This is a genomic window from Oerskovia flava, from assembly GCF_026163685.1.
Taxonomy (GTDB): Bacteria; Actinomycetota; Actinomycetes; order Actinomycetales; family Cellulomonadaceae; genus Oerskovia_A; species Oerskovia_A flava.
This window is the reverse complement of the sequence record NZ_JAOXSR010000002.1, coordinates 172,384-285,478: the sequence shown is the minus strand read 5'-3', so window position 1 is coordinate 285,478 and position 113,095 is coordinate 172,384. Positions and strand designations below refer to the sequence as shown.

The 113,095-nt window shown below is 73.4% G+C and carries 109 protein-coding genes, 1 pseudogene and 1 riboswitch (2 of these 111 running past the window's edge); of the genes and pseudogenes, 60 read left to right on the top strand and 50 right to left on the bottom strand.

The features are described 5' to 3' along the window. From coaBC to OHL10_RS05890, 14 genes are all read left to right on the top strand, one after another. Window positions 1–122, top strand: partial view of a bifunctional phosphopantothenoylcysteine decarboxylase/phosphopantothenate--cysteine ligase CoaBC gene (gene coaBC / locus OHL10_RS05955; RefSeq protein WP_265521258.1) — the final stretch only. It extends 1,108 nt beyond the left edge of the window; 122 of the gene's 1,230 nt are visible here — the last part of the coding sequence; its start codon lies off the left edge, out of view; the stop codon is at window positions 120–122. A gap of 61 nt (window positions 123–183) precedes the next feature. Continuing rightward, window positions 184–1,386, top strand: a complete 1,203-nt coding sequence (metK, locus tag OHL10_RS05950) for a methionine adenosyltransferase (RefSeq protein WP_265521257.1) — start codon at window positions 184–186, stop codon at window positions 1,384–1,386. Between the two features lie 78 nt (window positions 1,387–1,464). Further along, window positions 1,465–3,729: a primosomal protein N' gene (locus OHL10_RS05945; RefSeq protein ID WP_265521256.1), complete on the top strand. Its 2,265-nt coding sequence runs from the start codon at window positions 1,465–1,467 to the stop codon at window positions 3,727–3,729. Beyond that, entirely contained in the window at window positions 3,729–4,358 is a 630-nt protein-coding gene (locus tag OHL10_RS05940) for an HAD family hydrolase (RefSeq protein ID WP_265521255.1), read from the top strand. The genes OHL10_RS05945 and OHL10_RS05940 overlap by 1 nt, the downstream gene beginning before the upstream one ends. A 62-nt stretch (window positions 4,359–4,420) precedes the next feature. Next, window positions 4,421–5,362, top strand: coding sequence for a methionyl-tRNA formyltransferase (gene fmt / locus OHL10_RS05935; protein ID WP_265521254.1), 942 nt, complete (start codon window positions 4,421–4,423; stop codon window positions 5,360–5,362). Beyond that, the gene (locus OHL10_RS05930) at window positions 5,359–6,927 is read left to right on the top strand and encodes an RsmB/NOP family class I SAM-dependent RNA methyltransferase (protein ID WP_265521253.1); all 1,569 of its coding nucleotides are present in this window, start codon (window positions 5,359–5,361) and stop codon (window positions 6,925–6,927) included. The genes fmt and OHL10_RS05930 overlap by 4 nt, the downstream gene beginning before the upstream one ends. Window positions 6,928–6,969: 42 nt before the next feature. Further along, the gene (rpe, locus tag OHL10_RS05925; RefSeq protein ID WP_265521252.1) at window positions 6,970–7,638 is read left to right on the top strand and encodes a ribulose-phosphate 3-epimerase; all 669 of its coding nucleotides are present in this window, start codon (window positions 6,970–6,972) and stop codon (window positions 7,636–7,638) included. Between the two features lie 200 nt (window positions 7,639–7,838). After that, a riboswitch (FMN riboswitch) is annotated at window positions 7,839–7,963 on the top strand. A 164-nt stretch (window positions 7,964–8,127) separates the two neighbouring features. Beyond that, entirely contained in the window at window positions 8,128–9,189 is a 1,062-nt protein-coding gene (gene ribD / locus OHL10_RS05920; RefSeq protein WP_265521453.1) for a bifunctional diaminohydroxyphosphoribosylaminopyrimidine deaminase/5-amino-6-(5-phosphoribosylamino)uracil reductase RibD, read from the top strand. Continuing rightward, a complete protein-coding gene (locus tag OHL10_RS05915; protein WP_265521251.1) occupies window positions 9,189–9,818 on the top strand; it encodes a riboflavin synthase in 630 nt (209 codons plus the stop codon). The genes ribD and OHL10_RS05915 overlap by 1 nt, the downstream gene beginning before the upstream one ends. Further along, window positions 9,815–11,155: a 3,4-dihydroxy-2-butanone-4-phosphate synthase gene (gene ribB, locus OHL10_RS05910; RefSeq protein WP_265521250.1), complete on the top strand. Its 1,341-nt coding sequence runs from the start codon at window positions 9,815–9,817 to the stop codon at window positions 11,153–11,155. The genes OHL10_RS05915 and ribB overlap by 4 nt, the downstream gene beginning before the upstream one ends. Continuing rightward, window positions 11,155–11,622: a 6,7-dimethyl-8-ribityllumazine synthase gene (ribH, locus tag OHL10_RS05905; protein ID WP_265521249.1), complete on the top strand. Its 468-nt coding sequence runs from the start codon at window positions 11,155–11,157 to the stop codon at window positions 11,620–11,622. Before ribB ends, ribH begins: the two co-directional genes overlap by 1 nt. A 75-nt stretch (window positions 11,623–11,697) precedes the next feature. Further along, window positions 11,698–11,961, top strand: coding sequence for a phosphoribosyl-ATP diphosphatase (locus OHL10_RS05900; protein WP_265521248.1), 264 nt, complete (start codon window positions 11,698–11,700; stop codon window positions 11,959–11,961). 107 nt (window positions 11,962–12,068) lie between these two features. Then, entirely contained in the window at window positions 12,069–12,914 is an 846-nt protein-coding gene (gene hisG / locus OHL10_RS05895; protein WP_265521247.1) for an ATP phosphoribosyltransferase, read from the top strand. 78 nt (window positions 12,915–12,992) lie between these two features. Beyond that, window positions 12,993–13,466: a PH domain-containing protein gene (locus OHL10_RS05890; RefSeq protein ID WP_265521246.1), complete on the top strand. Its 474-nt coding sequence runs from the start codon at window positions 12,993–12,995 to the stop codon at window positions 13,464–13,466. Between the two features lie 54 nt (window positions 13,467–13,520). Here OHL10_RS05890 and OHL10_RS05885 read toward each other — a convergent pair whose 3' ends face one another. After that, window positions 13,521–15,416, bottom strand: coding sequence for a DEAD/DEAH box helicase (locus tag OHL10_RS05885; protein WP_265521245.1), 1,896 nt, complete (start codon window positions 15,414–15,416; stop codon window positions 13,521–13,523). Between the two features lie 406 nt (window positions 15,417–15,822). Between OHL10_RS05885 and clsA the strand changes: the two genes are divergently transcribed. The 10 genes from clsA (at window position 15,823) to OHL10_RS05835 (ending at window position 25,817) form a co-directional block, all read left to right on the top strand. Then, window positions 15,823–16,404, top strand: coding sequence for a cardiolipin synthase ClsA (gene clsA / locus OHL10_RS05880; RefSeq protein WP_265521244.1), 582 nt, complete (start codon window positions 15,823–15,825; stop codon window positions 16,402–16,404). Then, a complete protein-coding gene (locus OHL10_RS05875) occupies window positions 16,401–17,402 on the top strand; it encodes a DUF881 domain-containing protein (protein ID WP_265521243.1) in 1,002 nt (333 codons plus the stop codon). The genes clsA and OHL10_RS05875 overlap by 4 nt, the downstream gene beginning before the upstream one ends. Continuing rightward, window positions 17,399–17,731, top strand: coding sequence for a small basic family protein (locus OHL10_RS05870; protein ID WP_265521242.1), 333 nt, complete (start codon window positions 17,399–17,401; stop codon window positions 17,729–17,731). The genes OHL10_RS05875 and OHL10_RS05870 overlap by 4 nt, the downstream gene beginning before the upstream one ends. A gap of 52 nt (window positions 17,732–17,783) precedes the next feature. Further along, window positions 17,784–19,166, top strand: coding sequence for a DUF881 domain-containing protein (locus OHL10_RS05865; RefSeq protein WP_265521241.1), 1,383 nt, complete (start codon window positions 17,784–17,786; stop codon window positions 19,164–19,166). A gap of 171 nt (window positions 19,167–19,337) precedes the next feature. Beyond that, entirely contained in the window at window positions 19,338–19,814 is a 477-nt protein-coding gene (locus OHL10_RS05860) for an FHA domain-containing protein (protein WP_265521240.1), read from the top strand. Then, window positions 19,811–20,587, top strand: coding sequence for a transcriptional regulator FtsR (gene ftsR / locus OHL10_RS05855; RefSeq protein ID WP_322645523.1), 777 nt, complete (start codon window positions 19,811–19,813; stop codon window positions 20,585–20,587). The genes OHL10_RS05860 and ftsR overlap by 4 nt, the downstream gene beginning before the upstream one ends. A gap of 61 nt (window positions 20,588–20,648) precedes the next feature. After that, a complete protein-coding gene (locus tag OHL10_RS05850; protein WP_265521451.1) occupies window positions 20,649–21,128 on the top strand; it encodes a bifunctional nuclease family protein in 480 nt (159 codons plus the stop codon). A 222-nt stretch (window positions 21,129–21,350) separates the two neighbouring features. Then, window positions 21,351–21,923: a MerR family transcriptional regulator gene (locus tag OHL10_RS05845; protein WP_265521450.1), complete on the top strand. Its 573-nt coding sequence runs from the start codon at window positions 21,351–21,353 to the stop codon at window positions 21,921–21,923. A gap of 135 nt (window positions 21,924–22,058) precedes the next feature. Continuing rightward, the gene (locus tag OHL10_RS05840) at window positions 22,059–25,457 is read left to right on the top strand and encodes a pyruvate carboxylase (protein WP_265521239.1); all 3,399 of its coding nucleotides are present in this window, start codon (window positions 22,059–22,061) and stop codon (window positions 25,455–25,457) included. An 84-nt stretch (window positions 25,458–25,541) separates the two neighbouring features. Continuing rightward, complete coding sequence (locus OHL10_RS05835) at window positions 25,542–25,817, top strand: hypothetical protein (RefSeq protein WP_265521238.1); 276 nt, start codon at window positions 25,542–25,544, stop codon at window positions 25,815–25,817. On the opposite strand, the gene OHL10_RS05830 is transcribed toward OHL10_RS05835, so the two are convergent. From OHL10_RS05830 to OHL10_RS05815, 4 genes are all read right to left on the bottom strand, one after another. Further along, entirely contained in the window at window positions 25,777–27,030 is a 1,254-nt protein-coding gene (locus OHL10_RS05830; protein WP_265521237.1) for a phospholipase D-like domain-containing protein, read from the bottom strand. The genes OHL10_RS05835 and OHL10_RS05830 overlap by 41 nt on opposite strands. Window positions 27,031–27,130: 100 nt before the next feature. Continuing rightward, window positions 27,131–27,400: a DUF7218 family protein gene (locus tag OHL10_RS05825; protein ID WP_265521236.1), complete on the bottom strand. Its 270-nt coding sequence runs from the start codon at window positions 27,398–27,400 to the stop codon at window positions 27,131–27,133. A gap of 120 nt (window positions 27,401–27,520) precedes the next feature. After that, complete coding sequence (locus tag OHL10_RS05820) at window positions 27,521–28,573, bottom strand: tyrosine-type recombinase/integrase (RefSeq protein ID WP_265521235.1); 1,053 nt, start codon at window positions 28,571–28,573, stop codon at window positions 27,521–27,523. Between the two features lie 225 nt (window positions 28,574–28,798). Further along, window positions 28,799–29,122, bottom strand: coding sequence for a hypothetical protein (locus OHL10_RS05815; RefSeq protein WP_265521234.1), 324 nt, complete (start codon window positions 29,120–29,122; stop codon window positions 28,799–28,801). Window positions 29,123–29,337: 215 nt separating this feature from the next. On the opposite strand from OHL10_RS05815, the gene OHL10_RS05810 reads away from it, so the two are divergent. Next, complete coding sequence (locus tag OHL10_RS05810) at window positions 29,338–29,808, top strand: DUF4829 domain-containing protein (RefSeq protein ID WP_265521233.1); 471 nt, start codon at window positions 29,338–29,340, stop codon at window positions 29,806–29,808. Window positions 29,809–30,044: 236 nt separating this feature from the next. On the opposite strand, the gene OHL10_RS05805 is transcribed toward OHL10_RS05810, so the two are convergent. The 5 genes from OHL10_RS05805 to OHL10_RS05785 form a co-directional block, all read right to left on the bottom strand. Continuing rightward, complete coding sequence (locus OHL10_RS05805; protein ID WP_265521232.1) at window positions 30,045–32,477, bottom strand: ATP-binding cassette domain-containing protein; 2,433 nt, start codon at window positions 32,475–32,477, stop codon at window positions 30,045–30,047. Between the two features lie 94 nt (window positions 32,478–32,571). Then, window positions 32,572–33,045, bottom strand: coding sequence for a nitroreductase family deazaflavin-dependent oxidoreductase (locus OHL10_RS05800; RefSeq protein WP_265521231.1), 474 nt, complete (start codon window positions 33,043–33,045; stop codon window positions 32,572–32,574). A 6-nt stretch (window positions 33,046–33,051) separates the two neighbouring features. Further along, window positions 33,052–33,459: a VOC family protein gene (locus OHL10_RS05795; RefSeq protein WP_265521230.1), complete on the bottom strand. Its 408-nt coding sequence runs from the start codon at window positions 33,457–33,459 to the stop codon at window positions 33,052–33,054. 10 nt (window positions 33,460–33,469) lie between these two features. Next, window positions 33,470–33,913: a helix-turn-helix transcriptional regulator gene (locus OHL10_RS05790; RefSeq protein ID WP_265521229.1), complete on the bottom strand. Its 444-nt coding sequence runs from the start codon at window positions 33,911–33,913 to the stop codon at window positions 33,470–33,472. Between the two features lie 74 nt (window positions 33,914–33,987). Further along, entirely contained in the window at window positions 33,988–35,223 is a 1,236-nt protein-coding gene (locus OHL10_RS05785; protein WP_265521228.1) for a Fic family protein, read from the bottom strand. A 132-nt stretch (window positions 35,224–35,355) separates the two neighbouring features. Here OHL10_RS05785 and OHL10_RS05780 point away from each other — a divergent pair, with 132 nt between their 5' ends. Next, window positions 35,356–36,423: an FUSC family protein gene (locus tag OHL10_RS05780; RefSeq protein WP_265521227.1), complete on the top strand. Its 1,068-nt coding sequence runs from the start codon at window positions 35,356–35,358 to the stop codon at window positions 36,421–36,423. A gap of 4 nt (window positions 36,424–36,427) precedes the next feature. Here OHL10_RS05780 and OHL10_RS05775 read toward each other — a convergent pair whose 3' ends face one another. The 3 genes from OHL10_RS05775 to OHL10_RS05765 form a co-directional block, all read right to left on the bottom strand. Further along, a complete protein-coding gene (locus OHL10_RS05775) occupies window positions 36,428–37,126 on the bottom strand; it encodes a hypothetical protein (RefSeq protein WP_265521226.1) in 699 nt (232 codons plus the stop codon). Window positions 37,127–37,301: 175 nt separating this feature from the next. Beyond that, window positions 37,302–37,934, bottom strand: coding sequence for an FMN reductase (locus OHL10_RS05770; protein WP_265521225.1), 633 nt, complete (start codon window positions 37,932–37,934; stop codon window positions 37,302–37,304). A gap of 5 nt (window positions 37,935–37,939) precedes the next feature. Next, window positions 37,940–39,073 carry an LLM class flavin-dependent oxidoreductase gene (locus OHL10_RS05765; RefSeq protein WP_265521224.1) on the bottom strand — a complete coding sequence of 378 codons (1,134 nt, stop codon included), beginning with the start codon at window positions 39,071–39,073 and terminating at the stop codon, window positions 37,940–37,942. Between the two features lie 356 nt (window positions 39,074–39,429). Here OHL10_RS05765 and OHL10_RS05760 point away from each other — a divergent pair, with 356 nt between their 5' ends. Then, complete coding sequence (locus tag OHL10_RS05760) at window positions 39,430–39,774, top strand: RNA polymerase-binding protein RbpA (protein ID WP_265521223.1); 345 nt, start codon at window positions 39,430–39,432, stop codon at window positions 39,772–39,774. Window positions 39,775–39,829: 55 nt separating this feature from the next. Here the strand turns inward: OHL10_RS05760 and OHL10_RS05755 are convergent, their stop codons facing one another. The 10 genes from OHL10_RS05755 to OHL10_RS05710 all read right to left on the bottom strand — a co-directional run bounded on the left by OHL10_RS05755 (window position 39,830) and on the right by OHL10_RS05710 (window position 51,735). Next, on the bottom strand, window positions 39,830–40,627 hold the full coding sequence (locus OHL10_RS05755) for a polyprenol monophosphomannose synthase (RefSeq protein ID WP_265521222.1): 798 nt from the start codon (window positions 40,625–40,627) through the stop codon (window positions 39,830–39,832). Beyond that, window positions 40,624–42,201 (bottom strand): apolipoprotein N-acyltransferase, encoded by a 1,578-nt coding sequence (gene lnt, locus OHL10_RS05750; protein ID WP_265521221.1) that lies wholly within the window; start codon window positions 42,199–42,201, stop codon window positions 40,624–40,626. The genes OHL10_RS05755 and lnt overlap by 4 nt, the downstream gene beginning before the upstream one ends. 312 nt (window positions 42,202–42,513) lie before the next feature. Further along, a complete protein-coding gene (locus OHL10_RS05745; RefSeq protein ID WP_265521220.1) occupies window positions 42,514–44,148 on the bottom strand; it encodes an amidohydrolase in 1,635 nt (544 codons plus the stop codon). A gap of 37 nt (window positions 44,149–44,185) precedes the next feature. Next, window positions 44,186–47,083, bottom strand: a complete 2,898-nt coding sequence (locus OHL10_RS05740; RefSeq protein WP_265521219.1) for a DEAD/DEAH box helicase — start codon at window positions 47,081–47,083, stop codon at window positions 44,186–44,188. A gap of 9 nt (window positions 47,084–47,092) precedes the next feature. After that, on the bottom strand, window positions 47,093–48,103 hold the full coding sequence (locus tag OHL10_RS05735) for a diacylglycerol/lipid kinase family protein (protein WP_265521218.1): 1,011 nt from the start codon (window positions 48,101–48,103) through the stop codon (window positions 47,093–47,095). 40 nt (window positions 48,104–48,143) lie between these two features. Continuing rightward, window positions 48,144–48,887, bottom strand: coding sequence for a twin-arginine translocase subunit TatC (tatC, locus tag OHL10_RS05730; RefSeq protein WP_265521449.1), 744 nt, complete (start codon window positions 48,885–48,887; stop codon window positions 48,144–48,146). 36 nt (window positions 48,888–48,923) lie between these two features. Beyond that, on the bottom strand, window positions 48,924–49,244 hold the full coding sequence (tatA, locus tag OHL10_RS05725) for a Sec-independent protein translocase subunit TatA (protein WP_265521217.1): 321 nt from the start codon (window positions 49,242–49,244) through the stop codon (window positions 48,924–48,926). Between the two features lie 109 nt (window positions 49,245–49,353). Continuing rightward, complete coding sequence (locus OHL10_RS05720; RefSeq protein WP_265521216.1) at window positions 49,354–49,680, bottom strand: hypothetical protein; 327 nt, start codon at window positions 49,678–49,680, stop codon at window positions 49,354–49,356. A gap of 5 nt (window positions 49,681–49,685) precedes the next feature. After that, window positions 49,686–50,669 (bottom strand): helix-turn-helix transcriptional regulator, encoded by a 984-nt coding sequence (locus tag OHL10_RS05715; RefSeq protein WP_265521215.1) that lies wholly within the window; start codon window positions 50,667–50,669, stop codon window positions 49,686–49,688. Next, window positions 50,662–51,735 carry a helix-turn-helix transcriptional regulator gene (locus OHL10_RS05710; protein ID WP_265521214.1) on the bottom strand — a complete coding sequence of 358 codons (1,074 nt, stop codon included), beginning with the start codon at window positions 51,733–51,735 and terminating at the stop codon, window positions 50,662–50,664. Before OHL10_RS05710 ends, OHL10_RS05715 begins: the two co-directional genes overlap by 8 nt. Window positions 51,736–51,769: 34 nt before the next feature. Here OHL10_RS05710 and OHL10_RS05705 point away from each other — a divergent pair, with 34 nt between their 5' ends. The 8 genes from OHL10_RS05705 to OHL10_RS05670 all read left to right on the top strand — a co-directional run bounded on the left by OHL10_RS05705 (window position 51,770) and on the right by OHL10_RS05670 (window position 58,469). Further along, window positions 51,770–52,951 carry a DUF3866 family protein gene (locus OHL10_RS05705; RefSeq protein ID WP_265521213.1) on the top strand — a complete coding sequence of 394 codons (1,182 nt, stop codon included), beginning with the start codon at window positions 51,770–51,772 and terminating at the stop codon, window positions 52,949–52,951. Next, window positions 52,948–53,697 (top strand): DUF4129 domain-containing protein, encoded by a 750-nt coding sequence (locus tag OHL10_RS05700; RefSeq protein ID WP_265521212.1) that lies wholly within the window; start codon window positions 52,948–52,950, stop codon window positions 53,695–53,697. Before OHL10_RS05705 ends, OHL10_RS05700 begins: the two co-directional genes overlap by 4 nt. Further along, window positions 53,694–54,212, top strand: a complete 519-nt coding sequence (locus OHL10_RS05695; RefSeq protein WP_265521211.1) for a hypothetical protein — start codon at window positions 53,694–53,696, stop codon at window positions 54,210–54,212. Before OHL10_RS05700 ends, OHL10_RS05695 begins: the two co-directional genes overlap by 4 nt. Window positions 54,213–54,286: 74 nt before the next feature. Beyond that, window positions 54,287–55,264, top strand: a complete 978-nt coding sequence (locus tag OHL10_RS05690) for an AAA family ATPase (RefSeq protein ID WP_265521448.1) — start codon at window positions 54,287–54,289, stop codon at window positions 55,262–55,264. Beyond that, window positions 55,261–56,616 carry a DUF58 domain-containing protein gene (locus tag OHL10_RS05685; RefSeq protein ID WP_265521210.1) on the top strand — a complete coding sequence of 452 codons (1,356 nt, stop codon included), beginning with the start codon at window positions 55,261–55,263 and terminating at the stop codon, window positions 56,614–56,616. The genes OHL10_RS05690 and OHL10_RS05685 overlap by 4 nt, the downstream gene beginning before the upstream one ends. Then, the gene (locus tag OHL10_RS05680; protein ID WP_265521209.1) at window positions 56,613–57,170 is read left to right on the top strand and encodes a hypothetical protein; all 558 of its coding nucleotides are present in this window, start codon (window positions 56,613–56,615) and stop codon (window positions 57,168–57,170) included. Before OHL10_RS05685 ends, OHL10_RS05680 begins: the two co-directional genes overlap by 4 nt. An 87-nt stretch (window positions 57,171–57,257) precedes the next feature. Then, complete coding sequence (locus OHL10_RS05675; protein WP_265521208.1) at window positions 57,258–57,836, top strand: Dps family protein; 579 nt, start codon at window positions 57,258–57,260, stop codon at window positions 57,834–57,836. Between the two features lie 192 nt (window positions 57,837–58,028). Beyond that, complete coding sequence (locus OHL10_RS05670; RefSeq protein ID WP_265521207.1) at window positions 58,029–58,469, top strand: VOC family protein; 441 nt, start codon at window positions 58,029–58,031, stop codon at window positions 58,467–58,469. Here OHL10_RS05670 and OHL10_RS05665 read toward each other — a convergent pair. After that, a complete protein-coding gene (locus OHL10_RS05665; RefSeq protein ID WP_265521206.1) occupies window positions 58,466–59,080 on the bottom strand; it encodes a site-specific integrase in 615 nt (204 codons plus the stop codon). The two genes, OHL10_RS05670 and OHL10_RS05665, sit on opposite strands and share 4 nt — an antisense overlap. Window positions 59,081–59,161: 81 nt before the next feature. Here OHL10_RS05665 and OHL10_RS05660 point away from each other — a divergent pair, with 81 nt between their 5' ends. Continuing rightward, window positions 59,162–59,809, top strand: a complete 648-nt coding sequence (locus OHL10_RS05660) for a YigZ family protein (RefSeq protein ID WP_265521205.1) — start codon at window positions 59,162–59,164, stop codon at window positions 59,807–59,809. 9 nt (window positions 59,810–59,818) lie between these two features. Here OHL10_RS05660 and OHL10_RS05655 read toward each other — a convergent pair whose 3' ends face one another. The 8 genes from OHL10_RS05655 to OHL10_RS05620 all read right to left on the bottom strand — a co-directional run bounded on the left by OHL10_RS05655 (window position 59,819) and on the right by OHL10_RS05620 (window position 73,259). After that, on the bottom strand, window positions 59,819–61,246 hold the full coding sequence (locus OHL10_RS05655) for a UTP--glucose-1-phosphate uridylyltransferase (RefSeq protein ID WP_265521204.1): 1,428 nt from the start codon (window positions 61,244–61,246) through the stop codon (window positions 59,819–59,821). A 68-nt stretch (window positions 61,247–61,314) separates the two neighbouring features. Beyond that, the gene (locus OHL10_RS05650) at window positions 61,315–61,935 is read right to left on the bottom strand and encodes an L-threonylcarbamoyladenylate synthase (protein ID WP_265521203.1); all 621 of its coding nucleotides are present in this window, start codon (window positions 61,933–61,935) and stop codon (window positions 61,315–61,317) included. Between the two features lie 9 nt (window positions 61,936–61,944). After that, on the bottom strand, window positions 61,945–62,415 hold the full coding sequence (locus OHL10_RS05645; RefSeq protein ID WP_265521202.1) for an HNH endonuclease: 471 nt from the start codon (window positions 62,413–62,415) through the stop codon (window positions 61,945–61,947). Between the two features lie 320 nt (window positions 62,416–62,735). Further along, window positions 62,736–65,219, bottom strand: coding sequence for an ATP-dependent helicase HrpB (gene hrpB / locus OHL10_RS05640; protein ID WP_265521201.1), 2,484 nt, complete (start codon window positions 65,217–65,219; stop codon window positions 62,736–62,738). Window positions 65,220–65,394: 175 nt separating this feature from the next. Further along, window positions 65,395–67,197 (bottom strand): YcaO-like family protein, encoded by a 1,803-nt coding sequence (locus tag OHL10_RS05635; RefSeq protein WP_265521200.1) that lies wholly within the window; start codon window positions 67,195–67,197, stop codon window positions 65,395–65,397. Further along, window positions 67,194–69,434 (bottom strand): YcaO-like family protein, encoded by a 2,241-nt coding sequence (locus OHL10_RS05630; RefSeq protein ID WP_265521199.1) that lies wholly within the window; start codon window positions 69,432–69,434, stop codon window positions 67,194–67,196. The genes OHL10_RS05635 and OHL10_RS05630 overlap by 4 nt, the downstream gene beginning before the upstream one ends. Window positions 69,435–69,684: 250 nt before the next feature. Continuing rightward, entirely contained in the window at window positions 69,685–71,490 is a 1,806-nt protein-coding gene (locus tag OHL10_RS05625) for an ABC transporter ATP-binding protein (protein ID WP_265521198.1), read from the bottom strand. After that, window positions 71,487–73,259: an ABC transporter ATP-binding protein/permease gene (locus tag OHL10_RS05620; protein ID WP_265521197.1), complete on the bottom strand. Its 1,773-nt coding sequence runs from the start codon at window positions 73,257–73,259 to the stop codon at window positions 71,487–71,489. The genes OHL10_RS05625 and OHL10_RS05620 overlap by 4 nt, the downstream gene beginning before the upstream one ends. Before the next feature lie 70 nt (window positions 73,260–73,329). Here OHL10_RS05620 and OHL10_RS05615 point away from each other — a divergent pair, with 70 nt between their 5' ends. The 3 genes from OHL10_RS05615 to OHL10_RS05605 are packed head-to-tail and all read left to right on the top strand — an operon-like array spanning window position 73,330 to window position 76,286. After that, window positions 73,330–74,403, top strand: coding sequence for a FecCD family ABC transporter permease (locus OHL10_RS05615; RefSeq protein WP_265521196.1), 1,074 nt, complete (start codon window positions 73,330–73,332; stop codon window positions 74,401–74,403). Window positions 74,404–74,452: 49 nt separating this feature from the next. Continuing rightward, window positions 74,453–75,511, top strand: a complete 1,059-nt coding sequence (locus OHL10_RS05610) for an ABC transporter substrate-binding protein (RefSeq protein ID WP_265521195.1) — start codon at window positions 74,453–74,455, stop codon at window positions 75,509–75,511. 1 nt (window position 75,512) lies between these two features. Beyond that, window positions 75,513–76,286: an ABC transporter ATP-binding protein gene (locus OHL10_RS05605; RefSeq protein WP_265521194.1), complete on the top strand. Its 774-nt coding sequence runs from the start codon at window positions 75,513–75,515 to the stop codon at window positions 76,284–76,286. Here OHL10_RS05605 and OHL10_RS05600 read toward each other — a convergent pair. Beyond that, a complete protein-coding gene (locus OHL10_RS05600; RefSeq protein ID WP_265521193.1) occupies window positions 76,283–78,691 on the bottom strand; it encodes a beta-galactosidase in 2,409 nt (802 codons plus the stop codon). The genes OHL10_RS05605 and OHL10_RS05600 overlap by 4 nt on opposite strands. A gap of 178 nt (window positions 78,692–78,869) precedes the next feature. On the opposite strand from OHL10_RS05600, the gene OHL10_RS05595 reads away from it, so the two are divergent. From OHL10_RS05595 to OHL10_RS05550, 10 genes are all read left to right on the top strand, one after another. Next, complete coding sequence (locus OHL10_RS05595; protein ID WP_265521192.1) at window positions 78,870–82,046, top strand: choice-of-anchor M domain-containing protein; 3,177 nt, start codon at window positions 78,870–78,872, stop codon at window positions 82,044–82,046. A 145-nt stretch (window positions 82,047–82,191) separates the two neighbouring features. Then, on the top strand, window positions 82,192–82,482 hold the full coding sequence (locus OHL10_RS05590) for a DUF1905 domain-containing protein (protein ID WP_265521191.1): 291 nt from the start codon (window positions 82,192–82,194) through the stop codon (window positions 82,480–82,482). A gap of 63 nt (window positions 82,483–82,545) precedes the next feature. Further along, window positions 82,546–84,222, top strand: coding sequence for a cation:proton antiporter (locus tag OHL10_RS05585; protein ID WP_265521190.1), 1,677 nt, complete (start codon window positions 82,546–82,548; stop codon window positions 84,220–84,222). A gap of 45 nt (window positions 84,223–84,267) precedes the next feature. Continuing rightward, complete coding sequence (locus OHL10_RS05580; protein ID WP_265521189.1) at window positions 84,268–84,702, top strand: ScoMcrA-related endonuclease; 435 nt, start codon at window positions 84,268–84,270, stop codon at window positions 84,700–84,702. 55 nt (window positions 84,703–84,757) lie between these two features. Further along, a complete protein-coding gene (locus tag OHL10_RS05575; RefSeq protein WP_265521188.1) occupies window positions 84,758–86,818 on the top strand; it encodes a M12 family metallopeptidase in 2,061 nt (686 codons plus the stop codon). A gap of 2 nt (window positions 86,819–86,820) precedes the next feature. Beyond that, window positions 86,821–87,777 carry an MvdC/MvdD family ATP grasp protein gene (locus tag OHL10_RS05570; RefSeq protein ID WP_265521187.1) on the top strand — a complete coding sequence of 319 codons (957 nt, stop codon included), beginning with the start codon at window positions 86,821–86,823 and terminating at the stop codon, window positions 87,775–87,777. Continuing rightward, on the top strand, window positions 87,774–88,112 hold the full coding sequence (locus OHL10_RS05565; protein WP_265521186.1) for a hypothetical protein: 339 nt from the start codon (window positions 87,774–87,776) through the stop codon (window positions 88,110–88,112). The genes OHL10_RS05570 and OHL10_RS05565 overlap by 4 nt, the downstream gene beginning before the upstream one ends. A 102-nt stretch (window positions 88,113–88,214) precedes the next feature. Beyond that, complete coding sequence (locus OHL10_RS05560) at window positions 88,215–88,793, top strand: DUF2238 domain-containing protein (RefSeq protein ID WP_265521185.1); 579 nt, start codon at window positions 88,215–88,217, stop codon at window positions 88,791–88,793. Beyond that, window positions 88,790–89,539 carry a glycosyltransferase family 2 protein gene (locus OHL10_RS05555; RefSeq protein WP_265521184.1) on the top strand — a complete coding sequence of 250 codons (750 nt, stop codon included), beginning with the start codon at window positions 88,790–88,792 and terminating at the stop codon, window positions 89,537–89,539. Before OHL10_RS05560 ends, OHL10_RS05555 begins: the two co-directional genes overlap by 4 nt. 72 nt (window positions 89,540–89,611) lie before the next feature. Then, window positions 89,612–90,805: an NAD(P)/FAD-dependent oxidoreductase gene (locus OHL10_RS05550; RefSeq protein WP_265521183.1), complete on the top strand. Its 1,194-nt coding sequence runs from the start codon at window positions 89,612–89,614 to the stop codon at window positions 90,803–90,805. A gap of 35 nt (window positions 90,806–90,840) precedes the next feature. On the opposite strand, the gene OHL10_RS05545 is transcribed toward OHL10_RS05550, so the two are convergent. The 5 genes and pseudogenes from OHL10_RS05545 to OHL10_RS18715 all read right to left on the bottom strand — a co-directional run. Beyond that, window positions 90,841–91,440 (bottom strand): YdeI/OmpD-associated family protein, encoded by a 600-nt coding sequence (locus tag OHL10_RS05545; protein WP_265521182.1) that lies wholly within the window; start codon window positions 91,438–91,440, stop codon window positions 90,841–90,843. Between the two features lie 69 nt (window positions 91,441–91,509). Beyond that, window positions 91,510–92,700, bottom strand: a complete 1,191-nt coding sequence (locus OHL10_RS05540; RefSeq protein ID WP_265521181.1) for a sensor histidine kinase — start codon at window positions 92,698–92,700, stop codon at window positions 91,510–91,512. After that, a complete protein-coding gene (locus OHL10_RS05535; protein WP_265521180.1) occupies window positions 92,697–93,371 on the bottom strand; it encodes a response regulator transcription factor in 675 nt (224 codons plus the stop codon). The genes OHL10_RS05540 and OHL10_RS05535 overlap by 4 nt, the downstream gene beginning before the upstream one ends. Window positions 93,372–93,447: 76 nt before the next feature. Further along, the gene (locus tag OHL10_RS05530) at window positions 93,448–93,723 is read right to left on the bottom strand and encodes a transposase (RefSeq protein WP_265521179.1); all 276 of its coding nucleotides are present in this window, start codon (window positions 93,721–93,723) and stop codon (window positions 93,448–93,450) included. Between the two features lie 23 nt (window positions 93,724–93,746). Next, window positions 93,747–94,325, bottom strand: a pseudogene (locus tag OHL10_RS18715) (IS5 family transposase); the annotation flags it as partial. Between the two features lie 15 nt (window positions 94,326–94,340). On the opposite strand from OHL10_RS18715, the gene OHL10_RS05525 reads away from it, so the two are divergent. The 3 genes from OHL10_RS05525 to OHL10_RS05515 all read left to right on the top strand — a co-directional run bounded on the left by OHL10_RS05525 (window position 94,341) and on the right by OHL10_RS05515 (window position 96,556). Beyond that, complete coding sequence (locus tag OHL10_RS05525) at window positions 94,341–95,399, top strand: RNA-guided endonuclease InsQ/TnpB family protein (RefSeq protein WP_265521178.1); 1,059 nt, start codon at window positions 94,341–94,343, stop codon at window positions 95,397–95,399. Next, on the top strand, window positions 95,347–95,751 hold the full coding sequence (locus tag OHL10_RS05520; RefSeq protein WP_265521177.1) for an RNA-guided endonuclease InsQ/TnpB family protein: 405 nt from the start codon (window positions 95,347–95,349) through the stop codon (window positions 95,749–95,751). Before OHL10_RS05525 ends, OHL10_RS05520 begins: the two co-directional genes overlap by 53 nt. A gap of 130 nt (window positions 95,752–95,881) precedes the next feature. Further along, window positions 95,882–96,556 carry a M15 family metallopeptidase gene (locus tag OHL10_RS05515; RefSeq protein WP_265521176.1) on the top strand — a complete coding sequence of 225 codons (675 nt, stop codon included), beginning with the start codon at window positions 95,882–95,884 and terminating at the stop codon, window positions 96,554–96,556. A 19-nt stretch (window positions 96,557–96,575) separates the two neighbouring features. Here the strand turns inward: OHL10_RS05515 and OHL10_RS05510 are convergent, their stop codons facing one another. Next, window positions 96,576–97,106, bottom strand: a complete 531-nt coding sequence (locus tag OHL10_RS05510) for a TetR/AcrR family transcriptional regulator (protein ID WP_265521175.1) — start codon at window positions 97,104–97,106, stop codon at window positions 96,576–96,578. A 106-nt stretch (window positions 97,107–97,212) separates the two neighbouring features. Here OHL10_RS05510 and OHL10_RS05505 point away from each other — a divergent pair, with 106 nt between their 5' ends. Beyond that, on the top strand, window positions 97,213–97,611 hold the full coding sequence (locus OHL10_RS05505) for a VOC family protein (protein WP_265521174.1): 399 nt from the start codon (window positions 97,213–97,215) through the stop codon (window positions 97,609–97,611). A gap of 31 nt (window positions 97,612–97,642) precedes the next feature. Here the strand turns inward: OHL10_RS05505 and OHL10_RS05500 are convergent, their stop codons facing one another. Next, complete coding sequence (locus tag OHL10_RS05500; protein WP_265521173.1) at window positions 97,643–98,056, bottom strand: VOC family protein; 414 nt, start codon at window positions 98,054–98,056, stop codon at window positions 97,643–97,645. A gap of 118 nt (window positions 98,057–98,174) precedes the next feature. On the opposite strand from OHL10_RS05500, the gene OHL10_RS18620 reads away from it, so the two are divergent. After that, a complete protein-coding gene (locus tag OHL10_RS18620; RefSeq protein WP_322645522.1) occupies window positions 98,175–99,932 on the top strand; it encodes a haloacid dehalogenase type II in 1,758 nt (585 codons plus the stop codon). 17 nt (window positions 99,933–99,949) lie between these two features. On the opposite strand, the gene OHL10_RS05485 is transcribed toward OHL10_RS18620, so the two are convergent. Beyond that, entirely contained in the window at window positions 99,950–101,131 is a 1,182-nt protein-coding gene (locus OHL10_RS05485; protein ID WP_265521172.1) for an AI-2E family transporter, read from the bottom strand. A 238-nt stretch (window positions 101,132–101,369) separates the two neighbouring features. Next, complete coding sequence (locus OHL10_RS05480; protein ID WP_265521171.1) at window positions 101,370–101,543, bottom strand: hypothetical protein; 174 nt, start codon at window positions 101,541–101,543, stop codon at window positions 101,370–101,372. Between the two features lie 215 nt (window positions 101,544–101,758). Between OHL10_RS05480 and OHL10_RS05475 the strand changes: the two genes are divergently transcribed. Continuing rightward, window positions 101,759–104,323 carry a tetratricopeptide repeat protein gene (locus tag OHL10_RS05475; protein ID WP_265521170.1) on the top strand — a complete coding sequence of 855 codons (2,565 nt, stop codon included), beginning with the start codon at window positions 101,759–101,761 and terminating at the stop codon, window positions 104,321–104,323. Window positions 104,324–104,473: 150 nt separating this feature from the next. Here the strand turns inward: OHL10_RS05475 and OHL10_RS05470 are convergent, their stop codons facing one another. The 4 genes from OHL10_RS05470 to OHL10_RS05455 all read right to left on the bottom strand — a co-directional run bounded on the left by OHL10_RS05470 (window position 104,474) and on the right by OHL10_RS05455 (window position 107,411). Then, a complete protein-coding gene (locus OHL10_RS05470) occupies window positions 104,474–104,860 on the bottom strand; it encodes a DUF2510 domain-containing protein (RefSeq protein WP_265521169.1) in 387 nt (128 codons plus the stop codon). A 168-nt stretch (window positions 104,861–105,028) separates the two neighbouring features. Then, complete coding sequence (locus tag OHL10_RS05465; RefSeq protein ID WP_265521168.1) at window positions 105,029–105,694, bottom strand: hypothetical protein; 666 nt, start codon at window positions 105,692–105,694, stop codon at window positions 105,029–105,031. 31 nt (window positions 105,695–105,725) lie between these two features. Further along, window positions 105,726–106,292 (bottom strand): dihydrofolate reductase family protein, encoded by a 567-nt coding sequence (locus OHL10_RS05460; protein ID WP_265521167.1) that lies wholly within the window; start codon window positions 106,290–106,292, stop codon window positions 105,726–105,728. Between the two features lie 117 nt (window positions 106,293–106,409). After that, on the bottom strand, window positions 106,410–107,411 hold the full coding sequence (locus OHL10_RS05455) for a helix-turn-helix transcriptional regulator (RefSeq protein WP_265521166.1): 1,002 nt from the start codon (window positions 107,409–107,411) through the stop codon (window positions 106,410–106,412). Between the two features lie 63 nt (window positions 107,412–107,474). Between OHL10_RS05455 and OHL10_RS05450 the strand changes: the two genes are divergently transcribed. Further along, on the top strand, window positions 107,475–108,632 hold the full coding sequence (locus OHL10_RS05450; protein ID WP_265521165.1) for an epoxide hydrolase family protein: 1,158 nt from the start codon (window positions 107,475–107,477) through the stop codon (window positions 108,630–108,632). Here OHL10_RS05450 and glsA read toward each other — a convergent pair whose 3' ends face one another. The 4 genes from glsA to OHL10_RS05430 all read right to left on the bottom strand — a co-directional run bounded on the left by glsA (window position 108,633) and on the right by OHL10_RS05430 (window position 111,816). Then, on the bottom strand, window positions 108,633–109,652 hold the full coding sequence (gene glsA, locus OHL10_RS05445; protein WP_265521164.1) for a glutaminase A: 1,020 nt from the start codon (window positions 109,650–109,652) through the stop codon (window positions 108,633–108,635). It lies immediately after the preceding gene. Window positions 109,653–109,722: 70 nt separating this feature from the next. After that, a complete protein-coding gene (locus tag OHL10_RS05440; RefSeq protein WP_265521163.1) occupies window positions 109,723–110,508 on the bottom strand; it encodes an SCO1664 family protein in 786 nt (261 codons plus the stop codon). After that, complete coding sequence (locus OHL10_RS05435) at window positions 110,505–111,047, bottom strand: DUF3090 domain-containing protein (protein ID WP_265521162.1); 543 nt, start codon at window positions 111,045–111,047, stop codon at window positions 110,505–110,507. The genes OHL10_RS05440 and OHL10_RS05435 overlap by 4 nt, the downstream gene beginning before the upstream one ends. 31 nt (window positions 111,048–111,078) lie before the next feature. Then, window positions 111,079–111,816 carry an MSMEG_4193 family putative phosphomutase gene (locus OHL10_RS05430; protein ID WP_265521161.1) on the bottom strand — a complete coding sequence of 246 codons (738 nt, stop codon included), beginning with the start codon at window positions 111,814–111,816 and terminating at the stop codon, window positions 111,079–111,081. Between the two features lie 231 nt (window positions 111,817–112,047). Between OHL10_RS05430 and OHL10_RS18710 the strand changes: the two genes are divergently transcribed. From OHL10_RS18710 to OHL10_RS05415, 4 genes are all read left to right on the top strand, one after another. Then, window positions 112,048–112,329: a transposase gene (locus OHL10_RS18710; protein ID WP_425498967.1), complete on the top strand. Its 282-nt coding sequence runs from the start codon at window positions 112,048–112,050 to the stop codon at window positions 112,327–112,329. Further along, window positions 112,299–112,658 (top strand): transposase, encoded by a 360-nt coding sequence (locus OHL10_RS05425; RefSeq protein ID WP_265521160.1) that lies wholly within the window; start codon window positions 112,299–112,301, stop codon window positions 112,656–112,658. The genes OHL10_RS18710 and OHL10_RS05425 overlap by 31 nt, the downstream gene beginning before the upstream one ends. Window positions 112,659–112,820: 162 nt before the next feature. Then, complete coding sequence (locus OHL10_RS18705; protein ID WP_425498966.1) at window positions 112,821–112,949, top strand: hypothetical protein; 129 nt, start codon at window positions 112,821–112,823, stop codon at window positions 112,947–112,949. A gap of 20 nt (window positions 112,950–112,969) precedes the next feature. Beyond that, a protein-coding gene (locus OHL10_RS05415) for a hypothetical protein (protein WP_265521159.1) crosses the window boundary here: on the top strand, window positions 112,970–113,095 show its 5' portion. The gene runs 189 nt beyond the window's last position; only the first 126 of its 315 coding nucleotides appear in the window; the start codon lies at window positions 112,970–112,972; its stop codon lies off the right edge, out of view.

Sequence of the window (113,095 nt, the reverse complement as noted above, 5' to 3'; positions counted from 1 at the left end):
CGCCGGTCAACGACGTGACGATCGTCGACGCGGACGGCGAGACGCTCGTCACGGCCGCGGGCACCAAGCGCGAGGTCGCGGACGCGGTGTGGGACGCGGTCGGCGCCCTCCTGGCCTCGTAGCCCACCGTTGTCTCGCGGACCGGATTCCAGCGATCACCTGGCGAGACAGTAGGCTGGGAGCATGACGGATCTGCGCCTGTTCACCTCGGAGTCGGTGACCGAGGGTCACCCTGACAAGGTCTGCGACCAGATCTCCGACACCATCCTCGACGCGATCCTGGCGCAGGACCCGTCCTCGCGCGTCGCGGTCGAGACGATGGTCACCACGGGCCTCGTGCACGTCGCCGGCGAGGTGACGACGGACGCGTACGTCGAGATCCCGCAGATCGTGCGCGACGTCGTCCGCAGGATCGGCTACACGTCCTCCGCGATCGGGTTTGACGGCGACTCGTGCGGCGTCTCGGTCTCGATCGGGCAGCAGTCGCCCGACATCGCCCAGGGCGTCGACAAGTCGTGGGAGCAGCGGGACGACCTCGCCGGCCCCGGGGTCGTGCGGGATCCGCTCGACGCGCAGGGTGCGGGCGACCAGGGGCTGATGTTCGGGTATGCGAGCGACGACACGCCGACGCTCCTCCCGCTGCCGATCTGGCTGGCGCACCGGCTCGCCGAGCGTCTTGCGCAGGTGCGCAAGGACGGGTCGGTCGCCGGCCTGCGCCCGGACGGCAAGACGCAGGTCACCATCGGCTACGACGGTGACCGGCCCCTGCGCCTGGACACCGTGGTGCTGTCGACGCAGCACGACCCGGACGTCGCGCAGGAGAAGCTGCACCGCCTGATCGCGGAGGAGGTCGTGGCACCTGTTGTCGAAGGGCTCGACCTGGACACGCGCGACGTGCGGCTGCTGGTGAACCCGACCGGGACGTTCGTGATCGGAGGCCCGCAGGGAGACGCCGGTCTGACCGGACGCAAGATCATCGTCGACACCTACGGCGGGATGGCTCGTCACGGCGGCGGCGCGTTCTCGGGCAAGGACCCCTCGAAGGTGGACCGGTCGGCGGCGTACGCCACGCGCTGGGTCGCGAAGAACGTCGTGGCCGCCGGCCTCGCGCGCCGGTGCGAGGTGCAGGTCGCGTACGCGATCGGCAAGGCGCACCCCGTGGGCCTGTACGTGGAGACCTTCGGCACGCACACGGTGCCCGTCGAGCGGATCACCGCCGCCATCAAGGAGGTCTTCGACCTGCGCCCGGCGGCGATCATCCGCGACCTGGACCTGCTGCGACCGATCTACGCGGCCACCGCCGCCTACGGGCACTTCGGGCGCGAGCTGCCCGACTTCACGTGGGAGCGCACCGACCGCGTCGCGGACCTGCAGTCCGCCGTCTGAGGCGTGCGACCGGGCCCGCACCCGTGGGTGGCGTGTGCTGTGCTGGCGCCGTGACGAGAAGGACGCGGTGACGGCGGCGTGAGCACGGACGACCCCCACGCCCCCGCGGAGCAGCCCGCGCTGCCCGGGCTCGACGACCTGCCCCGCGCGCAGCCCCCGCAGCGGGGCGCCACCGGCCGCAGGACGCGCCGACCCGGTGCCGTGCAGATCACCACGCACCTGCCCGTGGCCCGCGTCGCGCTCGACCTGTCGCCGCACCACCTCGACCGCACGTTCGACTACCTCGTCCCCGAGAACGCCGCGGCGGACGCGCTCCCCGGCGTCCGGGTCAAGGTGCGCTTCGGCGCCCAGGACGTCGACGGGTACGTCCTGTCGCGCGAGGCCGACAGCGACCACGACGGGCGGCTCGTGCCGCTGCGCCGGGTGGTCTCCGCCGAGCAGGTCCTCACCCCCGAGGTGATCGCCCTGTGCCGCGCCGTCGCCGACCGGTACGCCGGTACGCTCTCGGACGTCCTGCGCCTGGCCGTCCCGCCGCGCCACGCCCGGGCCGAGACGGTCGCGCCGCTACCCGCGGCCCCTGAGGCAGACCCTGAGGCAGACAGCGGTGTCGGCGGCGAGGCGGGTCCCGCAGCAGGTGCCGAGGCCCCGGACGTGCGGACCCCCCCGCCCGCCGTGCCGCCTGTGCCCGCTGTGCCGAGCGTGCCCCCGCTGCCCGACGTCGCCGCCGGCGCGTGGCGCGACTACCGCGGTGGCGGGGCGTTCCTCGCCCGGCTGACCGCCGGCGACGGGCCCCGCGCCGTGTGGACCGCGCTGCCGGGCGCGGGCGCACCCGGGGTGCAGCACTGGGCGCTCGCGCTCGCCGCCGCCGTGCACGCCACCCTGACCGGAGGGCGGGGCGCGCTCGTCGTCCTGCCCGACGCGCGCGACGTCGACCAGGTCGCCCACGCGCTCGAGCTCGCCGGGCTCCCGCCGTGGAGCACCCGCCACGGCGGGTCGTTCGTGCGCCTGAGCGCCGACGACGGGCCCGCCGCCCGGTACCGCGCCTTCCTCGCCGCCCTGCGCGGCGACGTGCGCGTGGTGATCGGCACGCGCGCCGCCGCGTTCGCGCCCGTGCACGACCTCGGCCTGGTCGCCTGCTGGAACGACGGCGAGGACACCCTCGCCGAGCCCCGCTCCCCGTACCCGCACGCCCGCGACGTGCTCGCCCTGCGCAGCGAGCAGCAGGGCGCCGCCTACCTCCTGGGGTCCGTGAGCCGCACCGTCCAGGCACAGGCGCTCCTCGTCTCCGGCTGGGCGCGCGAGGTCGTCGCCCCCCGTGAGGTCGTCCGTGCCCGCGCCCCGCGCGTGCGCGCCCTGACGTCGGTCGAGCTCGCGTCCGAGGGGGTGGGCGCCACCGCACGGCTGCCCAGCGCGGCCTGGCGCGCCGCCCGCGCCGCGCTCGAGCACGGACCCGTCCTCGTCCAGGTGCCCCGCGCCGGGTACCTGCCCGTCGTCGCCTGCGCCCGCTGCCGCACCCCCGCCCAGTGCACGGCCTGCCACGGGCCGCTGTCCCTGCCCGGACCCGGCGCCCCGCCCCAGTGCACCTGGTGCGGGGCGCTCGCGGGCGGCTGGACGTGCCCCGAGTGCCGCTCGAGCGCGCTGCGCTCGGTCCGGGTGGGCTCCGAGCGCACGGCCGAGGAGCTCGGGCGCGCCTTCCCCGGGGTGCCGGTGCGCGTCTCGGGGGCGAACGCACCCGGCGGGGTGCTCCCGGGGGTGGGCTCCCGTCCGGCCGTGATCGTCGCCACCCCGGGTGCCGAGCCCGTCGCCGAGGGCGGCTACGTCGTCGCCCTCCTCCTGGACGCCGCGGCCAGCACCTCCCACGTCGGGCTCGCCGCCGCCCAGGACGCCCTGCACCGGTGGCTCGTCGCCGCCAGCCTCGTGCGTCCCGCGAGCGACGGCGGCCAGGTGCTGCTCGTCGGCGACGCCGCTCCGGCGCCCACCGGCGCGCTCGTGCGCTGGGACCCCGCCGGCCTCGCCGACCGTGACCTCACCGAGCGCCAGGAGCTCGACCTGCCGCCCGCCGTGCGCGTCGCCGCCGTCACGGGCGACCGGTCCGCCGTCGGCGCCGTCCTTGCCCGCGTCGAGCTCGCCACCCCCGCCACGACGCTCGGACCCGTCGAGGTCCCCGAAGCGCCCCGCAGCCGCAGCGAATCCCTCCAACCCCCCGTGCGCGCCCTCGTGCGCGTCCCCGTCCGCGACGGACAACGCCTGGCACGCGAGCTCTCCGCCTCGCTCGCCGTGCGCTCCGCCCGCCGCGAGGGCGGCACCGTCCGCGTCCAGCTCGACCCCCAGGAGATGCTCTGATGACCGCCCCGATCGACACGGTCCTGTACGACCTCGGCAACGTCCTCGTCGGCTGGGACCCCTACGGCCCCTACACCGGTCGGATGCCCCGCGCCGACGTCGACCGGTTCTTCACCGACGTCGACTTCGCCACCTTCAACCACGCGCAGGACGCCGGGCGCACCTGGGCCGAGGCCCGCGCCCACCTCGCCACCACCCACCCCCAGCACCTGGGTGCCCTCGACGTGTACGTCGAGCACTTCGCCGCCTCCCTCACCGGCCCCGTCCCCGGCTCCGCCGCCCTGGTGCGCGAGCTCGCCGCCCTCGGCATCCGCCTGTACGGGCTGACCAACTGGTCCGCCGAGCTCTTCCACGCCGCCGAGCCCGCCGCCCCCGCCATCGGCCTCCTGCGCGACGTCCTCGTCTCCGGGCGCGTCGGCCTCGCCAAGCCCGACCCCCGCATCTTCACCGCCGCCGTCGAACGCTTCGACCTCGACCCCACCCGCACCCTCTTCGTCGACGACAGCCCCGCCAACGTCACCGCCGCCCGCCAGGTCGGCCTGCACGCCGTGCACTTCACCACCACACCGGCCTTCCGCACCGACCTGCGCGCAGCCGGCGTCCCCGTCACCGACCCACCGGCAGCCTGACCACACCAGGCCCGCCACCTCACCCCACCGGAGCGGACCCCCGCCCGCCGTAGACTCGCCGCATGCGCCTGCTCTTCGCCGGGACCCCAGACGTGGCGGTCCCGACCCTCGACGCCCTCCTGTCCTCCCGCCACGAGGTCGTCGCCGTCCTCACCCGACCCGACGCCCCGGCCGGCCGAGGTCGCCGCCTCACCCCCAGTCCCGTCCGCGCCCGCGCCGAGGAGGCCGGCATCCCCGTCCTCACCGACCGCCCCCGCACCGAGGGCTTCACCCAGGCGCTCGCGGACCTCGAGATCGACTGCGCACCCGTCGTCGCCTACGGCGAGATCCTGCCCGCCGACGTCCTGGCCGTCCCGCGGCACGGCTGGGTCAACCTGCACTTCTCCGTGCTCCCGGCCTGGCGCGGCGCCGCACCCGTGCAGCGCGCGATCATCGCCGGCGACGAGGTCACGGGCGCGACGACGTTCCTCATCGAGGAGGGCCTCGACTCCGGCCCCGTCCTCGGCACCACCACCGAGACCATCCGGCCCCGCGACACCGCGGGCGACCTCCTGGCCCGCCTCGCCGACTCGGGCGCCGGGCTCCTGCTCGCCACCCTCGACGCCATCGCCGACGGGGTCGCCGCCCCCGTCCCGCAGCCGCCCGACGGCGTGAGCATCGCCCCCAAGCTCCGCCCCGCCGACGCGCAGGTCCGTTGGGACCACCCCGCGCAGGCCGTCGACCGGCTCGTGCGCGGCTGCACCCCCGCACCAGGAGCCTGGACGACGCTGCCCGACGGCGCACGCCTCGGCCTCGGCCCCGTCACGCCCCGGCCCGACGTCACGGACCTGCCACCCGGCCACCTGCGCACCGGCAAGCGCGAGGTGCTCGTCGGCACCGCCACCCACGCCGTGCAGCTCGGCGACGTCGCACCCGTCGGCAAGAAGCACATGCCCGCCACCGACTGGGCCCGCGGTGCCCGCCCCGCAGAGGGCACCGTCCTCGGCGAGCAGGTGGCGGCATGAGCCCGCACGACTCCTCCCGCGGCCCCGCCCGCGACCAGCGCCGCGACGACCGCGGCCGGGAGCGCGGCGCCGCCCGCTCCCGCGGCGCCGGCCAGCGCAGCACCAGCGCCCCGTCCGCACGCCGCAAGGGCACCGACCCCGCCCGCAGCGCGGCGTACGACGTCCTGCGTCAGGTCGAGACCTCCGACGCCTACGCGAACCTCGTCCTGCCGCCCCTGCTGCGCGAGCGCGGCATCCGCGCCCGCGACGCCGCCTTCGCCACCGAGCTCGCCTACGGCACACTGCGGATGCGCGGGAGGTACGACGCGATCATCGCCCAGTGCGTCGACCGACCCCTGACGAAGATCGACCCCCCGGTCCTCGACCTGCTGCGCCTCGGCGTCCACCAGCTCCTCGGCATGCGCGTGCCCCAGCACGCGGCCGTCTCCGAGACCGTCGGCCTTGCCCGCGAACGCACCGGCGCCGGCAGCGCCCAGTTCGTCAACGCCGTCCTGCGCACCGTGTCCCGCACACCGGGGGAGCGCTGGACCGAACGGCTCGCCGAGCAGGCACCCGACGACGTCACCCGCCTCAGCGTCCTCGGGTCCCACCCCGTGTGGATCACCCGCGCCCTGCGCGAGGCGCTCGTCGGGCACGGTCGCCCCGTCGACGAGATCACCGCGCTCCTCGACGCCGACAACACCGCACCCCGCGTCACGCTCGTCGCCCGGCCCGGGCTCACCACCCCCCAGGAGCTGCGAGAAGGTGCCCAGGAGGGACTCGCACCCAGCCCCGCTCGCTGGGCGCCCACCGCGCTCGTCCTGCCCGGCAGCGACCCCTCGACGATCCCCGCCGTCCGCGACGGCCGCGCCGGCGTCCAGGACGAGGGCAGCCAGCTCGTCACCCTCGCCCTCGCCCACGTGGATCTCGACGACGGCGACGGCGACAGCCACGCCGACGGACCGGGCGGCACCGGCACCGAACGCTGGCTCGACCTCTGCGCCGGACCCGGCGGCAAGGCCGCCCTCCTCGCCGCCCTTGCCTCCGACCGCGGCGCCCACCTCGTCGCCAACGAGCTCGCCCCCCACCGCGCCCGGCTCGTCGAACGCGCCCTCACCGCCGTCCCCGACGGCACCACCGAGGTCCGCGTGGGCGACGGCCGCCAGATCGGCACCGACGAACCCGACACCTACGACCGCGTCCTCGTCGACGCCCCCTGCACCGGCCTCGGCGCCCTGCGCCGCCGCCCCGAGTCCCGCTGGCGACGCACACCGGCCGACCTCGCCGTCCTCACCGGCCTCCAGCGCGAGCTCCTCACGTCGGCGCTCGCGGCCGTACGGCCCGGGGGAGTGGTGGGCTACGTCACGTGCTCCCCGCACCTCGCCGAGACCCGTCTGGTGGTCGACGACGTCCTGCGCCGCCGGGACGACGTGGAGGTGCTCGACGCCCCGGCCGCGGTGCGGGCCGTCGTCCGTCCCGAGGCGCGCGAGACGATCGAGCTCGGGGACCGGCGCGACGTGCAGCTGTGGCCGCACGTGCACGGGACCGACGCGATGCACCTGACGCTCCTGCGCCGACGTCGCTGAGTGCGCTGACGGGTCCGGCACGTCAGACCCTAGGCTTGCGGTATGGCCGCACTCATCGCCCCGAGCATCCTGTCCGCCGACTTCGCGAACCTCGAGCGGGACCTCGCGGCGATCGGTACCGCGGACTACGCGCACGTCGACGTGATGGACAACCACTTCGTGCCGAACCTCACGCTGGGGCTGCCGGTCTTCGAGCGGCTGGCGCAGGTCTCGCCGATCCCGATCGACGCGCACCTGATGATCGCCGACCCGGACCGGTGGGCGCCGGGGTACGCGGAGGCGGGTGCCGCGTCGGTGACGTTCCACGCCGAGGCGGCGAACGCGCCCGTGCGGCTGGCCCGCGAGCTGCGCCGGCTCGGCGCGCGGGCGGGGCTCGCCCTGCGGCCGGCGACCCCGGTCGAGCCGTTCCTCGACCTGCTGCCGGAGTTCGACATGCTGCTCGTCATGACGGTCGAGCCGGGGTTCGGGGGGCAGTCCTTCATCGACGGGACCCTGCCGAAGATCGCCCGGGCCCGCGAGGCCGTCAGCGCGGCGGGCCTGGACGTGTGGATCCAGGTCGACGGGGGAGTGTCCCGCTCGACGATCGAGCGCGCGGCCGACGCGGGGGCCGACGTCTTCGTCGCGGGCTCCGCCGTCTACGGCGCCGAGAGCATCCCGGACGAGATCCAGACGCTCCGCGACCTCGCGGACGCGGCGTCGCACGCCCACTGAGGCGTCACCCGAGGCGTCACGATCTGGTCGACTTCCGTCGATCCGAGTTCCTCCTGAATAAATAGTGTGCCAAGCGCGCATGATGACACCGGTCAGCACACCGCCTGTCTCGCCATAGAGCCTGGACAGGGAGGGGGTGGGCTCATCGAGGGGAATGCGGCTGTGGCATCCTGTGTTCAGCAGTCAAGAGCAGTACGCATACACGTGCTCCGGGGTCGGTGTAATTCCGAGCCGGCGGTGACAGTCCGCGACCCGCACCCAGTGCGGTTGACCTGGTGGAACTCCAGGACCGACGGTGAAAGTCCGGATGGGAGGAAGTACGTGGCGGCTCGTGGAGCATCTCCGCGCGCCGTGGTGCCGTAGCGTCCGGGTCCGCCCGCGCTGCCCACCCCTCACCCCGGAGCCCTGTGCCCGAGAGGACGAGGAGGACGGGTGGCCCAGCAGGTCCACGAGGATCGCGGCGGAGCGCGGCTCACGGTCGACGAGGCCATGCGGCGAGCGCTGGAGCTCGCCGCGCTCGGCCCGGTGCACGGCCCGAACCCGCGCGTCGGTTGTGTCCTCCTCGCCGCCCCCGGGAACGACCGGTCGGACGCCCGCGCGGTCCTCGCCGAGGGCTGGCACCGCGGTGCCGGTACGCCGCACGCGGAGGCGGACGCCCTCGCCCGGGCACGGGCCGCCGGCGCCGACGTCCGGGGCGCGACGGCCGTCGTCACGCTCGAACCCTGCCACCACACCGGCCGGACCGGCCCGTGCTCGCTCGCCCTGGCCGAGGCCGGCATCGCCGAGGTGGTGCACGCCGTCTCCGACCCGAACCCGGTCGCCGCCGGGGGAGCGTCCTACCTCCGCGAGCGCGGGGTCCGCGTCACCGCCGGCGTGCGGGCGGCGGAGGGGCGCCGGCTGCTGGGGCCGTGGCTCGTGGCCGCCGAGCGCGGCACCCCGTACGTCACCCTGAAGCTCGCGACCACCCTGGACGGGCGTGTCGCCGCACCGGACGGGTCGAGCCGGTGGATCACCGGCGCGGCCGCGAGGGAGCACGCGCACGAGGTGCGCGCGTCGGTCGACGCACTCGCCGTCGGGACGGGCACCGTCCTCGCGGACGACCCGAGCCTCACGGCACGTCGTCCCGGTGACGGCGGCCTCGCGAGGCACCAGCCTCTGCGCGTCGTCGTGGGGAACCGGGAGGTGCCCGACGGCGCGCGGCTCCACGGTCCCGGCGGTGACCTCGTGCGTCTGCGCACCCACGACGTCCACGAGGTGCTGCGCGAGCTCGCCGCCCTCGAGGTGCGGCACCTGCTGGTCGAGGGGGGCCCGCGTCTCGCCACCGCCTTCCTGGCCGCGAGCGCCGTGGACGAGGTGCACGCGTATCTCGCGCCGGTGCTGCTCGGGGCGGGTCTGGGTGCGGTCGGTGATCTGGGTGTGCAGTCGTTGAGCAGCGCGTTGCGCCTGCGGACCGTCGAGGTGCGCCGGTTGGGGGAGGACGTGCTCGTGGTCGCCAGGGCACCGCGTGGTGCGGATGTGTCGTCAGTTCGAGGAACCGAGCAGGAGAAGTGATGTTCACGGGAATCGTGGAAGAGATCGGGTCCGTCCGAGGGATCGAGTTCCCCCGGGGGGACGGGCCGGAGGCCGACGCGGTGGTGACGGTGGAGGGTGCTCTGGTCGCGTCCGACGCGGGCCTGGGTGACTCGATCAGCGTCAACGGGGTGTGCTTGACGGTGACGAGCCTGCCGGGGGACGGGGTGTTCACGGCCGACGTCATGCCGGAGTCGTTGCGTCGGACGGCGTTGGGTGACCTGGTCCCGGGTTCGCGCGTGAACCTGGAGCGGGCGGTGCGGGCGGACACGCGGCTGGGTGGGCACATCGTGCAGGGGCACGTGGACGGCGTCGGGTCGCTGATCTCCCGGACGCCGGGTGCGCGCTGGGACGACCTGGTGTTCGCGGTGCCTGCCGGGTTGACGCGGTACGTGGCGGAGAAGGGCTCGATCGCGGTGAGCGGTGTGTCGTTGACGGTGACGCAGGTGGGTGCGGAGAGCTTCGGCGTCTCGCTGATCCCGACGACGCTCGAGGCGACGGTGCTCGGGGGGTTGGTGCCGGGGGACCGGGTCAACATCGAGGTGGACGTGGTGGCGAAGTACGTGGAGCGGTTGCTGGGGTCCGCGAGCGCCGAGGGGGTGCGGTCATGAGCGGTGTCACGGGCGAGCTGTCGGGCGAGTCGCCCGGGGTGTCGGTGGGGACGGTCGAGCAGGCGCTGGACGCGATCCGGGCGGGGCGTCCGGTGCTGGTGGCGGACTCTCCTGACCGGGAGAACGAGGCTGACGTGGTGTTCTCGGCGCGGGGTGTGACGCCGCAGTGGGTGGCGTGGACGATCCGGCACTCGTCGGGGTACCTGTGCGCGCCGATGCCGTCGGCGCGTGCGGATGCGTTGGAGCTGCCGTTGATGGTGCCGCACAGCCAGGATCCGCGCCGGACGGCGTACACGGTGACGGTGGACGCGGCGACGGGGGTGTCGACGGGCATCTCGGCGTCGGACCGGGCGCGGACGTTGCGGGTGCTGGCGGATCCGGCGTCGGGTCCGGTGGACCTGATCCGGCCGGGCCACGTGCTGCCGTTGCGGGCGGTGGCGGGTGGGGTGCTGCACCGTGCGGGGCACACCGAGGCGGCGGTCGACCTGGTGCGGTTGGCGGGCGAGGGCGAGGTCGGGGGCATCGCGGAGCTCGTGAACGACGACGGGTCGATGATGCGGCTCGCGGACGCGGCAGAGCTGGCCGAGCGGGAGGGCCTCGTGCTCATCACGATCGCGGACCTGGTGGAGTGGCGACGGGTGCACGACCCCGTGGTGGCCGAGCCGGACGCGGAGCCGGAGGCGGCGCGGGTGCACCCGACGAACGTCGCGGACCTGCCGACGGCGCACGGGCACTTCCGGGTGCACGGGTTCCGGGACGTCCGGACGGGCGCGGAGCACGTCGCGCTGGTGCCGGTGGACGTGCCCGAGGGTGCGGCGGGTGCTGCGCCGCTCGTGCGGGTGCACTCGGAGTGCTTGACGGGGGACGCGTTCGGGTCGCTGCGGTGCGACTGCGGTCCGCAGCTGCAGGCGTCCATGGAGCGGGTCGCGGCGACGGGCGGGGCGATCGTGTACCTGCGGGGGCACGAGGGCCGCGGGATCGGCCTGCTGGCGAAGATCGGTGCGTACGCGTTGCAGGACTCGGGCCTGGACACGGTGCAGGCGAACCTGGAGCTGGGGTGGCCCGCCGACCGGCGCGAGTACGGTGCGGCGGCGGCGATCCTCGCCGACCTGGGCCTGACCCGCATCACGTTGCTGACGAACAACCCCGCGAAGGTGACGGGTCTGACCGCGAGCGGGATCGACGTCGTCGGCTCGCACCGGCTGGAGGTGGGTCACGGGGTGCACAACCACTCCTACCTGCTGACGAAGAAGGTCTCGATGGGGCACCTCCTCGAGACGATCACCGGGTCGGGCACGAGCCCGGCCACCACCACGACGAACGAGGAGAACTCCTGATGAGCGGCGCAGGCGCACCGACGATCTCCGTGGACGGCACGGGCCTTCGGGTCACGGTCGTCGCGGCGAGCTGGCACACCGAGGTCATGGACGGGCTGGTGGCGGGCGCACGACGCGCTCTCGCGGCCGCGAACGTCACGCACGTCACGGAGGTGCGGGTACCGGGTTCGTTCGAGCTGCCCGTCGCGGCGTCGCGGGCTGCCGAGCGCGGCGCGGACGCGGTCGTGGCGCTGGGGGTCGTCATCCGCGGTGGGACGCCCCACTTCGAGTACGTGTGCTCCGCGGCGACGACGGGCCTGACGGACGTGTCGGTGCGCACGGGTATCCCGGTCGGCTTCGGCGTGCTCACGTGCGACGACGAGCAGCAGGCGCTGGACCGTGCGGGCCTGCCCGGGTCGCGCGAGGACAAGGGGGCAGAGGCCGTGGAGGCGGCCGTCGCCACCGCGGTCGCGCTGCGGCACCTGTAGCGGGACGAGCGCCCACCGGTGCCCGGTGGGCGGACCTGGCGCCCCCGGGTCCGCTCGCCGACTACCCTTGTCCCCGTGAAGACGTTCGAAGCCCTGTTCGCCGAGCTCACCGAGAAGGCCACCATGCGACCCGCCGGTTCCGGCACCGTCGCGCAGCTGGACGCCGGTGTCCATGCGATCGGCAAGAAGATCGTCGAGGAGGCGGCCGAGGTCTGGATGGCCGCCGAGTACGAGGGCGACGACAAGACCGCCGAGGAGATCTCCCAGCTCCTCTACCACCTGCAGGTCCTGATGGTCGCGAAGGGCCTGAGCCTGCAGGACGTGTACGCGCATCTGTGAGCACCTCGTGCGTCGCCCGCGTCCCCCGCTGACACCGGGGGTGCGCACGCCCGAGGTGCCCGGCCGTCGTCGTGCCCAGTGCTTCCCACCTACCTGATCGAGGAACCGTGCTCCGTATCGCCGTCCCCAACAAGGGTTCCCTGTCCGAGCCCGCCGTCGACATGCTGCGCGAGGCCGGCTACCGCCAGCGCCGCGACACCCGTGAGCTCGTGCTCGCGGACCCCGAGAACGACGTCGAGTTCTTCTTCCTGCGCCCGCGGGACATCGCGGTCTACGTCGGTTCCGGCACGGTCGACGCCGGCATCACGGGTCGCGACCTCCTGCTGGACTCCGGTGCGCACGCCGTCGAGCACATGCAGCTCGGGTTCGGCGGATCGACCTTCCGCTACGCGGCGCCCACCGGCGCGGTCACCTCGCTCCAGCAGGTCGCCGGCCTGCGGGTCGCGACGTCGTACGAGGTGCTCGTGGAGAACCACCTGCGCTCGCACGGCGTCGAGGCGTCCGTTGTGCACCTGGACGGTGCCGTCGAGTCCGCGGTCCAGCTCGGGGTCGCGGACGTCGTCGCGGACGTCGTGTCCACCGGCACGACCCTGCGTGGCGCGGGCCTCGAGGTGTTCGGCGACCCCATCCTCGTGTCCGAGGCGGTCCTCATCCGCCCGCGGTCGGCCGAGCCCGCTGCCGGGCTCGAGGTCCTGAGCCGGCGGCTGCAGGGGGTGCTCACCGCGCGCAAGTACGTCCTCATGGACTACGACGTGCCGGTCTCGCTCGTCGAGCAGGCCGTGGCCATCACGCCCGGCCTGGAGTCCCCGACGGTCTCGCCGCTGCACGACCGCGACTGGGCCGCGGTGCGGGCCATGGTGCGCCGCGACCAGACGAACCAGGTGATGGACGCGTTGTACGACGTCGGCGCACGCGCGATCCTGGTGACGTCGATCCACGCCTGCCGCCTGTAGCGACCAGACGTCGACTCGCCGGGACCTCACTGCCAGGGTCACTCACGGACAGGGCACTCACGAAGAGGGAGGCCAGCCATGGACGGGGACCAGCGGGACCATCAGGACACCGCCGGGCAGGACCCGTACCGCACGTTCCGGCCCCGCTTCGGGCTCGTGGTCTCCTGGGCGACGACCACAGTGATCCTCGGCGGCTGCGTCGTCCTCGCGGTCGTGACGACCGGGCCGCTCGCGAGCGTGGGCAACCGGATCTCGCTCGTCCTCTTCGGGCTCCTGTGCGCCCTGCTGCTCTGGCGCCTCGGCGGTGTGCACGCCGACCCCTCGCCGACAGGGCTCGTCGTCCGCAACGTCGTCTACACCCGTCGGCTCGACTGGGCCGAGATCCTCTCCGTCGACTACGGCAGCGGCGACCCCTGGGTGCGCCTCGACCTCACCGACGGCAAGACGCTCGCCGTGATGGGGATCCAGCGCGCCGACGGCGAGCGCGGGGACCAGGAAGCACGCCGCCTCGCCGCACTCGTGCAGGCGCACGGCGAGGCCATGGACCGCTGAACGACACGATGCCCCCGACCGTGAACGGTCGGGGGCATCGTGTCGTGCTACTCGTCAGGCAGTGCGGTGCCGCGGCTTGCGCTCGGCACCGTCGCGCGGTGCCCACTCACGACGCTCGGTGCGACGCTCGTCGTGGCGGCCCGCCGGGCCGTGCGCGCCGCGCGGGCGGTCACCCGTGGGGCGAGCGGTCCGTGCGCGCGAGACGGGTGCGCCCTCGTCCAGCTTGATGCGCAGCGGCTTGCCGGCCACCCGCGCGCGGGAGATGCGGTCCATCGCGTCCGCGTCGAGCGGCGCGAGGATGTCGACCAGCGAGAAGCTCGGGAAGATGTCGATCTTGCCGACGTCCGACCCGTTGAGCCCTGCCTCGTTCGTCAGCGCACCGACGATCCCGCCGGGCTGAGCGCCGTGCGTGTGCCCGACCGACAGACGGTAACGGGTGCCGGCCGCGTCGCGGCGGACCCCACGAGAACGCTCGGGACGGTCGCCCTCACGCCGAGGACCGCGCACGTCGGCCGTCCTGCGAGCGGCGCGAGCCTGCTCACGCTCGGCCTCGAAGCGCTCCTGCTCCTCGCGGGCACGCGGGCCGTCGTCGCCCACCGCGAGCGCCGCGAGGGCGGCCGCGAGCTCGATCGGGTCGATGCCGTGCTCGGTGACGTACTCGCGGACCAGCCCCTGGTACATCGACAGGCGGCCGGCCTCCTGGCGGGCGGCGACCTGCGTGAGCAGCGAACGGACCTTGTGCGCCGACACGTCGGCGGGGGAGGGGATCTCCACCTCTTCGAGCGTGGCGCGGATCGTGCGCTCGATGGAGCGCAGGCGGCCGCGCTCCTGCGGGGTGACGAAGCTCATGGCCTCGCCCGTGCGTCCGGCGCGGCCGGTGCGGCCGATGCGGTGGACGTACGCCTCGGGCTCGCCGGGCAGGTCGAAGTTCACGACGAGGCCGATGCGGTCGACGTCGAGGCCGCGGGCGGCGACGTCGGTGGCGACGAGGACGTCGAGGGCGCCAGAGCGCAGGCGCTCGACGATCTTCTCGCGGTCCTTCTGGGCGACGTCGCCGGAGATCGTCGCGGCGGACACGCCGCGCTCGACGAGCGCCGACCCGACCTCTTCGGCCGCGCCGCGGGTGCGCGTGAAGACGATCGCGGCGTCCGCGTCGGAGGTGGCCAGGATGCGCGCGAGCGCACCGGTCTTGTGCCGGAACGGCACGACGGCGTACGTCTGGCGGACGCTGGTGACGGTGGAGGACTGCCGGGTGACGGCGATCTCGACGGGGTCGTTGAGGTGCTGGGCGGCGACCCGGCGGATCTGCGGGGGCATCGTCGCGGAGAACAGCGCGACCTGACGCTTGGTGGGTGCCTGGCCGAAGATCTTCTCGACGTCCTCGGCGAAGCCCATGCGGAGCATCTCGTCGGCCTCGTCGAGGACGAGGTAGCGGATGTCGTCGAGGACGAGGCTGCCGCGCTCGAGGTGGTCCATGACGCGGCCGGGGGTGCCGACGACGACCTGGGCCCCGGCGCGCAGGGCGCGCTGCTGCGGCTGGTACGGGGAGCCGCCGTAGACGGCGACGACCTGCAGGCCGTCCACGTGCGCGGCGAACGTCTCGATGGCCTCGGCGACCTGCATCGCGAGCTCGCGGGTCGGGGTGAGGACGAGGGCCTGCACGCGGCGGAGCGACGGGTCGAGGGCCGCGAGCATCGGGAGGCCGAACGCGGCGGTCTTGCCGGTGCCGGTCTGCGCGACGCCGGTGATGTCGCGTCCCGAGACGAGGGCGGGGATCGCCTTCTCCTGGATCGCGGAGGGGATGGTGAAGCCGAGGTCGGTCACCGCGCGCAGGATCGTCGCGGGCAGCCCGAGGTCGGCGAAGGTGACGGACGCGGGGGCTGCGGCGTCGGCGGGGAGGGTGGAGTCGGTGTCGAGGGCGCGCGAAGGCGTGCTGATGTCAGCAGTCATGAGTCTGTGGGGACCGTTCGTCGAGGTGGTGGGAGTTCCATGCGGGCGCCTCTGATGGCACACACGAGGCCGACTCCCGAACACACACTGGTGACCCGCGCACGATGGGCGGGGCACTCTCACACGAACACGCGGGAAAGGCGACGAACTCCAGAACCACTGATACTACCGGACGTCGTCGTGCGAGCGTCAGGTGCGGACCGGTGACCTCGCTCACGGGTCGGCCGCACCGTCCGCCTCGTAGCCGGACACTCCGCGGCGTTTCATCCCGTTGGGCATGTTTTGCGGTGCGTCGCGCGTGGACGGTCCGCAAATGTCGGGGTTCCGGCGTGCCACGATCGTAGGATGGGCGCACGAGCAGCGGCCCGACGGGTCGCTGCGGGGAAGCGAGCGACGGACGGTGGGCGTGGCACCTGGGCAGGAGATCAGCTCCCGAGTCCTCACCGTCCCCAATGCCATCAGCTTCCTGCGGCTGCTGCTGGTACCCGTCTTCGCCGTCCTCATCGTCCAGGGTCACGACGTGTGGGCGCTGGTCGTCCTCGCCGTCTCCGGCGCCTCCGACTGGCTCGACGGTGTCCTCGCCCGCCGCATGAACCAGGTCACCAAGCTCGGTCAGGTGCTCGACCCCGCGGCCGACCGACTGTTCATCCTCGTGACGATGCTCGGGCTCGCGTGGCGCGACATCGTCCCGATCTGGCTCGTCGTGCTCATCGTCGGGCGCGACCTCGTGCTGCTCGCCCTGCTGCCCGCTCTGACCCGGCACGGGTACGGCCCGCTCGAGGTCAGCTTCGTCGGCAAGGCCGCGACCTTCGCGCTGCTCTACGCGTTCCCGCTGCTCCTGCTCGCCGAGGCGCCAGGCACGCTCGGGCTCGTCGCGTCGGTCGTGGGCTGGGCGTTCACCTGGTGGGGCGTCGGGCTGTACTGGCTCGCAGGCGTGCAGTACGTCCGCCAGACCCGCACCCTCCTGCGGGGGGAGCGGTCACGGTGAGCTCTTCCACCGACCCCCGACCCGCGCGCCCGCCGGTCGACGCGTCGATGACGCTGCTGACAGAGGTCATGCAGCGTCCTCTCGACCCGGGCTATGCCGAGGTGGCGTCCCGGCGCGCAGCCGGGACCGAGCCTGCCCGGGGTGCCGGGACACGCGGCCTGCTCGTTGCGCTCGCCGTCCTCCTCGGGCTGGTCACCGCGAGCGCCGCCGTGGACCTGCGGGCCCCGCAGCCGGCGGTGATCGAGGCGCGGGGCGTGCTGGAGCAGGAGATCACCGACCGTCGCGGCGAGGTCGAGGCGTTGGTCGCGCAGGAGGCGTCGCTCGACGCCGAGATCGACCAGCTCCAGACGAGCGCGCTGTCCGAGCGCAGCCCCGAGCTTCTCGAGACCCTGCGGCGGGACGCGTTCGTGACCGGTTCCGTCGCCGTCGAGGGGCCCGGCGTCGTGATCACCCTGCGGGACGCCTCCGGTGGGCTGGTCGACCCGGACGCCGCGGACCCCAACACCAAGGTCCAGGACGTGGACCTGCAGCGCGTCGTCAACGCGCTGTGGGCCGCGGGCGCCGAGGCCGTGGCGGTCAACGACCAGCGTCTGACGCCGTTGAGCGCGATCCGCAGCGCCGGCAGCGCGATCCTCGTCGACCTGCAACCCCTCATCGGCCCGTACCGGGTCGTGGCCATCGGCAGCTCGGACGGCATGCAGACCCAGTTCGCACGCTCGGGCACGTCCGACTACCTGCGGGTGCTGTCCTCGCAGTACGGCATCCAGTCGAGCGTCATCGGCCAGAGCTCCTTGGAGATGCCCGGAGGGTCGACCGCACGGCTGTTCTACGCGCGCCCCGTAGACTCGCTCACCGACGGCGGGACCGGGCCCGGGCCGGACGACGAGCCTGACGACGCCGCTGCACCCGGGGTGCTTCCCGGCGACGGTGACGTGTCGTGGGAAGACCTGCTCGGCGGAAGCCCGAGCTCACGATCAGGGCAGGAGAGCGTTGAATGATTGCAGTCGTCGGGCTGGTGATCGGCGTGGTCGCGGGTCTTGTGCTCCAGCCGACCGTCCCTGTCTACCTGCAGCCCTACCTGCCGATCGCGGTCGTCGCGGCGCTCGACGCGCTCTTCGGCGGACTGCGCGCGATGCTCGACGGGTTGTTCGACGACAAGGTGTTCCTCGTGTCGTTCCTGTCGAACGTCGTGGTCGCCGCCCTGATCGTCTTCCTCGGCGACCAGCTCGGTGTGGGCACCCAGCTCTCGACCGGTGTCGTCGTCGTGCTCGGCATCCGGATCTTCTCCAACGCGGCGGCGATCCGCAGGCACCTGTTCAAGGCGTGAGGGCATCGATGACGAGCCGCCGAGCAGCAGACCCTGGCCCGAGGACGCGACGATGACCCGCACCCCCGACGAGGACCGCGCGCCCGAGGACCGCAGCGCGTCCGACGCCGTGCCCACCGACGGGACCACCGGGACCGCTCCCGAGCCGACAACCGACGGCGCCTCGGATCCTGCTGCGCAGGACACCGCAGCGGACTCCGAGATCGACGGCGACGAGCACGTCACCGACGTGACGGGGGGCGCGGCAGTCGACACGGACGGCGCCGTCGCTGCCGACGAATCGACCGACTCTCTCGACGTCCCTGCTGCCGATGCCGACGCCGATGCCGACGCCGATGCCGACGTCCCTGCTGCCGACGCCGCTCATGCCCCGGTCCTGACGACGCCTGCCCCGGTGATCTCGGCTCCGGTGAGCGAGCACACCCAGACCTCGGTGTCCACGACAGGCTCCGGGGCAGACGACAAGACCGGGGCAGGGTCCGCCGCCGACGTCCGCTCGTCGGACGACTCGTCGGACGAGCTGTCGGGACGGGCTGCGCCGGAAGAAGGAGCGCAGGCCGAGGTGGATGCTCGGGGCGCCGAGGACGCGGGAGCCGAGCAGAGCGGCACCCGCGTGCCGGCGGCGACCGCCACGCCGCCGGCCGACGCGTCGTCGGAGCCCGCGCCCCACGGTCGCCACGCCTCGACGCCCGCGAGCGCCGAGGACGCGAGGCCGACGGGGTGGGCGGCGGTGCGGGCGACGCTGCACCCGCGCCCGACCAGGGCGCAGGTGCTGGCCGGTCTGCTCTGCGCGATCCTGGGGTTCGCGCTGGCGGTCCAGGTGAGCCAGACGCAGGAGGACCAGCTCTCGACGCTGCCGCAGTCGGACCTGGTCCGGTTGCTCGACGAGACGACGCAGCGCGCCGCGGAGCTCGAGGACCAGGTCTCGAGCCTGCGGGCGACGCGGGACGAGCTGCAGTCCGGTACGGGCCGTCAGCGTGCGGCCCTCGAGCTCGCGGAGCGTCAGGCGCAGACGCAGGGCATCCTCTCCGGGCGGCTGCCGGCGCAGGGTCCCGGCCTGGAGATCGACATCACGGAGTCCGGCCAGCGGGTGGGTGCGCTCAAGCTGTTCAACATCCTCGAGGAGCTGCGCAACGCGGGCGTCGAGGCGGTCCAGCTCAACGACATCCGGCTCGTCACGAGCAGCTACTTCGAGGAGGTCGACGGCGAGATCGTCGTCGACGGTCGGGTGATCACCCCCCCGTACCGGTGGGTGGCGATCGGTGAGCCCTCCACGTTGGAGACGGCGTTGGAGATCCCCGGCGGCGCGATGGCGTCGGTGCGCAACGACGGTGCCCGGCCGGTGATCCGCCAGCAGGACCAGGTCGAGGTCACGGCGACCCGTGAGCCGTCGGACCCGGAGTTCGCGACACCTGTCCCGGCAGAGGACGACTAGGACTCGGGAACGGTGGGCGCACGCTTCCCGAGCGTCGACCGGTCGGGGTAGGTTGAGGAGATGGCGTGCGCGCGTCACCGTGACGTTCGACCATGGTGACCTGCACGTGTAGTAGTTTTTCGGGTGTGGGGCGATTGCTCCCGATGTGTCGACGCTCCCCAAGGAGGCGAGATGACTGTCCCTGGTGGTCTTCCGGAACAGCGAGCGGTGAGTAGCGACACCACGATCACGTTCGGTCGCATCGAGGTCACGGCGGACGAGCAGGTGCAGCCGGGAGGGCTGAGCCCGGAGGAGCAGGCCGCGATCGCCGCCCTGCCGCGTCACTCGGCGCTCCTGATCATGCAGCGTGGCCCGGTCGTGGGGGAGCGGTTCCTCCTCGACGCCGACCGCACGGTCGCCGGACGCAGCGAGCACGCCGACATCTTCCTCGACGACGTCACCGTCTCACGCAAGCACGCGGAGTTCGTCCGTGAGAGCGACGGCTTCCTGGTGCGGGACGTGGGCTCGCTCAACGGCACGTACGTCAACCGCAACCGCATCGACGCGGTGGGCCTGACGACGGGTGACGAGGTGCAGATCGGCAAGTACCGCCTGACGTTCCACGCGAGCCCGCAGGCTGCTGCAGAAGGTGTGGCAGACCGCCCGTGAACCGCCCTGCCTTCTCCCTGAGCGCGGTCGGACCGTCGCCGGACGACGATCCTCAGGAGGTCGCCGCCGAGCCGTGGCCGCAGGGTATCTCCCGCACGCCGAGCATGCGGATCTCCGACGTGCTGCGCGTGCTGCGCGCGGAGTTCCCGACGGTGAGCCACTCCAAGCTGCGGTTCCTCGAGGAGCAGGGGCTCATCGACCCCGTCCGCACCGCGTCCGGTTACCGCCAGTACAGCCCGGCGGACGTGGAGCGGCTGCGCTACGTGCTCGTCGAGCAGCGCGACCGGTACCTCCCGCTGAAGGTCATCAAGGACAACCTGGCGGCGCTCGACGCCGGGACGGAGACCGACAGCCCTGCGCCCCGGTTGGCGACCACCGAGGGTGAGGCGGAGGTCCGCCCGCCGCGGCAGCGGTACTCCGTGGAGTCCCTCGCGGCGGCGGCGGGGACCGATGCCGCGCTCGTCGAAGGGCTGGTCGAGGCGGGCGTCCTGCGGCAGGCGCCCGGTGGGCAGCTCGACGCGTGGGCGCTGGACGTCGTCATCCTCGCCGCCGGGCTCGGCGAGTACGGGATCGAACCCCGCCACCTGCGCTCGCTGCGCACGGCCGCGGACCGGCACGTGGGACTCGTGCAGCAGGTCGTCGCTCCGTGGCGCAGCCAGCAGACCGCGTCCGCGCGGGCCCACGCCGGCACGGTCGCCACGGAGGTGGGCGAGATGTGCGCGAAGCTGCACACGGTCTGGGTACGGCAGGGAATCTCCGACCTCACCTCTTGACGGTCACCTGACGCGACGGCGCTGCGCGTCGTACGGTGGGACGGTGACCGACGACGTGCCGATGGTGCCTGTAGAGGTCCTCGGCGTGCGGCAGCAGCAGCGGGACCAGGAGATCGTCGTGCTGCTCCTCGACAGCGCCGCAGAGCTCGTGGTGCCGATCGTCATCGGCCCGCGGGAGGCGAGTGCCATCGCGATGGCGCAGGCGGGGATGCCGACCCCTCGACCGATGACGCACGACCTGCTGCGCGACCTGCTCGATGCCGTGAACGTGCGGCTCGATCGCGTCGAGATCGTGGCTCTCGAGAACGGCATCTTCTTCGCCGAGCTCGTCCTGAGCAACGGTATCCGGCTCGACTCCCGCGCCTCGGATGCCCTCGCGCTCGCCGTGCGGACCGTGAGCCCGGTGATGTGCTCCGCCGAGATCGTCGCCCTCGCCGGTGTCGAGGTGGTCGATCTCGCGCAGAAGAAGGAGATGGAGCGTTTCAAGGACTTCCTCGACCACGTCACGCCCGAGGACTTCTCGGCCAGCGGCGACGAGTGAGGACACGGTCTCGTCGATCGAGGAGGATCACGGGACCAGAACAGAACGAGCAGGACAGAACGGACCCTCAAGCACAACCTGAGGGTGAGGGTTTGGACCGGAGCGGGCGAAGACCCGCGACACGCCGGACCGCAAGGGCCGCAGTCGTTGACGACCCCGCAGGGCGGCCATAGCGTGGGCGTGGACATCATCCTTGGAGGCACAGTGAACAGCAGCGGCGAGATGAGCGCCGGGCACGGTCCCGCGATCCCGCAGGGCGCACAGGGACTGCTCTTCGGGGAGGACATCACCGAGCAGGACACGACGACCGGGTACCGCGGGCCGACCGCCTGCCGTGCCGCAGGGATCACCTACCGCCAGCTCGACTACTGGGCCCGCACCGGCCTCGTCGAACCCACCATCCGCCCCGCGACCGGATCCGGTACCCACCGCCTCTACGGGTTCCGCGACATCCTGGTCCTCAAGGTCGTCAAGCGACTCCTCGACACCGGCGTCTCGCTGCAGCAGATCCGCACCGCCGTGGAGCACCTGCGCGAGCGCGGCGTCGAGGACCTCGCGCAGATCACGCTCATGAGCGACGGGGCGAGCGTGTACGAGTGCACGTCGGCCGACGAGGTCGTCGACCTCGTCCAGGGCGGCCAGGGAGTGTTCGGCATCGCTCTCGGTCGTGTCTGGCGCGAGGTCGAGGGCACCCTCTCCGAGCTGCCCACCGAGTCCCTGCACGAGGAGGACCCGGCCCCGGCGAGCCCGCAGGACGAGCTCGCTCAGCGCCGTCGGGCACGCACCGCGGGCTGAACCTGGCCGCCGGCGTCACGGGAGTGCCGCGCCCACCCCGTGACGTGGCAGTATCTCCGGTGAACCACGGCGGTCTCCGCCGACGCCGGAGCACGCGCGACGCGCGCGGGCCCTCGAACAGGGACGAGGTAGCACGTGTTCGAGAAGATCCTGGTCGCCAACCGCGCGGAGATCGCGGTCCGCGCATTCCGCGCCGCCTACGAGCTCGGCGCACGGACGGTCGCCGTGTTTCCGCACGAGGACCGCAACTCCGAGCACCGGCTCAAGGCCGACGAGGCCTACCGCATCGGCACGGAGGGCCACCCCGTACGGGCCTACCTCGACGTCGCCGAGATCATCCGGGTCGCCCGCGAGTGCGGGGCCGACGCGATCTACCCCGGCTACGGCTTCCTCTCGGAGAACCCCGACCTGGCCCGGGCGTGCGACGAGGCGGGGATCACGTTCGTCGGGCCCCCCGCGGAGGTCCTTGAGCTCGCAGGCAACAAGGTTCGCGCCCTGCAGGCCGCGCGCGACGCCGGCATCCCCGTCCTCGCCTCCAGCGCCCCCTCCGCGGACCCCGCGCAGCTGATCGCGGCGGCGCCCGACGTCGGGTTCCCGATCTTCGTCAAGGCCGTCGCCGGGGGCGGCGGGCGGGGCATGCGCCGCGTCGACGACGCCGCGGACCTCCCCGAGGCGTTGGCCGCGGCCATGCGCGAGGCCGACAGCGCGTTCGGTGACCCGACGGTCTTCCTCGAGCGGGCCGTGCTGCGCCCGCGTCACATCGAGGTCCAGGTGCTCGCGGACTCCACCGGCGAGGTCGTGCACCTCTACGAGCGCGACTGCTCGGTCCAGCGCCGCCACCAGAAGGTCATCGAGATCGCCCCCGCACCGGACCTCGACCCAGCCGTCCGCGATGCGCTGTGCGCCGATGCCGTGACCTTCGCCCGCGCCATCGGGTACCAGAACGCCGGCACCGTCGAGTTCCTCGTCGACACGGTCGGGGACCGCGCCGGCCAGCACGTGTTCATCGAGATGAACCCGCGCATCCAGGTCGAGCACACCGTGACGGAGGAGGTCACGGACATCGACCTGGTGTCCTCGCAGATGCGCATCGCCGCGGGCGAGTCCCTCGGCGACCTCGGGATCCAGCAGGAGGACGTGCGCGTCAACGGCGCCGCCCTGCAGACCCGCATCACCACCGAGGACCCCGCGAACGCTTTCCGGCCCGACACCGGGCGCATCGTCGCGTACCGCTCGCCGGGCGGCGCGGGCGTGCGCCTCGACGGCGCGACGGCGACGGCCGGGTCGGAGATCAGCGGGCACTTCGACTCCATGCTCGTCAAGCTCACCTGCCGCGGACGCGACTTCCCGACGGCGGTGCGCCGCGCGCGCCGCGCCCTCGCCGAGTTCCGCATCCGCGGCATCAGCACCAACATCTCGTTCCTGCAGGCCGTGCTCGCCGACCCCGACTTCGTCGCCGGGGACCTGTCGACGTCGTTCATCGACGAACGCCCCCGCCTGCTCGCCGCACGCGCGAGCGCCGACCGCGGCACCAAGCTGCTCGGGTTCCTGGGCGACGTCACCGTCAACCGGCCCCACGGCGCCGCACCGGGCCGGCTCGACCCCCGGGCGAAGCTGCCGCGCGTCGACCTCGAGACCCCGCCGCCGCCCGGCACCCGCCAGCAGCTCGCCGCGCTCGGCCCCGACGCGTTCGCCCGCGCCCTGCGGGCCGAGGCGGCGGTGCGGGTCACCGACACGACCTTCCGCGACGCGCACCAGTCGCTCCTCGCCACCCGGGTCCGCACCCACGACCTCGTCGGCGTCGCCCCGCACGTCGCCCGCCTGACCCCCCAGCTGTGGTCCGTGGAGGCCTGGGGCGGCGCGACGTACGACGTCGCGCTGCGCTTCCTGGGCGAGGACCCGTGGGAGCGGCTCGCGGTCCTGCGAGAAGCCCTGCCGAACATCAACCTGCAGATGCTGCTGCGCGGACGCAACACCGTGGGGTACACCCCGTACCCGGCCGAGGTCACGAGCGCGTTCGTGCGCGAGGCCGCGAGCACCGGCATCGACGTGTTCCGCATCTTCGACGCGCTCAACGACGTCGAGCAGATGCGACCGGCCATCGACGCCGTGCGGGAGACCGGCACCACCGTCGCCGAGGTTGCCCTGTGCTACACCGGCAACCTGCTCGACCCCCGCGAAGACCTCTACACCCTCGACTACTACCTGCGGCTCGCCGACCGCATCGTCGCCGCCGGCGCGCACGTCCTGGCCATCAAGGACATGGCGGGGCTCCTGCGGCCGGCCGCCGCGACCGCGCTCGTGACCGCGCTGCGCGAGAGGTTCGACCTCCCCGTGCACCTGCACACCCACGACACCGCCGGCGGGCAGACCGCGACCCTGCTCGCCGCCGTCGCGGCCGGCGTCGACGCCGTGGACACCGCGAGCGCCGCGATGGCGGGCACGACGAGCCAGCCGTCGGCGTCCGCGCTCGTGGCGGCTCTCGAGCACACCGAGCGCGCGACGGGTCTCGACCTGGGGGCCGTCGCGGACCTCGAGCCGTACTGGGAGGCGGTCCGGCGCACCTACGCACCGTTCGAGTCCGGGCTGCCCGGGCCCACCGGCCGTGTCTACACCCACGAGATCCCGGGCGGGCAGCTGTCGAACCTGCGTCAGCAGGCGATCGCGCTGGGTCTGGGGGACCGGTTCGAGCAGGTCGAGGCCATGTACGCGGCCGCGGACGGGATCCTGGGGCGCCTGGTGAAGGTCACGCCGTCGTCGAAGGTCGTCGGGGACCTCGCGCTGCACCTGGTCGCCGCCGGTGCGGACCCTGCGCACTTCGCCGCCCGCCCACAGTCCTACGACATCCCGGACTCCGTGATCGGGTTCCTCTCCGGGGAGCTGGGGGATCCGCCGGGTGGGTGGCCCGAGCCGTTCCGCACGTCCGCGCTCGCCGGGCGTGCGGTGCACCGGGCGAGCGCCCCGCTCACCGCCGAGGACCTCGCCGCGCTGGACGGGACGTCGAGCGAGCGGAGGCGGCGCCTGAACCACCTGCTGTTCCCCGGCCCTGCGGCGGAGTACGAGACGTCCCGCACGACGTTCGGTGACGTGAGCGTCCTCGACACCGTCGCCTACCTGTACGGGCTGGAGCCCGGCCAGGAGGTCGAGGTCGCGCTCGGGCGCGGGGTCAAGCTGCTCGTCGGTCTCGAGGCCGTCGGGGTTCCCGACGACAAGGGCATGCGGACCGTGATGTTCACCCTCAACGGGCAGCTGCGCCCGCTGCAGGTGCGGGACCGGTCCGTCGACGTCACGGCCCGCACCGCGGAGAAGGCGGACCCCGCGCAGCCGGGTCAGGTCGCCGCGCCCTTCGCCGGAGCGGTGACGCCGATCGTGAGCGCGGGGGACCGGGTCGCGGCGGGTCAGACCGTGGCGACCGTCGAGGCCATGAAGATGGAGGCGGCCATCACGACGCCTGTCGCGGGCACCGTCGAGCGTGTGGCCATCGGCACGGTGCAGCAGCTCGAGGGCGGTGACCTCGTCCTGGTCGTGACGTGACGGCCGTGTTCCTCACGGCACCGCTGCGGGGGTCGCGGGACCCTGGTCGGGGACCTACCGTGGATGCAACGAGAGGAGTCCGACATGGTCGAGCAGTCGCACGTGCCCTCCGCACCGGAGGGGACGCCTCCCGAGGCAGCGGGCGGCGGGGGACCGGGGTCCGCGGTGTCGGACGCCGCGGACGTGGCGCGACAGATCCTCGCCGAGCACCCCGAGTATGACGAGGTCCGGCTCCTCGAGGACGACGAGACCGTCCCTCCGCGCCCCGAGGAGGAGATCGCCGACCTCGCGCGTGAGCAGGCGGACCCAGCCGACCGGACTACAGCAGCGGGCGGAGCGGACGCAGCAGCACCTCGCTGATCTTCGCGACGAGGGACCGGGACTCCCACTCCGCGAGGGTCAGCTCGCGGCAGTTGGACAGGTCGACGTCGAAGACCATCTCCATCTGTGCCGCCACGTCGGGGTCGACGATCTCGAGGTTGATCTCGTAGTTCCCCGTGAGCGAGAGCCGGTCGATGTTGGCCGTGCCGATCGTCGTCCACTGCCCGTCGATCGTCGCGGTCTTCGCATGGACCATCGTGTTCTCGTACAGCCAGATCGTGACGCCGCCGCGCAGCAGCGTCTCGTACAGGTCGCGGGCCAGCCAGTCCGCCACCACGTGGTTGGAGCGCTCGGGCACCACCACCCGCACGTCGACCCCTCGCGCGGCCGCGGCGAGCAGCGCGTGGAGGATCTCGCGGTCCGGGATGAAGTACGCCTGCGTGATGTAGACGTGGCTGCTCGCCCGGTCGATCGCGTCGAGGTAGATCCCCCGGATCGGGAAGACGAGGTGCGCGGGGGCGTTGCGGGCAGCCTTCAGCCGCGGCTGCCAGTACTCCGACCCCGGGTCCTCCAGGGCGGGCTGGGCCGGGTCGCGGTTGGCGTTCCAGAAGTCGACGAACGCGTTGCGCAGCTCCCAGACCGACGGCCCCGTGAGCTTGACGTGCGTGTCGCGCCACTGCGTCGCGTACAGCTCGCCGATGTTGTACCCGCCCACGAAGCCGACCTCGTCGTCGACCACCAGCACCTTGCGGTGGTCTCGCCCGGACTTGCGGAGGTTCATCATCAGGATGCCGGGGCGGAACACGGGGAACCTGATCACGTGGATCGGCGCGGGGAAGTCCAGGAACGCCCGCGGAACGACGAGGTTCGCGAACCCGTCGTAGACGACGAAGACCTCCACGCCCCGATGCGTCGCCTCGATCAGGGCGTCCTTGAACTGCTGTCCCAGGGCGTCACCCTTCCAGATGTACGTCTCGAGCATGATGCACTCGCGCGCCCCGCGGATCGCCGCGAGCATCTCCTCGTACAGGTCCTCGCCGTAGGTGAAGACCGTCACGCTGCTCTGGTCGACGGTCGCCTCGGCCGGCTCGGGGTGGGGGAAGGTCACGTCCGTCGCCTGGCGCCGACGGCGCCGCACGGCATCGGTCGTGACGAGCACGGCGGCCACGGCCACCGGGGCGGCAGCAGCGACGACGGCGGTGCGGGCGAGGACGGTACGGGCGAGCTGGAGGAGCGAGTCCGAGGAAGGCACCACCTCACGGTAACGAACCACCACGAACCTGACTCACCGGGAGCGGGTGAGAAATGCTCACGGACGGCTGTGCGCGCCCGCGATCAGGGCTCGTTCGCGGTCAGTGAGAACGCAGCGCGTCGACCAGCTCGGCCTTGCGCATCGTCGATCGACCCTCGATGCCGAGCTCTGCCGCGCGGGCGCGCAACTGCGGGACCGTCCAGTCCTCGTATGCCGGGGCGGAGCCGCCGCGACGTCCGACCGACGAACGAGACGACGCCGCCGCGGCGTTCGCGATCCTCGCCGCCTTCTCCTTCGAGCTGCCCTCGTCCCGCAGCTTCTCGTAGAGCTCGTCGTCCTTCACGCTGGGGCCGGGTGTGCGTCGGGGCATGGTCTACCTCCACGTCGGTGTACCTGCGTCGTCGCTGGAGCAGGGGAGCAGGTCTACCCTCACGCGCCGAGCGCACGCTCGCACCACGAGCGCCGTGTCCCAGGTGTCAGACGGCGCCGGTCAGCCCGGGTCCCCGGGCAGCACCCGGGACAAGGGGTGGGCGGCGATCGCGGCGGCGAGCTCGCCGTCGATGCGGTCGAGGTACACGTCGGTCGTCGCGATCGAGGCGTGCCCGAGCAGCTCCGCGACGACCTTGACGTCCCATCCTTCGGCGACGAGCAGCGTCGCGGTCGTGTGGCGCAGGGCGTGAGGTGTCGTGGCGCGGCGGTACTCTGCGGGCATCCGGGCGACGCAGCGCGCGAGCAGGGAACGGATCGCCTGGGTGTCGACGCGTCGTCCTCGCCACGACAGCAGCAGGGCGCGCGCCGAGTCCGGGTCGTCGGGTCGGCGCGCGGCGAGCCGCGGACGGAGCTCGGTGAGGTACTCGTCGAGCGCCTCGACGAGCGGGGGCGAGAGGTTCACCCATCGCGAGGTGCCGCCCTTGCCGCGGATCCGCCAGCGCACGCTGCCCGGCTCCCGCACCAGGTCGTCCAGGTCCGCCCGGGCGACCTCCGACACCCGAGGCCCGAGGATGAGCAGGAGCGCGACGACCAGTCGGTCACGCGCCTGGAGACGCTGGTCGCTGCGCGCCTGCGTGCCTGACGGTGCCTGGGTCGTGGAGAGCAGGGACCGTGCCGCGGTCGCGGAGAGCGCCGTCCGGGCCACGCGCAGCCCGTCGCGGGAGCGCGCCGGGGGAGAGGCCCACTGCAACGGGTTCGCCTGCACCCACCCGTCACGGGTCGCGTGCGCGAAGAACCGGGACACGGACTGGCGGAACCTGTTCACGGTGGCCGTACGGCGTCCCGGCCCGTCCTGCTTGCGGGCGGGGTCGGTGTACCGACCGTCGGGAGTCGTCTGGTAGCGCAGGAGGATGTCGTCGATGTCGGGACCGGTGACGTCGTCCAGCACGGTCGACGGACCCGCGAGCCGCGCGAACTCTCGCAGGTCGCGGGTGTAGTTGCGCTCGGTCGCGGGGGAGAGGACACCGCGGACCGTCTCGCCCGCCACCGCGGACAGGTAGCGCTCGACCGCCTCGTCGACGCTGATGCGGTCGAGGCGCGGCGGCGCGACCACGTGACCTCCAGGAGACTCGTACAGAACCGGACATCCGGAGCATAGGAGTCGCCACCCACAGCCTGCCATGAGCGCGGACGCGCCACACGACTGTGTTGTGGCATACACAATGGTTTGGTCTATATGTCCGAATCAGCATACCGCAGTGAGTCCGCCGAGGCGATCGGGCGTGACCGCTTGCCCGGCCGGGATGGCGACGTCGCCGGCCTGGCGCGGGAAACGACCTCAGCTGCGGTCCGCGGGGGATCGCCGGAGCAGGAGCCCGGGTGTGGCGGCGCGGCCGGGCCGGGCCCGGTCGTGCACGGCATTCTCGCGTGCGGCACGTCGCGCCAGGAGCCACGGGGACGCCAGGGCCAGTGCGACGAGCGCGACGAGCGTCGCGACGAGCAGGACGGCGGCGGTCACCGCGACGGCGACGAGCGAACCGGCCGCGACGAGAGCGACCGAGATCGTGCCGGCGGCGCGTCGCGCCATGCTGGTCGCCGGCGGACGGGTGCGCGCCGTGAGCGACGTCGTCGTCGGTGCCGGGGCGCTGTCGTCGTGAGCCACACCAGGAGGGAGGCGGAGCGGTGCACGGTGATGCGACGGAGATGCGCGAGGGGTGGTGGGAGACTGCTACCAGCAGGGTTCAGGGAGGGCACTTCTGGTGCGTAATGACATAATGTACATTATCGGTGCGCTAAGAACGGGTTGTTCGGGCTGCGATAGTCGGCTCGCCATCCTTGCCGCGCCGCAGTGAGGCACGGAGGTGCGAAGATGCTGCTGTGTCGAAACGTCAGGGCGTGTGGATCGCGCTCGTGATGGTCGCGGTAGTTGCCGCCACCGCTACCTACCTGCTGCTCCCTCCACGGCAGACAGGTGACGTCGCCGTCCCTCCACGCGATGCCAGCCCGGAGCAGGTCGTCTCGGCGTACCTCGACGCCCTGAACGGGCACGACTGCGACACGGCCGAGGCGCTGATGACCACCACCGCTGCCGACCATGCGCGGTCGTGGTGTCACGACGTGGCGAGTCTGGAGGGCGTCGACGTCCAGGGCCACGTCACGGAGCGTCCCGAGTGGTCCGGCCACGTGGCGCCTGACGAGGTTGTCCGTGTCGCGGTCACCTTCGACCTGAGCTGGCGTCTCCTTCGCAACGACGGTTCGATGAATGAGGGGCCCACCACGTGGGGATACCTCTTGGCGCGCGACTCGGCCAGCTCTCCGTGGCGGATCTTTGATCAAGGCGTGGGGTGACGAGCCGATCGGCGGCCTGGAAGTGCGCTCGTGCCGGGGCGCGGCACTCCCCCGACGTGTGACGACTCCGGAGACTGTGTCCGGTTCTGTCCGGTTCACAGCGGGAGATCGAATCGACTGACAGGTCAACCAGGGGGCGGGCGACTGCACGAACAGGCCGTTGCTCGCGATGACGTTCTCATCGCGAGAACGACTCGGATCCACTCCGGTCGCATCAGGGCAGGTCGCACTCCTCATCAGAGAGGTACCGCGCCGTCCCGTCGCTCAGCAACCGGGACAGCCTCCGCGTGCACGTAGTCGGCGAGGTGCTCTCCGGTCAGTGTGCTGCGGGCGGCGACGAGGTCGGCCGGTGGTCCTTCGAAGACGACACGACCGCCGTCGTGCCCGGCGCCCGGCCCGAGGTCGATGATCCAGTCGGCGTGCGCCATGACCGCCTGGTGGTGCTCGATGACGATGACCGACTTGCCGGAGTCGACGAGGCGGTCGAGCAGCCCGAGCAGCTGCTCGACGTCCGCGAGGTGCAGGCCCGTGGTGGGCTCGTCGAGGATGTAGACACCGCCCTTCTCCCCCAGGTGCGTGGCGAGCTTGAGGCGCTGGCGCTCGCCGCCGGAGAGCGTGGTGAGCGGCTGGCCGATCGTGAGGTAGCCGAGCCCGACGTCGACGAGGCGGTCGAGGATGGTGTGGGCCGCGGGCGTGCGGGCCTCGCCGGACGCGAAGAACTCCTCGGCCTCGGCCACCGACATGGTGAGCACCTCGTCGATGTTCTTGCCGCCGAGCTCGTACTCGAGGACCGCGGCCTGGAACCGCTTGCCGCGGCACTCCTCGCAGACGGTCGAGACGGTGTCCATGAAGCCCAGCTCGGTGAAGATGACGCCGGCGCCCTTGCACGCCGGGCACGCGCCTTCGGAGTTCGCGCTGAACAGGGCCGGCTTGACGCCGTTGGCCTTGGCGAACGCCTTGCGGATCGGCTCGAGCAGGCCCGTGTAGGTCGCGGGGTTGCTGCGGCGTGAGCCGCGGATCGCGGTCTGGTCGATGGACACCACGCCGTCCCGCCGGCCCAGCGAGCCGTGGATGAGCGAGCTCTTGCCCGAGCCGGCCACTCCCGTGACGACGACGAGCACACCGAGGGGGACGTCGACGTCGACGTCCTGCAGGTTGTGGGTGTCGGCGCCGCGGATCTCGATCGTGCCGGTGGGGGTGCGGACCGTGTCCTTGAGGGTGGCGCGGTCGTCGAGGTGCCGACCGGTCAGGGTGCCGCTCCCCCGCAGCTCGGCGATGGTGCCCTCGAAGCAGATCGTCCCGCCCGCGCTGCCGGCGCCGGGCCCGATGTCGACGACGTGGTCGGCGATGGTGATCGTCTCCGGCTTGTGCTCGACGACGAGGACGGTGTTGCCCTTGTCGCGCAGCTGGAGGAGCAGGTCGTTCATCTGGCGGATGTCGTGCGGGTGCAGCCCGATGGTGGGCTCGTCGAAGACGTAGGTGACGTCGGTGAGCGCGGAGCCGAGGTGCCGGATCAGCTTGGTGCGCTGCGCCTCTCCCCCGGACAGCGTGCCCGACGGGCGGTCGAGCGAGAGGTACCCGAGGCCGATCTCCACGAAGGAGTCGAGCGTCGAGCGCAGCGCGGCGAGCAGGGGCGCGACGGTGTCGTCGTCGAGGCCGCCGACCCACTGCGCGAGGTCGCTGATCTGCAGGGCGCACGCGTCGGCGATGCTCACGCCGCCGATCGTCGACGTCCGGGCGTGCTCGGCGAGCCGGGTGCCGTCGCACTCGGGGCAGGTCGTGAACGTCACCGCCCGCTCCACGAAGGCGCGGATGTGCGACTGCATGGACTCCTTGTCCTTGGACAGCATCGACTTCTGGATCTTGGGGACGAGACCCTCGTAGGTCATGTTCGCGCCGCCGACCGGGACCTTGACCGGCTCCTTGTAGAGGAAGTCGTGCAGCTCGCGCTTCGTGTAGTCGCGGATGGGCTTGTCGGGGTCGAGGAAGCCCGACTCGCTGTAGATCTTCACGTACCAGCCCTCGGCGGTGTACCCGGGGACGGTGATCGCGCCGCCCGTGAGCGACTTCGAGTCGTCGAAGAGCTGGGTGAGGTCGATGTCGGTCACCCGGCCGGTGCCCTCGCACCGCGGGCACATGCCCCCGAGCTGGGTGAACGTCGTCTTCTCGGCCTTGCGGTTGCCGCGCTCGATCGTGATCGCGCCGGACGCCTTGATCGAGGGCATGTTGAAGGAGAACGCGTTCGGCGAGCCGATGTGCGGCTGCCCGAGCCGGCTGAACAGCATGCGCAGCAGGGTGTTGACGTCGGTCACGGTGCCGAGGGTCGAGCGCGGGTTGGCGCCCAGGCGTTCCTGGTCGACGATGATCGCCGTCGTCAGGCCCTCCAGCAGGTCGACGTCGGGCCGCGGCAACGACGGCATGAAGCCCTGCAGGAACGCGCTGTACGTCTCGTTGATCATGCGCTGCGACTCCGCGGCGATGGTCGCGAACACGAGCGAGCTCTTGCCCGAGCCGGAGACGCCGGTGAAGACCGTCAGGCGACGCTTCGGGATCTCGAGGCTGACGTCCTTGAGGTTGTTCTCGCGCGCCCCCTGCACCCGGATCAGGTCGTGGCTGTCGGCGCGGTGCGTCGTCGCCGATCGCGGGTCGGTCGTCGTGTCCAGGCTCATGTGGTCTCCGTCTGTCGGGTGTGTCGTCGGTCGGCGACCGACGTGCTCGGGCGGTCGGGGAGGTGGCCCGGTGAGGCCGGGGCGGCACACGCGATCATCCGCTGACGAGCCGCACGAGCGGGTACTCCCGATCGGACTTCGCCTGGTACCTGGCGATGCGGGGCTGGGCGGCCACGACCCGGCGCCAGGCCTGCTCGCGCGCGTCACCGCTGAGCAGCTGTGCGCCGACCGGCACGGGTTCCGCGCCGGGGAGCTCGATCGCCGCGCCGTCGGAGGCGGCCATGAGGTTGAGGTACCAGTCCGGGTGGAGTGCGCCCCCGCCCGACGCGACGACCAACCGGTCCCCCGCGCCGTCGTCGAACCAGGCGAGGGGGGTGAGGCGGGGTGCACCGCTGCGTCTGCCCACGGTGTGCAGGATCAGCACGTCCATCCCCATGAAGGTCCCGCGGCCACGCCGGATCTTGGCGACGAGCCGGGAGTTCGCCCGCTGCTGCATCCAGCGGGAGAACCTGCCCGGCGTGCCGGGTCGGCGGCCGTCGCGGCGGCGGGAGTGCTCGATCGTCGTCACGGCGCCTCACCGCTCCTGGATGCGGACGGTGTTGCCCGCGGGGTCGCGGAACGCGCAGTCGCGCACGCCGTAGTCCTGGACGACGGGCTCCTGCATGACCTCGGCCCCGCTGGCCTGCAGCCGGTCGAACGTGCCGTCGAGGTCGTCGGTCGCCAGGATGATGGCGGCGTAGGTGCCCTTGGCCATCATCTCGGTGATGGTGCGGCGCTCGTCGTCGGTGATGCCGGGGTCGACGGCCGGCGGGTGGAGCACGACGGAGGTGCCGGGCTGGCCGGCCGGGCCGACGGTGAGCCAGCGCATGCCGCCGTACCCGACGTCGGCCCGGAGCTCGAAGCCGATGACGTCGCGGTAGAACGCCAGCGCGGCGTCGGGGTCGTCGTGCGGGAGGAACGTCTGGTGAATGGTGATGTCCATGGCTCTCACGCTAGGGGCGGCCCGACGCCTGCGCTTCTCGATTCCTGATCGGTCGTGTGACCTGCTTCGTCACGCACGGCGGGATCCCGGCGGCGTCGTCGGCGGCCTCGCGGCGGTAGACGCTGGGCGGGACACCGACGAGCTCGGTGAAGCGGGTGCTGAAGGTGCCCAGGGACGAGCACCCGACCGTGAAGCACACGTCGGTGACGCTGAGGTCGCCGCGGCGCAGCAGCGTCATCGCCCGTTCGATGCGGCGGGTCATGAGGTAGGAGTACGGCGACTCGCCGTACGCGAGCCGGAACTGGCGGCTGAGATGGCCCGCCGACATGTTGACCCCGCGCGCCAGCGCCTCGACGTCGAGCGGCTGCGCGTACTCACGGTCCATCCGGTCGCGGACGCGCCGCAGCAGCGCGAGGTCGCGCAGGTGCTGCGTCGTGGCAGGACTGCTGGTCACGTTCGTGATCGTGCCACGTCCCACCCACCTTGCCCAGGGCAGGGCCGGGCCGGGCCGGGGCGCATGCCCGGGCCTCACTCCCCCGCGCGCCGGCGGCGGCCGGCCCGCGCGGCGAAGTCGTCGAGCGCTCGCAGCACCTGGGGCGCCTGCCAGGTGCGGTTGCGACGGCGAGCGCCGTCGGTGGGCGCGAGGGCGCCGAGGTCGACGAGCTGGTCGACCGCGGTCTGCGCCGCGGTGAGGCTGACATCGAGGCGTTGCGCGACGTACCGGACGTTGACGACGGGCTGGCCGAGCACGACGTCGAGAGCACCCCATGCGGCGGCGCCCCGGCGGGCGGGCAGGGCGTCGCGCCATCCGACCCGGATGGTCTCGAGCTCGCCGACGAGGCGGCGCCCGTGGCCGACGGCGGCCAGGACGGCGTCGTTGACGCGATCGACGATGGGGGCGGGGTCCCCGGCGCGGTAGGCCGTCAGCGCGTCGAAGTAGCGGTCGACGTCGGAGAGCAGCCCGGCGGAGACGGGCACGGTGAGGCGGCGGGTGAGGCGTGCGTGGCGGAGCATGGCGTGCACGAGCGCGCGGCCGGTGCGGCCGTTGCCGTCGGTGAACGGGTGGATCGTCTCGAACTGGGCGTGCAGGACCGCGGCGTGGGCGAGGACGGGCAGGTCGGTGCGCCGGGCGAAGGTGACGAGGTCGTCGATCGCGGCCGGTACGCGGGTGTGATGGACCGCGACGAAGTCGGCGAGGTGGGGTCCGGCCGACGTGCCCCCGATCCATACCTGCTCGGTGCGCCACCGCCCGGCCTGCGGGTCCCGCTCCCCCATCAGTGCGCGGTGGACGGTGAGGATCGTGGTGTCGTCGATGCGGTCGGCGAGCTCGACGGCGGCCTGCATGGCGTGGACGTTGCCGGCGACGGTGGTGGCGTTGCGGGTGGCGTGCTCACCGAGCTCGGCGAGGGCGAGCTGGCGTGCACCGACCGTGAGGTGCTCGATCTGCGAGGACGCCGCAGACTCGCTGCGCAGCAGGACGCTGGGCAGCGGGGCGATCTCGGCGGTGCCGAGGGTGGCGTCGGTCTCGGCGTCGAACCGGGCGATCTCGGTGGCGGCGTCCTCGCACTCGGCGACGAGCGCGGCCGGGAGCGCCAGGTCGCGGTCCGCGATCGGTGCCGTGACGGCGGCGCGGTACGGTCCGTGGTGCGTCGAGCGCTGGCGGCGGGACACCGGGGCGTCGGCGTACAGGTGCCAGGGGTGCTCTTCCCAGGTGACCGCCGGCCATGCTGGGGGTGTTGCGGGGTGGACGGGGTCGGTCGTCATGGGTGCCTCTCCCCTGGTGTCGTCGAGCGCCGCATCTCTCGGGCCCTTGTCCAAGGATAGCGGCATATCATTGGACAAGGAACGGGTGGCGTCGTCGCGACGACGCCACCCGCGATCCGTAGAGTGCGGACCATGACCGACAGGGCCAGGACGAGCGCCGGTGACAGGGCAGGGGCCGGCCCGCTCCGGACGCTCCCACGTCGCTTCGCGCAGGCAGCGCTCGTGCTGGTCGTGGCGGGAGCGGTCCCCGCGGCAGCAGGCCTCGTCCTGGCCGGCGAGTCCGGCGCACGCGTCGCCGGGTCGGGCGCGCTCTTCGGCCTCCTCCTGGCGATCCGCGCCGGGTGGCGCCTCGCCGCCCGCCTGCTGCCCGTGCTCGTGGTCTTCAGCGTGGTCGCCGCCGCGACCAGCGGCGCACCTGCCTGGATCGCCGTCCTCGCCCTCCTCGGCGCGGGCACCGGCGTCGCAGCCCGCTACGGCCTGTCGAGCCCGATCGCCCTCGTCGGCGCCGCAGCCGCGTCCGCCCCACCCCTCGCGCTCGGTGACGGGTGGGCCGAACGCGCCGTGTGGGTCGCCGTCGCCGCCCTCTACGCGGTGGCCGTCGCCCGCCTCCTGCACGTCCCGCCCGCCGTCCGCGCTACGCGCGTCACCGCACGGACCGCAGGCGCCGCCGCGATCGTACTGGGAGCCGTCGTGGCGCTCGCGGCGACCCTCGCCGTCGACTCCGGGTCCCGGCTCGCCTACTGGCTGCCCGCCACCGTGTTCCTCCTCGCGATCCCGGTCCCCGGCCTGCGGTGGACGCGGGCCGCACGTTCCCGGGTGCTCGGCACCGCCGTGGGCGTCGCGGCCGGCGCCCTCGTCACCTGGCTCGAGCCGCCGGGCGCCGTGCGGACCGTCGTTGTCGTGCTGACCGCGACCGCGATCCTCGCCCTGCCCCGACCCACGTGGCTCAACGCCGCGCTGCTCACCGTGACGCTGATGCTCGTGCTCGACCCCACCGGCAGCGGCGTCGCCGTCGGCGAGGAACGCCTCGAGGCCACCGTCGTGGCGGCAGCGCTGTTCGTCGCCGGTGCCACCCTGCTGGGCTGGGTCGTGCGCCGCGCCGCTCCACCGGTCGACGGGCAGGTCCTCGCGGGAGGCGCAGCGCTGCTCGGCGAGCAGGCGGACGAGACGTCCGACGTCGGCCGACCCCGCGGGACCTGAAGGCTCACCCGGACGTGAGCACCCGCTCCTTCGCGAGCGCGAACTCCCGGGCCGACAGGTACCCGCGCTCGTGCAGCGCCACCAACCGCTCCAGGCTCGTGACGACGTCGGCACTCTCGGCCGCCGCGGCCGTCTCCCGGGCACCACCCGCCCGACGCACCCGCCACACCGCACGAGCGAAGACACCCGGACGCTGCTCGGACCCCGCCGCGCCCGGACTCAGCCGCGGGACACGTCGCGACGGCACCCGCTGGTCGACCAGACGCACCGACGAACCGGGCACCGCTGACAGGGCGCGGACCAGGCGCAGGAAACGCTCCGCGGACGCCGGGAGCACCACGACCTCGACCACACCGGCGCTCGCGGACCGCACGGCCGGACCCGACGTTGCTGGTCCGGAGGCTGCCGGACCGGGCGGTGCCGGACGTGACCGGTCGCGGCCCAACCGGACGCGGACTCCCGTGCTCGGGTCCGGGCGGACCGTCACCTCGAGGCGGGAGCCGGGCAGGGCGATCTGCTGGTCTGCGGCGAGGACGTGGAACGCCTGCCCGTCCCAGACGAGGCGGCCGCCGGCGGTGTGGAACATCGCGGGGTACCGGGGGTGGGGTGCGAGCCGCGCGACGGTGCCCGGCGCGTCGTCCGCCCGGTGCACGACGCCCGCGCTGCGGCGGGCCGGCGGGGCGGGCGTGGCGGTCCGGTCCATGTGCGCTCCCCTGGTGCGGCCCGGTGCAACCCGGGTGCGGGTGTGGCGGACCGGCGTCGGTCCGTCGTCCTCGATCCTCGCGGACGACGGCCCCCTCGGCAAGGCCGAGGGGGCCGACAGCGGAACGGGTCGAGAACGACGCGGGGACGGTGCTGCGACGAGGCAGCAACCGGCGTCAGCTGCCGAGCATCTGCTCGAAGCTCGGTGCCGTGGCGAAGGGGTCGACCGGTCCGGTGTTCTTGTGCAGGGCGACCTTCTCCGCGAGCTCGCGCCCGGCGCGGGCGGTGCGCTCGTGCAGCGAGCCGCCGCCGGTGTTCGCGCCGTCCCGCTCCTGCGCCCAGTCCTCGGTGGCGGCGAACACGGAGGTCGTGGCCACGTCGGCGCGCAGGTAGGTGAACAGGGGACGCATGGAGTACTCGAGCGCCAGGGAGTGCCGGGGGGTCCCCCCGGTGGCGCCGAGCAGCACCGGGGTCGCGACCAGGGAGTCCTTGTCGAGGATGTCGACGAACGACTTGAACAGCCCGGAGTAGGTCGTGGTGAACACCGGTGTCGTCACGATGATGCCGTCCGCGGTCGTCACACGCTCGATGACTGCCTCGAGCGCGTCCGACCCGAAGCCGGTGAGCATCGCGTTGACGATGTCGTGGGCGTGCTCGCGCAGCTCGATCGTCTCGGTGGTGGCGGTCAGGCCGAGCGCACCCAGCTCGGCGACGGTCGCCTTGCCGAGGCGGTCGGCGAGCAGGGTGGTCGACGACGGCGTGGACAGCCCTGCGGAGAGGGCGACGATGCGGCGGTCGGTGGTGGTCATGGTGCTCACTTCCCGGTCGTGACGGAGGCTGCGGGCTGTGCGGTGCCGGACTGTGCCGTGCCTGACGTCGCGGCGGCGACGCGCTCGGCGTGGCTGGGCGGGCCGGAGGGCACGTGCGCGGGGCGGGCGGCCTCGGCCTCGCGGCGCAGCACGGGCACGACCTCTCCGGCGAGGAGGTCGATCTGCTCGAGGACGGTCTTGAGCGGCAGCCCGGCGTGGTCGATGAGGAAGAGCTGACGCTGGTAGTCCCCGACGTGCTCGCGCATGGCGCCGTAGCGGTCGATGACCTCCTGCGGGCTGCCGACGGTCAGCGGCGTCTGGGCGGTGAAGTCCTCCATGCTCGGACCGTGCCCGTACACCGGGGCCTCGTCGAAGTAGGGCCGGAACTCGGTGACGGCGTCCTGGGAGTTCTTGCGCATGAAGACCTGCCCGCCGAGACCGACGATCGCCTGGTCTGCGCGGCCGTGGCCGTAGTGCTCGAAGCGCTGGCGGTAGTGCTGGACCATCTGCCGCGTGTGGCTGATGGGCCAGAAGATGTTGTTGTGGAAGAACCCGTCGCCGTAGTACGCGGCCTGCTCGGCGATCTCCGGGCTGCGGATCGACCCGTGCCACACGAACGGCGGCACGCCGTCGAGCGGGCGGGGTGTCGACGTGAAGCCCTGCAGCGGGGTGCGGAAGTTACCTTCCCAGTTCACGACGTCCTCGGTCCACAGGCGCCGCAGCAGCGCGTAGTTCTCGACCGCGAGCGGGATGCCCTGGCGGATGTCCTGACCGAACCACGGGTAGACCGGCCCGGTGTTGCCGCGGCCCATCATGAGGTCCATGCGACCGTCGGAGATGACCTGGAGCATGGCGTACTCCTCGGCGAGGCGCACCGGGTCGTTGGTGGTGATGAGGGTCGTCGACGTCGACAGGACGATGTCCTTCGTGACGCCCGCGAGGTAGCCGAGCATGGTGGTCGGTGACGAGGGCACGAACGGCGGGTTGTGGTGCTCGCCCGTGGCGAAGACGTCCAGACCGGCCTCGTCCGCGTGCCGCGCGATGGTCAGCATCGACCGGACCCGCTCGGTGTCGTCGGGGGTGCGGCCCGTCGTCGGGTCGGTGGTGACGTCGCCGACGGAGAAGATTCCGAACTGCATGGGGTGCTCCAGGTCTCTCGAGACGATCCAGCGTGCGTGCTGCGGTCGATGCGTTTGTATGTACATGCGGCTCAACCACGGACCCCCGCTGGTTGTTCCCGCAGCGCGCAGCTCGTCGGGGCGAGTGACGTCGCGCACACCTGGCCCGGTCAGGGGCTCGTTCCCGGGGTGAGAAGTTGCGCGGGGCATCAAAACCCGGAAGCCTGAGTGCAGGCCACCGACGGCTGGACCGGCGCAGGACGTCCACGATCGCTCCCCCATGACGTTCACCGGACCTTCACGCCGCACTGGAACACTCGATCAGGTGACGGCGTTGTTCGTCGTAGAACCCTGCCGCAACCCCCTTGGAGGACAACATGCCCGACCGGTCCCTGCGTGGAATGAGCATCGGTGCGAAGAGCATGGAGTCGGACGAGGGCGTCGACTTCGCTCCCCGCTTCCAGGCGCACTACGACTGCCCCAACGGCCACACCATCATCCTGCCGTTCTCGACCGAGGCCGAGGTGCCCGCGGTCTGGGAGTGCCGTTGCGGCGAGGAGGCCCTGCTGCGTGACGCGGAGCGCCCCGAGCCCAAGGCGGGCAAGCCGGCACGTACCCACTGGGACATGCTGCTCGAGCGCCGCACGATCAAGGAGCTCGAGGACCTGCTGGACGAGCGTCTGGGCCTGCTGCGCGCGGGCAAGCTGCGCCGCAGCGCCTGAGCGCACGGTCTGGCGCACCGCCTGATCAGACTGCCCTGCCGACGAGGCCCGGACCCTACGAGGTCCGGGCCTCGTCGTGCGTCCCGGTGCTCGGGTTGCGGCGCGGCCGCAGGACGGCGGCGAGCTGTGCCGCGCGGTGGGCCGCACCCCAGGCCGTGATCTTCCACAGCGCCTCGGCGACGATCGCGCGGCTCATCTTCGAGCGGCCGGCGGTGCGCTCGACGAACGTGATGGGGACCTCGACGACGCGCCCGCCGGTGCGGGTGACGCGCCACGCCATGTCCACCTGGAAGCAGTAGCCCTGGGACGCGACGTCACCCAGGTCGATCGCGCGCAGCGCCGTGGCCCGGTAGGCGCGGAAGCCCGCGGTGGCGTCGCGCAGGTCGATGCCGAGCGCGAGGCGCGTGTAGGTGTTGCCCGCCCGGGAGAGCAGCTCGCGGTGCCCCGGCCAGTTCTCCACGCGCCCGCCCGGCACCCACCGGGAGCCGATGACCAGCGCGGTGCCGTCGTCGAGCGCGTCGAGCAGCCGGGGCAGCTCCTCAGGCTGGTGCGAGCCGTCCGCGTCCATCTCGACGACGACGTCGTACCCGGCGTCCAGCGCCCACCGGAACCCGGCGACGTACGCGGTGCCGAGACCGGCCTTGCCGGCGCGGTGCAGCACGTGCACCTGGTCGTCCGTACGCGCCGCCGCATCGGCGAGCTCACCGGTCCCGTCAGGGCTGGCGTCGTCCACGACGAGCACGTGCGCAGCGGGCACCGCCACCCGGAGGCGTGCGAGCGTCCCGGGCAGGGTGTCCCGCTCGTCGTAGGTGGGGATGACGACGAGGACTCGTGCGCCGTGGGCCGTGCTCATCGTCCGCCGTTCGGTCGACGGCGCGTACTGCCCTGGCGACGGGTTCGCACGTGCGCCGCGACCCCGCCGGCGACGAGCAGGATGCCGGCGACCAGGACGACGTTCGCGGGCATCGCGCCGAGGCGCGTCGCGGGGGTCGTGGAGGTGCGCAGCGGCAGCGACGCGACGAGCTGGTCGGCGGTGAACAGCTCGGTGCTCTGCAGTAGCGCCCCGTTGGGGGCGATGATGCCGCTCACGCCGACGGTGGAGATCTGCACGGTCGCCCGACCCGTGGTGATGGCGCGCAGCCGGCTCATCGCGAGCTGCTGCGTGGACTCGGGGCTGTACCCGAAGGACGCGTTGTTCGTCGGGACGACGAGGATCTCCGCGCCGGCGTCCACGGCGTCGTAGATGAGTTCCTCGTAGGCGACCTCGAAGCAGATCACGGTGCCGAGCGGCACCGTGCGCCCCAGGCGCTCGGACGGCAGGTCGATGATCCCGACCTCCTCGCCGGCGATCATGTCGATCGTCACGCGGTCGACCTGGTCGGAGAAGACCCGCAGCAGGTCGCGCATCGGCATGTACTCGCCGAACGGGGCGGGGTGCTGCTTGGCGTACCGGTCGATGACACCGGTGCCGGGCTCCCACAGCAGCGCGACGTTGAACCGGCCACCGGTCTCGGGGTATTCCTGCGCGCCGACGAGGATCGGCGCGCCGACCGCCTCGGCGGCCGCGTCGATGTCCGCCGCGACGTCGGGAGTGGTCTGCGGGTCCAGGTCCGAGCCGTTCTCGGGCCACAGCACGACGTCCAGGTCTCCGCGCAGGGAGTCGTCGAGGAGGGCGACGGTGCCGTCGATGTGGTTGTTGAGGACCTCGGCCCGGTTCGCGAACGATCCGAGGCCCGGTTCGGCGACGTTGCCCTGGACGGCGCCGATCGCGAGGCGTCCCGACTCGGCCCGGGTGTCGAGCGGCACGAGCAACGACCCGACGAGGAGGGCGACGCCGAGGGCGCCGGCAGTGAGGGTGGCCCCCACCTGGAGGCGGCGCGCCCAGACGAGGCCGACCGCGAGGAGCGCGCCGGTGAGCGCCACGAGGAGGGAGACGAGGACCTCGCCGCCCAGCCAGGCGGTGCGGCCGAGGGGCGAGTCGACCTGGGAGAAGGCGAGCCGCCCCCAGGGGAACCCGCCGAACGGCACCTGGCTGCGGGCCTGCTCGGCGGCGACGAACAGCACGGCGAACACCACGACCTGGACCGCCCGGTGGTCGCGGACCGCACCGATCCGGCGCGCCCACGTCCACGCGGCGCCGAACACCGCGACGAACGACGACTCCAGGACGCTCAGCGCCACCCACGGCACCGTGTCGGTCGCGTACTGCGCCCACTGGATGTGCGGCAGGAAGAAGGCCATGCCCCACACGAACCCGACTAGCGCGTTGAACCATGCGTTGTCGCGCACCAGGGCGTAGTACAGCAGCGCGACACCGACGAACACGGTGCCCCACCACCCACGGTCCGGGAAGGCGGTGTCGGTGATCAGACCACCGGCGACGGCGAGGAGGAGGAGCAGCCAACGGCTCGGGGCACGGTTCACCACCTGTGCAGACTACGCGACGTCGTCCCGGCGACCCACGCAGGCACCACGAGAAGCGGACAGGAGGTGGGGAGCGGCCGACCCGCGCGCCCTTCGGCCCGTACGACACCGCCACCGGCGAGGCACGTTTTCTACTGAGCGCGCGGGTCCGACCAGTCGCCTGCCACAGCGCACGCGGGGGCCGTCATCGGTGGCTCGTCCCCCTGCACGGCCGTGGAGGCCGGAACACCTGATCGAACCTACTCCCCCGGGTCCCGGAGCTGTCAAGCGGAAGCACCACCCGACGGGTCACCCGGCGTGCCGGCCGACCGGACGTCAGTCGAACGTGTCGTGCAGGACGACGCCGGCGCGCACCGTCTGCAGGCACTCGGGCTCGGGCGCACCCGGCCCGAGGTCCGGCAGCAGCGGGGTCCCCGCGCGGGCGTCGGTGCTCCAGGACGAGACCGCGCGCGACGCACCCTGCACCACGAGGTGCTCCGCCCGCCACACCGCCAGGTGCGCGGGCGCACCGACCCGCAGCTGCCCCGCGCCCGTGTCGTCGAGGCCCGCGATGCGCCAGCCACCCCGGGTGTGCGCACGGAACGCGGCCCGCGCCGAGATCCGCTGGTCGGGGTCCGCGTGCGTCATCGCCGCCCGCACCGCACCCCACGGGTCCAGGGGCGTCACCGGGGCGTCCGACCCGAACGCGAGCGGCACCCCCGCCCCGGCGAGGTCGGCGAACGGGGACACACCACCCGCGCGCGTCGCCCCGACCCGGGCCGCGTACGTGCCGGCCGCCCCGCCCCACGTCGCGTCGAACGCCGGCTGGATGCTCAACGACACCCCGAACAGCAGCAGGCGCGCGAGCGCGGACGCGTCCACGAACAGGGCGTGCTCCACGCGGTGACGCCCCGCCCGCAGCGGGCCCGCGCCGTGCACCTGAGCGGCCACCTCCAGGCCGAGGAGGAACTCGTCCATCGCGCGGTCCCCGATGACGTGGAACCCGCCCTGCGTACCCGCACCCGTCACCGCGCTCAGGTGGTTGCCGATCTGCTCGGCACCGAGGAACAGCTCCCCCCGCTCGCCCGGGGCGTCCTGGTACGGCAGGCGCATCGCCGCCGTGCGCGACCCCACCGACCCGTCCACGTTGAGGTCACCGCCGATGCCCGTCAGGCCCGGCACGTCCGCCAGGAGCTCGCGCGCGTCGTCCACCGTCACGCACAGCTCACCCCGGTAGGCCACGACGTGCGCGGACCCGTCCGCGGCGTCCTGCGTGAGGGACAGGATCTCCCGCAGCCCGGCACGCGTGTCGATGTGCGGTGCGCTCATCTCGTGCACGCTGACGATCCCGCGCCGCGCCGCCTGCGCCAGCGCCGCCCGGTACGCCGCCGTCCGCCGTGCACCGGACACGTCGCGCGCGACGTCCCGCGCCACGTGGTGCGCCTCGCCCGTCACCCGGCCGTCGTCGGACCAGCCCGGCAGCCCGTGGAGAGCGGCGCTCGCGGCGAGCGCGGAGGACACGACGGCGGAGTGCGCGTCGGCGCGTGCGGCGTACACCGGGCGCCCTCCGCACGCGGCGTCGATCTCGGTGCGGTGCGGGGCACGCGCCTCGGGCCAGGCCTGCTCGTCCCACCCGAAGGCCAGCAGGACGTCGGAGGTGTGGGCAGACGTGGTGGCGGCGGCGTGCAGGGCGGCCAGGGCACCGGCCAGCGACGTGGTGCCGGCGGCCGAGGTGAGGTCGACGGACTCGAGCGCGAGTCCCGTGTCGAACAGGTGGGCGTGGGCGTCGACGAACCCGGGGGTGACGAGTGCGCCGTCGAGGTCGATCACCCGGTCGGCGCGGGGTGCGAACCCGGCGGCCGTGTCGTTCGCGCCGATCCACGCGATGACGCCGTCGTCGACGAGGAGCGCCTCGGCGAACGGGTCGCTCTGGGAGTGGATGACGCCGTTGCGGTACAGGGTGGAAGCCACAGTCCTGCACCCTAGCGGCACACGTGCGGCGGTGGGGTCACACGCTCGAGTAGGCGACCACACCTCGCCGCAGCAGCTCGATCGCGCGCACGGCGTTGCTGCGCACCCGCGCCTGCGGGGCGGCGGACGCGAGCTGGTCGAGGACGTCGATGATCTGCTTGCACCAGCGCACGAAGTCACCGGCGGCGAGCTCGGAGCCACGCAGGACGGCGTCGAGGTCACGTCCGCGCGCCCAGCGGTGCACGGACGCGACGAGACCGAGGTCGAGCGTCCCGGTCGCCTCGATGCGGTGCACCTGCTCGAGGTCGTCGACCTCGGACCACACGCGCACCGTCTCGTCGAGGGCTCGCGCGAGGCGCCCCGTCGGCCCGCCGGGCACGTACGGCTCCGACGGCTCGTCCCGGCGCCCGGAGTACACGATGGTGGAGACCGCCGCGGCCAGCGCCGGCGGGTCGAGCTCGTCCCACACGCCCCGGCGCAGGCACTCGGCGAGCAGCAGGTCGCTCTCGGCGTACAGCCGCCGCAGCCACCGGCCGTCGTCGGTGACCCGCAGCGCACCGTCGTCCGCGGACTCCAGGTAGCCCAGGCCCTCGAGGATGTCGCAGATGTGGTCGAAGACCCGCGCGATGGACCCCGTGCGGCCCTCGACCCGGCGCACGATCGCGTCGTGCTCCTTCTTCAGCCTCCCCCAGCGCTCCGCCCACCGGGCGTGGTCCTCCCGCTCGGGGCACCCGTGGCAGGGGTGCTCGCGCAGCGCGGCCCGCAGGCGGGTCAGCTCGGCGTCGTCGGCCGCGGCGGACCGCGCCCGCCCCCGCCCGCCCGGATGGGTGCCGGGCGCGTCCGCGAACGCCCCGAGGGCGTTGCGCAGCGACGACGCGAGATCGCGGCGCGACGCCGGCACCCGCGGGTTGAACGACTTCGGGATGCGGATCTTCGTCACGGTGCGGATGCCCGACGGGGTGTCGGCGACCGTGAGCTTCTTCACCTGGCGGTCCTGCGTGAGGACGGTCGGCCGCGGCCCGTCGAACCCCGCCCCGAGCCCGGGGTCGAGCACGACGACGTAGCCGGCGCGCCGCCCCCCGGGGACCTCGACGACGTCGCCCGGCCGCAGCTGCTCGAACGAACGCACGACCTGCGCGCGCTGCTCACGCTGCGCGGACTTCGACAGGTCCTGCTCCCGGGCCGAGATCCGCCGGCGCAGCGCCGCGTACTCGGCGAAGTCCCCCCGGTCGCACGTCATCGCCTTCGCGTACCCGTCGAGGGCCTCCGCGTGGGACTGCGCCTGCTTGGCCAGGCCCACCACACCACGGTCGGCCTGGAACTGCGCGAACGACGTCTCCAGGACGTCACGGGCGCGCTCACGGCCCACCTGTGCGACGAGGTTGACCGCCATGTTGTACGTGGGGCGAAAGCTCGAGCGCAGCGGGTACAGCCGCTTGGACGCCAGGCCCGCCAGCGCCACCGGGTCCAGCCCCGGGTGGTCCACCACGACGGCGTGCCCCTCCACGTCGATGCCCCGCCGCCCCGCCCGCCCCGTGAGCTGGGTGTACTCGCCGGGGGTGACGTCCACGTGCGACGTACCGTCCCACTTGACGAGCTTCTCCAGCACGACCGAACGGGCCGGCATGTTGATGCCCAGCGCGAGGGTCTCGGTGGCGAACACCACCTTGACCAGCCCCCGGCTGAACAGCTCCTCGACGGTCTCCTTGAACACCGGCAGCATGCCCGCGTGGTGCGCCGCCACCCCCCGCGCCAGGGACTCGCTCCACGTCCAGAAGCCGAGCACCTCGAGGTCCTCGGGCGGGATGGTCGCGCCGCGCTCCTCGACGACCGCCCGGATGGCGGCCTCTTCCTGCGGCGTCGTCAGCCGCAGACCCGCCGCCAGGCACTGCGTCACGGCGCCCTCGCACCCGGCGCGCGAGAAGATGAAGTAGATCGCGGGCAGCAGCCCGTCCGCGTCCAGGGCGTCGACCACGGCGAACCGGGGCGGGGTCCGCCGACCGGGCGCCGCACGCGGGCCGTCGCCGCCCCGACGCCCACCACGGCCCCGGTACCCCCGGTCGCCCGGCCCGCGCCTGCCCCCGCCGTGCAGGTCGCGCCCGACGGTACGGAACGCCGCGAGCAGGTCGGGGTTGATCGGCGGGTTGACCCCCGGGTCCGTCGGGTCGACGTCGTGCGCGTACAGGTCGAGCAGGTCACCGCCCGCCCCTGCGGCCCCCGGGGCGCGCGTCCCGGTCGACCCCGTGAGGACGTGCTGCCACAGCGGGACGGGTCGGCGCTCGCTGACGACGACGGCGGTGTCGCCGCGCACCATCTCGAGCCAGTCGCCGAACTCCTCGGCGTTGGACACGGTGGCGGACAGGGAGACGAGCTGGACGTCGTCGGAGAGGTGGATGATGACCTCTTCCCACACCGGTCCGCGGAACCGGTCGGCGAGGTAGTGCACCTCGTCCATGACGACGTACGCGAGCCCGTCGAGGGCGCGCGACCCGCCGTAGAGCATGTTGCGCAGCACCTCGGTGGTCATGACGACGACGGGCGCGTCGCCGTTGATGGAGGTGTCGCCGGTGAGCAGGCCGACGGCGTCGACGCCGTGGCGGCGCGCGAGGTCGGTGTACTTCTGGTTGGACAGCGCTTTGATCGGGGTGGTGTAGAACGCCTTGCGCCCGCTGGTGAGGGCGAGGTGGACGGCGAACTCCCCGACGACGGTCTTGCCGGCGCCGGTGGGGGCGGCGACGAGGACGCCTCGTCCTTCCTCGAGGGCGGTGCAGGCGTCGACCTGGAAGTCGTCGAGGGGGAAGTCGAGGGTCTCGCGAAACCGCGCGAGCTCGGTGCGTCCGGCGGCCTGGCGTGCGCGCGCGGCGGCGTACCGGGCGGCCGGGCTGGTGGTGTCGTCGGGCGGGTTCGCTCCGGTGGATCGTGTGGCGGCCGTCATGGTGCCAGCCTACGGTTCGCCGCCCGGGGCGAGGACGCGCAGCGCGCCGGGGTGGACGTGCACCTCGAGCGGCAGGTTCCCGATGTGCTCGCCGTCGGCGAAGGCGGGCGGCGGGGCGTGCCCGGCGGTGGTGGCCTCGAGGACGACGTGCGTGACCTGGTGCACGTGCACCGAGCGGTGGTGCACGTGCCGCCCGGCGTACATGCCGGGGAAGATGCGAGCGGCGCCGAGGCGGGTGAGGGGGCCGGCGACGACGACGTCGAGCAGGCCGTCGTCGAGCCGGGCGTCCGGGGCGATGCGCACTCCCCCGCCGATGCGCGGCCCGTTGGCCACGGCGACGAGGCTGCCCGGGGACTCCCACACGTGCGGGTGCCCGTCGGCGCCGGTGAGCGTCAGGCGGTACCCGTACGGGACGAACCGGGCGAGCTCGGCGACGACGGCGCGCACGTACCGGGCGCTGCCGCGGGGCCAGCGCTGGCGGTTGGCGCGGGCGTTGACGGCGGCGTCGATGCCCGCGGACAGCACCCCGCAGAACCAGCGTGGCGCGGTGTCGGGCGCGGTGCCGGCTGGGGTGTCGGCTGCGGTGCCGGACGGGTGGTGGGTGCGGACGGTGGCGGCGTCGATGGTGCGGGGTGCGGTGAGGGCGTCGAGCGCGGTGGTGACGGCGGCGCGTACGTCGCGCACGGGCAGGCCGAGGGCGGCGGCGGTGTCGTTGCCGCTGCCGACGGCGACGATGCCGAGGGGGGTGGTGGTGCCCGCGACGGCGTTGACGCCGAGGTGGACCATGCCGTCGCCCCCGACGACGACCAGCGCGTCGAGGCCGTCGGCGGTGCCGGGTGCGAGGCGGGTGTCGTGGTGGACGCCGGCGTGGGCGGTCTCGAGCGCGAGGGGCAGGTTGGGTCCGGACAGGTCGACGACGGTGTGCCCGGCCTCGCGCAGGAGCGCCAGGGTGCGTGCGCCGTCGCGGCGGCCGCGTCCGCGACCTGCGGTGGGGTTGACGACGACCCCGATGGTGCTCACCGGACGGGTCTCACGCGACCGTGCACATGTGCAGCGGTGCTCATGCCTCGAGCAGGGCGGCGTTGCGCCGGTCGACGCGGCGGTCGTGCAGGAGGCAGATCCCGGCGGCTGCGAAGTAGAGGGCGCAGATCGGCAGGGCGACCCAGAACATCGTCAGGGCGTCGGGGGTGGGGGTGATGACGGCGGCGAACACGAACGACAGGAGGATCGCCCACCGCCAGCCACCCTGCCAGGTCGACCCCCGCACGACACCGAGGAGGTTGAGAGTGACCATGACCACGGGCAGGAGGAACGCGACTCCGAACGCGAGGATGAACTGCATGACGAACGTCAGGTAGCCCTGCGCGTCGATGAGGTTCGCCGCACCGGTCGGGGTGAACTCGGTGAGGATGACCACGGCGCGGGGCAGGACGTACCAGGCGAGGGCGGCTCCGCCGAGGAAGAGCGGCACGGCGGCGCCGAGAAACCCGAACGCGTAGCGCCGCTCGGTGCGCGTCAGGCCGGGGTTGACGAACGCCCACAGCTGGTAGAGCCACCAGGGGCAGGAGACGAGGACGCCGAGGAAGAGGGAGACCCGGACCCGCATGTCGATCGCGGTGGCCACGCCGCCGAAGTTCGTCGTGGTGAGCGAGCCGCGCTCGGCGGCGGCGTCGAGCAGCGGCTGTTGCAGCAGGTCGAAGATCGGGGTGTAGAGGATCCAGCCGAGCACGGCGCCGAGGACGACGCCGACGGAGGCCAGGACGATGCGCTTGCGGATCTCGAGGAGGTGCTCCTTGAGGGGCATGCGCCCCTCGGCGTCGCGAGCGGAACGCGACACGTCCTAGCCCTTCGGCGTGCCGTCGTCCGGGGTCGACGTCGGCGAGCTCCCCGTGGCGTGCGTGGACGTACCCGTACCCGTGCCGGGCGGTGCGGTGGGCTGCACGGGCGCGGTGTCCTGCGCCTGCGGTGCGGTGGGCGTGGTGGGCGCCGGTGCGGCGGCGGGGGCGTCGTCGTCCTCGCGGAGGTCCTTGACCTCCTTCTTGAAGATCTTCAGCGACTGGCCGACGCTGCGGGCCATGTCCGGTAGCCGCCGCGATCCGAAGAGCAGCAGGACGAGGAGGATCAGGACGGGGATGATCCACGGGTGGCGTGCGATGTTCACGGGTGGACTCTATTCCTGGACGACGTCGGTCGGGCAAATCTCACGGCGATTCCTCCTGGCCAGTGTAGGTCATGGGGATGTGGCTTCCGTCACGCTCCGTCACGCTCTGTCACTCGTTGAAGCCCCGCCAGCGCTCCCACACGGCCTCGTCGCGGATCCGGCGCTGCGCCCGGCGACCGGCGCGCTCGGCGCGGACCTCGTCGAGCCGGGCGCGCAGGTCGTCGGGGTCGTCGAACAGCGTGGGCGCCGTGCTGGGGCGGGCGGCCGCGGCCTCCTGCAGACGGGTCTGCACGGTCTGCGCTGCCTGCCCGAGGAGCGCGGTCGCGTGCGAGACCTCGCGCATCAGCGCCACGGCCTTGCGCCACAGGTCGCGCCCGAGGAAGAACGCGCCGGCGAGAGTGCCGAGCACGAGGAGCGACCACACCCAGAACCACATGTCGGTCAGCCTAGTTCGCCCGCGCCGCCCGCGCCGCCCGCGCCGTACGCGGCGAGCGCGGCCTGCGCGGCGCCGGTGACGTCGTCGAGCACCCACGAGGGCTCGACGCTGCGCACGTGGCTCGCCCGGGCGAGCAGCAGCTGGCGCAGCCACACGGGGTTGGTCACGCGCACGCGCACCTCGAAGGTGCCGTCCGCGAGGTTGCGCACGGACTCGGTGGGGACCTGCTCGGCGATCCACCGGGCGGGGCTCGCGAACACGATGGTCGCGACCGGGGCCTCGGGTGCGGGGGCGAAGTCGACCTCGGGGTCGACGTCGTGCCCCTCCACGGGGACGTCGAGCTCGGTGGCCTCCAGGATGCGGTCGACCCGGAACGTGCGCCGCCCGGCCGCGCGGTGGCACCACGCGAGGAGGTAGGAGTGCTCGTCCTGCGTGTGCAGGCTCACGGGGTCGATCTCGCGCTCGGACACGACGTCGGCCGCCGTCACGTACCGCACGCGCAGCCGGTGGGACGTGACGAGCGCGCCCGTGATCGCGGCGACCACCTGCGGGTCGCCCTCCGGTGCGAGCTGCACGTCCAGGGCGGCGGCCGCCTCCCCGGTCGCGTCGGTGAGCTTGGTGAGCACCGACTCGACGACGGCGGACCGCGCCCGGTCCGAGCGCACGGCCACGGCCTCGCGCATGGCCCGCAGCGCCGCGATGAGCGCGACCGCCTCCCGGGTGCCCAGCCGCAGCGGCCGGGTCATGCCACGGGCCTCGGTCAGGCGCACCACGCCGCGCTCGATCGAGTCGGCGTCGAAGTCGATGAGGTCGTCCGGCCAGTAGCCGGGCGTGCCCGAGACCCACAGGGCGTCGACGTCGGCGAGGATCTGCTGCGTGCTCACCCCGAACCGCTGCGCGAGCTCCTCGACCGGCACTCCCCCTGCGGCGTCCAGGTAGCTGACGATCCCCAGCAGGCGCACCAGCCGCTCGTCCGCCCGCTCAGCCACGGTCATCCTCCGTCCCGGTCGCCTCAGTCGTCTCAGTCACCTCGTCGTCCGGTGCGTCCAGACGGGCCGCGGCCCGCAGGCGCCGCACGACGGCGTCGCGCAGCTCGGGCGGCCCCAGCACCACGACCGCGTCCGCGTAGCCCGCGATCTCGTCGGCCGCACCGTGCACGTCGACGAACGGCACCGCCACCACGTCCCGCCCGGCCGGCGAACCGCTCCCGCCCTCACCGGACCCGCTGTCACCAGGGCCGCCGTCGTCGGAGACCGCGCGCGCACGCAGCGCCCCGGCCCGCTCGGGCACGATCGCGAGGCGCGCCACCCCACCGTGACGACCCCGCGCACCCAGCAGCGACTCCACGTCGATCTCCGCCGGCACGTCGAACGCCCCCGGGCGCCCCACCGCACGCACCCGGCCCTCGATCCGGCTCAGGCGGAACGCCCGCGGTGCCCGGCGCTCGCGGTCGTAGCCGAGCACGTACCAACCGCCCCGGCGCGCGGCGATGCGCCACGGCTCGACCTGACGGGCGAGAACCTCGCCCGTGCTCGCGGCGCGGTAGGTGAACGAGACCGCGCGGCGCGCGCCGATCGCGTCGAGCAGCGGCCCGTACGCGTCGCCCACCGCGCGCACCCGGGGAGCCAGGCCGGCCACGGCGTCGTTCGCGACCTCCCCCGCACCCGCCGCGCGCAGCTTCGTCAGCGCACGCGAGATGTCCGTGCGCAGCGTCTTGTCCTGCCAGAACTGGGCGGCCAGCGACAGCACACCGAACTCCGCCGGGGTCAGGTCCACCGCGCCGAGCGCGTACGCGTCCTGGTCGATGCGGTACCCGACGTCGTCGCTGTGCCCCCCGGCATCGACCGTGAGCACCGGGATACCGAGATCGCGCAACGTGTCCTTGTCTCGCTCGAACATGCGTTCGAACGCGTCCGGGGAGGGTGCGTCACCGTACCCGGCGACACTGGTACGGATCTGCTGCTTCGTCATCGACACGTTCGTGTTCACGAGCGCGATGACGAGGTTCAGCAGCCGCATGGCCGGGCTGATCGGTGGGCTCGTTGACTCAGGCATCGGGACAACGCTAGCGCCAGGTAGCGTGTGCGGGGTGATCACATGGCGTTCGGCACGAGTTGTGTCGCGCGGCCGGGCATGGGCCGGCGCGCAGGAGATGACCGTCGAGCTCGACGAACCCCTCCCCGGGCCACCCGGGCCCGGCCACACCGACACCTCCCGACCGACCCAGGTCCGCGCCCTCGCCTACACCGACCTCGTCGGCGAACCCGCACCCGGCGACCGGGTCCTGCTCAACGTCAGCGCCCTCGCCCGCGGCCTCGGCACCGGCGGGTACGCCCTCGTCGTCGGCCTCCCCGACAACCTCCCCCCCGACCCCGTGCCCAGCCCCGGACACCTCGTCAAAGCCCGCTACACCCCCCTGCAGAGCCTCGTCCTCGGCGTCGACGAGCAGGAGTCCGCCCACCACCACGAGCTCCAGGACGCCGACGACCTCGACGGGCTGCCCGTCGTCGTCGCCGACCTGCACTCCGCGCTGCCCGCCGTCGTCGCCGGCGCCCGCCACGCCGCCGCCAGCGCCGGACGCCCCGCACCCCGCATCGCCTACGTCATGACCGACGGCGGCACCCTCCCCGCCGCGTTCTCCCGCACCGTCGCCTCCCTGCGCGACACCGGCTGGCTCAGCACCTGCATCACCGTCGGCCAGGCCTTCGGCGGAGACCTCGAAGCCGTCACCGTGCACACCGGCCTCCTCGCCGCCCACCACGTCGACCGCGCCGACCTCGTCGTCGTCGCCCAAGGACCCGGCAACCTCGGCACCGGCACCCGCTGGGGATTCTCCGGCGTCGCCGCCGGAGACGCCGTCAACGCCGCCGCGACCCTCGGCGGACGACCGGTCGCCTCCCTGCGCATCTCCGGCGCCGACCCCCGCGACCGCCACCTCGGCATCTCCCACCACTCCCAGACCGCCTACGGACGCGTCGCCCTCACCCCCGCCGACCTCGTCGTCCCCCGCCCCGCACCCGACATCCAGGCACTACCCGGCTGGGGACCCGCCCTCACCGCCCGCATCACCGAGCAAGCCACGGCGCTCGCAGCACCCCACGGGCGTCACCGCCTCGTCGACGTCACCGCCGACCAAGGTCTCCTCGACGCCCTGCACCAGACCCCCGTCACCCTGTCCACCATGGGCAGGGGCCTCGACGTCGACCCCGCCGCGTTCCTCGGCGCCGCCGTCGCCGGTGCGCACGCCGTGCGCCTCACCACCCGCGCATGAGCCGTCCCGGCACCCCCCGCACGACGATCGCCGCCGTCGCCGCGCTCGTCGTGCTGCTCGTCCTCGCCGCAGCGACCGGGACCACACCCGACTGGACGAGCCCCACCGACACCACCACCACGGCACCCGCCCCCGAGCCCGACCCCGTCACCACCGCACCCGTCGAGGACCTCGAGGCGGACCAGCCCCGCATCGACGAGCAGACCGGTGACGTCCTCCAGATCGTCCTCACCCTGCTCACGGTGCTCGCCGCCACCATCCTGCTCGCCGTGCTCCGCCGCTTCGTGCGCCGAGGCCCCGGTCGCGCCGACCCAGCACCACCCACCGCACCAGGAACCGGCGAGACCCTCGAAGCCCACGACACCGACGTCGACGCGCTCCCCGAGCTCCGCGACGCCACCACCCGCGCCCAGCAGCAGCTCACCGCACCCACCCTCGCCCCCCACGACGCGATCATCGCCGCCTGGGTCACCCTCGAGGACGCCGCCGCCACCGCCGGCACCACCCGCGACCCCGCCCAGACACCCACCGAGTTCACCGTCGCCGTCCTCGACCGCACCCCCGCCCCACCCCACGCCGTCACCACCCTGCGCGACCTCTACCACCGCGCCCGCTTCACCAGCGCCGCCGTCGCCGCCCACGACGTCACCACCGCACACACCGCCCTCACCGACATCGCCCACGCGCTCGGCACCCTCGACGCACCCACAGGGACCGACCCGACACCCCCGAGCCACCACGCATGAACCTCACCCGCCGCTGGCGCGCCCTGCCCCAGCCAGTCCGCCGTACCGTCGGACCCACCCTGCTCGTCCTCGCCGCCGCCACCCTCACCGCCCTCCTCGGCGCCGGACCAGCGCACGTCCTCGCCGTCCTCGGCACCGGACTCACCCTCGTCGTCCTCGCCGCCACCGCCGGACACACCCACGAGACCGACTGGTCCCACACCCCCCGGCCCGACCGCGACGGCGCCCGCCGCGACGTCTCCGAGCTCGGCTGGTCCATCCTCGGCAAGGACGGACGCGTCAACCAACGCGTCGTCCGCCGCACCCGGGCGCTCGCGGCCCAGCGCCTCGCGATCCACGGGGTGGACCTCGCCGACCCGGCGGACGCCAGCGAGGCGGCGCGCCTCCTCGGCCAGCGGGTGCACCGCCAGCTCCTCCACGACGACCACCCGACCCCTCGTACGCTCCAGGCGTGGCTGAGCACCCTCGAGCGGCTCGCACCCCCGACCGCACCGCACGAAAGGTCCATCCCTTGACCGACGCACCGCAGGACACCGACCACCGGTCCACGCAGGACCCCGCCGCACGCACGGGTGAGGGCGAGCCGCCACTGGACGTCGCCGAGGTCGCCGCGCACGGGGCGCGGATCCTCGACGAGGTCGCGACCGTCGTCGTCGGTATGCGGGACACGCTCACCCTGGCGCTGGCGACCGTCCTGGCCGGCGGCCACGTGCTGTTCGAGGACGTGCCCGGTCTCGGCAAGACCCTCGCGGCCCGGAGCCTCGCCACGACGCTCGGGCTCGACTTCGCCCGCCTGCAGTGCACCCCCGACCTCCTGCCGGCCGACATCACCGGCTCGTCGGTGTACGACCCCGCCACGACCCGGTTCGTCGTGCGCAAGGGCCCCGTCTTCACCGGGCTGTTCCTGGCCGACGAGATCAACCGCACGGCGCCCAAGACGCAGTCCGCGCTGCTCGAGGCGATGGCGGAGCGGCAGGTCTCCATCGACGGGACCACCTACCCCCTCCCCCACCCGTTCCACGTCATGGCCACGTCCAACCCCGTGGAGTACGAGGGCACCTACCCGCTGCCCGAGGCCCAGCTCGACCGCTTCATGGTGCGCCTCGGCGTCGGGTACCCGGCGCGGGACCACGAGCGGGAGGTGCTGCGGCGGCGCCTCGCACGCCATCAGGAGCACGCCGACGTCCAGCAGGTCGTCGACGCCCGCACCGTCCTCGCCATGCAGGCCGGCGTCGAGCACGTCGAGGTGGACCCGGACGTCGTCGGGTACTGCGTCGACCTCGCGTCCGCCACCCGCCGCCACCCCGCACTCGAGGTCGGCGCGTCGCCGCGCGGGTCGCAGAACCTCGTGCTCCTCGCCCGGGCCGTCGCGGTCCTCGACGGCCGCGACTACGTGGTGCCCGAGGACGTCAAGCGCGTCGCCGTCCCCGTCCTCGCGCACCGGCTCACCCTCACACCCGCAGCCTGGGCCAACGACCTGAGGCCCGAGTCCGTCGTCACCGCCCTGCTCGGCACCGTGCCCGGACCGCCGACCGTCGCCGGTGCCCGACCGTCCCAGCCGGCATGACCTCCCGGTCGCCCCGGCCGACGCCGTCGGCGCGCCCGCCCGATGAGTCCGGGTGGGCGAGCACCCCCGCCTTCGCCGCCGGGATCGGCCTCGGCCTCGTCCTGCTCGCCGCCGGCCTCCTCACCGCCCGCGCGGACGTGGCACTCCTCGGCGTGCCCGTCCTGGCAGCCGCCGCCTGGGGGCACTCCACGCGGCCCCAGGGCGGCGTGACGGTCGACTTCGTGCCCGACGCCGCCCCTGCCGCACCCGGCACGCTCACCTCCCGGATCCACGTCCGGGCCCCCGTCGGCTGCGACCTCGTCCACCTGCGGGTCACCGCCCCCGACGTCGGCGACCTCGAACAGGTCCTGCACGTCGACACGGAGCGGTACGTCACCCTCACCAGCCGCTCCGTCCGCACCGGCCTGCGGCCCACCTTCCGCGTCGACCACAAGGCGTACGGCCGGCACGGCGCCCTCGAGCAGCACCCTGCCGACACCACCGCACCACCGCGCCTCGTCCTCCCCCGGCTGACGACCCTGCGCCGCCTCCCCGCACCCCACCAGCTCCGCGGCCTCACGGGACCGCACACCTCCCGCCGCATGGGCGACGGATCCGAGCTGCGCGACATCGACGAGTACCGACCCGGCGACCGCATGCGCCGCATCGACTGGCGCACCACCGCACGGCGCTCCCCGTCCCTGGAGACCCTGCACGTCCGACGCACCTACGCGACCGCCGAGGCCACCGTCATGCTCGTCGTCGACTCCCGCGACGACGTCGGACCCGACCTCACCACCTGGGGCGGGGCGGGCACCCTGCGCCCCGAGGACATCACCTCCCTCGACGTCGCCCGCCACGCCGCCACGTCCGTCGCTCAGGCCGTCATCGATGCCGGCGACCGCGTCGGGTACGAGGACCTCGGCCGGATGCGCCGGCCCGTCCCACCCGCCGGTGGACGACGCCAGCTCCGCCGCATCGTCCACGGGCTCGCCCTCGCGCGCCCCTACGGGGAGCCCCGCGCCCGGCACCGACCGCCCCAGGTCCCCTCCGGCGCGACCCTCTACCTGTTCTCCACCTTCCTCGACGACGAGGCGTCCCGGCTCGCACAGATCTGGCACGAGCACGGCCACCAGGTCGTCGCGGTCGACACCCTCCCGCCCGTCCGGCTCGCGGGAGCCTCCCCCACCGTCACCCTCGCCTGGCGCATCACCCGCATGGAGCGCGAGGACAGGGTCCACGCCCTCACGCTCGCCGGCATCGACGTGATCCGCTGGATCCCCGCCGACGACACCACCCCCGCACCCCACGTCCAGCTCGAGGCGGCCGCGCGCCGCGCCGCACGTCACCGACCGGCGGTGCGCCACCGATGACCGCACCAGAACCGGACGCCGTCGTCGACCCGGCCGCCGGACCCGCCGTCGAGACCGACGCCGGCCCCTTCCTCACCTGGTGGCACGTCCGCGCGGCGCTCGCCGTCGTCACGGGTGCCCTCGTGGTCACGAGCCTGCACCGGCTGGTGACCGACCCGATCGTGCTCGGGCTGATCGCGCTCGGGGTCGCCGCCCTGGTCGTGCTCCGTCCCGCGGTTCCCACACCGCACCTCGTCGTGGCCGGCGCGGGCGCCGTGCTGCTGATCGGCGGCACGACGTTCGACCCCTGGGTCCTCGCCCTGCTGCCCCTCGCGTACGCGACCGTGCGTTTGGCGTGGTGGGCAGCGCACCTCACCGTCGGTGCCCGGATGGAGCGCGCCGCGCTGGGCGGAGACCTGCGCCGCGGCGCGGTCGTCGTCGGGGCGAGCGAGGCGCTCGGCCTGCTCGCGCTCCTCGCGTCAGGCCTGCCCCGCACGCCGGCGGCCGTCGTCCTCGGTGCCGTCGCGATCGCCGCGCTGGCGCTCCTGCTCGTCCCCCGCACGTGGTGGCGGTAGATCACACCCCGTACAACCTGCGTGCGCGGCGGGCCAGGTCCACGATGGGGAGGTACCACCCGTCGTCGACGTCCGAGGAGGACACTCATGGCTGCGGCCAAGAACCTGCCGAAGTACACCGTCCCGTCGCTCACCCCCGAAGAGGGCGCGACGGTCGCCACGATCCTGCAGGCACGTCTGCACGCGCTCAACGACCTCGCGCTCACGCTCAAGCACATCCACTGGAACGTCGTCGGGCCGCACTTCATCGCGGTGCACGAGATGATCGACCCGCAGGTCGACGCCGTCCGAGCCATGGTCGACGCCACGGCCGAGCGGATCGCGACCCTCGGTGTCCCGCCCCGCGGCACCCCGGGCGCTCTCGTCGCCGAGCGGACCTGGGAGGACTACTCCCTCGACCGTGCCTCGACCATCGCGCACCTCGGCGCGCTCGACGAGGTGTATCTCGGCGTCATCACGTCGCACCGCCAGGCGGCCGAGGAGGTCGCGGAGCTGGACGACGTGACCAACGACCTGCTGGTCGGGCACCTGCACGAGCTCGAGCTGTTCCACTGGTTCGTCCGCGCCCACCTCGAGTCGACCGGCGGCGAGCTGTCCACCGGCAACGCGACCACGGAACGCGGAGCGGCGGCCAAGGCAGAGGCCGCCGCGCGCAAGGAGGCCTGAGCCGCGCGACGAAGGGCGCCCACCGACCTGGTCGGTGGGCGCCCTTCGTCGAGCTCCCCACGTCTGGGCTTGTGGTGAGGGTTCTCGTGAGGCACCTACACCTGTTCCATCTGCTTGGCACACTATTTATATCGGGAAAGAGAGCGCCAGGACGAGAAGACGGGACGGGTGTGAGGTGCCTACGCTCGGACCATGCCTGCTCACCCCTCACCCTCCCGCGTCCGTCAGCTCCGCCTCGTCGTCGAGGCGGAGGACTACGACGAGGCGGTCCGCTTCTACCGCGACGTCCTCGGCATGCCGGAGGAAGCCGCGTTCTCCGGCGACGGCGACGGACGCGTGGCGATCCTCGACGCCGGCCGGGCCACGCTGGAGATCGCGAACCCCACCCACAAGCGCTCGATCGACGACCTCGAGGTGGGGCGCCAGGTGGCCCCCCGCCTGCGGGTCGCGTTCGAGGTGGACGACGCACGTGGCGTCACGGACGAGCTGGTCGCAGGCGGCGCGCACCTCGTCGCGCCACCCACGCGCACGCCCTGGGACTCGCTCAACGCGAGGTTCGACGCCCCGGCGGCACTGCACATCACCGTCTTCGAGGAGCTCTCCGGGCGGGAGGTCGACGGAGACCCTGCTTAGTCGGCACCGCCCCGGACGGCAGGTCCGGCGTCGTCCGAGGCGTCGTGCCACGCGCGCCGCACCTGCTCGAAGCGGGTCGGCAGCGGCGGGCGCACTCCCCCGTACCGGGCGTTCGTGCGGTGCACGAACCGTCGCCAGGACAGCACCAGCCCCTGCCGCGTGATGGGGAGGCCGCTCGCCACCGTGACGCCGTTGTCGTGCGTGTGGTGCACGGTGAGCAGCAGCGCCCGGGGCACGGACCCCTCCAGCTCGGTGCAGAGCTCCTCGCGCACGTCCATCCAGCGGGAGAGCACCAGCACCGTCCCGGGGTCCAGCACGTGCTCGCGCGGGGTGCGGTGCTTGCCGTGCAGCACGAGCACCCTCCCCTCCCCCGCCCTCGCCGCGACCTCTCCCAGGTCCACCGCGTCGACCGTGCAACGCAGCAGGTCCGAGTAGCGCGCGCCGGTCGCGCGCGTCAGCGCGACGATGACCGCGAGACGGACCGTCTCCGGCTTCGCGGTGATCGACATCGCCTCCGTGGACAGCAGGCGCCAGACCCACTCCGCCTCGTCGTGCGTGACCGGAGGCCGCGGATATCGGCTGGGTGGTGAGGACGCCTGCTCGTCTGCCATGGAGGAATCGTAGCGCTTGGCACACTATTACTGATCGAGGCTGCTCGTCGGCGCGGCGCCGCTCGGCTAGGGTCGGCCACGATGGAACCTGTCCCGCTCCCCACGACGATCGCCGCACCGGTCACCACCGAGCTCGTCGTGAAGAAGTCCCGGTTCATCACGCACCTGTCCCCCGTCGGCACCGTCGCCGGCGCCGAGGCGGTGGTCGCCCGCGTCCGCAAGGAGCACTGGGACGCCCGCCACCACTGCGTCGCCCTCGTGGTCGGCACCCACGCGGACCAGCAGCGCTCCTCCGACGACGGCGAGCCCTCCGGCACAGCGGGCGTGCCGATGCTGGAGGTGCTCCGCCAGCGCGGAATGACCGACGTCGTGGCGGTCGTCACCCGGTACTTCGGTGGGGTCCTGCTCGGAGCCGGCGGGCTCGTGCGCGCCTACTCGGGCGCGGTGTCCGCAGCCGTCGACGCCGCGCGGACCGTCCACCGGGCGGTCGTGACCGAGGTGCGCCTCACCGCGGAGCACACGGACGCCGGCCGGGTGGCGCACCTGCTGCACGAGTGGTGCGCCACGCACGGCGCCCTCCTCGAGGACACCCGGTACACCGACGTGGTGGCCTTCGACCTCGTCGTCCCGCCCGCTGCGCTCGACGCGCTGGACGCCGTGCTGGCCGAGCTCAGCGGTGGCCACCTCGTGGCAGAGCGTGGCCACGAGCGGATCGTGGACCTCCCCTGACGCCTGCCGTCAGGGGCGCAGGCCCTCGGGGCCGACGACGGCGCCGTCCGGGACGCTGCTCGGCGACCCCGCATCCTCGAGCAGACCCGCCCCGTCGACGCGGACCTGAGCGCCGAAGGTCCAGTCCCCGCGCACCGTGAGCGACGTCGCCTCCACCAGGGAGGGCGGGCCGGCGGCGAACCGCCGGTCGAAGTCGGCGATGAGCTTGTAGGCCGCGCTGTCGAGGTCCACGAGCGGCGCGTCGACGCGCGCCTGCAGGCGGTAGTCCTCGTCGAGGTCGTACACGTCAGAACGCAGCACCAGCAGGTCGGCCGTCGTCTTGACGGGCAGGAAGCGGGAGCGACCGACCTCGATGGCGAGCGCGCCGTCGAACACCTCGACCGCCGCACCCATCGCCGACTCGATCTGGATGACCTCGGGCGAGGAGGCGTCCGTCGGGTCCACGGTCTTGACGTTGCGGATGAGCGGCAGCTCGAGCACACCGCCCGTGCGGTCCAGCTCGGCGGCGAGAGCCTCGAGGTCGAACCACAGGTTGTTCGTGTTGAAGTAGCGGTGGCGGGAGATGTCGGCGGCGGCGTCGGCGTCCTCCGGGAGGGTCTGGGCGGTCTCGCGCAGCACGGTCCGGCCGTCGCTGCGGCGCACCACGAGGTGTCCGCCCTTGCGGTCCGCCGGGGTCCGCCGTGCGACCTCGGCCGCGAACGGCGCGCCGCTCGCCGCGAACCAGCCCGCGATCGCGGCGTCGGGCGCCGCTCCGAGGTTGTCGGAGTTCGAGATGCTCGCGTACCGGAACCCGGCGGCGAGGAGGTCCCGCAGGACGCCTGACGCCGCGAGCGCGGTGTAGAGGTCTCCGTGGCCGGGCGGGCACCACTCGAGGGACGGGTCCGCCGGCCACTCGACCGGCGTGAGGTCGTCGGCGCGCAGCTTGGGCTCGCGGTTCTGCAGGAAGTCGAGCGGGAGGTCGTCCACGGACAGGTCGCCGTACGCGGACAGCGCCGCGAGCGTGTCGTCGCGCGTGCGGAAGCTGTTCATGAAGAGCAGCGGGAGGCTGGCCCCGGTGCTGGCGCGCGCCGTGCGGACCTGGCCGACGATGACGTCGAGAAACGTCAACGGTTCCTGACCCTCGACGGCGGGGGGACGCACCGAGAGCAGCGACTTCGCCCGGTCCATGCCCATCGACGTGCCGAGTCCGCCGTTGAGCTTGATGATCGCCGTGCGTCCGAGCGCCGCCCGTGCCGTCTCGTCGTCGATCTCGAGCTCGTCGCGGTGGACGACGTCCACCAGGGGTTCGACGTCGGACTCCGGGACGACCCCGGTCTCACCGGACTCGACGAGCCCGTAGAAGCGGCTGAAGGCGTCGATGGCGAGGGGGTGGACGCCCGCGTCGGCCATCTTGCGCCGGGCGAGGTCGAGACCGTCGGTGCTCACGTGGCTGCTCATGGACCCGATGCTAGGGGCCCCGCGGGGCCCACGCCTCGGTGGGCGGAGTGAGGCGCGGGTCACACCTGTCAGGAGAAGCGGTCGGGGTCGCCCGCCCCGGTGCGCACGACCTCCGGCGCTCCGGACGAGAAGTCGACGACCGTCGTCGGCTCCGTCCCCCGGTCCCCCGCGTCCACGACCGCGTCGATCTGGTGGTCGAGGGCCTCCTTGATGCTCCACCCGTCCGTCAGCGGGTCCTCGGCCCCGGGCAGGAGCAGCGTGCTCGACAGCAGCGGCTCACCGAGCTCGCGCAGGATCGCCTGGGCCACCGCGTCGCGCGGGATCCGGACGCCGACCGTCTTCTTCTTCGGGTGCGCGAGGCGCCGCGGGACCTCGCTCGTCGCCGGGAGGATGAACGTGTAGGCGCCCGGGGTGGCGGCCTTGATGGAGCGGAACGCCGCGTTGTCGAGGCGCACCAGCTGCCCGAGCTGCGCGAAGTCGGCGCACACGAGCGTGAAGTGGTGCTTGTCGTCGAGCTGGCGGATGCGGCGGATGCGCTCGGTCGCCTCGTGGCTGCCCATGCGGGACCCGAGCGCGTAGCACGAGTCCGTCGGGTAGGCCACGAGGGCGTCCTCGGTCAGCATCGCCACGACCTGCCCGATCGCTCGGGGCTGCGGGTTGTCCGGGTGCACGTCGAAGTACCTCGCCATGCCCAGATCCTACGGTGAGACCGTGCGACCGGCCGGGTAGATGTCCGTGAACGACGGGGTGAACGGCCGTACGCGCAGCACCATGCCGGCTTCCTCGGGGGTACGGCCGCCCTTGTCGGCGTTGCACGGCTCGCACGCGGCGACGGCGTTGAGCCACGTGGTGCGGCCGCCCTGACAGCGGGGCACGACGTGGTCCATCGTGGTGGCGTACGCGCCGCAGTAGGCGCACCGGTGCCGGTCGCGACGCAGCAGCGCGGCACGGGAGTACGGGACGGCGCCCGTGCGCTCGTAGACCCAGCGCGCGTGCACGTACCGCACGAGCTCGACCGATCGCGGACGCTGGTACGGACCGAACGTCTCCCCCTCGACGGCCTCGTGGACCGCCGCGACCTTACGGTGCAGCATGCGGATGGCGTGGCGCAGCGACACCCGGCCGAGCACCTGACCACCACCGAGGTTGTAGATGATGACGTCGGTCACGAGTCCGCACCTCCCGCTCGGGTGCGCGCCGTCTGCGCCCGGAACACGAAGAGCCGCCCCCGGGGTCGACCTGGAGCGGCTCGTGCGGGGTCCGGCGCGGTGCGCCGGTCGCGTATCACGTCTGCCTCCCGGGTTCTCCGACGAGGTCGACGGCACGGGCCGAGCCGGCGCGGGGACGGGTGCTGGCTGACGTCGTCGTGCGGGGCATCCTGTCTCCTTGCGCTGCTCGAGGACCGGACCGCGTGCCCGGCTGTCGCTACGGTAGCCCGCGGATCGCCGGTGCGGAAGGGCATTTCCCAGGTCGCCTGAGGGACCGGCGGTCAGGCGAACGGATCGAGGGGCCACGCGTGCTTGGGGTACCGCCCCCGCAGCTCGGCGCGCACCTGCGGGTAGCCCGTGGCCCAGAACGACTCGAGGTCGGCGGTGACCGCGGCCGGGCGGCGCGCCGGGGACAGCAGGTGAACGAGCAGCGGGACGCGACCGCCGGCGAGCCGTGGGGTCGTGCGCCACCCGAAGGCGTCCTGGACCTTCATTGCCGCGACCGGCTGGTCGCCCGTGTAGTCCACCCGCACCCGCGTGCCGCCGGGCAGGGTGACCCGCTCGGGGGCGAGCACGTCCAGCCTGGCCGCCTCGGGCCAGGGCAGCAGGCGGCGCAGCGCGCTCGTGAGGTCGAGCCGGCCCAGCGCGGCGGCGGTCCGGACCCGGGCGAGGTCGGGGCCGAGCCAGCCGTCCAGACCCGTCAGCAGCGCGTCGTCGGACACGTCCGGCCAGGGCGCACCGATCGCGCCGTGCAGGAACGCCAGGCGTGCGCGCAGGGCGAGGGCCGTGTCCCGCCAGGGCAGCGTCGACAGCCCGTCGCGGTCGAGCGCCTCGCGCAGCGCCGCGACCACCCGCGCGGGCGAGGGATCGGTGATGCGCTCGGCGACGATCTCGATCGCGCCCAGACGGGTGCTGCGGCGTGCGACGAGACAGCCGCCCTGCCACGTGACCTCCTCGTCCTGGCCGAGCCAGTGCCCGGCGGCGTCCAGGGCGAGGTCCTCGTCGAGCGGCGCGGCCGAGCGCACCTGCGCGTCGCGGCGGCCCGCACCGCGGTCGGCCTCGGCCACCGCGAGCCACTCGTAGCCGGCGAGCGGCGAGCCCGGCGGCAGGCTCGCGCCCGTGCCGGAGACCATGAGGTAGGTGGACCCGCCGGGGCGGCGGCGCGCGACCCGGTCGGGGTGGGCGAGCGCCACGACCAGGCCCGTCGCGAGGTCCTCCCCCAGCCCCGCACCCGGCCCCTGGTCGACGGCGGACGACACCGTCGCCTGCAGGCGGCGGGCCTGCGCGCGCCAGGTCGTGTGCTGCGGCCCGCCGCGCCGCACGTCCCGCAGCGCGGCGACGAGGTCCGCCCCGGGCGAGCGCACGTCGTCGGACAGCAGCGCGACCACCTCGGCCGCCCGGCGCGGCCCGACGACGTCGCTCGCGTCGAGCAGGGCGCGGGCCAGTCGCGGGTCGGTCGGGATCGCCGCGATCTGCCGACCGCGGGGCGTGACCCGGCCGTCCGGGTCGAGCGCACCGAGCCCGCCCAGCGTCGTGCGGGCGGCCTGCAGCGCGGGGGCCGGCGGCGGGTCGAGCAGCGCCAGACCCGCACCGTCCGGGCTGCCCCAGCAGGCGAGCTCGAGCGCGAACGCCGTCAGGTCGGCCGTGCGGATCTCCGGCTCCGGGTGCGCGCGCAGCCGGGCGTGGTCGCCCGGGGACCAGCACCGGTAGACCGCACCCGGCCCCTCACGTCCTGCCCGCCCCGCCCGCTGCGTGGCCGACGACCGGCTCACCCCCACCGTCACGAGACCCGCCAGGCCACGACGATGGTCGGTCCGCGGCTCGCGCGAGAGCCCGGCGTCGACCACGACCCGCACCCCCGGGACCGTCAGGGACGACTCGGCGACCGCCGTCGAGACCACGACCCGGCGCCGCGGCCCGGGGGCGAGGGCGAGGTCCTGCTCGCGCCCCGGAAGCCGACCGTGCAGAGGACGCACGTCCACCCCCGCGATCCCGGACAGCCGCGCCGCCACGGCACCCACCTCGCCCGCGCCCGGCACGAACACCAGGACGTCGCCCTCCCGCTCGTAGAGCGCCCGCCGGGTCGTCGCGGCGACGTGGTCGAGGAACGCGCGCGTGACGCCCCGCTCGTCGAGGCGCCCGGTGCGCGGCGGGTGCGGGCACCACACCTCCTCGACGTCGAACAGCGCGCCCTGCGCCGCGACCACGGGCGCGGGGCTCAACCCGCCGAGGAGCTCCGCGGTGCGGCCCGCCTCCACGGTCGCGGACATCGCCACCAGGGCGAGGTCGGGGCGCAGGTTCGCCCGCACGTCGACCGCCAGCGCGAGCGCGAGGTCGGCGTCCAGGTGCCGTTCGTGGACCTCGTCGAGGACGACGACGTCGGTGCCCACCAGCTCCGGGTCGCGCTGCAGACGCCGCAGCAGCACCCCCGTGGTGACGATCTCGACCCGGGTCGCACGGCTCGTCGCCGACTCCCCGCGCACCGTGAACCCCACCGTGCGCCCCACCTCCTCGCCGAGCAGCCCGGCCAGCCGGCGCGCCGCAGCCCGCGCCGCGATCCGCCGCGGCTGGGTGACCACCACACGACCCGTCGACCCGCGGGCCGCGAGCGCCGGCGGGACGAGGGTGGTCTTGCCGGTGCCGGGCGGGGCCTGCAGGACGACGGTGCCGTGCGTGGCGAGCGCGGTGGTGAGGTCGGTGAGGACGTGGCGGACCGGGAGGTCGGGCGGGTGGGCGAGGAGGCGGTCGATCGGGTCGAGGTCCACCCGTGCATTGTCCCTGCTGGTGGCGGGCCGGAGCGCGCAGGCCCGGTTCGGTGCCCGCTATGCCGCCCGTCAGGAGCGGCTGCGCTCGATCCTCGGTGGCGCGCCGACCACGCCGTCCGACGACGCGCCCGCCGGGTAGCGGGTCCGTGCGGACCGAGACGGCACGGGCTGACGCTCACCACCCCGGGTACGGGGTCCGTTCGCGCGGTCCGGTGTGCGGCGGGCGCAGCGGGAACGCGGCCGGCTCGAGCCGCAGTGCCCGGGGCCGCAGGACGCGCACCGCCGACCATTCGCCGCCACGCAGCGCCGGCGGCGTCGTCTCCACCACGACCGCGTGCGCGGCGGGGTCCACGGCTCTCTCCGGGTGGTGCTCGGCGTCCATGCCGGCCCCGCTCGGAGCGTCGTGCGCGCCGAGGCGCGCGGCCACGCGCTCCTGGACTCGCGGATCGAGGCCCAGCTGCAGGTGGACCATCGGGTCGAGCGCGGCGGGCCGGACCACCAGCGGCTCGGTACCTGGCGCCCCGGCGACCTCGAGCACGGGTGCCGCGTCGAGGTAGTCGCGTGCCGGGCGGTGGTCCAGCAATCCCGGCACCGCGCCGACACCGTCCGCCGCCGCCCGCCGGACCAGGCTGTCGGGCCGGTCGAGGTCGCGGGCCGAGACGAGCTGCACGAGCGCGTCGAGCGCCGCGGTGCGTGCTGCGTCGTCGAGCGGACCTGCCGCATGGCCGATCCCGAGGACCCGGTGCTCGTGGTCGCGGACCACGGCGAGGACCACGGGCCACGTGAACCGGCTCGGCACCCGCCGCAGGTCCAGCCTGACACCGGCTCCCGCCCAGTCCGCGGCCAGGCCGTCGGGGACCACGAGCCGTCGGGGCGCGGGGGCCTGCGCGGACCGCCACCAGCGCGCGACGGCGTCGTGCGACACGACGTGCGCGAGCCCCCGCCGGACGGCCTCGTCCCGGGTGCGGCCCGCCGCCATGCCCGCGAGGTTGTGGAACGCCGAGACGTCCTGGTCGGCGACCGGCGGCGGGTCCGCGTGCGTGTGCACGAACCGCAGCGGCACCCACACCGGCGCGCCGTCCGTGACCCGGTGGCCCTGCACCCAGGCGAGGGGACGGTCCGGCTCGAGGGGGCTCAGCGGCGAGCCGGGATGGGCGAGCACCGCGGGGTCGGTGACGGCCAGGTCCTGCGGGTCGAGATGGTCCGCCCCGCTCGCCGCGAGCTCGGCGGGCGACGCGTGCCGCACCGTGCTCGCCCCCGTCCACGGACCCGCCAGGTGCGCGACCGCTGAGGCGAGCGCCGCCTCGCGGGCGGCGCCAGGCAGGGCGTCACGACCGCTCGGGTCGGCATGGCTGAACGCGGCGGCCGGTGCCAGCCGGTCGGCCTGCCACGCGGGCCAGCCGAGCTCGGTGCGCGGCAGGAGGGCGTGCACGTGCCGGAACACGGGCGGCAACCCTGGCTCCGGTCGCCGGACCACGACCGCACGCGCCGCACCCGTGACGGGGTCGCACTCGGGCCACGGGCGTAGCCGGTGCCGGGTGAGCTCGCCCCCGGTGCACCGCAGCAGCGTGTCCGGGGGCAGCCCACCGAGCGCGTCGCGCACGCGGTCGAGGTCCGGGTCGTGGGCGACCGGAAGGTCGAGCCCGACGCCGGGCGTCCCCCAGGCGTCGGCCGTGGCCTCGTCCGGGGCGTGCGTGCGCACCACGCGTCGCGCGTCCTGCACGGACTCGTCCGTGCAGCCGAACCACGCCCCGCCGAACCACCACACGCGCCCGGGCGGGCCGAGCGCCGCGCCCGGCCCCGCGCCGTCGGGCCACGTGACGAGCGGGCCGAGCCGGGCCTCGATCGCCGCACGCACCTGCGCCCGGCCGGCAGGGTCCGCGAGCGCCGTGGCCGGGACTCGGGCGTGCAGGCGCCGGGCGCCGGCGGTGACGAGGAGTCCGCCGGCGAGGGGCGCGACGTGGGCGTGGGTGCTCACGCGTGCGGGAGCGGGAAGTGGTTCAGCTCGTCCTCCGCGAGCGCGGTGGTGCGCCAGCCGAGCTCGACGGCGAGGTCCTGCACGCGCCCCTTGCCGAGGAAGGGGAAGGCAGCGGGCGCGTTGCCGACGGTGCCGGGGACGATGACGCGCACGACACGCAGTCCGGTGGCGGCGACGTCGGCGGAGGTGATGTCGACGACGACGACCTCGAGGCCGAGGGCGTGGGTGGCGGCGAGGTAGTGCTCGAGGCTGCGGGCGGGCAGGGCGGGCACGTCGGCGAGGGTGCGGCGCACGGGGGTGTCGACGAGGGGTCGTACCCGGTCGAGGGCGCGGGGATCGAGGTGCACCTGCTGCTGGACCATGAGGTCGTCGCAGTCGTGCATGTCGGGGCGGAAGTCGTCGAGGTAGCGGCGGTCGGCGCGCCAGGGCTTGAAGGAGCGGCCGTTGAGCGCTCCGCGGTGCATGGCACCCCAGTGCCGCCCGTCCTGCGCGAGGAGGTCGCGTGAGCCTTCCTGGAGGGTCAGGGCCTCGGTCCAGGACTTGAAGGCGGCCGAGCGCAGGTCGGCGCGGGCGGAGAACCCGATGTTGAGCAGGTGGTCGTCGTCGTTCCACAGCACCCCGGCGGCGACGGGGACGCCGAACTCGTTGTCGAGGGCGATGAGGCCGGGGCGTTGGGCGTGGGTGCGGCGGACGTCGGACCACACGGCGTCGAGCTCAGGGCCGGGGTCGACGGCGTCGAGCGGGTGGCCGTTGAGCCACCAGACCATGGTGGCGTGGCGTTCGATGACCTCTTCGAGGGCGCTCATCACGGCGTACTCGAGGGTGGGTCCGGCGGCGATGCCGGCGAAGGGGCAGAAGTTGGTCACGGGGGCGGCGGAGTACCCGGCGGTGAACCAGTTGACGTAGACGAGGGAGGCGGGCACCCACACGGGTTCGTCGTGCGTGAGCGAGCGGCCCGGTACCCAGTGGACGGGCAGGTCGGGGGTCAGGCGTTCGAACGGGAAGCCGGGCGCGGCGTGCTGGGCGTCGGAGTAGAGCACGAGGTCGGCGGGGTCCAGCACGCGCCCGACGGGGCGGCGCCGCAGGGCGGTGTAGGACGCGTGCTCGACGGGCAGGGTGTCGAGCATGTTGCCGCAGTAGCGCTCGACGGCCTCGCCGAGCGCGGCCGCCCGCGCCTGGGCGGGGTCGTCGAACGCGCTGCCCTGGCACGAGGTGCTGTTGGCCCACCGGGAGACGCGCCGCATGGTGCAGACGTCGGCCTGCACGGTCGCGAGGCTCGTGGGGACCGACGGGTGGTGCCGGATCGAGCGCACGCGCGTGACGATGCCGGTCAGCGGGTCGGCCAGGGCGGCCGGGTCGCGGTCACGGTGGGTGCGGTGCGGGCCGGGCAGGGGCAGCACCGGGTGGTGCGCGACCGGGCCGTGGCCGAGGTCGACGACGGTGTCGCCGCCGCGCAGGCGTGCGTCGCTCGTCAGGTGCTCGACGGCGGACGCGACGGTCTCCCCCAGCGCTGCGGGGGGCGCGCCGCAGTCGCCGGTGAGGCTCGCGGTGAGCAGCGCCCGCTCGACCTCGTCGTCGGGTGCCGCGGCGATCCGCCGCGCCAGGTAGTCCTCGTAGCTCACGCCCACCCCGGGCGTCACCCACGGGCCGAGGTGCACCCGGGAGCGCTCGAGCACGACCGGCACCCACGGCACACGGGCGTCGGCGCAGGCGCGGTCGGCCGCGACGAACGTCGTCGCGGCGTGCCCGCGCTGGGCGACGAGGAGCACCGCCCGCCGGGCGAAGGCCCGGTGCACCGCCTCGTGCAGCGGCCCCGTCACCACCTCCACCTGCTCGTCGGCGCCCACCGCCCCCACGAGCGCGGCGACGACCTCGGGGTCGCCGTGCAGGACCCACGTCTCGCCGTCGGGCAGCCTCATCGGGTCGAGGTCGCCGCCCCGGTCCGCAGCTTCACCGTGAGTGCCGTCGGCGTCGCCGGGGCCTCCGGCGCTGTCGGGCGTGTCGCCCGTGCCGGCGACGAGCTCGGCCAGGGCCCGCGCGGCGTCGGGCCACCCGTCGGGGAGCGCGGCGGAGGCGAGGTGCGGGTCGGCGACGGCATCGAGCAGGCGCAGCGCGTCGCCCGCCGTGACGCCGAGGCGGAAGCTGCGCCCGTCCGGGGTCGTCAGGAGCGTGCGGCCGCCAGGCAGCGCGCGCAGCTCGACGGCCGTGCGGACGGTGGTGGGGCTGGTCGACGGCATACGACGGGTCCTTTGGCTGCGGCGGGTGGGGCTCGGGCGGTCGGGTGGGAGGAGGATGGGTGGGTCGGGCTCGTCGCCGCTAGCGTCGGCGGCGAGCCCGGCCCCCGTCACGCCGGGAGGCACCGATCAGGTGATCAGGCGTTCCAGGCGAAGACGGTCGTGGTGTGGCCGTGGTTGTGCGAGTTGGGCGCGAGGATGGCGTCCTCCTCGACCTGCGCGACGACCTCCTTGATGTCGATCTGCATGTGTGTCACCCCCTCTCCTGCTCGGACGTGCCCGCGGGACCGACCGGTCCCGCGGACTCCTCGCTGACCAGCCGCTGGTACTGCGGCGACGTGGCCAGCAGGTCTTCGTGCGTGCCGTCCGCGACGACGCGACCGCCGTCGAGCAGGACGACGCGGTCGGCGGCACGGATCGTGGAGACCCGGTGCGCGACGACGACGGTCGTGCGGCCGGGGCGGGTGCGGCGCAGCGTCGCGTTGAGCTCTGCCTCGGCGAGCGCGTCGAGGTGCGCGACGGGTTCGTCCAGGACGAGCACCGCCGGGTCGAGCAGCAGGCCGCGCGCGATCGCCAGGCGCTGGAGCTGGCCCCCGGACAGGGTGCCGCCGCCCTCGCCCAACGGGGTGTCGAGGCCGTCGGCGAGCGTGTCGAGGAGGCCCCCGAGGGCCGCCTCGCGCAGCGCGGCCACCATGGCCTCCTCGGTGGCGTCCGGCCGGGCGAGGAGCAGGTTCTCGCGCAGCGTCGCCCGCATGGCGTACGACGTCTGCGGCACCAGCACGATGCGGTCCCGGACCCGGTCCGCGGCGACCGTGCGCAGGTCGCGGCCCCCGACCCGCACCGTCCCCGCGTGCGCGTCGGCGAACCGCACGAGCAGGTGCGCGAGCGTGGACTTGCCCGCCCCGCTCGCGCCGACGAGCGCGACCGTCTGGCCCTGCGGTACCCGCAGGTCGACGCCGTGCAGCACCTCACGGCCCGGGTACCCGGCCCGCACCCCCGACAGCTCGAGGTCGCCCGTGCCGTCGAACGGCTCGTCGGTCGCGGCGTCGTCGTCCACCGGGGACGGCGCGCGGCTCACGTCGTCGACGCGCCGGGCGGCGGCCGCCATCTCGCCGAGGCGCTGCCACATCGCGTACACCCCCGTGACCGGGGCGAACGTGTGGAACACGAGCACGACCGCCACGGGCACCACGACGGGGTCCAGGACGCCGTCACGCACCCGGGCGCCGAGGAGCGCGAGCATGCCCAGGTTCACCGCGGCCATCACGGCGTCCGCGAGCGCCGACTCGGCCCCGGCGCGCAGCGCGAACGTCAGCTTGGCGCGCTGGAGGTCCGCGGTGCGTGCGAGGACGAGGTCGGTGCGGCGGCCGGCGGCGTCGAGGGTCAGCAGGTCGCGCAGACCCTGGGCGCCTTCGAGCGTGTCGGCCTTGAGGGCGGACAGCTCGGCGCGCACCCGTTCGCCCTGCCGGGCCTGCAGCGGCCCGAGGAACCACAGCGGCACGAGCAGGGCGAGGAGCCCGGCGGCGGGCAGCAGCCCGACGGGTCCGGTGAGGGTGACGGCGGCCGAGACCATCACCAGGGGGCTCAGCAGGGCGGCGACGGACGCGCCGGCGGTGTGCGCGTAGAACCACTCGAGCTGCTCGACGTCGTTGATCGCCGCCCCCGCGACCTCGCCGGTGCGACGGCCGGCGAGGCCGCCGGGCGCGATGCGCCCGATGGCGGCGTGCATCGCCAGGCGCATGGTCGACAGCACGCGGTAGGCCAGCACGTGCGACCACCAGGACTCGAGCCAGGTGAGCAGGCCCAGGAGGAGGACGGTCAGGGCCACGAGCGTCAGCCAGAGCGTGACGCCGTCGAGGTGGTCGGCGGCGATGCGGGCGGTGACCCAGGCCGTGAGGGCTGAGACGGTGGCGGCGCAGACCTGCATCGCGACGACGAGCGTCACGGACGCCACGAACAGCGCGCGGTGGGAGGCGAGCAGGTGCCGCAGGCGCAGGATGTCGCCGACGAGCTCGCGCGACGTCGTCGCGGTCGTGCCTGCCGCTGCGGTGGTGGTCATGACGTGGCCTCCGCCCCGGCGGGCACCGGGATCGACGTGGTGGCTTCCTGGTGGCGGACCATCGTGGCGTAGCGCCCGTCGGCGGCGAGCAGCGACGTGTGGTCGCCGGTCTCGGCGACGCGGCCGTCGGCGAGCACGACGAGGGTAGGCACGTGCCGCACGGCCGCGAGGCGGTGCGCGACGACGATGCGCGTCTGGGCGGGGCGGGCGGCGGCGAGCGCGTCGAGCAGGGTGCGCTCCCCGCGCACGTCCAGCGCGGACGTCGCCTCGTCGAGCACGAGGACCGGTGTGCCGCGCAGGAGGATGCGGGCGACGGCGACGCGTTGGCGCTGCCCCCCGGACAGCAGGGAGCCGCGTTCGCCGATCGCCCGGTCGAGCGCCGCCCGCGGGTCGCCGTCGCCGAGCTGGTCCAGCCCGGTGACGGCCACGACCTCGACGAGGTCGTCCTCGCCGGCGTCCGGGGCGCCGTCGAGCAGGTTGGCGCGCAGCGTGCCGTGGAAGAGCACGGGCGTCTGCGGGACGAGCCCCACCGCGGCGACGCACGCGGCGGGCTCGAGCTCCGTCGTCGGGACTCCCCCGACGCGCACCTCGCCCGCGTCGGGCAGCGCGAAGCGTGCCAGGAGGGCCGCGACCGTGGACTTGCCGGACCCGCTCGGGCCCACCAGCGCGACCGTGGCCCCGGCGGGCACCTGCAGGTCGACGCCCGCGAGCGCCGGTCGCGGCGACCCGGGGTAGGTGTAGTGCACGTCGTCGAGGTCGACGGCGAGGCCCGGCGCGGCGGGAGGTGTGCGGGGGCGCACCGGGAGCGGCACGGCGGGCTGGGCGAGCACGTCGAGGACCTGCTGGCCCGCGAAGACGCCGAGGTAGCCGGCGTGCCAGAACCCGGACAGCTCGCGGAAGGGTCGGAAGAGCTCGAACGTCAGGAGGCTGACGACGAACACGTCGGTGGGCTCGAGCGCCCCGGAGCGGATCCGCGCGACGCTCACCACCACGGCGACCAGCGGCCCGAGCACGAGCGCGAACGCGGAGATGCCGGACTCGACGAGGGAGACCTTCAGCTGGGTCATGGTGCGGGTGAGCAGGCTCTGGGAGGCGTCGGCGAGGGCGGCCTGGCGGCGCTCGACCGCGCCGAGCGCCTTGAGGGTGGTCATGGCCTGCAGGGAGTCGACGAACTCGGCGTGCAGCCCGGAGTAGGCGGCCCAGTGCGACGAGCCGCGCTCGGCGAGGATCCGGTCCCACAGCCGCGGCAGGAGCGGGACGGCCACGGCGCAGGCGCCCACGGCGGCCGCGACGACCGGGTCGACGACCGCGAGGATCGCGACGACCACGACGGTGTTGACGGCGACGATGCCCACCTGCGGCACGTACCGGCTGTAGTACGGGTCGAGGTTCTCGACGCCGTCGACGAGGAGCGACTGGACGTGGCCGCTGCGCTCGCGGGTCAGGGGCACGGGTCCGCGGGCGGCGAGGCGGTCGAGCACCCTGCGCCGCAGGTCGGACTTGACCCGGGTCATGGCGAGCACGGTGAGGCGTTCGCGCCCGAGCACGACGGCGGGGCGCACGACCAGCAGGACGAGCAGGACCGCGAGCCACTGCCCGATCGGGCCGACGGGGTCCGAGAAGAGCGCGACGAAGATGCGGGACGTCGCGTACGCCTGGCCGAGCAGCAGGAACGACACGAGCAGGCCGAGGAGGAACGGGCCGACCATCGCCCGGCGCAGCGGGCCGAGCAGCCGGAGCAGGCGCAGGTGGACCGAACCGGGCTTCATGGGGTTACCGCAGACGGGGTGCTTTCGGGCATGGCGGGAACAGTACTGAGAATGAGTATCATGTGCAACCATGACCACCGCAGCAACGACGGACACCCGTCCGCGCCGCCTCCTCGGCCGCGACCGCCCCACCCTCGTCCTCGGCGTCCTCACCGTCGCGCTGGTCACGACCGTCGTGCTGAGCGTCGGCGTCGGGTCGGTGAGCGTCGACCCGGCGCGCGTGCTCGCCGTCGTCGGCGCGCACACCGGACTGCACGTGCCCGACGAGACGTGGTGGACCGCCTCGGAGGACAACATCGTGTGGCTGCTGCGGGTCCCGCGCGTGCTGGCGGGAGTCGCCGTCGGGGCGGCGCTGTCCGTCGCGGGCGCCGTCATCCAGGCCCTCGTGCGCAACCCGCTCGCCGACCCCTACCTGCTCGGCATCTCCTCGGGCGCCTCCGCGGGCGCCGCGGCCCACATCCTCTTCGGCCTCAGCGCCGTCACGGGGGCCACCGCGCTCGCCGGCAGCGCGTTCGTCGGCGCGGTCGTCGCCATCGTGCTCGTCTTCGCCGTCGCCCGGATCGGCGGACGGCTCGTGCCCTCCCGGCTCGTGTTCGCCGGCATCGCGGTCGGCCTGGCGCTCGGTGCGCTGACGAACCTCATGGTGTTCTTCGCCAACTCCCGCGACGGGGTGCGGGCCGTGCTGTTCTGGACGCTCGGCTCGCTCGGCCAGAGCCGCTGGGACGTGCTCGCCCTGCTGTGGGTCGTGACCGCCGTGTCCCTCGTCGCGTTCTGGGCCTGGTCGCGCCGCCTCGACGCCATGGCGCTCGGGGACGACACCGCCCGCTCGCTCGGCACCCACCCCACCCGCTTCCGCGCCGGCGCCGCGGTGCTCGTCGCGCTCCTCGTCGCGACCGCCGTGTCCGTCTCCGGCGCGATCGGCTTCGTCGGGCTCGTGATCCCGCACCTCGCGCGACGCCTCGTCGGCGGCAGCCACCGCGCGCTGCTGCCGACCGCCGCGCTGCTCGGCGGTGTCGTCCTCGTCTGGGCCGACACCCTCGCCCGCACCGTCGTCGCCCCCGCCGAGCTCCCGCTGGGTGTGCTGACCGCCCTGCTCGGCACCCCCCTGCTCATCGTCCTCGTGCACCGCATGTCGACGCACTGACCGCACGACCGCATCCCGAACCAGCAGCACCCCACCCGAGAGGAACACCATGACCATCCCCTCCCCCCGCGCCCGCACCGTGCGCAGCCCCCGCACCGCCCTGGCCGCGACGCTCGCCGCCGCGACCCTGACCCTCGGCGCGTGCGCGACCACGAGCCAGGCCGAACCGCCCGCGGCCGACGGCACGAGCACGACGGACGCCGCTGACGGCACCGACGGCGGCACCTCCACCACCTACCCGCTGACCCTCACGGACTGCGGCCAGGACGTGACCTTCGACGCCGCCCCCGGCGACGTCATGACGGTGGGCAGCGACGCGATCGCGCTGCTCGACGCCGCCGGCGCCAGCACCCACATCGCGGCCCGCTCGGGCGAGTTCGGGGCCGACCTGCCCGCCGGCCTGACCTCACCGCCCGACGACGCGCCCGTCATCGACCCGTCCGACCCCACGACCGAGCAGATCATCGGCGCGGGCGTCGACGTCGTCGTCGGGTACGGGTTCTTCAACGCCGACCCGGCCGCGCTCGCCGACGCGGGCATCACCACGCTCACCGTCACGGGCGAGTGCGGGCACGACATCGGCGCCACGGTCGAGCCCGTGACGTTCGACGTGGTGCTCGACGACATCGACCGGTTCGGTCGCCTGTTCGACACCTCGGCCGTCGCGCAGGAGACGGTCGCGGAGCTGCGCGGACGTGTCGACGCCGTCGAGGCGCAGGCCCCGGCCGAGACCCGCTCGGCCGCCACCGTGTACTACTTCTCGACGAGCTCGCCGATCAGCACCTACGGCGGCGCGGGCATCATCCAGTCGGTCATGGACGGGGCCGGGCTCGAGAACGTCTACGGCGACGAGCCCCAGACCTACCTGGAGATCTCGCTCGAGTCGCTGCTCGACGCCGACCCGGAGGTCATCGTGCTCGCCTACGGCCTGCACGGCGACACGTACGAGGAGGCCGAGGCCCGCCTGCTCGCGGAGCCCGGAGCGAGCGACCTGCAGGCCGTGCGCGAGGACCGGATCATCGGGATCCCGGCGAACGAGTCCACCGCGTCCCCCGCGGCGGTCTCCGGTCTCGAACGCCTCCAGCAGGCCGTGGCCGAGCTCGACTGACGTGCTCACCGCCCAGGACCTGTGGGTCCGCTACGGCACGTCCGTCGCCCTGGCCGGGGTGGGTCTCGTGGCCCGCCCCGGCCGGGTGGTCGGCCTCATCGGACCCAACGGCAGCGGCAAGACGAGCCTGCTGCGCGCGTTCGTCCAGGCCGTCGACTCCACGGGCACGCTGCTCATCGACGGCGACGACGTGCGCCGCCTGCGCACCACCGAGCTCGCCCGCCGCACCGCCCTCGTCTCCCAGCAGGAGGAACCGGCCCTCGACCTCACCGTCGCCGAGCTCGTCCTGCTCGGCCGCAGCGTGCACCGCTCCGGCTGGGCGTCGTACACGGCCCACGACCGTCGCGGCGCCCACGAGGCGATGGCCCGCACCGGCGTCACGCACCTCGCCGACCGGGGCGTGAGCGGCCTGTCCGGCGGCGAGCGCCAACGGGTGCTCATCGCGCGGGCGCTCGCCCAGGACAGCCCCTACCTGCTGCTCGACGAGCCGACGAACCACCTCGACGTGCGCTACCAGCACGAGGTCCTGTCCCTCGTGCACGGCCTCGGCCTGACGACGGTGGTCGTGCTGCACGAGCTCAACCTCGCCGCGCGCTACTGCGACACCCTCGTGCTCCTCGACCACGGCGAGGTCGTCGCGACCGGCACCCCCGCCGAGGTGCTCACCCCCGCGGTGCTCGAGCCCGTCTACCGCGTCGCCGTCACGCCCCTCGAGATCGACGGCGTCCGACAGCTCGTCCTCGCGCTGCCCGACGCCGCGGCCCGGGCCGGCTAGCCCTCCGCGCCACCGGTCAGCGGTGCGCGCCAGCACACCGTGCGCTCGAGCGTCACGGCGTCGAGGGCGTGCAGCGGACCCGCGACGGACCGCCGGCGGTCGGCCGCGTCCGCCGGCAGCCACACCTCGGCGCCGGGGTCCAGCGCCAGCACGCGCAGGCTCAGGCGGTCGCCGCGCGCGCCGTCGAGCACGTCGAGGTCCACGTCCCACGGTGTGCCGTCCCAGAACCGGTCCGCCACGACCTCGTCGTCGACGAGGAGCTGGGCGACGTCCCCGGCCCACTCGACGCGCAGCGTCCGGCGCACCGCGGCGGCCGGCTCCCCCACGGCGTGCAGGCGGTGCACCGAGCCGTGCTCGTCGAGGACGTCCTGGCCGGGCGCGGACGCACGTCCCGCGTGCGAGCCGTAGGAGGCGGGCGGCGGCGTCCAGGTGCTCTCGAGGGTCGTACGCACCGTGCGCGAGCGGCCCGGGTCCGCGTCGGGTGCGAGGGCGAGCGGCTGCCAGCCGTGGTCGTAGCGCAGGACGCGGGGCCGGGTCGCGGCGCGCACCACGAGCCCACCGTCGTCGACCCACGTGGGGTCGTCGGCGAGGAGCAGCTCGCGGCCGCGCGGGCCGTCGAGCACCCACACGCGGCCCGCGTCCTGGGCCCCCACGACGACGACCCGCGCCGAGCGACCCTCGTGCTCGACGTGCACGACGCCGCCCGTGCGGCCCGGCACGCGGTGCACCCCGGGCGCGAGGTGCTCACCGTCACCGGGCACGACCGTGTCGCCGGACACGACGGCACCCGGCGGGAGGGCGAGGTCGGCGTCGAGGCCGTGCTCGGCCACGAGCACGAGCGTCCCGTCGGGCAGCGTCGTGAGCACCGAGGCGGTCGCCCACCGCAGCGTCGATGCGGCCTCGAGCGTCGCACCGTCATGCGGCCCGAGCGGCAGACCCACGGGCCAGCAGGCGAGCGTGCCGGGCGGGACGTCGAGGCCGTCGTGCCCGATCTCGACGCGCCCGTGGGCCAGCTCCACCGCCAGGCGCACGCCCCGCAGGGTCGGCAGCGGGACGTGCGGCTGGTGCCAGGCGACGAGCACGAAGGCGGACCGGCCGTCCGAGCGCACGGCCCACCGCAGGGTGGAGGTGTCCTCGACGCCGTGCGGGACGACGTCGGGCAGGTGCGATCCCATGCCGGCGAGCCGGTCACCGAACGCGGCGAGGACGGCGTGCTGGCGCCGCAGCGCCGCATGGCTCTCCGCGAGCGTGCCCGCCGCGCCGACGGCGGCGTGGAAGTCGTAGTCGAACACGGGCAGGTCGTTGGGGTAGCCGGTCGCGTGCGACTCCTGCACGGGACCGCCCGCGCGCGGGTTCAGCCCGCCGGCGTACATGTAGTACCCCTGCCACATCGATCCGCTGCCGAGCTTGGTGTGCGCGACGGCGGCGATGTCCGCCCCCGTGGGCACCAGGCGGCGGTGGTAGGTCGTGGCCATCCCGCCGCCGAGCTCGCAGGTCGCCGGCGGGAACGTCTCGTCGCGGTCCCTGACCTGCACCTCGCTCGCGGCCGTCCCCCGCACGTCGGCGCCCACACCCGGGTCGTCCCACACGTGGGAGAAGAGGTAGTGCGCGCGGAACGTCGCGTCCCACGGGGCCGACGCCTCGACCCAGAACCCGTCGCCGTACCCCGAGTACAGCGGGAGCACCTCGCCCGCGGGCAGGTCCGCCCCGCCCCAGGCCGTCGCGGTCCACAGCGGTGCGCTCAGCCCCGCCGCGCGCGCCATGGCCTTCAACGTGGCCAGGTGCGCGGGCTGGTCGGGCAGCTCGTTCTCAAGCTGGATGCCGATGACAGGGCTCTCGGGTCCGCACAGCGGACCGACCTGCGCGCCGAGCGCCTCGAACCAGCCGCGGAACAGGTCGAGGTAGGCGGGGTCGTCGGTGCGGTGGGCGACCGGCGCCCGCTGCACCCAGTCGGGGAAACCGCCGTTGCGGACCTCGCCGTGCACCCAGGGGCCCACACGCAGCACCACGTGCAGGCCGAGCTCGCCGCACAGCCGCACGAACGCCGCGACGTCGAGGTCACCGGCGAAGCTCGGCTCACCGCGCACCGGTTCGTGGTGGATCCACACGGCGTACGTGGACACGACGTCGACGCCCCCCGAGCGCAGGAGGGCCAGCCGCTCGCGCCACCGCGCACGCGGCACCCGCGAGTAGTGGATCTCCCCCGACACCGGGATCCACGGCGCACCGTCGCGCAGCAGGTGGCGGGAGGTGAGCCCGACCCGCGCGTGCCGGTCCACGTCGTTCGCCATGGCCGGCCGGTTCTCCGGGACCGACCAGCCTGCGCAGCGCGTGACGAGCACCTCCTGGTCCTGGTCAGCGGAGCGGTCCGGGGGCAGCACGGCAGGAGAGATCGGTGCGGTCATGGCCGTCACCGTATCCGGGCCGCCTGCGCGCACGAGCTCGTCGACGCACGGCTGGATGTCGATTGTGCGACCCGCCGCCTTACTGATATTGATTCTCTCTAGCAACTACTGCGACGGTCGCAGAGCATCACGCCGATCGCCCATCACGGCGACGACCTCACGACGAAGGACGGACTCGATGACCACCCACTCACCACCGCGGCGTGCCGCCGCGATCCTCACGGCGCTGACCGTGGCGGTCGGCGGCGCGCTGAGCGTGCCGACCGCCGCGTTCGCGGCCGAGGGCCCCGCTCCCGCACCCACCCAGATCCGGGTCGTCGGGGGCGTCCACACCGACGCGGTGTCCACGTTCCTCGACGACGGTCGGTTCTCCCTCGCGTCCAAGGCCGACGTGGCAGAGGGCAACGGCACACGCTTCGCCGCGGACGACGTCTGGTTCCACCTGGAGGACGACGCGCAGCGCGTGGTGACCGCCGGGTTCGAGTTCATCGCACCGGTCGGGTCGACGGTGTGGACGGCGCCGGAGTCGAACCCTGGTGCGGGTCGCCTGTGGCCGGGCTTCAACACCGAGTCCGTCGCGTCCGGCGCGATCGACGACAACCGCACCACCTTCACCCTGACAGACGTCGAGGGCCCTGGTGACCTCGAGGTCTTCACCGGCGGCGGGCTGAACGGCACTCAGCGGTTGTGGTCGTCGCGGGACGACGACATCCGGAGCTTCCAAGCCGGCCGCACTCACCTGCACGCCAACTGGGCCTTCACCGCTCCCGGCACCTACCGGCTCGGGGTGGAGGGCGCCGTGACGGTCGACGGCACCGAGCAGACCGCGCAGGCGACCTACACCTTCGTCGTCGGCGACCTTCCCGACGCGGTCGAGACGGCAACCACGCTCGCCACGTCGTCCACCGAGCTCGTGACCGGTGACCCGCTCACCCTGACCGCACAGGTGAGCCCGGCGGACGCACGAGGATTCGTGGAGTTCCGCAACGGCAGCACCGTGCTCGGGCACGACGCGCTCTCGGACGGGACGGCCGTCCTGACGACCACCGCACCGGCGGTCGGTCGGCACGACCTCACCGCCGTCTACGTGCCGTCCGTCGCGAACCTCGCCCGGCCCTCCACCTCGGACCCGACCACGGTCACCGTGAGCGACGGCTCGGGAGACGAGTTCGGCATCGCCGGCGTCGCGTCCTCCTACCAGGTCGGGGACGTCCTCGAAGCACGCGTCGTAGGACACACCCTCGCCGAGGGCCAGACCTACCGGTGGGCGTGGCGCCCCGTCGGCGTCGAGTCCTCCTACGCCCTGACCGGGACCGGCGGCCAGGAGGCAGCGGGCAGGCTGACGCTCCCTCTGGACAGGTCCCACGACGGCTACGAGGTCTCCGTGAGCATCCGGCAGGGATCCACCACCGTGACACGGTCGTCGTGGGTCACGCTGACCGTCGAGTCCGACGTCGCTCCCCTCACCGGCTCGTTCCCGGCCGACGACCTGTACCTGGGCGACGAGGTGCTGTTCACCCTCGACGACCCGCCGGCCGACGGCGACGAGGTCCGCCTCGCCTACCGCTTCAGCTCGGACCCGTGGACGTCGGCCGACCCCCTCACCACGCGCGTCGACGCCACCACGCTGCGGGTGCGGCCCGAGTTCGCGTTCAACGACTCGGTGACCTGGGTCGTCCAGACGGTGCGCGACGGCCGCGTCGTCGCGCAGAGCGACCCCGTCCGCAAGGCGGTACCGGCGCGCGAGGTCATGCTGCAGGGACTGCAGGGCGTGTACCGCACCGGGCAGACCCTGAACGTGACCGCCGACGTCTACCCCGAGCTCGCCGGCGCCACCTACTCCTGGGAGATGTTCACGTGGAACGGCGAGACCATGACCATGGACACGGTGGAGCTGAAGGAGGGCTCTGACCCGTCCGACCTGACCGTGGAGCTCCCGCTCGAGGCCCACCACGACGGATGGACCCTCGGGTTCGAGGTACGCCTGCCCGACGACAGCCCGCTCGTCGGCGGCCCCGCCGGCTGGTACTACCAGAACCTGACCGTCTTCGACGCCGACCCCGACACACAGCTGTTCTTCTTCGAGTCGCTCGGCGGGCACTACCACCAGGGCGGCGACATCGGCCTCAAGGTCGTCGCCGACCCGGGCCTCGCCGACGGCGACTCGGTGGCCTGGGAGTGGAGGTGGCCCGGCACCGACGAGTGGACCGCGGTCCCGGACGCCTCCGGGCTCAGCCACGCCCTCGTGGCGGAGCAGGCGCTCGACGGCGTCGAGGTCCGAGCCACCCTGTCCTTCGCCGGCGGCGGCGAGAACCTGGTCGCCAAGCCCGTGACGATCCTCGTGGACGACCACGGCGCTGCCCCGCTGCAGGTGGTGTCGATCACCGGGCCCGAGGTGCAGGACGGGGCGCTGACCGCGACCGCGGGCGAGCCGATCGAGGTCACCGCAGAGGTCTCGCCCGAGACCGTCCTGGACTCGTTCCAGTGGTTCGTCCAGCTCCCGGGGGCCGACGAGCCAGCGCCGGTCCAGGGCGCGACGTCGGCGACGTACGAGCTCGCGGCGGCACCGGCACTCGACGGCGCGGCTCTCAGCGTCGCCGTCGTGCGACCGGACGGCTCGATCGCCTACGGCCCGTCCTCGCCGGTCGTCATGACCGTCAAGGACTCGGACCCGACGGACCCCGGCCCGGACCCGGACCCGGACCCGGACCCGGACCCAGGAACCGACCCCAATCCCGACCCAGGAACCGACCCGGACCAGGGCGGCGACCCGGACCCGGAGCCCGGTGAGGACGAGGAGCCCGTGCCGGGCGCGCCAAGCGATGCTCCGCGCGACCGGACCGCGACCGACCTCGACGGCACGCCCGAGGGCGGAATCGAGCTCGGGTCCACGACGGTCACGCCCGGGGACTTCCTCGTGGTCGACCTCGGCCGGGAGCACGCCCACGGGTGGGCGGCCGCCTGGCTGTTCTCCACGCCGACGCTGCTGAACGAGGACTGGACGCCGGCGAACGGCGCGGGGGCGATCACCGTGCGCATCCCGGCCGACACACCGCTCGGTACGCACCGGCTCGCGGTCTACGCCGCGGACGAGTCGTTGATCGGCTGGGCGGACGTCACCGTCGCGCAGACCGACGCTCCCCCGGCGGACGACGCCGGGTCGGGCGACGAAGAGTCGGGCGACGCGGGATCAGGCACCGCGGGATCAGGCACCGCGGGGTCGGGCGCCGAGATGGTGGGCGGCCTCGCCAGCACGGGCGGTGCGCAGCTCGCGGCGCTCGGGCTCGCGCTGCTGCTCACCGTGGCAGGGGTCGCGCTCGTGGTGGTGCGCCGCCGGCGGCGCGGCACGGCGTAGCGTGCTCGGTGCGGGCGGGGGCGTCGCGACGCCCCCGCCCGTCGTCGCGGGGCGCACCCACGGCGAGGCAGCGATGACTTTCGGTGCCTGGCAGGGTCTGAGGTGTGCCCGCAGCCTGCGGCCACCCGAAGACTAGGAGACCCGCATGACCTACGACCCCACTCCCCTCGACCACACGTTCACCGCGCCCATCGGCGTGGACGTCAAGGGCGAGACCTGGCACTGCGTCGAGATGCCCGGGTCGGCGGAGTTCTTCGGCACCGGGCGCGCGGTGCGGGTCGACGGCAGCGTCGACGGCATCGAGCTGTCGAACGTCGGCCTCATGGTGACGGGCACCGGTGGGCACATGCTCTCGCTCAACGCGAAGATCCGGGCGCGACTCGGCAAGGACCTCGGGGACGAGGTCACCGTGCACCTCCGGCGCCGCCTGAGCTGAGCGCGGGTACGGTAGCGCCGACCTGCTTCGCCACGGGGCGACCACCTCGGGCAGGATGGTCGTATGCCGTTCAACGAGGTCGATCTCGACACCTTCGGACTGACGGCGGCGATCCTCGCGATCGCGGGGGTCGTCGCGTTCCTCGCCCACCGGGCCAAGCAGCCGCTGATCATCGCGTTCATCCTGGTCGGCATCCTCGTGGGACCCACCGCGCTCGGCCTGGTGGAGGAGGCCGAGCCGCTCGAGCTGCTCGCCGAGATCGGCATCGCGATCCTGCTGTTCCTCGTCGGCCTCAAGCTCGACACCACCCTCGTGCGGCAGATCGGCAAGGTCGCGCTCCTCACCGGGCTCGGGCAGGTCGTCTTCACGTCGCTGATCGGCTGGCTCATCGCGCTCGCGTTCGGGCTCGACCTCGTCCCCGCGCTCTACGTGGCGGTCGCGCTGACCTTCTCCTCGACGATCATCATCGTCAAGCTGCTCTCCGACAAACGTGAGCTCGACGAGCTGCACGGGCGCATCGCGCTGGGGTTCCTCATCGTGCAGGACATCGTGGTGATCATCGCCATGATCGCCCTGACGAGCTTCGGCGGAGGCCGCGAGGGGACCGTCGGCGAGCAGGTGCTCTTCCTCGTCGTCAGCGCCGTGGGACTGCTCGGCGGTCTGTTCGTCGTCGCGCGGTGGGTGCTGCCGTGGTTGCTCAACCTGCTGGCGAGCTCCCAGGAGCTGCTCATCGTGTGGAGCGTCGCGTGGGCGGTCGCGGTCGCCGCCCTGACCGACCTGCTCGGCTTCTCCATCGAGGTCGGCGCGTTCCTCGCCGGGTTCGCGCTCGCCTCGACCCGCTACCGCGAGACCATCGCGGCCTCCCTGAGCGGGCTGCGCGACTTCCTCCTGCTGTTCTTCTTCATCACGCTCGGCTCGCAGCTCGACTTCTCGACGATCGGCGCGCAGGTTCCCGCAGCCGTCGTCTTCTCCCTGTTCGTGCTCATCGGCAACCCGCTCATCGTGCTCGTCATCATGGGCCTGATGGGCTACCCCAGCCGGGTGGGTTTCCTCGCGGGTCTCGCCGTGGCCCAGATCAGCGAGTTCTCCCTCATCCTCATCGCGCTCGGCCGAGACCTCGACCAGGTCGGCGACGACATCGTGGGCCTGGTGACGCTCGTCGGCCTCATCACCATCGCCGGGTCGACGTACATGATCCTGTACTCGAAGCAGCTGTACACCTGGCTGGAACCCGTGCTGACCGTCTTCGAGCGCCGCCGGACGATCGAGGTCGACGACTACGAGCCGCAGACGTTCGACGCGATCGTCTTCGGGTACGGGCGCTTCGGCACCCAGCTCGTGCGCGAGCTCGTCGCCGACGGCCGGTCCGTCATGGTCGTCGACTGGGACCCGTACGCGCAGGTCAAGATCGCCGACGCGGACCTGGCCAGCCGGGTCACCGTGGTCTTCGGCGACGCGAACAGCCCCGAGTTCCCCGACACGCTGCCCGTCCGCCACGCCCGGTGGATCATCAGCACCGTGCCCGACGCCGGCACGAGCGTCGTGGTCGCGACCGCGCTGCGGCACCACGGCGCCACCTGCCCGATCGCGGTCACCGCGCACAGCGACGCGGCCGCGGAGCGCTACACGCAGGCTGTCCAGGACGGGACGATCTCGCTCGTGCTCTCGCCGTTCCGGATGGCCGCCGACACCGCGCTCGTCGCGCTCGACGAGCACGAGTACCGCTCCCGCGACGACTGACGACCCGCGTCCGGAGGCACTCCCACGGCGGACTAGGCTCACAGGGTGGCAACCTTCTCCGCCGTGACCCGCCAGCACATCCTCGCCGCGATCGCCGAGTACGACGACCGCGGCGCCGAGAACTTCCTCGGCGTCTACGGCTTCGACCCGTCGACCGGCTACCCGCTCGTCCACGAGGGGCGCACGTACGACGCGACCGCCGTCCTCGGGGTCGCGCACCGGTTCGCGACCGGCCGGGTCGCGACCGCCGAGGAGTTCGCCGGAGGCGTCCAGGCCGCAGCGACCATCCTGCGCAAGCGCGGCTTCGACGTCACGGGACCGCCCACGCCACCCGCCCCCGCGCGGCCGCGGCGGTCCTCCCCCGCACCGCGGACCCGGACCACGACCCGTCGGGCGGCCGAGCCGGAGAAGCCCGCGGCGATCTGCCCCACCTGCTTCATGGTGCTGCCCGCGACCGGGGTCTGCGACAGCTGCGGCTGAGTCCCTCGTCCGCCGCCGCTTGACCCTCACGCAGGGTCAAGGTCGGGGTGTCGGTATGACCGACACCGACCGCACGACCGACACCTACCCCGCCCTCGACGTCAGCCCTGTCCCGCAGCCCGCCACGGACGCCGTCGCGTTCGGCGTGCCCGGGCAGCTCGTGCCCCTGCGGCGGTGGGCGTTCCAGGACGTCCTGCTCGTCCCCGCCGAGACGGCCGCAGCGGCCCCGGACGACGCACCAGGGACGACCGTGAGCTTCGCGTGCGTGCTGAGCCAGGTCGACGAGATCGCGGCCGCCTGCGCCGACCTACGACCGGGCAGCGTGCAGGGCCCGCGCGAGATGCCGCGGAACTCGGTCGAGGTCGAGGTCCGTACCCCGGAGAACGCGCGGGTGTTCACGACCGCCGCGACGACGTACCTGCCGGACAGCGACGAGGCGCCGTTCCTGCGCGACGTCGAGAAACGCGCGCCGATCAACGCCCGGTGCCGCTCGGCGAGCACCCGCGCCGCATCGCTGCCGGGTGCCGTCCCGGCGCGGCACGCCGTGGCGAACTACGACGCCCGGCATCCCGGGCTCGCGACCTGGCTGCACGAGGCGATCGCCGCCAACGCGCGCGTCCACGGCGTCGACCCCGCCACCGCTTCCTGGACGTCGCACCGACAGGTTCGCCGGCGACGCATCAACGCCGGGTCGCTCGACCTCCCTCGAAGCAGGAGCACAGTGCCCCGCCCGCGGCGAGAAGGAGCTCTCCGCGGAACTCGGAGGGAGTTCGTCATGGTCGAGAAGAAGGCTCCGGCAGGCGGGAAGTCGAGCGCCGGCCGCGGTCGACGCACGTCGGACAAGAAGTCCGGTACGCACCTGTCCTGCGAGCAGGCCGTCGGTGACGTCGGCGGCACCGCACTGATCGACGGCTACGGCTTCGCGTCCTTGCCCGTGGTGTGGGTCGAGGTCGACGGGCTGGCTCTCGTCGAGGGTGACATCGTCATCGGCACGGTCGAGGAGGCGCGCGCTCGTGACGTGTCGACGCTCACCGCGGACGAGGACGGGTCCGACGTCGCGCACGCGGTCGGGATCAGCGGGGCCCAGTTCCGCTGGCCCAACGGCGTCATCCCGTTCGAGATCGACGCCGGTCTCTCCAACCCGTCCCGGGTGCACAACGCGATCGCGCACTGGCACGCCAAGACGCCCCTGCGACTGGTCCCGCGCAACGGCGAGACGAACTTCGTGCGGTTCGTCGGGGGCGGCGGGTGCAGCTCTGCCGTCGGTCGCCGTGGCAACCAGCAGAACATCACGCTCGGCCCGAGCTGCAGCGTGGGGAACACGATCCACGAGATCGGGCACGCCTACGGTCTGTGGCACGAGCAGTCGCGCGAGGACCGGGACGCGTTCGTGCAGATCAACTGGGCGAACATCGAGGCCGGCAAGGAGCACAACTTCAACCAGCGCATCAGCGACGGCGACGACCTGGGCGGGTACGACTTCGGCTCGATCATGCACTACCCGACCACGGCGTTCTCCTCGAACGGCCAGCCGACGATCGTGCCGATCGGCACCGTCCCGCCCGGCACCGTGATCGGGCAGCGTACGTCCCTCTCGGCGGGCGACATCGCAGGGCTGAAGATCATGTACCCCGGGCTGGCGTGGCCCAAGACGGCGATTAAGGACATCGTCAAGGAACCCGTCGGCGAGGGCACGGTGACGATCAAGGAGACCTTCAAGGACACCGGCAAGGAGCCGGTCAAGGAGCCCTTCAAGGAGGTCGTCAAGGAACCGCGCGACGAGGTGGTCAAGCCGCTGCGCGACCTGACCAAGCCGTTCCGGGACCCGCAGCCGACCATCCGCGAGGTCGTCGAGCCGCTCCGGCCCGAGACCCCGCTGATCAACCCTGCGCTCAAGCGTTCGGTCCCGTTCGTCATCGGCCGGGACAGCGACTTCGTCAGCCGCTTCCAGGCCGCCGTCGCGCAGCAGTCGGGGACCGCGGAGCAGGACACCGGGGCGACGTCGAGCGCCGCCGACCAGGCACTCGCGCTCGCCGAGGTGATCACCACGCTGGACGCCGTGCGTGAGGCACTGGCGGCGCTCGCCGAGCAGGCCGCGGCCGAGGCCGGGATCTGACGATGATCCTCGTCGTCAGCTTCCCGGAGGACGACCACACCGCCGTCGTGGTCGAGCGCCTGCGGGCGCTCGACCACGAGGTGGTCGTGCTCGACACCGCGACGCTCGGATCGACCGAGTCGCTCGAGCTCGCGTACGCCACGGGCGAGGCCGACATGCGGCTGCACGCGGCCGGCGTCGAGCACGACCTGCAGGACGCCACCGTCGGCTGGTGGCGGCGCCTGCGCGGGACCCCGCCGGACCCGTCGGTCACGGACCCGGCCGCGTTCGGCTTCGCGGTCAGCGAGATCACCGAGGTGTTCGAGGGTGTGATCGCGTCGTTGCCGCTGGCGTGGGTCAACGACCCGCGGTCCGACGGCGCGGCGCACCACAAGCCGTGGCAGTGGGCCGTCGCCGCCGACCTCGGGTTCGCGCTGCCGCGCACGATCGTCACGCGCGACCCCGACCGGGCCCGGGCGTTCGTCGCCGAGCTCGGGCTGGGCCGCGTCGTGACCAAGGCGTTCATCGCCCGGGCCGACGCGTGGCGCGAGACGCACGTGCTCGACGCCGACGACGTCGGACGGCTCGACCAGGTGCGCTTCGCCCCGACGATCCTGCAGGAGTACGTCCCGGGGGTGGACCTGCGGATCACGATGATCGACGGCGCGGCGTACGCCACCGAGATCGACGCGACGGCCACGAGCCTGCCGAGCGACATGCGGATGGTCCTCGACGAGGCGGCGGTGCGGCCGGTCACCCTGCCCGACGCCGTGCTGACGCAGGTGCGGACCCTCATGGGACGCCTCGGGCTCGTCTACGGGGCGGTGGACCTGCGCCGGACCCCGACCGGCGAGCACGTGTTCTTCGAGGTCAACCCCGCCGGCCTGTGGCAGTTCTGCGAGGACCTCACGGGCCTGCCCATCACCGACGCCGTCGTGGCGGCGCTCGCCCGGCGAGACCGTGCCAGAGTGATGACATGACGACGATGTTCGGTGAGGTCCTGCTGGGTGACGACGCGCCCGCGGGCGAGGCGACGGTGCGCGTCGCCCTGGAGGACACGACGCTGCAGGACGTGGCGGCGGTACGGCTCGCCGAGGCCGTGCTGCCGCACGTGCAGCTGTCCCCCGGTGCGCGGGTGCCGTTCGCGATCGACGTCGGCGAGGTGCCCGCGGGCGCGACGGTGCGGGTGCACGTGGACGTCAGCGGCGACGGCAAGCTGGCGACCGGCGACCTCCTCACGGTCCAGGCCGTGGGCGCCGACGTCCTCGGCCGCACACCGCAGACGGCCGGCGACGTCCCGGTGCGCCGGATCTGACACCAGGCCGCGGCGCCCGCCCGGACCCGCGATGCCGTGCGGGGGCCCGCCCGTGATGTGAGACTGCAGTGCCACACCTCCTGCGCCGTCGAAGCGGAACCGATGCCTCCCACCACCCTTGCCCGCGACGTCCTCGTCCCCGGGGACGTCGTGCGCGTCGCGGCCCTGACCAGCGTCGTCGTCGCGGCGGTGTCGCTCGAAGGGGTGGCCGTCGCGCTCTTCCTCCTCATGCTCGGGGGTCTGATGGTGCCGCGGGCCGTCGGCATGCCGGCGGTCCTGGACGTCGCCTACGGCAGCGCGCTGCTGCTCGCGGCGTGGGCCGCCCAGCTCGGCTGGTACCAGGCCGTGCCGTGGCTGGACCTGCCGGTGCACGCCGCCTGCACGGGCCTCATCGCGGCCGTCGCAGCCGTGGCCCTCACCCGCTGGCAGGTGCTCCCCGGTCCGCGCGACACCTCGCACGCGCACCGCCGCACCGGTGTCGTCGTCACGACGACGGGCCTCGGCGCCGTCGTCGCGATCCTCTGGGAGATCGGCGAGTGGGCGGGGTTCACGTACCTCGACGACCGGATCGGCGTCGGGTACACCGACACCGTGACCGATCTGGCGTCCGGCCTGGTCGGTTCCGTGGTCGCGGGCATGGCGCTCGCCGTGCGCCCGGGACGTGCGGGGGTCCGGTCGTGACCGCCGGTGCGCCGACCGTGTCGGTCGTCATCCCCGTCCGGGACGACGCCGTGGCCCTCGAGCGGTGCCTCGCCCTGCTCGCGCAGCAGACGGTCGCGCCGTGGGAGGTCGTCGTCGTCGACAACGCGTCCACGGACGACTCGGCCGCCGTCGCTCTCCGCTGGGGCGCCGTCGTCGTCCACGAACCGCGCGTCGGCATCCCCGCCGCGGCCGCCGCGGGGTACGACGCCGCGAAGGGCGACGTCATCGCCCGCCTCGACGCCGACTCGCGGCCCGACGCGCGCTGGGTGCAGACCGTCGTCGAGCACATGGCGGCCGACGCCGGGCTCGACGCCCTCACCGGGACCGGGCTGTTCCACGACGTGCCGCGAGGCGCGCGCACGACCGTCTCGGTCGCCTACCTCGGTTCCTACTACGTGCTGAGCCACCTGGCGCTCGGGCACACCGCGCTCTGGGGCTCGTGCATGGCCGTGCGTACCTCGACGTGGGAGGAGGTGCGGGGGTCCGCCGTGCGCGACGACCCCGAGGTGCACGACGACCTCGACCTCGCCTTCCGGCTGGGTCCCGGCCGCAGGACGCGCCTCGCACGGTCCTGGCGGGTGGAGGTCTCCGCCCGCTCGTTGCGCGGGCACCGCCAGCGCCGGCGGCGCCTCGACCGTGCCTGGCGCACGCTGCGCGTGAACTGGGCCGAGTCGCCGCCGTGGGAGCGGTGGCGCGAGCGCTGCTTCCCCCGCCGCCGACCCTGAGGGGCGAGCGGACGCACCTGCTCCTAGCGTGGGGAGGGTCCTCGTCCCCGATCCTTGCGGAGCACCTCGACCATGAGCTCACCACGCCAGCACGACGTGCTCGTCCTCGGCGGCGGCAACGCCGGCCTGTCCCTCGCGGGCCGGCTGGTGCGAGACGGGTGCCGCGACGTCGCCGTGGTCGAACCGAAGGACGTGCACCACTACCGGCCGCTGCTGTCCTATGTCGCGTCCGGCATGGCGACCCTCGACGACCTCACCCGTCCGCAGGACGACGTCGTCCCGGCGGGTGTGCTCCGCTACCCGGCCCGGGTCGTGGGGCTGGACCCGCAGCGCTCGGTCGTGCGGCTCGACGACGGCACCGAGCTCGGGTACGGCGACCTGGCGGTGTGCCCCGGGTCGGAGGTGGACTGGGACGCCGTGCCGGGCAGCGAGGAGGCCATGGGGACACCGTTCGCCGCGACGAGCTACCTGCCCGAGCTCGCGGGCAGGACGTGGGAGATGCTCTCGTCCCTGACGTCGGGGCGGGCCGTGTTCGCCCTCGCGTCGTGGCAGGTCCCGTGCTTCCCCGTGGGCCTCAAGCCGCTGTTCGTCGCGGCCGACCACTGGCGACGCACGGGAGTGCTGGGGGCGATCGACATCGAGCTCGTCGTGCAGGCGTCGCGGCTCGTCGACGACCCTCGCGCGGAGCGTGAGCTGCGGGCGGCCTGCACCGAGTACGGTGTGCGGGTGCGCACGAGCACGTCCGTCGTGTCGATCGACCCGACGGACCGCACCGCTCGCCTGCGGACACCGCACGGCACCGACACGACGCACTACGACGCCCTCTTCCTCGCCCCGCCGCACCGCGCCCCCCGGTGGGTCTCGGAGAGCGGCCTCGCCACGACCGGGAGCGGCGGGTTCGTCGCCGTCGACCCGGAGACGTTGCAGCACGTCACGTTCCCCCGGGTCTGGGGGCTGGGCGACGCCGCCGCCGTCGACGCCATGCCGTCCGGAGGCGCGCTGCGCCGTCAGGTCCCGGTCGTGGCCGCCAACATCCAGGCCCGCCGCAAGGGCACCCCGATGCAGCACTACGACGGGTACTCGCTGGCGCCGATCACGACGTCACGCCGCGAGCTGCTGCTCGCGGAGTTCGACCGCGACGGGCGGCCCGAGCCCATCGTCGCGTTCCCCGACCTCGCCCGGCCGCGCCGCAGCCTGCTGCTGTTCGACCGGTACCTGCAGCCGACGATCTACTGGCGACGCCTGCTCCAGGGCAAGGTGAGCTGACCAGCAGGCGCCCGCGAGCGCCAGGCCGACGGTGCTCACTGCGGGTAGGGCGTCTCGCCGCGCTCCAGCATGGCGACGAGCTTGGCGAGCCGGTTCGTGCGGCTCGTCGCGCTCGGGGCGGTCACGACCCGGTGGATCAGGGCGTAGCGGTTCTGGCCGTTGAGCCGGGCGAACAGCGTGGCGGCGTCGGGTGCGGCGGCGAGCGCCGCGGCGAGGTCGTCGGGGACCTGGGCGGTGGCCGGGCCGGCGTAGGCGCGGTCCCAGCGGCCGTCGTCCTGCGCACGCAGGATCTCGGCGTGCCCGCGCGGCCGCATGCGGCCCTCGGCGATCAGCTCCGCCACGAGGCCCACGTTGCGCTGCGACCACAGCGACGCCTTGCGGCGCGGGGTGAAGCGCTGGCGGAACGTCGTCGCGTCGTGGCTGCGGCGTTGCCCGTCGATCCAGCCGCTGCACAGCGCCTCGTCGAGCGCCTCGCCGTAGCCGAGCGACGTCGGGGTGGTCGTCCCCTTCTTCGCGAGCAGCAACCACACCCCGTCCGAGGCGTCCTCGTTCTCGTCGAGCCACGCCCGCCAGCCCGCCGCGTCCGCGACGACGAGAACCTCCGTGCCGTCCGGTGCGGTCCCGTCCTGCGTCACGTGCGTCTCCCCTGGTCGGTGCGGTCCCGCTCAGCCTAGGCACCGCCTCCCACACGCTCCGGCCCCGGTTCAGCCCTGCGAGACGTGGGCGGGGAGCGAGACCGCGGCGACGACGCCGCCTCCCGGGCGGGGGGCGAGGCGGAGCGTGCCGCCGTGCGCCTCGACGATGCGCGCCGCCAGCGGGAGGCCCAGCCCGTGGGACGCCGTCAGGCCGGGACGGCCGGCGGTGGACCCGGAGCGCTCGCCGCTCTCCTGCCCACGCCACTGCGGCGCGGCGTCGCGCGCGAACGGTTCCTGCGCGACGGCGAGCGCCCGCGCGTCGACGTCCGGCCCGCTGTTCGACACGAGGAGCGTGACGACGTCGCGCACCGGACCGCGGCGCTCGGCAACCACCCGGACGTCGACCCAGCCGCCGGTGGGCAGGTTGTGACGCACCGCGTTGCGCAGCAGGTTGTCGACGAGGCGCCCGAGCAGGGCCTCGTCGCCCGGCACCGTCACCGGCTCGAGGTCCGCGCGCACCTCGACGCCGTGCTGCCGCGCCTCGGCCTGCACGTCGTCGATCACGTCCTCGACCACGACGTCGAGGACCACCGGGGTGCGCACCAGCGGGCCGCGGTCGAGCGCCGCGAGCTCCAGCAGCGCGGTGACGAGCTCGACCGCTCGCCGGTTGGTGGTGTGGAGCCGGTCGAGGAGCTCGGGCACGTCGACGTCGTCGGGGTCGGCGCGTGCGACGTCGAGCATCGCCTGCATGACGGCGAGCGGTGTGCGCAGCTCGTGCGAGGCGTTGGCGGCGAAGCGTCGTTGGCCGTGCAGGTCGCGCTCGAGGCGGTCGAGCATGCTGTCGAAGGTGTCGGCCAGGTCGGTGAACTCGTCCCGGCGACGCCCCGGGGACCCGACGCGCCGTGCGAGGTCCCCGTCCGCGGCCGCCCTCGCCGCCGCGTTGAGCTCGGCGAGCGGGCGCAGCACCCGGCCCGCCAGCCACCACCCGCCCACGCTGCCCAGCAGCGCGAGGACGACGAGCGAGACGGCGCTCGCCTGCACCACGGCGTCGAGGATCTCCCCGCGCGAGGCGACCGGGAGGTCCGCGTCACGCGGGTTGGCGGCGGTGAGCGGGTAGTCCGGAACGAACCGCATCACGGCGTACAGGCACACGGCCGAGACGGCACCGGCCGCGAGCAGGAAGAGCACGTAGCTGAGCGTCAGCCGCAGCCGTGCCGTGACCCGGAACCCGGACCACGCCCCGTCGGTCGCGCCCGTCACGCGTCCGCCTGCGCCGGTGGCCCGATCCGGTAGCCCACCCCGGGCACCGTGTGGATGATCCACGGCTCCCCCAGCCGCTTGCGCAGGCTGGAGATGGTCATCCGCACCGAGTTGGTGAACGGGTCGGCGTTCTCGTCCCATGCCCGCTCGAGCAGGCCCTCGGCGCTGATCACCCCGCCGTCCGCCGCGAGCAGCACCTCGAGCACGGCGAACTGCTTGCGGCTCAGGCGCACGTACTGCCCGTCGCGGAAGACCTCGCGCCGGAACCGGTCCAGGGTGATGCCGTGCGCCTCGAGCGTCGGGCTGGTGGACGCGCGACGTCGGCCCAGCGCCCGGACCCGCAGCACGAGCTCGGCCATCTCGAAGGGCTTGGTGAGGTAGTCGTCCGCCCCCATGCCGAAACCCTGAGCCTTCTCCGCCAGGGTGCTCGCGGCCGTCAGCATCAGCACGCGGCTCCCGGCATCGTCCGCGACGATCGTGCGGCAGACGTCGTCGCCCGTCATGTCGGGCAGGTTCCGGTCGAGGACGACGACGTCGTAGGCGGTCTCGGCGATCCGCTCGAGCGCCTGCGTGCCGGTCAGCACGACGTCCGTGGCGATCGCCTCACGGCGCAGCGCGGTGCGGACCGCCTCGGCGAGGTACTCCTCGTCCTCCACGATCAGCACCCTCATCCGTTCCTCCTCGTATGTCGGCGCCCGGCTCGACGCAGAGCTCGACGCCCGTTCGAGCCTAAAGCCTGTCGAACAACTACCCGTGGCGATCAAGGCGGCGTAGGAGGAGCCGGATCTGGGCCAGGAAAGCGAACGCTTCGTGGGCGGTGAGTGTGGCTTCGTACTGGCGCACGAGGCGTCGGTGTCGGTTGATCCAGCCGTTAGTCCGCTCGACGTCCCACCGGCGTGGCTGGACGATGTACCCGCCGACTGGCTTGGGGCCGGAGTCGATCTCCAGGTCGATCCCGGCCTTGGTTGCGGCGTCGGCGGGAGCTTGCCCGGTGTAGCCCTTGTCGGCCCAGACGCGCGCCACGGACGTGCACGGGTCGTGAGGAGGTCGGCGAACGCGGCCCGGTCCTGTACGTTCGCCGCGGTCACGTGGACGGCCAGGAGCCGTCCGGCGGTATCAACGAGGATGTGCCGCTTGATGCCGTCGACCTTCTTCGCACCGTCGAACCCGCGCTCACCGGGCACCGGGGTGCTCTTGACGGAAGACGAGTCCACGACGGCCGCCGTCGGCCGCTGGTCGCGACCGTCGTGGACGCGGTCTTCGGCGCGCAAGACGGCGAGTACCTGCTCCCAGACCTGGTTCCTGGTCCACCGGGTGAAGTGCTTGTGCGTCGCGGACCAGGAGACGGCGAAGTCGTGTGGGAGCGAGCGCCACGGGATCCCCGTGGTCACGACGAAGAGGAGCGCGTTGACGTACTCGCGCCACCGGTGCTCGCAGCACGGCCGCCCACCACGGGTGTGGGTGAGGATCACGAGCGCGGCGATGCGCGCCCAGGCCGCGTCGGTCAGGTCGGACGGGTAAGGGCGCCGCGTCGATGGTTCACACGTGCGCCATCGTCCTGACCAGGTCTGACATCCCAGTCGTTGTCGGTGCCGGCCGGTAGCGTCCTGGTCGTGGCGAGGCATACGACGTTCCAGCTGGTGGCTGACCCCACCGCGGAACAGGCACGCGCCCTTGCCCGGCACGAGGGCGCCGCACGGTTCGCGTTCAACCAGGGCCTGCGCTTGCACTTGAACGCCCGTAACGCGTCCAAGGAGGGCACCGACGACGGTGCGGTGAAGATCCCGTGGACCGGGTTCGACCTGATCAACGCGTTCAACACGTGGAAGAAGACCGAGGACGCCGGCCGCCGCTTCGTCATCGACGGCTCGGGTGTCGCCGAGCTGGAGATCACCGGCCTGGCCTGGCGCTCGGAAGTGTCCGCGCAAGTCTTCGAGGAAGCCGTCGTGGACCTCGGCAAAGCCTTGAAAGCGTGGACCGCATCCCGGCGCGGCAAGCGCGCCGGCCGGCCGGTCGGGCACCCACGGTTCAAGAAGAAGAACTACGAGCGCGGCTCGTTCCGCATGCGGAACAAGACCTCCAGCACAAAGACCGGCGAGCGCGCCACGATACGTCTCGGTGAGGCCGAGCCCCGCTCGGTGACGCTGCCTGGCATCGGCGCCATCAAGGTCCACGACGACACCCGACGCCTGCGCCGCATGCTCGACAAGGGCCGGGCACGGATCCTGTTCGCGACCGTCTCCCGGCGGGGCGGGCGGTGGCGGATCTCGTTGAACGTCGAAGCCGCCGACCTGCACCCCGCCGCCCAGCATCCCGCCCGCGACGACGCCGGCCACATCGGGTGGGCGGGCGTGGATCGTGGCCTGCACGCACCCGTCGTGGCCGCCCTGGCCAACGGCGAGCAGATACTCCGCATCGACGAGGCACCCAAAGCACTGCGCGCAGCGCAACCCGTCACCCGACGGCTTCAGAAGTCCGTGTCCCGCAAGGCCAAGGGCTCCGCCAGCCGGCGGGCCGCCGTGCGCCGCCTCGCCCGTCATCACGAGCGGGTCCGTGCCCGCCGCCACCACTTCCTGCACCAAGTCTCGAACCTGCTGGTCAAAAACCCACGACCGGCTCGTCATCGAAGACCTCAACATCACCGGCATGCTCGCCAACCACCGGCTCGCTGCAGCCATCTCGGACGCGGCCTGGGGTGAGCTCGCCCGCCAGATCACCTACAAGCAGTCCTGGCGCGGCGGGCAAGTCCTGACCGCGGACCGGTGGTTCCCGTCGTCGAAGTCCTGCTCCAACTGCGAGGACGTCAACCAGACATTGACTCTCGCGGACCGCGTCTTCGGCTGCGAGCACTGCGGACACACCATCGACCGCGACCTGAACGCCGCGGTCAACCTCGCTACCTGGGGCGTCAAGCACTACTCCCAGGTCCTGGACCCCCAAGCACGAGGCCAGGTCACCAACGCCCACCGACGGGAAGGCTCTGGCCCGCGCACCCGCGCGGACGAAACCAGCCCGGACGACGTGGGAACCCTCACCGCCACCGCGGCATAGGGACGTCCGAGAAGGACGCTGCCGAACACCCCACCGAGGTTGTTCGACAGGCTTTAGGGACGCGGGTGTCACGAGAACGTCAACACAACCCGTGACGCTCTCGCGACGTCGCTCTCGCGACGATGCTGGCATGACGACCTTCCAGACCCCACCCCGGACCACGACAACGCCGACGATCAGGACGAGGCGCCCGACGTCGTCCCCCACCACGCGCCGGGTGCTCATCGTCACCCTGGGGCTCGTCGTCCTCGGGGTCGTGATCCTGGGCCTGCTCGCCCTGGTGCCGTCGCTGCGTGCCGGTGACCTGCCGGGCGCCGAGGGCCTGCCGGGCGTCGGCTCGGCCGACGAGGGCGCCGAGGACCGGTCCGTGCCGGACGACCCGCGGTTGCGGGACACCCAGGTCGACCCGTTCGACGACGACCACCCGGCGATCGCCGGGCTCGACCCGCAGGTGCGCGACGCGCTCCAGGAGGCCGCGCGGGACGCCGGCGCCCAGGGCATCGAACTGTTCTGGGTCACGTCCGGTCGGCGCACGGCCGCCTACCAGGAGGAGCTGTTCGACCGGGCGGTGGAGCGGTACGGCAGCGACGAGGAGGCGCGCCGGTTCGTCGCGTCCCCGGAGAGCTCGAGCCACGTCACGGGCGAGGCGGTCGACATCGGCCCGACCGACGCCGCCGACTGGATGGTCCGCAAGGGCGCCGCGTACGGCCTGTGCCAGACGTTCGCGAACGAGATGTGGCACTTCGAGCTGGCGACCGAGCCGGGCGGGACCTGCCCGCAGCCGCTCCCGGACGCCAACGGCTGAGCCGGCCCGGTCGGCGTCGTCAGCGGCGCAGTGCGGCGATCATCCGCCGCAGCGCGGCCTCCGCCAGGTCCGGGTCGCCGCCCTGGGCGATCCAGAGGGCAGCCTCGTTCATCGCGCCGCTGAGCAGTGCCCCTGCGGCGCCGGCGTCCACGGCGAGGTTGTCGAGCGCCGCCAGGCCCTCGGCGAGGAGCCGGACCGAGTTCTCGGCGTCGGCGCGCCGCCACGTGTCCCAGCCGACCACGGCCGGACCGTCCACCAGCACGATCCGCCGGATCCTCGGGTCGACTGCCGTGCGCAGGAACGCGACGCTGCCGTCCGCGAGCGCCTCCCACCCGTCCCCCGGTGCGGCCCGGGCGACGGCGTCCGCGATAGTCGCCTGGGCGTCGGCGAGCACCGCCTCGAACAGGCCTCGTTTGCTCGCGAAGTGGTGGTAGACGGCGCCGCGGGTCACTCCCGCGGTCTCGGCGACCTCGTCGATGCTCACGTCCGCGAACCCGCGGTCGGCGAACAGCTCGCGGGCGACCCCGCGCAGTCGCTTCTCCGTCTGCACGCTCTGCTCTCTGCTGGACCTCGGCACACCCCACCCCTTTACATACTGGCTGTATCTATACTAGCGTCGATGATACATACACACAGTATCTATTGGAGGAGGAGTCGTGATCACCAGCATCTACCCCGTCCTGATGACTGCCGACGTCGCGGCGAGCGCCCGGTACTTCGTCGACGTGTTCGGGTTCGAGAGCGTGTTCGACAGCGACTGGTGCGTCTCGCTGCGCCGAGACGCCTGGGAGCTCGCGCTCCTGGATGCCGAGCACACCACCATCCCCGCCGGGTACCGGACCCCCGCTGCCGGCGTCCTCCTCAACATCGAGGTCGAGGACGCCGACAGCGAGTACCGCCGGCTGAGCGCACGGGACGACACCGAGCTCGCGCTCGACATCCGCTCGGAGGAGTTCGGGCAGCGTCACTTCATCGTCGTCGCGCCCGGTGGGGTGCTGGTCGACGTCATCCAGCCCATCCCCTACACCGGCGCGTTCGCCGACCAGCCCTCCTGAACCGCCGGATCGCCTCACCCGCGCCCGCGGCTCAGGAGACGGCGGCGACGTCCAGGACCCACGTGACGCCGAACCGGTCGGTGAGCATCCCGTAGGCCGGCGCCCACGCGGACGGCGCCAGCGGAGCCACGACGGTCGCGCCCTCGACGAGCTTCTCCCAGTAGCCGGCGATCTCCGCGACGTCGTCGCCGCGCACGGACACGAAGAACGGGTCGTCGCCCCGGCTCCACGGCCGCGCCGCCGGCACGTCGTACGCCATGACCCGGAACCCGTTCCCGGCGGCGACCTGGCCCCACACGACGAGGTCGGCCTCGGGCGAGTCGGCCTGCCCCATGTCGCCGTAGGTCGCCACGACGAGGTCGCCGCCGAACACGGACCGGTAGAAGGACAACGCCTCCCGGGCGTCGCCACGGAAGTTCAGGTGCGGGGTGGTGGTCACGGTCATCGGAATGCTCCTTGAGTGAGGGACGAGACGTGCGCCCGGCGGGTGCCCGACGTCACGTGACGATGCTCGCGCCGGAAGCGGACAGGTAGCGCCCGCATCTCCTGACACGATGTGGTGCATGGCAGAGACCTCGGCCCGCACCCTCCTCCTGCTCTCCCTGCTCCAGGCCCGCCGGGACTGGTCGGGTCCCGCGCTCGCCGAGCGCCTGGGGGTCGACCCGCGCACCGTGCGCCGTGACGTCGAGCGTCTGCGGGAGCTGGGGTACCGGATCACGGCGTCCCGCGGGCCCGACGGCGGGTACCGCCTCGACGCGGGCGCCGAGCTGCCGCCCCTGCTGTTCGACGACGAGCAGGTCGTCGCCCTGACCGTCGCCCTGCAGACCCTGGCGGCGAGCGGGGTCGGCGCCGAGCTCGAGGAGGCGGCCGCACGCGCCCTGACCACACTGCGCCAGGTCATGCCGACACGGCTGCGCCACCGCGTCGACGCCGTCCAGGTGACGACCGTGCCGCCGGGCTCCGGCAGCGCGCCGCGGGTCGACGTCGAGGTGCTCCTCGCCGTGAGCGCCGCCGTCCGGGCGCGCGAGGTGCTCCGCCTCGACTACACCTCGCCGGGGGCGCGCGCGGAGCCCGACGCCGTCCCGCTCCGCCGCGTGGAGCCGCACCACGTCGTCGTCTCCGGCGGGCGGTGGTACCTCGTCGCGTGGGACCTGGACCGCGACGACTGGCGCACGTTCCGCGTCGACCGCCTCACCCCGCGCACGCCCACCGGACCGCGCTTCACCCCGCGGGCGCTGCCGGGTGGCGACGTGCGCAGCTTCGTCACGTCCAGGTTCCGCGGCGCGGACACCGCAGGCGCGTGGCCCTGCCTCGGCGAGGCCGTCCTCGCAGCACCCGCGACACGGGTGGCACCGTTCGTCGCCGACGGGGTCGTCGAGCACCTCGGTCCCGACCGCTGCCGCGTCGTCCTCGGCTCGTGGTCGTGGACGGCGCTCGCGGCCTCGATCGGCGTCCACGACGTCGACGTCGAGTCCGCCGCTCCGCCCGAGCTGGTCGACGCGTTCGCACGTCTCGCCCAGCGCTACCGGCACGCCGCGGACTCTTCGTCTGACGACGCGCCCGCCGCGCCAGGGGAAGATCGTGGCACACGACCGTCACGACAGGACGACCGACGAGGAGCACGCATGCCCCCGATCCACGACATCGAGGTCGTCGTCGTCGACGTCCTCGGGACGCTCGTCGACGAGCCTTCCGGGCTCCGCGCGGCGATACGGGAGGCGCTCCCCCGGGCCGACGACGCGTTCGTCGACACGTTGCTGGACGAGTGGCAACGCTACGTCGCCCTCCAGCAGCTGCGCATCGCGCAGGGGCACCGGGAGTACGCCAGCTCCGAGGTCGTCGACGACGAGGCCGCGCGGGACCTCGCAGCCCGCGCGGGCATCACCGTACCGGCGACCATCCGCCGGTTGGCCACCGCAGGTCAGCGGTTGCCACCGTGGCACGACTCCGTCGCGGGACTCGACCGGCTCGCGCAGCAGATGCCTGTCGTCGCGCTCTCCAACGCCTCGTCCGCCGCCCTCCTGCGTCTCAACGTCTACGCCGGCCTGCGGTGGCACGTCGCGGCGTCGGGCGAGACGACCCGCGTCTACAAGCCGGCACCGGAGATCTACCGGTACGCCGTCGACGTCGCGGGGTGCCCCGCCGAGCGGGTGCTCATGGTCGCCGCCCACGCCTGGGACCTGCGAGGAGCCCAGGCACAGGGCATGCGGACCGCCTACGTGCGGCGCCCGGTCGGCGACCCGCCGGCGAGCTCCGACGTCTTCGACGGACAGTTCGACGGCCTCGAGGACCTCGTCGCCGCACTGACCCCGCTGACCTGAAAGAAGAACTGGCTGACCTAGGACCCGGTCCTCACCGTCTCGTGCCGCTTCTGCCGGGCGAAGTGCGCGGGCAGCTCGGGGCCGTCCCACACCTGGATCGCGCGCCAGATCGACGCGGCGATCGGGACGGCCAGCACGGCGCCGCTGAGGCCGGCGAGCACGGTGCCCGCGGTCAGGGCGACGAGGATGACCAGGGGGTGCAGGCGGAGCGTGCGACCCATGACGACGGGCTGCAGCAGGTCGCCCTCGAGCTGGTTGACCCCGATGACGATCGCCAGCACGATGAGCGCCTCGATCGGTCCGAGCGCCACGAGGGCGACCAGCGTGGCGAGGATGCCGGCGAGCGTCGCACCGACGAGCGGGATGAAGGCCAGCAGGAACACGAGGACCGCGAGCGGGATGACCAGCGGGACCCCGACGATCGCCAGGCCGATACCGATGGCGACGGCGTCCACCACCGCGACGATCGCGGTACCGCGCACGTAGCCACCGAGCGTCTGGACGGTCGAGTCTCCGATCCGCTGGCCGCGCGCGTAGGACGTGCCCTCGAACGGACGCAGCAGGAACTCCCAGATCTGCGGCCCGTCCTTGAGAAAGAAGAACAGCACCACGATCATGATGACGAACCCGGCGACGAAGTCGACGGTCTGGGAGACGCCGGCCATCGCGCCGGCGCTGACGGCCTCGGACTGCAGGAGGCCGACGACGGAGTCGCGCACCGACTCCAGCTGCTCCTCGGTGATGTCGAACGGCAGGCCCTGGATGTAGGACTGGAGCTCGTCGAAGCCCTCGATCGCCTGGTCACGCAGCTCCGGCCACTGGCTCACGACGGCGGCGACGACCAGCCACACGACGCCCGTCAGCACGGCGACCAGGGCGACCAGCGAGATCACCGTCGCCAGCAGCGACGGGAACCCCTTGCGACGCAGGAAGCTCACGAGGGGCGAGATCGCCGCGGCGAGCACCAGCGCGATGAGCACGGGGATGACGATCAGCGTCAGCCGCGTCACCGCGAAGACCGCGACCGCGACGAGCGCGAGGATCGCGAGCACCTGCACCGACCGCGTCCCGACACGACCCACGCCGTCGGCCCAGAGCGCGGACACCCCGCTCGGCGGCGGAGCGCTCGGCGTGGGCTCCCGCTTCTCGGGTTCCCTCTCGGCGGCGCGCTGGCGTGCCCGCTCCTGCGATCGGCGCATGCCCAGTCCCATCGTGACTCCCTCGTGTCGCACGTGTAGTTGGCTACAGTGCCACTCCCCCAGGCCACCCGCTTGCTACGTGGGTCGCGTGGGCGCGTCGGATCGGTTCACGACGGTCGAGGGCTCGCAGTCCCGGTCGGTCACGTGCCCGCGCGGCACGCCGGGTCCCGTCGTCGGGAGAGGTCCGCCGTGCCGCGCAGGCGCCCCGCTCAGGCCGCGGAGCAGGGCCGTGCGGGGATCAGGAACACTTGCCGTGCCAGATCATGTAGTTGCCGTTCCCGTCCCAGATGACCCAGTCGTCCCCGCTGCACGCCCCGTACCACGCCGCCTGGCTCGCCCCGGCCGTCGCCGTCACCAGGCCTACCGAGACCAGCAAGGTCGCCGCGGCCCGCTTGAACACCGTGCGCTTCATCCTTCTCCTCCTGCTTCCGGCGAGCGGCGCCCGCCTGTCGTGGTGGTTCTCGACCTCCACCTCGGGGCGCGGCACCTACCGGCGTCGGCTCCCGTGGCTGCCGCCAGGTTGGCACCGGCGGGGCGCGCGCGTCCGCGCAGCGGAAGGTTCCCGAACGATCCCGAACGCCGCCCTAGGGTGGACGTGACCGTAGAGGATCTGCGCCGGGGGGCACTGTGACGAGCGACGAAGCGACGCTGCCCCACCTCGCGACGCTCGACGACGTCGCGGCACGGCTGCGCTCCTGGCGCATCGCCGCGGGATCGCCGTCGTACACCGACATCGCCCGCCGGGTCGGGGACCTGCGGGCCGGCCGTGGTGCTCCGGCGCACGCCCCGGGCCGGGTGACCGTCTACGACAGCTTCGCGTCGGGCCGCAAGCGGATCGACGTCGCCCTGGTCACCGACATCGCCGAGGTCCTCGGCGTGGACGGCGACGAGCTCGTGCGGTGGCGTGCGGCGTGCGCCCTCGCCCAGGACGGGCGCACGAAGAACGACGTCTTCGTCGTGCGGCGCGGCGTCCCGGACCGGCAGGAGCCGTTCGTCGGGCGGGCGGACGAGCTCGAGGTGTGCCTGCGCTCCACCCGACCGGTCGTCGTCGAGGGCATGGCAGGGACGGGCAAGTCGCACCTCGTGCGCCGCGCCGCGGCAGCGCTGCACGAGGCGGGCGACGTGAACGACGTCGTCGTGGTCGGGCTCTCCGGCTCTCAGGGAGACACCCCGTCGTGGGCGCCGGTCGCCGAGTCCGTGCTGCGCACGCTGCTCCCCGACGCGCCCGTCCCGCCCGGGCCCCACGAGCGGGCACGGCGCCTCGTGGACGTCCTGGCGGCGCGGCGCACGGCGCTGGTGCTCGACGACGTCACGGACCCGGACCAGGCGCTCCCGCTCCTGATGGCCCGCCCGCGCACCCCCGTGCTCCTCACGACCCGACGGACGCTCGGGCTGCCCGGCGTCGCGCTCGTCCCGATCGCACCGTGGACGTCCGGGGAGACCGCGCTGCTCCTGCGGCAGGTCGCCGGCGACACGCACGTCGACGCCGACCCGGCGGCCGCCCGCCGCCTCGAAGAGCTCGTGGGAGGGCTCCCCCTGGCGGTGTCCCTCGCCGCGACCCGGGTGCGCGACCGGCCCGACTGGTCGCTGGCCGACCACGTCGACGCGCTCGAGGCCAGGATCGCGGCGCACCACCTCGACGCGCCGGTCCAGTCGTCCGTCGCGCTCTCGTACGACGCCCTGGCCGCAGGCCCGCGCCGCGCGCTCCGCCTGCTCGCGGCCCAGCCATGCCTGGAGATCTCCACCGCCTCCGTACCGGTGCTCCTCGGCGTCAGCGCGAGCGCAGCGCGCGGCGACCTCGCCGCGCTCGCCCGCGCCGGGTGCCTCCTGCGCGGCCCCGCGCACGGTCGAGTCGTCCTGCACGCGCTCGTGCGGGCGTTCGCCGTCGCGCGTTCGTGGGAGGAGGATCCCCCGTCGTCGCGGGACGAGGCGAACGCACGTCTCGCCGACGACCTCGTGCGCCGCACCCACGACGCGGTGCAGCTCCTCTACCCCGGGTCCGTCCCGCCGACGAGCGGGCCGGGCGCGTTCGCGGACGCGTCGTCGGCGTCGTGCTGGCTCGACGAGGAGCTCGACACCCTGCTGCAGCTCGCGTTCGCCGGCGAACGCACCCGCCCCCAGGTGACGACGACCCTCTCGCGCGCGCTGAGCCGACACTTCGACGGCAAGGGCCGCTCGACGCTCGCCCTGGGACTGCACCAGGCGGCCGTCCGGGCGGCGCGCCTCACGGGTGACCCTGCCGCGGAGGCGTTCGCCGAGCTCGGGGTCGGGCAGTCGGCGGTCAGGCTGGGCCTCCCGCAGGCGACCGCGCACCTCCTGCGGGCGCAGGAGCTCGGCCGGCTCGCCGGGACGGCGCGGCCCGTGTACGCCGCGAGCAACGCCCTCGCGATCCTCGCCGCGAACAACGGCGACCTCCGGACCGCGCAGGCCCGGTTCCGCGAGGCGCTCGTCCTCGCGCGCGAGGACGGCATGACCGAGGCCATCCCTCTGCTCACGGACAACATCGCGGTGATCCTGCGTCGGCTCGGCGACCTCGACGGTGCGCTCGACCATCACCGCGAGGCGCTGGCGGACGCCCGGTCGCGCGACGACCTCGGCGCCGTCGCGACCTCCCTGACGAACATGAGCGAGGTGCTGCTCCTCACCGGTGACGTGGACGGCGCGGAGTCGGCCGCACGCGAGGGGCTCGACGTCTCCCACGCCCTCGGCGACACCACGATGCGCGGCTACGGCCTGGCGAACCTCGCGAACGCGCTAGCCCGACGCGGCCAGGTCGCGCATGCCGTCGAGCTGCAGCGCGAGGCCCTGGCATATGCGCGCACGCACGAGATCACGGCGCTCGAACCGGCGGCGCTCGTCAACCTCGGTGAGCACCTCGAGGACGCCGACCCCGATGCCGCCGCCCGGTCCTTCGACGAAGGCCTGCAGATCGCGACCCGCCTCGATCTCACCTTCGAGCGCGCCCGTGCCCTGCAGGGCCTCGCACGCGTGGCAGCCGCCGACGGCGACGCCGCCCGCGCCCGCGCGCTGCTCCGGGACGCGCTGGAGACGCTCGGGGAGGACTCCGACGGCCCCGAGGCGCGCAGCATCCGCACTGCTCTGTCGTCGCCGGCCGGTCAGTCGTCGGCCGGTCAGTCGTCGGCCGGTCAGTCGTCGCCGTCGAACAGCCCGCCGTCGAGCAGCCAGTTGTAGCGCAGCCGCAACGCACGCTCGGTGCTGGCCAGGATGGTTGCCACCACGAGCGCGATGTTGAGGGTCGCGGAGACCCGAGAACACCTAGTTGCTGGCAACCGGCCACCGCGCGGCCGCAATGGGCCTTCTATCGCAGTCGCTTTGTGCGGATCACGTCAGGTGCTCGAAGACCATCGTGGCCTGGATGCGGTCACCGCCGCCCATTCCCTTGCTTCCCGACGCCGCGGTTGTAATGGTGTGGAGCCGATAGCCGAGGGCGGCCTGGGCATTGATCACCTTTTCGAGCTCAGTGAGGTTGCCTGACCCTGTGCCCCACAGCTTCTCTTTGAGGATGACCTGGAGAACGACGTAGTTCATGCCGTTGGGTGCTGGCCGGGGTCGCGCGCCGGCCGAGGCTTCCGCCTGCAAGCGCTCGATCGCGCCGCCTAGCCCCGTGTGCGGAGACGCTGGCTGGACGCGGTCGGTCCAGTTTCGACCGTCCCACCACCTCGTAGTTCCCGATCCGTCGTCATACCAGCCTGCCGTTGCACCAGCCATGGGAATCTCGTCTCAGTTCATCGCTCGCAAGCCAACGTCCGCGAGGTCGCTCGCCGTCCGGCCTGAGCCTGCCACGTGTCCGACGACGATCGCCAGCGCCGCGACGACCGCCGAGTGAAGGCCCGCCAAGAACGGCCATCGCCACGAACTGAGAATGGGAGCGAACCCCTAGTCGTCGCCGTCGAACAGCCCGCCGTCGAGCAGCCAGTTGTAGCGCAGCCGCAACGCACGCTCGGTGCTGGCCAGGATGGTTGCCACCACGAGCGCGATGTTGAGGGTCGCGGAGAGATGGATCGGCGCAGTGAAGGTGCCGACGTTCTCGGCCACGGGCGGGATGTTCGAGATCTCCTCGACGAGCTGCGGGACACCGAGGACCAGCACGACGACGAGGATCACCACGGAGACCGCCCCGATGGCACGGCTCGCCGCCGGGTGGTTCTGCTCGAGGCGGGCGCGGCGGCCCTCGGCCGACGCCGGGTCCGGCGCGAGCTGCCACACGGTGCCGTCGTCGCGCACGTAGTGGCACCGCTTCAGCCCGTAGCCGCTGGTCTCGACCTCGACGGTCCCACCGGTGACCGGGAACGCGGCCGGCGTCTTCGAGGTCGCCTGGTGCACGCCGTCCCGATACAGCCGTGCCCGCACCTCCCCGTCGTCGCCGTCCCCCCAGACCTTGACGTCGACGGACCACGTCTCGGGACGGCCGTCCGCACCGGCGAGCCGCAGGTGGAACAACGCCCGGGAGAACGGCTGCCACCACCGGTACCGCGGTAGCGGATGCCCGTCTCCGGGCTTGACGCGCCGCGCGGCCCCTCGCCGCCGCCTGTTGGAGAACACCTCCGGCACGCTACCAAGCGGGGGCAGGGTGCTACCTCTCGACCCGGTAGCGCAGGAGCACGAGCCTCTCGTCGAACGTGCGCGTCTCGACGAGGCGCAGGTCGACGTGGCGCTCGCGGTGCGGGAAGTAGGGGGTGCCGCCGCCCACCAGCACCGGGCAGACCATCACGCGGTACTCGTCGATGAGGTCCAGCGCAGCCGCTTCCGCAGCGAGCGTCGCACCGCCGATCGCGATCTCGCCCTCCCCGGGATCAGCGCGCAGCCGCGCGACCTCCTCGGCCAGACCACCCGTGGCCAACCGGGTGTTGGAGGCCTCCACGGTCGACAACGACCTGGAGAAGACGACCTTCGGCAGAGCGTTCCACAGCGCGGTCCAGGTGCGTTCCGCCTCGCCGAGCGCCGGGTCCTGGTCGGCGGTCTCCCAGTACAGCATCGTCTCGTAGAGCCGACGCCCGAGCAGGTGGACCCCGACCCCGCGGAGCTCGTCCGTGAAGTGCTGGAAGACGTCGTCCCCGGGGCCGGTCCAGTCGATCCCGCCGTCGGGTCCGACGATGTAGCCGTCCGCCGAGACGCTCATCGAGTAGGTCACGTCACGCATCACGCTTCTCCTTCGGTCGGTTGCACGATGACCAGACCGGCCGCGGCGGCAGAACTCATCGGTCCCACGGGTCCGCTCGCCCTGCCGCGTGGCTGTCGACGGCGAGGCGCGCGGCGACTACGACGACGTGGTGCGCGTCCGCAATGCGTCCGGGCCGCACAGGAGCTGAGCGCCGCTCGCTGCCCGGCGGAGCCTCGTCGCGAGGCGCTCGAACGCCGCCGCGAGCTCGTCGCCCTCGATCACCTCGATGTCGACGTCGAGCTGGGTCAACCACAGCGCGAGACGGTCCGGGTCGTCGGCCCCCAGCTCGACGCGGCACGTGGACGCGTCGACCACCTCGACGTCGACCGGGATGAGGATCTTCGCGGTGATCTCGGCGGCGGGTGCCCGCACGAGCACGCGGGCACGGTACGTCCAGGACCCCTTGGTGACGCGCCGGACGACGTACTCGACGGCGCTGTCCTCCGGGAGCACGCGCGGCCGGAACCGCGCACCCGTCGGTGGGCGCGGAACCATGCGGTCGACACGGAAGACCCGCCAGTCGTCACGGTCGAGATCCCACGCGAGCAGGTAGCGGAGCGGCCCCCAGGTCACCAGCCGTTGGGGTTCGGTGTGACGATCCTCGGTACTGCCCCCGGGCTTCGTGTACCCGAACCGGAGCCGTTCGTGGCCGCGGATCGCGGCGGCGACCGCGCCGAGCACCGACAGATCGAGCGGCGGTCCGGCCCCCGGGACGGCACTCGTGGCCTCGCTCACCGCCTCCACGCGCCGACGCAGCCGCGAGGGCAGCACCTGCTCCAGCTTCGCGAGCGCGGTGAGCGACGTCTCCTCGACGCCGAACCCCTGGGTCGCGACCGCTCCCAGCCCGACGGCGACGGCGACGGCCTCGTCGTCGTCGAGCAGCAGCGGGGGCATCGCCGTCCCGGCCGCCAGCCGGTACCCGCCCCCGACGCCGGGGCGCGCGTCCACGGGATACCCGAGCGACCGCAGCTTGCCGACGTCGGCACGGACGGTCCTCGTGCTCACGTCGAGCCGGTCGGCAAGCTCGGAGCTCGTCCAGTCGCGCTTGAGCTGGAGCAACGACAGCAGCTCGAGCAGTCGGGCCGAGGTCTCCACCATGGTCTCGATCATTCCAGCAATTGCGGAAGCTAACCTGCCGCATGACCTGGGAACGTCGATGTCATGACCGAGAACACCGCACTCACACCGTTCCGCATCAACATTCCGCAGGCCGACGTCGACGACCTGCGCGACCGCCTCGCTCACACGCGCTGGCCGGACGCCGTGCCGGGCCGAGACGACCGGACCGACTTCAGCCGCGGCATCCCGCTGGTGTACCTGAAGGAACTTGCCGAGTACTGGCGCGACGGGTTCGACTGGCGTGCGCAGGAGGCGCAGCTCAACGAGCACGAACAGCTCACGACGGTCGTCGACGGCCAGAGGTTCCACGTCGTCCACGCGCGATCGGCGAACCCGGAAGCCACCCCGCTGATCCTGAGCCACGGCTGGCCGGGCTCGTTCGTCGAGTACCAGCGGCTCGTCCCGCTGCTGACCGACGACTTCCACGTGGTCATCCCGTCGCCGCCCGGCTTCGGGTTCTCCACCCCGTTGTCGGGGACCGGCTGGGAGCTGGCGCGCACCACGGACGCCTGGGCCGAGATCATGACGCGGCTCGGCTACGAACGGTTCGCGGCCCACGGCACCGACATCGGCTCGGGCACCACCAGCCGCCTCGCGGCGCTCTACCCGGAACGCGTCATCGGCACGCACGTCGGCTGCGACCCCCGGCTGCTCGGGCTGGTCGGCTCGGTGTTCCCCTACCCCGACGGCTTGTCCGACGACGAGATCGCCCAGATCGAGGCGGTGCGCGCCGAGGACGCTGCCGATCATGGGTACCTCTTGATGCAGAACCACCGTCCCGACACGATCGGCCCGGCGCTCACCGACTCACCGGTCGGTCAGCTCGCGTGGATCGCCGAGAAGTTCCGGAGCAGGGCCAGCGGGGACGACCGGACGCCGGACGAGTCGGTCGACCGTGACCAGCTCCTGGCGAACATCAGCCTGTACTGGTTCACCCGTAGCGGCGCGTCGAGCGCGCAGTTCTACTACGAGGCCGAGCACTCCGGACTCGGCGTGGTCATGGCCTCCGGGGTGCCGTCCGGATGGGCCGTGTTCGACACCCACCCGCTCGTTCGCCGCGCGATGGACCCGTGGAAGGCGATCGGCCACTGGAGCGAGTTCACCCAGGGCGGTCACTTCCCCGCGATGGAGGAGCCGGCACTGCTCGCGGACGACATCCGCACCTTCTTCTCGTCGCTCCACCTCGCGGCGGAGATCTGATCACCTGCGGCGCACCCTCGGACCTTCCGACGGGAGGTCCGAGGGCGGCCGGGAAGCGAAGACGTCGAGGCCGAGGGCTCTTGAGAGGTGGGCGCTGACCTTGCGGCCCCGCACGGAGTTGCCGGCGTCGTCGAGTCGCGGGGAGAAGGCTCCGACTGCCCCTTTGCCCGGCGAGACCATGACGATGCCGCCGGAGATGCCGCTCTTGGCCGGCGCTCCGACCTCGAACAGCCACTCCCCCGACCGCTCGTACATGCCCGTCGAGGCCAGGACGCTGACGGTGTCGCGCGCGATCGACGCGTCGACGACCTGTTCACCGGTGCGCGGGTTCACCCCTCCGCTCGCCAGCGTGGCGCCCATGACCGCGAGGTCGCGCGCGTCGACGAGCAGCGAGCACTGCTTGGTGTACACGTCGACGACCCCGAGCGCGTCACCGCTCAGCCGCCCGTGGCCTTCGAGGAGCAGGGCGAGGCCCTGGTTGCGCTGGTTCGACCGGGACTCCGAGCGGTACACCGCCTCGTCGATCTCCAGCTCACGACCGGCGAACCTCGACAGCCCGTGCAGGAGGAAGTCCCAGCGCTCCGCGCTCGAGTCTCCGGGCGCGAGTCCGGTCGCGGCGATCGCCCCGGCATTCACCATGGGGTTCATGGGGTGCCCCTCGTTGTGCTCGATCGCCAGGACCGAGTCGAACGGGACACCGGTGTTGTCGACTCCCACGCGTTCCAGCACGGCGTCGTGGCCGATCTCCTGGCAGACGAGGGCGTACGCGAAGGCCTTCGAGATCGACTGGATCGAGAACTGGTGCCGCGCGTCCCCACGGATGTGCTCAGCACCGTCGGAGTCCATCAGAGCGACGCCGAAGAGGTCAGGTTCCGCGTCGGCGAGCGCCGGGACACCCTCGATGACCGTGCCCTCGTCAAGGTCGCGGAACCGCTCGTAGGCCTCGTCGAGGACCGCTTCGACGACGTCGGGTCCGGGGAGGGATCCGGTCGAGACCGTGTTCTGGGTGTCGTGGCTCATCCTCAGCGACGGTACCGGTGGACCACGACGCCCGCGCGGGCCCGGCACCTCGGCTGTGCGCGGCGACCCCTCAGAAGAGCGGCCAGGGAACGGCCGGCATGACGCCGGCGGGCTGCGGGAAGCGTGGCGTTCGGAGCAACGCGTCGCAGCGTGCTGCGAGCGCGGCCACCTCGTCTTGCGTCAGCAGCCCGGTCAACCGGCGAGCCAGATCACCGTCGAGGTGTGGCCCGAGGTCTGCCCGGACCTGTGCGATGCCTGCCAGCTCGTCGGCGTCGAGGCTCGCACCGAGCCAGCCCCACAGCACCGTCCGCAGCTTCGGCTCGACATGGAAGGTCACACCGTGGTCGACGCCAAGACGCCGCCCGTCCGCCTGCGGCAGGACGTGCCCGCCCTTGCGGTCGGCGTTGTTCACGACGGCGTCGAACACCGCCATGCGACGCAGCGCCGCCGTGTCCTCGTGCACCAGGGTGACCGGCCGGTCGTCGCCGTCGAGACCCTCCAGCACCGCCCGCACGCCGTCCTCCGGCACCTCGTCGGTCGGCACGACGTCGACCGGCGACTGCGCCTGGTCGATCTCCTGCCAGAGCTGCACCATGCCGGGACCCATCGGTCCGTCGCGCAGCCACGTGCGCGGGACGATCCCCCACCCGAGCGACTCCGAGACGAGGTACGCGGCCACCTCCCGGCCGGCCAGGGTGCCGTCCGGGAAGTCCCACAGCGGGTTCTCCCCGGCCACCGGCTTGTACACGACGTCGACGTCGCCGATCCGGGCCCGGAACGTCGCGTTCGAGGCGACGCGGATGCGTCCGACGATCTCGAGGGATGCCTCGTCGAGATCGACGTGGGGCGACGTCACGCCTCGGGCAGCACGCACTCGTGCCCGTCGATGTCCATCGGCTGTCCGCAGCGGGGGCAGAGGGCACGGCCGGAGCGGACGACGACGCGGGTGCGCTGGGCGAACGCGCGCGCCGTCCCGACGGGCATCCGGACGAGCAGCACCTCGGCGGGCTCCGACTCGTCCTCCTCCTCGTCGGGCTCGCCCTCGACGAGCGGGAACGCCTCGACGACGACCTGTGCCGTGCGGGGGTCCCAGCTGAGCCGCATCGCCCCGGCGCGGAACTCTTCCTCGACCGGCTGGTCGAGGGGGTCGTCGTCGATCAGCTCGACGGGCACGTCGGCGGGGACGCTGTACGGGTTGTCCGGGTCCTGCATCAGCTCGTCGAGCAGCCGTTGGACGGTCTCGGCGAGGACGGCGGACTGCTCCTTCTCGAGGGCGACGCTGGCCGTCCGGGTGCCCGAACGCGCCTGCAGGTAGAACGTGCGTGATCCGGGCATCCCGACGGTCCCGACGACGACGCGGTCGGGCCAGTCGAACTCGTGCACGAGAGTGGGCATGTCCTCACTCTACGAGCGCTCGCGCGCTCCGTCAGCCAGGTGTGGGTCGCTCGTCGGACGCCCGCGGCTCGCTCGGGACGGGTTGTTCCGGACCGGCACCGCCCCCGACGGGCGCGTCCCCGACCGGCGCGGCCGTGCGCAACCACGAGAGATCACCGGAGTCGGTGTTGGTGGCCACCACCTCCGGTCGGTGCGCGCCGTACCGCACGATCGAGATCGACGCCGGACCGACGACGATGCGCTGGAACAGGTCCAGGTGCATCCCCAGCGCGTCGGCAAGCACGGACTTGATGACGTCGCCGTGCGAGACCGCCGCCCAGACCGCGTCGGCGCCGTACCGCGCCTCGACCTCCGCGTCGTGCCGCCGGATCGCGGCGACGCTTCGAGCCTGCATCTCCGCGAGCGACTCGCCGCCCGGAAACACGGCGGCCGACGGCTGCGTCTGCACGACCGACCACAGCGGCTCCGCAGCCAAGTCCTTCAGTACGCGCCCCTGCCACTGCCCGTAGTCGCACTCGGTGATGCCGTGCTCGGTCGCCTGCTCCGGCGCACCCGCCTGGTGCTCGAGCAGGCTGCGGGCGGTCTGCCGGCACCGTTCCAACGGGCTGGTGACCACGCGGGACAGCGGAACGCCGGCGACGCGTTCGGCGGCCCGGAGCGCCTGGTCACGCCCGGCGGCGTCCAGCCGGACTCCACCCGCGCGACCGGCGAGGATCCCTCGAGCGTTCGCGGTGGTGCGGCCATGGCGGACAAGGAGGATCGTGGGCATGCCCCGAGCGTAAGGCCCTTCACGCCCAGTCTGCGGTCGCCGTAGCGCGGGTCGATCGACTCAGGGACGCCGCCACTACGTCTCGCCTGCAACGCCAGAATCGACAAGAGAGCTACCCCTTCGGATCGCAGGCCCGGATCGCAACGGTTGATTTGGTGACTATCAAACGCGACGACTAGGGCGTGTTTCGGAAGTGGCGTGTGACCTGCGGGTTCGGCATGCTGCGGGCCTGTGGTGGATGTTGCGGGTCGGCATGATCTGAGCGATGAGGCGAGGGCGGTGCTGGAGCCGCTGTTGCCGGTCAAGGCGCGTGGGCGTCGGGCGAGGTTCCTGCGTAGGCAGATCGACGGGATCCGGTTCCGGGTGCGGGTCGGGTGTCCGTGGCGCGATGTTCTTGCTGATCGGTACGGGCCGTGGGGCAGCGTCTACCGTCGGTTCGGGACTGGCAGCGCGACGGGACCTGGCAGCGGGTCGTGGATCGGTTGCGCACGATCTCGGACGAGGCCGGTCTGATCGGGTGGGATCTGAACGTCGACTCCACGATCGCGCGGGTTCACCAGCATGCCGCGGGTGCACGCCGTGATCCGCAGGCGCAGGCCGAGCCGCCCGGCGACGAGCCGGGCGATCATGGGCTGGGCCGGGCCCGGCGCGGGTGGACCACGAAGATCCACGCTGCCGCGGAGCAGGGGCAGAAGCTGATGGGCATGGTCGTCACGGCCGGGCACCGCGGTGATAGCCCGCAATTCGGTCCCGTTCTCGCCATGGTCAAGGTCCACCGCCCGGGCAGGCAGGGTGGGCGCCCGCGCACCCGCCCGGACCAGGTGCTCGCCGATCGTGGCTAAACCTCGGCCGGTAACCGTGCCCTGCTGCGCCGGCGTGGGATCGCCGCGACGATCCCGGAGAAGGTCGACCAGCAAGCAGGCCGCAAGGCCCGCGGCTCAGCCGGCGGGCGGCCGCCGAAGGTCGACTTCACCGACTACAAGAAGCGCTCCGCGGTGGAGTGCATGTTCAACCGGCTCAAGCGGTGGCGGGCGGTAGCCACGAGGTTCGACAAGCTCCAGCTGCGCTACCAGACCACCATCACCGTGGCCGCGATCGACGACTGGGTCGCCGCGATCGTGAAGGCAGCCTGACTGCTGGCATCTTGACACGCATGGACTTCTACGCCGTCGCCGAGGGAGGCGACCACGTCGACCAGCCCAGCCAAAACGACCTGATCGACCTGATCGACCTGATCGACCTGATCGACGCCCTGGACACCGGCGCCAACACGTTCCCC

Bases quoted from the DNA above. Each gene is read 5' to 3' on its own strand.
- OHL10_RS05845 (WP_265521450.1), top strand. From the start codon at position 21,351: ATGAGCGCCGGGCACGGTCCCGCGATCCCGCAGGGCGCACAGGGACTG.
- OHL10_RS05550 (WP_265521183.1), top strand. From the start codon at position 89,612: ATGAGCTCACCACGCCAGCACGACGTGCTCGTCCTCGGCGGCGGCAAC.
- OHL10_RS05740 (WP_265521219.1), bottom strand. From the start codon at position 47,083: ATGACGGCCGCCACACGATCCACCGGAGCGAACCCGCCCGACGACACC.
- metK (WP_265521257.1), top strand. From the start codon at position 184: ATGACGGATCTGCGCCTGTTCACCTCGGAGTCGGTGACCGAGGGTCAC.
- OHL10_RS05930 (WP_265521253.1), top strand. From the start codon at position 5,359: ATGAGCCCGCACGACTCCTCCCGCGGCCCCGCCCGCGACCAGCGCCGC.
- fmt (WP_265521254.1), top strand. From the start codon at position 4,421: ATGCGCCTGCTCTTCGCCGGGACCCCAGACGTGGCGGTCCCGACCCTC.
- OHL10_RS05700 (WP_265521212.1), top strand. From the start codon at position 52,948: ATGAGCCGTCCCGGCACCCCCCGCACGACGATCGCCGCCGTCGCCGCG.
- OHL10_RS05435 (WP_265521162.1), bottom strand. From the start codon at position 111,047: ATGCCCACTCTCGTGCACGAGTTCGACTGGCCCGACCGCGTCGTCGTC.
- OHL10_RS05655 (WP_265521204.1), bottom strand. From the start codon at position 61,246: ATGAGCAGCCACGTGAGCACCGACGGTCTCGACCTCGCCCGGCGCAAG.
- OHL10_RS05595 (WP_265521192.1), top strand. From the start codon at position 78,870: ATGACCACCCACTCACCACCGCGGCGTGCCGCCGCGATCCTCACGGCG.
- OHL10_RS05590 (WP_265521191.1), top strand. From the start codon at position 82,192: ATGACCTACGACCCCACTCCCCTCGACCACACGTTCACCGCGCCCATC.
- OHL10_RS05560 (WP_265521185.1), top strand. From the start codon at position 88,215: ATGCCTCCCACCACCCTTGCCCGCGACGTCCTCGTCCCCGGGGACGTC.
- OHL10_RS05680 (WP_265521209.1), top strand. From the start codon at position 56,613: ATGACCGCACCAGAACCGGACGCCGTCGTCGACCCGGCCGCCGGACCC.
- OHL10_RS05865 (WP_265521241.1), top strand. From the start codon at position 17,784: ATGACCCGCACCCCCGACGAGGACCGCGCGCCCGAGGACCGCAGCGCG.
- ribB (WP_265521250.1), top strand. From the start codon at position 9,815: ATGAGCGGTGTCACGGGCGAGCTGTCGGGCGAGTCGCCCGGGGTGTCG.
- OHL10_RS05890 (WP_265521246.1), top strand. From the start codon at position 12,993: ATGGACGGGGACCAGCGGGACCATCAGGACACCGCCGGGCAGGACCCG.
- OHL10_RS05610 (WP_265521195.1), top strand. From the start codon at position 74,453: ATGACCATCCCCTCCCCCCGCGCCCGCACCGTGCGCAGCCCCCGCACC.
- OHL10_RS05870 (WP_265521242.1), top strand. From the start codon at position 17,399: ATGATTGCAGTCGTCGGGCTGGTGATCGGCGTGGTCGCGGGTCTTGTG.
- ribH (WP_265521249.1), top strand. From the start codon at position 11,155: ATGAGCGGCGCAGGCGCACCGACGATCTCCGTGGACGGCACGGGCCTT.
- OHL10_RS05850 (WP_265521451.1), top strand. From the start codon at position 20,649: ATGGTGCCTGTAGAGGTCCTCGGCGTGCGGCAGCAGCAGCGGGACCAG.
- rpe (WP_265521252.1), top strand. From the start codon at position 6,970: ATGGCCGCACTCATCGCCCCGAGCATCCTGTCCGCCGACTTCGCGAAC.
- OHL10_RS05915 (WP_265521251.1), top strand. From the start codon at position 9,189: ATGTTCACGGGAATCGTGGAAGAGATCGGGTCCGTCCGAGGGATCGAG.
- OHL10_RS05660 (WP_265521205.1), top strand. From the start codon at position 59,162: ATGGAACCTGTCCCGCTCCCCACGACGATCGCCGCACCGGTCACCACC.
- OHL10_RS05770 (WP_265521225.1), bottom strand. From the start codon at position 37,934: ATGACCACCACCGACCGCCGCATCGTCGCCCTCTCCGCAGGGCTGTCC.
- OHL10_RS05585 (WP_265521190.1), top strand. From the start codon at position 82,546: ATGCCGTTCAACGAGGTCGATCTCGACACCTTCGGACTGACGGCGGCG.
- OHL10_RS05615 (WP_265521196.1), top strand. From the start codon at position 73,330: ATGACCACCGCAGCAACGACGGACACCCGTCCGCGCCGCCTCCTCGGC.
- OHL10_RS05940 (WP_265521255.1), top strand. From the start codon at position 3,729: ATGACCGCCCCGATCGACACGGTCCTGTACGACCTCGGCAACGTCCTC.
- OHL10_RS05755 (WP_265521222.1), bottom strand. From the start codon at position 40,627: ATGAGCACGGCCCACGGCGCACGAGTCCTCGTCGTCATCCCCACCTAC.
- ribD (WP_265521453.1), top strand. From the start codon at position 8,128: ATGCGGCGAGCGCTGGAGCTCGCCGCGCTCGGCCCGGTGCACGGCCCG.
- OHL10_RS05795 (WP_265521230.1), bottom strand. From the start codon at position 33,459: ATGGACATCACCATTCACCAGACGTTCCTCCCGCACGACGACCCCGAC.
- OHL10_RS05775 (WP_265521226.1), bottom strand. From the start codon at position 37,126: ATGGACCGGACCGCCACGCCCGCCCCGCCGGCCCGCCGCAGCGCGGGC.
- OHL10_RS05600 (WP_265521193.1), bottom strand. From the start codon at position 78,691: ATGACCGCACCGATCTCTCCTGCCGTGCTGCCCCCGGACCGCTCCGCT.
- OHL10_RS05470 (WP_265521169.1), bottom strand. From the start codon at position 104,860: ATGGCTGGTGCAACGGCAGGCTGGTATGACGACGGATCGGGAACTACG.
- OHL10_RS05520 (WP_265521177.1), top strand. From the start codon at position 95,347: ATGCTCGCCAACCACCGGCTCGCTGCAGCCATCTCGGACGCGGCCTGG.
- glsA (WP_265521164.1), bottom strand. From the start codon at position 109,652: ATGAGCCACGACACCCAGAACACGGTCTCGACCGGATCCCTCCCCGGA.
- OHL10_RS05885 (WP_265521245.1), bottom strand. From the start codon at position 15,416: ATGACTGCTGACATCAGCACGCCTTCGCGCGCCCTCGACACCGACTCC.
- OHL10_RS05675 (WP_265521208.1), top strand. From the start codon at position 57,258: ATGGCTGCGGCCAAGAACCTGCCGAAGTACACCGTCCCGTCGCTCACC.
- OHL10_RS05670 (WP_265521207.1), top strand. From the start codon at position 58,029: ATGCCTGCTCACCCCTCACCCTCCCGCGTCCGTCAGCTCCGCCTCGTC.
- OHL10_RS05515 (WP_265521176.1), top strand. From the start codon at position 95,882: ATGACGACCTTCCAGACCCCACCCCGGACCACGACAACGCCGACGATC.
- OHL10_RS05710 (WP_265521214.1), bottom strand. From the start codon at position 51,735: ATGCCTGAGTCAACGAGCCCACCGATCAGCCCGGCCATGCGGCTGCTG.
- OHL10_RS05535 (WP_265521180.1), bottom strand. From the start codon at position 93,371: ATGAGGGTGCTGATCGTGGAGGACGAGGAGTACCTCGCCGAGGCGGTC.
- tatC (WP_265521449.1), bottom strand. From the start codon at position 48,887: ATGCCCCTCAAGGAGCACCTCCTCGAGATCCGCAAGCGCATCGTCCTG.
- OHL10_RS05805 (WP_265521232.1), bottom strand. From the start codon at position 32,477: ATGAGCCTGGACACGACGACCGACCCGCGATCGGCGACGACGCACCGC.
- OHL10_RS05765 (WP_265521224.1), bottom strand. From the start codon at position 39,073: ATGCAGTTCGGAATCTTCTCCGTCGGCGACGTCACCACCGACCCGACG.
- OHL10_RS05835 (WP_265521238.1), top strand. From the start codon at position 25,542: ATGGTCGAGCAGTCGCACGTGCCCTCCGCACCGGAGGGGACGCCTCCC.
- OHL10_RS05785 (WP_265521228.1), bottom strand. From the start codon at position 35,223: ATGACGACCGACCCCGTCCACCCCGCAACACCCCCAGCATGGCCGGCG.
- OHL10_RS18620 (WP_322645522.1), top strand. From the start codon at position 98,175: ATGGCAGAGACCTCGGCCCGCACCCTCCTCCTGCTCTCCCTGCTCCAG.
- OHL10_RS05695 (WP_265521211.1), top strand. From the start codon at position 53,694: ATGAACCTCACCCGCCGCTGGCGCGCCCTGCCCCAGCCAGTCCGCCGT.
- OHL10_RS05430 (WP_265521161.1), bottom strand. From the start codon at position 111,816: ATGCCCACGATCCTCCTTGTCCGCCATGGCCGCACCACCGCGAACGCT.
- OHL10_RS05760 (WP_265521223.1), top strand. From the start codon at position 39,430: ATGCCCGACCGGTCCCTGCGTGGAATGAGCATCGGTGCGAAGAGCATG.
- OHL10_RS05575 (WP_265521188.1), top strand. From the start codon at position 84,758: ATGACCGACACCGACCGCACGACCGACACCTACCCCGCCCTCGACGTC.
- OHL10_RS05620 (WP_265521197.1), bottom strand. From the start codon at position 73,259: ATGAAGCCCGGTTCGGTCCACCTGCGCCTGCTCCGGCTGCTCGGCCCG.
- OHL10_RS05685 (WP_265521210.1), top strand. From the start codon at position 55,261: ATGACCTCCCGGTCGCCCCGGCCGACGCCGTCGGCGCGCCCGCCCGAT.
- OHL10_RS05570 (WP_265521187.1), top strand. From the start codon at position 86,821: ATGATCCTCGTCGTCAGCTTCCCGGAGGACGACCACACCGCCGTCGTG.
- OHL10_RS05485 (WP_265521172.1), bottom strand. From the start codon at position 101,131: ATGCGCCGATCGCAGGAGCGGGCACGCCAGCGCGCCGCCGAGAGGGAA.
- OHL10_RS05500 (WP_265521173.1), bottom strand. From the start codon at position 98,056: ATGACCGTGACCACCACCCCGCACCTGAACTTCCGTGGCGACGCCCGG.
- OHL10_RS05480 (WP_265521171.1), bottom strand. From the start codon at position 101,543: ATGAAGCGCACGGTGTTCAAGCGGGCCGCGGCGACCTTGCTGGTCTCG.
- OHL10_RS05720 (WP_265521216.1), bottom strand. From the start codon at position 49,680: ATGTGGTTCTGGGTGTGGTCGCTCCTCGTGCTCGGCACTCTCGCCGGC.
- OHL10_RS05455 (WP_265521166.1), bottom strand. From the start codon at position 107,411: ATGGTGGAGACCTCGGCCCGACTGCTCGAGCTGCTGTCGTTGCTCCAG.
- OHL10_RS05565 (WP_265521186.1), top strand. From the start codon at position 87,774: ATGACGACGATGTTCGGTGAGGTCCTGCTGGGTGACGACGCGCCCGCG.
- OHL10_RS05625 (WP_265521198.1), bottom strand. From the start codon at position 71,490: ATGACCACCACCGCAGCGGCAGGCACGACCGCGACGACGTCGCGCGAG.
- OHL10_RS05450 (WP_265521165.1), top strand. From the start codon at position 107,475: ATGACCGAGAACACCGCACTCACACCGTTCCGCATCAACATTCCGCAG.
- OHL10_RS05460 (WP_265521167.1), bottom strand. From the start codon at position 106,292: ATGCGTGACGTGACCTACTCGATGAGCGTCTCGGCGGACGGCTACATC.
- OHL10_RS05860 (WP_265521240.1), top strand. From the start codon at position 19,338: ATGACTGTCCCTGGTGGTCTTCCGGAACAGCGAGCGGTGAGTAGCGAC.
- OHL10_RS18705 (WP_425498966.1), top strand. From the start codon at position 112,821: ATGTTCAACCGGCTCAAGCGGTGGCGGGCGGTAGCCACGAGGTTCGAC.
- OHL10_RS05630 (WP_265521199.1), bottom strand. From the start codon at position 69,434: ATGCCGTCGACCAGCCCCACCACCGTCCGCACGGCCGTCGAGCTGCGC.
- OHL10_RS05665 (WP_265521206.1), bottom strand. From the start codon at position 59,080: ATGGCAGACGAGCAGGCGTCCTCACCACCCAGCCGATATCCGCGGCCT.
- OHL10_RS05650 (WP_265521203.1), bottom strand. From the start codon at position 61,935: ATGGCGAGGTACTTCGACGTGCACCCGGACAACCCGCAGCCCCGAGCG.
- OHL10_RS05825 (WP_265521236.1), bottom strand. From the start codon at position 27,400: ATGCCCCGACGCACACCCGGCCCCAGCGTGAAGGACGACGAGCTCTAC.
- OHL10_RS05780 (WP_265521227.1), top strand. From the start codon at position 35,356: ATGACCGACAGGGCCAGGACGAGCGCCGGTGACAGGGCAGGGGCCGGC.